General features: G+C 66.0%; 99 protein-coding genes (1 of these 99 running past the window's edge). 53 read left to right on the forward strand and 46 right to left on the reverse strand.

The genetic code is table 11. The features are described 5' to 3' along the window. Nucleotides 1-491: hypothetical protein (locus tag QF777_00005; protein MDP6909929.1), on the reverse strand; the 491-nt coding region annotated here is incomplete at its 3' end. Nucleotides 492-796: 305 nt separating this feature from the next. Between QF777_00005 and QF777_00010 the strand changes: the two genes are divergently transcribed. The 4 genes from QF777_00010 (at nucleotide 797) to QF777_00025 (ending at nucleotide 5,627) form a co-directional block, all read left to right on the forward strand. Next, entirely contained in the window at nucleotides 797-1,486 is a 690-nt protein-coding gene (locus QF777_00010; protein MDP6909930.1) for a TetR/AcrR family transcriptional regulator, read from the forward strand. Beyond that, complete coding sequence (locus tag QF777_00015) at nucleotides 1,483-3,120, forward strand: amidohydrolase family protein (GenBank protein ID MDP6909931.1); 1,638 nt, start codon at nucleotides 1,483-1,485, stop codon at nucleotides 3,118-3,120. Before QF777_00010 ends, QF777_00015 begins: the two co-directional genes overlap by 4 nt. A gap of 114 nt (nucleotides 3,121-3,234) precedes the next feature. Further along, nucleotides 3,235-4,284, forward strand: coding sequence for a GTP-binding protein (locus QF777_00020; GenBank protein ID MDP6909932.1), 1,050 nt, complete (start codon nucleotides 3,235-3,237; stop codon nucleotides 4,282-4,284). 104 nt (nucleotides 4,285-4,388) lie between these two features. After that, a complete protein-coding gene (locus tag QF777_00025) occupies nucleotides 4,389-5,627 on the forward strand; it encodes a serine hydrolase (protein ID MDP6909933.1) in 1,239 nt (412 codons plus the stop codon). Nucleotides 5,628-5,883: 256 nt separating this feature from the next. On the opposite strand, the gene QF777_00030 is transcribed toward QF777_00025, so the two are convergent. From QF777_00030 to valS, 3 genes are read right to left on the reverse strand one after another with little or no spacing between them, the layout of a single operon-like run. After that, entirely contained in the window at nucleotides 5,884-7,482 is a 1,599-nt protein-coding gene (locus tag QF777_00030; protein MDP6909934.1) for an amidohydrolase, read from the reverse strand. Nucleotides 7,483-7,491: 9 nt separating this feature from the next. Continuing rightward, entirely contained in the window at nucleotides 7,492-8,298 is an 807-nt protein-coding gene (locus QF777_00035; GenBank protein MDP6909935.1) for an enoyl-CoA hydratase/isomerase family protein, read from the reverse strand. Nucleotides 8,299-8,331: 33 nt separating this feature from the next. After that, entirely contained in the window at nucleotides 8,332-11,025 is a 2,694-nt protein-coding gene (valS, locus tag QF777_00040; GenBank protein MDP6909936.1) for a valine--tRNA ligase, read from the reverse strand. Between valS and QF777_00045 the strand changes: the two genes are divergently transcribed. Both QF777_00045 and QF777_00050 read left to right on the forward strand, forming a co-directional pair. Continuing rightward, nucleotides 11,017-12,300, forward strand: a complete 1,284-nt coding sequence (locus tag QF777_00045; protein ID MDP6909937.1) for an MFS transporter — start codon at nucleotides 11,017-11,019, stop codon at nucleotides 12,298-12,300. The genes valS and QF777_00045 overlap by 9 nt on opposite strands. 96 nt (nucleotides 12,301-12,396) lie before the next feature. After that, entirely contained in the window at nucleotides 12,397-13,611 is a 1,215-nt protein-coding gene (locus QF777_00050; GenBank protein MDP6909938.1) for an acyl-CoA dehydrogenase family protein, read from the forward strand. Between the two features lie 65 nt (nucleotides 13,612-13,676). On the opposite strand, the gene QF777_00055 is transcribed toward QF777_00050, so the two are convergent. Beyond that, entirely contained in the window at nucleotides 13,677-14,507 is an 831-nt protein-coding gene (locus QF777_00055) for a phytanoyl-CoA dioxygenase family protein (protein ID MDP6909939.1), read from the reverse strand. Between the two features lie 72 nt (nucleotides 14,508-14,579). Here QF777_00055 and QF777_00060 point away from each other — a divergent pair, with 72 nt between their 5' ends. Beyond that, nucleotides 14,580-15,140 carry an RDD family protein gene (locus tag QF777_00060; GenBank protein ID MDP6909940.1) on the forward strand — a complete coding sequence of 187 codons (561 nt, stop codon included), beginning with the start codon at nucleotides 14,580-14,582 and terminating at the stop codon, nucleotides 15,138-15,140. Nucleotides 15,141-15,190: 50 nt separating this feature from the next. Next, nucleotides 15,191-15,865: a carboxymuconolactone decarboxylase family protein gene (locus tag QF777_00065; GenBank protein MDP6909941.1), complete on the forward strand. Its 675-nt coding sequence runs from the start codon at nucleotides 15,191-15,193 to the stop codon at nucleotides 15,863-15,865. Between the two features lie 44 nt (nucleotides 15,866-15,909). Here the strand turns inward: QF777_00065 and QF777_00070 are convergent, their stop codons facing one another. The 5 genes from QF777_00070 to ald form a co-directional block, all read right to left on the reverse strand. After that, complete coding sequence (locus QF777_00070) at nucleotides 15,910-17,229, reverse strand: FAD-dependent oxidoreductase (GenBank protein ID MDP6909942.1); 1,320 nt, start codon at nucleotides 17,227-17,229, stop codon at nucleotides 15,910-15,912. Nucleotides 17,230-17,330: 101 nt separating this feature from the next. Continuing rightward, entirely contained in the window at nucleotides 17,331-18,218 is an 888-nt protein-coding gene (locus QF777_00075; GenBank protein ID MDP6909943.1) for a hypothetical protein, read from the reverse strand. Nucleotides 18,219-18,228: 10 nt separating this feature from the next. Beyond that, nucleotides 18,229-19,155 carry an NAD(P)-dependent oxidoreductase gene (locus QF777_00080; protein MDP6909944.1) on the reverse strand — a complete coding sequence of 309 codons (927 nt, stop codon included), beginning with the start codon at nucleotides 19,153-19,155 and terminating at the stop codon, nucleotides 18,229-18,231. A gap of 56 nt (nucleotides 19,156-19,211) precedes the next feature. Further along, nucleotides 19,212-20,450 (reverse strand): L-2-hydroxyglutarate oxidase, encoded by a 1,239-nt coding sequence (gene lhgO / locus QF777_00085; GenBank protein ID MDP6909945.1) that lies wholly within the window; start codon nucleotides 20,448-20,450, stop codon nucleotides 19,212-19,214. A 127-nt stretch (nucleotides 20,451-20,577) separates the two neighbouring features. After that, nucleotides 20,578-21,699 carry an alanine dehydrogenase gene (gene ald, locus QF777_00090; GenBank protein MDP6909946.1) on the reverse strand — a complete coding sequence of 374 codons (1,122 nt, stop codon included), beginning with the start codon at nucleotides 21,697-21,699 and terminating at the stop codon, nucleotides 20,578-20,580. A gap of 177 nt (nucleotides 21,700-21,876) precedes the next feature. Here ald and QF777_00095 point away from each other — a divergent pair, with 177 nt between their 5' ends. Continuing rightward, nucleotides 21,877-22,350 (forward strand): Lrp/AsnC family transcriptional regulator, encoded by a 474-nt coding sequence (locus tag QF777_00095; GenBank protein ID MDP6909947.1) that lies wholly within the window; start codon nucleotides 21,877-21,879, stop codon nucleotides 22,348-22,350. Here QF777_00095 and QF777_00100 read toward each other — a convergent pair. Continuing rightward, nucleotides 22,347-22,931: a WHG domain-containing protein gene (locus QF777_00100; protein ID MDP6909948.1), complete on the reverse strand. Its 585-nt coding sequence runs from the start codon at nucleotides 22,929-22,931 to the stop codon at nucleotides 22,347-22,349. The two genes, QF777_00095 and QF777_00100, sit on opposite strands and share 4 nt — an antisense overlap. Nucleotides 22,932-22,987: 56 nt before the next feature. Between QF777_00100 and QF777_00105 the strand changes: the two genes are divergently transcribed. Beyond that, on the forward strand, nucleotides 22,988-24,178 hold the full coding sequence (locus QF777_00105) for an amidohydrolase family protein (protein ID MDP6909949.1): 1,191 nt from the start codon (nucleotides 22,988-22,990) through the stop codon (nucleotides 24,176-24,178). A 48-nt stretch (nucleotides 24,179-24,226) separates the two neighbouring features. Here QF777_00105 and QF777_00110 read toward each other — a convergent pair whose 3' ends face one another. From QF777_00110 to QF777_00120, 3 genes are all read right to left on the reverse strand, one after another. Beyond that, the gene (locus tag QF777_00110; GenBank protein ID MDP6909950.1) at nucleotides 24,227-25,438 is read right to left on the reverse strand and encodes an amidohydrolase family protein; all 1,212 of its coding nucleotides are present in this window, start codon (nucleotides 25,436-25,438) and stop codon (nucleotides 24,227-24,229) included. Between the two features lie 290 nt (nucleotides 25,439-25,728). Further along, nucleotides 25,729-26,640 carry a TIGR03564 family F420-dependent LLM class oxidoreductase gene (locus QF777_00115; protein ID MDP6909951.1) on the reverse strand — a complete coding sequence of 304 codons (912 nt, stop codon included), beginning with the start codon at nucleotides 26,638-26,640 and terminating at the stop codon, nucleotides 25,729-25,731. A 50-nt stretch (nucleotides 26,641-26,690) separates the two neighbouring features. Then, complete coding sequence (locus QF777_00120; GenBank protein MDP6909952.1) at nucleotides 26,691-27,170, reverse strand: hypothetical protein; 480 nt, start codon at nucleotides 27,168-27,170, stop codon at nucleotides 26,691-26,693. A 23-nt stretch (nucleotides 27,171-27,193) separates the two neighbouring features. Between QF777_00120 and QF777_00125 the strand changes: the two genes are divergently transcribed. From QF777_00125 to QF777_00145, 5 genes are all read left to right on the forward strand, one after another. Further along, a complete protein-coding gene (locus QF777_00125) occupies nucleotides 27,194-28,384 on the forward strand; it encodes an MFS transporter (GenBank protein ID MDP6909953.1) in 1,191 nt (396 codons plus the stop codon). A 187-nt stretch (nucleotides 28,385-28,571) separates the two neighbouring features. Next, nucleotides 28,572-29,729: an acyl-CoA dehydrogenase family protein gene (locus QF777_00130; GenBank protein ID MDP6909954.1), complete on the forward strand. Its 1,158-nt coding sequence runs from the start codon at nucleotides 28,572-28,574 to the stop codon at nucleotides 29,727-29,729. 5 nt (nucleotides 29,730-29,734) lie between these two features. Next, nucleotides 29,735-30,904 (forward strand): pyridoxal phosphate-dependent aminotransferase, encoded by a 1,170-nt coding sequence (locus tag QF777_00135; protein MDP6909955.1) that lies wholly within the window; start codon nucleotides 29,735-29,737, stop codon nucleotides 30,902-30,904. A gap of 4 nt (nucleotides 30,905-30,908) precedes the next feature. Continuing rightward, nucleotides 30,909-31,685: a nitrilase-related carbon-nitrogen hydrolase gene (locus QF777_00140; GenBank protein ID MDP6909956.1), complete on the forward strand. Its 777-nt coding sequence runs from the start codon at nucleotides 30,909-30,911 to the stop codon at nucleotides 31,683-31,685. Then, nucleotides 31,685-32,722 carry a polyprenyl synthetase family protein gene (locus QF777_00145; protein MDP6909957.1) on the forward strand — a complete coding sequence of 346 codons (1,038 nt, stop codon included), beginning with the start codon at nucleotides 31,685-31,687 and terminating at the stop codon, nucleotides 32,720-32,722. The genes QF777_00140 and QF777_00145 overlap by 1 nt, the downstream gene beginning before the upstream one ends. Here the strand turns inward: QF777_00145 and QF777_00150 are convergent. Genes QF777_00150 through QF777_00160 form a run of 3 tightly spaced genes read right to left on the reverse strand, consistent with a single transcriptional unit; the run spans nucleotide 32,719 to nucleotide 37,114 of the window. Then, a complete protein-coding gene (locus QF777_00150) occupies nucleotides 32,719-35,397 on the reverse strand; it encodes a DUF3516 domain-containing protein (protein MDP6909958.1) in 2,679 nt (892 codons plus the stop codon). The two genes, QF777_00145 and QF777_00150, sit on opposite strands and share 4 nt — an antisense overlap. Beyond that, on the reverse strand, nucleotides 35,394-36,422 hold the full coding sequence (locus QF777_00155; protein MDP6909959.1) for an LLM class flavin-dependent oxidoreductase: 1,029 nt from the start codon (nucleotides 36,420-36,422) through the stop codon (nucleotides 35,394-35,396). Before QF777_00155 ends, QF777_00150 begins: the two co-directional genes overlap by 4 nt. Further along, complete coding sequence (locus QF777_00160; GenBank protein ID MDP6909960.1) at nucleotides 36,419-37,114, reverse strand: DNA-3-methyladenine glycosylase I; 696 nt, start codon at nucleotides 37,112-37,114, stop codon at nucleotides 36,419-36,421. The genes QF777_00155 and QF777_00160 overlap by 4 nt, the downstream gene beginning before the upstream one ends. Before the next feature lie 55 nt (nucleotides 37,115-37,169). Between QF777_00160 and QF777_00165 the strand changes: the two genes are divergently transcribed. Beyond that, nucleotides 37,170-37,472, forward strand: coding sequence for a putative quinol monooxygenase (locus QF777_00165; GenBank protein ID MDP6909961.1), 303 nt, complete (start codon nucleotides 37,170-37,172; stop codon nucleotides 37,470-37,472). Between the two features lie 24 nt (nucleotides 37,473-37,496). Here the strand turns inward: QF777_00165 and QF777_00170 are convergent, their stop codons facing one another. Beyond that, nucleotides 37,497-38,549 carry a TIGR03617 family F420-dependent LLM class oxidoreductase gene (locus QF777_00170; GenBank protein ID MDP6909962.1) on the reverse strand — a complete coding sequence of 351 codons (1,053 nt, stop codon included), beginning with the start codon at nucleotides 38,547-38,549 and terminating at the stop codon, nucleotides 37,497-37,499. A 113-nt stretch (nucleotides 38,550-38,662) separates the two neighbouring features. On the opposite strand from QF777_00170, the gene QF777_00175 reads away from it, so the two are divergent. From QF777_00175 to QF777_00185, 3 genes are all read left to right on the forward strand, one after another. Continuing rightward, nucleotides 38,663-40,219 carry a long-chain-fatty-acid--CoA ligase gene (locus tag QF777_00175; GenBank protein ID MDP6909963.1) on the forward strand — a complete coding sequence of 519 codons (1,557 nt, stop codon included), beginning with the start codon at nucleotides 38,663-38,665 and terminating at the stop codon, nucleotides 40,217-40,219. A gap of 73 nt (nucleotides 40,220-40,292) precedes the next feature. Then, complete coding sequence (locus tag QF777_00180; GenBank protein MDP6909964.1) at nucleotides 40,293-41,054, forward strand: SDR family oxidoreductase; 762 nt, start codon at nucleotides 40,293-40,295, stop codon at nucleotides 41,052-41,054. Between the two features lie 43 nt (nucleotides 41,055-41,097). Beyond that, nucleotides 41,098-41,331, forward strand: a complete 234-nt coding sequence (locus tag QF777_00185) for a hypothetical protein (protein ID MDP6909965.1) — start codon at nucleotides 41,098-41,100, stop codon at nucleotides 41,329-41,331. Between the two features lie 7 nt (nucleotides 41,332-41,338). Here QF777_00185 and QF777_00190 read toward each other — a convergent pair whose 3' ends face one another. Both QF777_00190 and QF777_00195 read right to left on the reverse strand, forming a co-directional pair. After that, nucleotides 41,339-42,469 (reverse strand): nitronate monooxygenase, encoded by a 1,131-nt coding sequence (locus tag QF777_00190; protein ID MDP6909966.1) that lies wholly within the window; start codon nucleotides 42,467-42,469, stop codon nucleotides 41,339-41,341. Nucleotides 42,470-42,524: 55 nt separating this feature from the next. Then, the gene (locus QF777_00195; GenBank protein ID MDP6909967.1) at nucleotides 42,525-44,030 is read right to left on the reverse strand and encodes a hypothetical protein; all 1,506 of its coding nucleotides are present in this window, start codon (nucleotides 44,028-44,030) and stop codon (nucleotides 42,525-42,527) included. Nucleotides 44,031-44,120: 90 nt separating this feature from the next. Between QF777_00195 and QF777_00200 the strand changes: the two genes are divergently transcribed. Both QF777_00200 and QF777_00205 read left to right on the forward strand, forming a co-directional pair. Then, the gene (locus QF777_00200; GenBank protein MDP6909968.1) at nucleotides 44,121-45,140 is read left to right on the forward strand and encodes an NAD-dependent epimerase/dehydratase family protein; all 1,020 of its coding nucleotides are present in this window, start codon (nucleotides 44,121-44,123) and stop codon (nucleotides 45,138-45,140) included. Beyond that, on the forward strand, nucleotides 45,137-45,808 hold the full coding sequence (locus tag QF777_00205) for a metal-dependent transcriptional regulator (protein MDP6909969.1): 672 nt from the start codon (nucleotides 45,137-45,139) through the stop codon (nucleotides 45,806-45,808). The genes QF777_00200 and QF777_00205 overlap by 4 nt, the downstream gene beginning before the upstream one ends. On the opposite strand, the gene QF777_00210 is transcribed toward QF777_00205, so the two are convergent. The 3 genes from QF777_00210 to QF777_00220 are packed head-to-tail and all read right to left on the reverse strand — an operon-like array spanning nucleotide 45,716 to nucleotide 49,945. Then, entirely contained in the window at nucleotides 45,716-47,191 is a 1,476-nt protein-coding gene (locus QF777_00210) for a hypothetical protein (protein ID MDP6909970.1), read from the reverse strand. The two genes, QF777_00205 and QF777_00210, sit on opposite strands and share 93 nt — an antisense overlap. Nucleotides 47,192-47,199: 8 nt before the next feature. Beyond that, nucleotides 47,200-48,867, reverse strand: a complete 1,668-nt coding sequence (locus QF777_00215) for an iron ABC transporter permease (protein ID MDP6909971.1) — start codon at nucleotides 48,865-48,867, stop codon at nucleotides 47,200-47,202. Then, nucleotides 48,848-49,945 (reverse strand): extracellular solute-binding protein, encoded by a 1,098-nt coding sequence (locus tag QF777_00220; protein ID MDP6909972.1) that lies wholly within the window; start codon nucleotides 49,943-49,945, stop codon nucleotides 48,848-48,850. Before QF777_00220 ends, QF777_00215 begins: the two co-directional genes overlap by 20 nt. A 99-nt stretch (nucleotides 49,946-50,044) precedes the next feature. Between QF777_00220 and QF777_00225 the strand changes: the two genes are divergently transcribed. Beyond that, nucleotides 50,045-51,682: a lysylphosphatidylglycerol synthase domain-containing protein gene (locus QF777_00225; protein MDP6909973.1), complete on the forward strand. Its 1,638-nt coding sequence runs from the start codon at nucleotides 50,045-50,047 to the stop codon at nucleotides 51,680-51,682. A 60-nt stretch (nucleotides 51,683-51,742) separates the two neighbouring features. Here QF777_00225 and QF777_00230 read toward each other — a convergent pair whose 3' ends face one another. Continuing rightward, nucleotides 51,743-53,146 carry an FAD-dependent oxidoreductase gene (locus tag QF777_00230; GenBank protein MDP6909974.1) on the reverse strand — a complete coding sequence of 468 codons (1,404 nt, stop codon included), beginning with the start codon at nucleotides 53,144-53,146 and terminating at the stop codon, nucleotides 51,743-51,745. A 27-nt stretch (nucleotides 53,147-53,173) separates the two neighbouring features. After that, the gene (locus tag QF777_00235; protein ID MDP6909975.1) at nucleotides 53,174-54,244 is read right to left on the reverse strand and encodes an ABC transporter ATP-binding protein; all 1,071 of its coding nucleotides are present in this window, start codon (nucleotides 54,242-54,244) and stop codon (nucleotides 53,174-53,176) included. A 151-nt stretch (nucleotides 54,245-54,395) separates the two neighbouring features. Here QF777_00235 and QF777_00240 point away from each other — a divergent pair, with 151 nt between their 5' ends. Further along, nucleotides 54,396-55,637, forward strand: a complete 1,242-nt coding sequence (locus tag QF777_00240; GenBank protein ID MDP6909976.1) for an FEA1-related lipoprotein — start codon at nucleotides 54,396-54,398, stop codon at nucleotides 55,635-55,637. A 175-nt stretch (nucleotides 55,638-55,812) separates the two neighbouring features. Next, nucleotides 55,813-55,944, forward strand: a complete 132-nt coding sequence (locus QF777_00245; protein ID MDP6909977.1) for a hypothetical protein — start codon at nucleotides 55,813-55,815, stop codon at nucleotides 55,942-55,944. 16 nt (nucleotides 55,945-55,960) lie between these two features. Here the strand turns inward: QF777_00245 and QF777_00250 are convergent, their stop codons facing one another. Genes QF777_00250 through QF777_00270 form a run of 5 tightly spaced genes read right to left on the reverse strand, consistent with a single transcriptional unit; the run spans nucleotide 55,961 to nucleotide 60,599 of the window. Beyond that, nucleotides 55,961-56,518 (reverse strand): Maf family protein, encoded by a 558-nt coding sequence (locus QF777_00250; GenBank protein MDP6909978.1) that lies wholly within the window; start codon nucleotides 56,516-56,518, stop codon nucleotides 55,961-55,963. A gap of 45 nt (nucleotides 56,519-56,563) precedes the next feature. Then, nucleotides 56,564-57,766, reverse strand: coding sequence for a tRNA dihydrouridine synthase DusB (gene dusB, locus QF777_00255; GenBank protein MDP6909979.1), 1,203 nt, complete (start codon nucleotides 57,764-57,766; stop codon nucleotides 56,564-56,566). Between the two features lie 22 nt (nucleotides 57,767-57,788). After that, entirely contained in the window at nucleotides 57,789-58,652 is an 864-nt protein-coding gene (locus tag QF777_00260; protein ID MDP6909980.1) for a formylglycine-generating enzyme family protein, read from the reverse strand. A 46-nt stretch (nucleotides 58,653-58,698) separates the two neighbouring features. Next, nucleotides 58,699-59,436 (reverse strand): alpha/beta hydrolase, encoded by a 738-nt coding sequence (locus QF777_00265; protein MDP6909981.1) that lies wholly within the window; start codon nucleotides 59,434-59,436, stop codon nucleotides 58,699-58,701. Beyond that, nucleotides 59,436-60,599: an alpha/beta fold hydrolase gene (locus QF777_00270; GenBank protein ID MDP6909982.1), complete on the reverse strand. Its 1,164-nt coding sequence runs from the start codon at nucleotides 60,597-60,599 to the stop codon at nucleotides 59,436-59,438. The genes QF777_00265 and QF777_00270 overlap by 1 nt, the downstream gene beginning before the upstream one ends. Before the next feature lie 107 nt (nucleotides 60,600-60,706). Between QF777_00270 and QF777_00275 the strand changes: the two genes are divergently transcribed. Continuing rightward, the gene (locus QF777_00275) at nucleotides 60,707-61,516 is read left to right on the forward strand and encodes an SDR family NAD(P)-dependent oxidoreductase (GenBank protein MDP6909983.1); all 810 of its coding nucleotides are present in this window, start codon (nucleotides 60,707-60,709) and stop codon (nucleotides 61,514-61,516) included. On the opposite strand, the gene QF777_00280 is transcribed toward QF777_00275, so the two are convergent. Both QF777_00280 and QF777_00285 read right to left on the reverse strand, forming a co-directional pair. Next, nucleotides 61,517-62,656, reverse strand: a complete 1,140-nt coding sequence (locus tag QF777_00280) for an LLM class F420-dependent oxidoreductase (GenBank protein MDP6909984.1) — start codon at nucleotides 62,654-62,656, stop codon at nucleotides 61,517-61,519. It lies immediately after the preceding gene. Next, nucleotides 62,638-62,775: a hypothetical protein gene (locus QF777_00285; protein MDP6909985.1), complete on the reverse strand. Its 138-nt coding sequence runs from the start codon at nucleotides 62,773-62,775 to the stop codon at nucleotides 62,638-62,640. The genes QF777_00280 and QF777_00285 overlap by 19 nt, the downstream gene beginning before the upstream one ends. A gap of 49 nt (nucleotides 62,776-62,824) precedes the next feature. Here QF777_00285 and QF777_00290 point away from each other — a divergent pair, with 49 nt between their 5' ends. Genes QF777_00290 through QF777_00305 form a run of 4 tightly spaced genes read left to right on the forward strand, consistent with a single transcriptional unit; the run spans nucleotide 62,825 to nucleotide 69,519 of the window. Beyond that, nucleotides 62,825-64,678: a methylmalonyl-CoA mutase family protein gene (locus QF777_00290; GenBank protein MDP6909986.1), complete on the forward strand. Its 1,854-nt coding sequence runs from the start codon at nucleotides 62,825-62,827 to the stop codon at nucleotides 64,676-64,678. Beyond that, nucleotides 64,675-66,894 (forward strand): methylmalonyl-CoA mutase, encoded by a 2,220-nt coding sequence (scpA, locus tag QF777_00295; protein ID MDP6909987.1) that lies wholly within the window; start codon nucleotides 64,675-64,677, stop codon nucleotides 66,892-66,894. The genes QF777_00290 and scpA overlap by 4 nt, the downstream gene beginning before the upstream one ends. A gap of 7 nt (nucleotides 66,895-66,901) precedes the next feature. Then, nucleotides 66,902-67,873 carry a methylmalonyl Co-A mutase-associated GTPase MeaB gene (gene meaB, locus QF777_00300; protein ID MDP6909988.1) on the forward strand — a complete coding sequence of 324 codons (972 nt, stop codon included), beginning with the start codon at nucleotides 66,902-66,904 and terminating at the stop codon, nucleotides 67,871-67,873. Nucleotides 67,874-67,896: 23 nt separating this feature from the next. After that, entirely contained in the window at nucleotides 67,897-69,519 is a 1,623-nt protein-coding gene (locus QF777_00305) for a DUF839 domain-containing protein (protein ID MDP6909989.1), read from the forward strand. Here QF777_00305 and QF777_00310 read toward each other — a convergent pair. Then, nucleotides 69,516-70,595: a ribonucleotide-diphosphate reductase subunit beta gene (locus QF777_00310; protein ID MDP6909990.1), complete on the reverse strand. Its 1,080-nt coding sequence runs from the start codon at nucleotides 70,593-70,595 to the stop codon at nucleotides 69,516-69,518. The genes QF777_00305 and QF777_00310 overlap by 4 nt on opposite strands. Further along, on the reverse strand, nucleotides 70,595-73,012 hold the full coding sequence (locus QF777_00315; protein MDP6909991.1) for a ribonucleoside-diphosphate reductase subunit alpha: 2,418 nt from the start codon (nucleotides 73,010-73,012) through the stop codon (nucleotides 70,595-70,597). Before QF777_00315 ends, QF777_00310 begins: the two co-directional genes overlap by 1 nt. Nucleotides 73,013-73,353: 341 nt before the next feature. Between QF777_00315 and QF777_00320 the strand changes: the two genes are divergently transcribed. Next, nucleotides 73,354-74,325: a 2-oxoglutarate and iron-dependent oxygenase domain-containing protein gene (locus QF777_00320; GenBank protein MDP6909992.1), complete on the forward strand. Its 972-nt coding sequence runs from the start codon at nucleotides 73,354-73,356 to the stop codon at nucleotides 74,323-74,325. A 30-nt stretch (nucleotides 74,326-74,355) separates the two neighbouring features. On the opposite strand, the gene ileS is transcribed toward QF777_00320, so the two are convergent. From ileS to QF777_00360, 8 genes are all read right to left on the reverse strand, one after another. Continuing rightward, the gene (gene ileS, locus QF777_00325; protein ID MDP6909993.1) at nucleotides 74,356-77,526 is read right to left on the reverse strand and encodes an isoleucine--tRNA ligase; all 3,171 of its coding nucleotides are present in this window, start codon (nucleotides 77,524-77,526) and stop codon (nucleotides 74,356-74,358) included. 73 nt (nucleotides 77,527-77,599) lie between these two features. After that, nucleotides 77,600-79,219 carry a FadD3 family acyl-CoA ligase gene (locus tag QF777_00330; GenBank protein MDP6909994.1) on the reverse strand — a complete coding sequence of 540 codons (1,620 nt, stop codon included), beginning with the start codon at nucleotides 79,217-79,219 and terminating at the stop codon, nucleotides 77,600-77,602. After that, nucleotides 79,216-80,085 carry a phytanoyl-CoA dioxygenase family protein gene (locus tag QF777_00335; GenBank protein MDP6909995.1) on the reverse strand — a complete coding sequence of 290 codons (870 nt, stop codon included), beginning with the start codon at nucleotides 80,083-80,085 and terminating at the stop codon, nucleotides 79,216-79,218. Before QF777_00335 ends, QF777_00330 begins: the two co-directional genes overlap by 4 nt. An 11-nt stretch (nucleotides 80,086-80,096) precedes the next feature. Further along, nucleotides 80,097-80,624, reverse strand: coding sequence for a hypothetical protein (locus tag QF777_00340; GenBank protein MDP6909996.1), 528 nt, complete (start codon nucleotides 80,622-80,624; stop codon nucleotides 80,097-80,099). A gap of 111 nt (nucleotides 80,625-80,735) precedes the next feature. Next, nucleotides 80,736-81,680, reverse strand: coding sequence for a TIGR03619 family F420-dependent LLM class oxidoreductase (locus QF777_00345; protein ID MDP6909997.1), 945 nt, complete (start codon nucleotides 81,678-81,680; stop codon nucleotides 80,736-80,738). 58 nt (nucleotides 81,681-81,738) lie between these two features. Next, nucleotides 81,739-82,599: a CoA ester lyase gene (locus tag QF777_00350; protein ID MDP6909998.1), complete on the reverse strand. Its 861-nt coding sequence runs from the start codon at nucleotides 82,597-82,599 to the stop codon at nucleotides 81,739-81,741. A gap of 54 nt (nucleotides 82,600-82,653) precedes the next feature. Next, the gene (locus QF777_00355) at nucleotides 82,654-86,055 is read right to left on the reverse strand and encodes a UvrD-helicase domain-containing protein (GenBank protein ID MDP6909999.1); all 3,402 of its coding nucleotides are present in this window, start codon (nucleotides 86,053-86,055) and stop codon (nucleotides 82,654-82,656) included. Next, nucleotides 86,052-89,237, reverse strand: coding sequence for a PD-(D/E)XK nuclease family protein (locus QF777_00360; GenBank protein MDP6910000.1), 3,186 nt, complete (start codon nucleotides 89,235-89,237; stop codon nucleotides 86,052-86,054). Before QF777_00360 ends, QF777_00355 begins: the two co-directional genes overlap by 4 nt. 134 nt (nucleotides 89,238-89,371) lie before the next feature. On the opposite strand from QF777_00360, the gene QF777_00365 reads away from it, so the two are divergent. Together QF777_00365 and QF777_00370 are read left to right on the forward strand one after the other, a co-directional pair. Next, nucleotides 89,372-90,937 carry an acyl-CoA synthetase gene (locus tag QF777_00365; protein ID MDP6910001.1) on the forward strand — a complete coding sequence of 522 codons (1,566 nt, stop codon included), beginning with the start codon at nucleotides 89,372-89,374 and terminating at the stop codon, nucleotides 90,935-90,937. Between the two features lie 37 nt (nucleotides 90,938-90,974). Next, the gene (locus QF777_00370) at nucleotides 90,975-91,835 is read left to right on the forward strand and encodes a phytanoyl-CoA dioxygenase family protein (GenBank protein ID MDP6910002.1); all 861 of its coding nucleotides are present in this window, start codon (nucleotides 90,975-90,977) and stop codon (nucleotides 91,833-91,835) included. A 12-nt stretch (nucleotides 91,836-91,847) separates the two neighbouring features. Here QF777_00370 and QF777_00375 read toward each other — a convergent pair whose 3' ends face one another. Beyond that, nucleotides 91,848-93,152, reverse strand: a complete 1,305-nt coding sequence (locus tag QF777_00375; GenBank protein ID MDP6910003.1) for an inositol-3-phosphate synthase — start codon at nucleotides 93,150-93,152, stop codon at nucleotides 91,848-91,850. Between the two features lie 79 nt (nucleotides 93,153-93,231). Between QF777_00375 and QF777_00380 the strand changes: the two genes are divergently transcribed. From QF777_00380 to atpC, 13 genes are all read left to right on the forward strand, one after another. After that, entirely contained in the window at nucleotides 93,232-94,107 is an 876-nt protein-coding gene (locus tag QF777_00380) for a LysR family transcriptional regulator (GenBank protein ID MDP6910004.1), read from the forward strand. Between the two features lie 178 nt (nucleotides 94,108-94,285). Beyond that, a complete protein-coding gene (gene glyA / locus QF777_00385; GenBank protein ID MDP6910005.1) occupies nucleotides 94,286-95,527 on the forward strand; it encodes a serine hydroxymethyltransferase in 1,242 nt (413 codons plus the stop codon). Nucleotides 95,528-95,620: 93 nt separating this feature from the next. After that, nucleotides 95,621-96,778, forward strand: coding sequence for an MraY family glycosyltransferase (locus tag QF777_00390; protein MDP6910006.1), 1,158 nt, complete (start codon nucleotides 95,621-95,623; stop codon nucleotides 96,776-96,778). A gap of 161 nt (nucleotides 96,779-96,939) precedes the next feature. Then, on the forward strand, nucleotides 96,940-97,209 hold the full coding sequence (locus QF777_00395; protein ID MDP6910007.1) for an AtpZ/AtpI family protein: 270 nt from the start codon (nucleotides 96,940-96,942) through the stop codon (nucleotides 97,207-97,209). After that, a complete protein-coding gene (locus QF777_00400; GenBank protein MDP6910008.1) occupies nucleotides 97,206-97,646 on the forward strand; it encodes an ATP synthase subunit I in 441 nt (146 codons plus the stop codon). Before QF777_00395 ends, QF777_00400 begins: the two co-directional genes overlap by 4 nt. 24 nt (nucleotides 97,647-97,670) lie before the next feature. Next, nucleotides 97,671-98,438: a F0F1 ATP synthase subunit A gene (gene atpB, locus QF777_00405; protein ID MDP6910009.1), complete on the forward strand. Its 768-nt coding sequence runs from the start codon at nucleotides 97,671-97,673 to the stop codon at nucleotides 98,436-98,438. A gap of 125 nt (nucleotides 98,439-98,563) precedes the next feature. Beyond that, nucleotides 98,564-98,821: an ATP synthase F0 subunit C gene (gene atpE, locus QF777_00410; GenBank protein ID MDP6910010.1), complete on the forward strand. Its 258-nt coding sequence runs from the start codon at nucleotides 98,564-98,566 to the stop codon at nucleotides 98,819-98,821. A 56-nt stretch (nucleotides 98,822-98,877) separates the two neighbouring features. Further along, the gene (gene atpF, locus QF777_00415) at nucleotides 98,878-99,588 is read left to right on the forward strand and encodes a F0F1 ATP synthase subunit B (protein ID MDP6910011.1); all 711 of its coding nucleotides are present in this window, start codon (nucleotides 98,878-98,880) and stop codon (nucleotides 99,586-99,588) included. Beyond that, nucleotides 99,581-100,111 (forward strand): ATP synthase F1 subunit delta, encoded by a 531-nt coding sequence (gene atpH / locus QF777_00420; protein ID MDP6910012.1) that lies wholly within the window; start codon nucleotides 99,581-99,583, stop codon nucleotides 100,109-100,111. Before atpF ends, atpH begins: the two co-directional genes overlap by 8 nt. Before the next feature lie 44 nt (nucleotides 100,112-100,155). Then, a complete protein-coding gene (gene atpA, locus QF777_00425; protein MDP6910013.1) occupies nucleotides 100,156-101,772 on the forward strand; it encodes a F0F1 ATP synthase subunit alpha in 1,617 nt (538 codons plus the stop codon). Nucleotides 101,773-101,853: 81 nt separating this feature from the next. After that, the gene (locus tag QF777_00430; GenBank protein MDP6910014.1) at nucleotides 101,854-102,792 is read left to right on the forward strand and encodes a F0F1 ATP synthase subunit gamma; all 939 of its coding nucleotides are present in this window, start codon (nucleotides 101,854-101,856) and stop codon (nucleotides 102,790-102,792) included. A gap of 37 nt (nucleotides 102,793-102,829) precedes the next feature. Continuing rightward, entirely contained in the window at nucleotides 102,830-104,248 is a 1,419-nt protein-coding gene (atpD, locus tag QF777_00435) for a F0F1 ATP synthase subunit beta (GenBank protein MDP6910015.1), read from the forward strand. A gap of 7 nt (nucleotides 104,249-104,255) precedes the next feature. Beyond that, nucleotides 104,256-104,648, forward strand: a complete 393-nt coding sequence (gene atpC / locus QF777_00440) for an ATP synthase F1 subunit epsilon (GenBank protein MDP6910016.1) — start codon at nucleotides 104,256-104,258, stop codon at nucleotides 104,646-104,648. Nucleotides 104,649-104,677: 29 nt separating this feature from the next. On the opposite strand, the gene glpX is transcribed toward atpC, so the two are convergent. Continuing rightward, the gene (glpX, locus tag QF777_00445) at nucleotides 104,678-105,667 is read right to left on the reverse strand and encodes a class II fructose-bisphosphatase (GenBank protein MDP6910017.1); all 990 of its coding nucleotides are present in this window, start codon (nucleotides 105,665-105,667) and stop codon (nucleotides 104,678-104,680) included. A gap of 64 nt (nucleotides 105,668-105,731) precedes the next feature. Here glpX and QF777_00450 point away from each other — a divergent pair, with 64 nt between their 5' ends. Together QF777_00450 and QF777_00455 are read left to right on the forward strand one after the other, a co-directional pair. Then, a complete protein-coding gene (locus QF777_00450) occupies nucleotides 105,732-106,520 on the forward strand; it encodes a hypothetical protein (protein MDP6910018.1) in 789 nt (262 codons plus the stop codon). A gap of 133 nt (nucleotides 106,521-106,653) precedes the next feature. Beyond that, the gene (locus QF777_00455) at nucleotides 106,654-106,941 is read left to right on the forward strand and encodes a hypothetical protein (GenBank protein MDP6910019.1); all 288 of its coding nucleotides are present in this window, start codon (nucleotides 106,654-106,656) and stop codon (nucleotides 106,939-106,941) included. 29 nt (nucleotides 106,942-106,970) lie between these two features. Here the strand turns inward: QF777_00455 and QF777_00460 are convergent, their stop codons facing one another. After that, nucleotides 106,971-107,948 carry a fatty acid desaturase gene (locus QF777_00460; protein MDP6910020.1) on the reverse strand — a complete coding sequence of 326 codons (978 nt, stop codon included), beginning with the start codon at nucleotides 107,946-107,948 and terminating at the stop codon, nucleotides 106,971-106,973. A 62-nt stretch (nucleotides 107,949-108,010) separates the two neighbouring features. Between QF777_00460 and QF777_00465 the strand changes: the two genes are divergently transcribed. The 5 genes from QF777_00465 (at nucleotide 108,011) to QF777_00485 (ending at nucleotide 112,582) form a co-directional block, all read left to right on the forward strand. Next, the gene (locus tag QF777_00465; protein MDP6910021.1) at nucleotides 108,011-108,604 is read left to right on the forward strand and encodes a dienelactone hydrolase; all 594 of its coding nucleotides are present in this window, start codon (nucleotides 108,011-108,013) and stop codon (nucleotides 108,602-108,604) included. Nucleotides 108,605-108,716: 112 nt separating this feature from the next. Next, nucleotides 108,717-109,604: a xanthine dehydrogenase family protein subunit M gene (locus QF777_00470; protein ID MDP6910022.1), complete on the forward strand. Its 888-nt coding sequence runs from the start codon at nucleotides 108,717-108,719 to the stop codon at nucleotides 109,602-109,604. Nucleotides 109,605-109,618: 14 nt separating this feature from the next. Then, nucleotides 109,619-110,107: a (2Fe-2S)-binding protein gene (locus QF777_00475; protein MDP6910023.1), complete on the forward strand. Its 489-nt coding sequence runs from the start codon at nucleotides 109,619-109,621 to the stop codon at nucleotides 110,105-110,107. Next, nucleotides 110,104-112,326, forward strand: coding sequence for a xanthine dehydrogenase family protein molybdopterin-binding subunit (locus QF777_00480; protein MDP6910024.1), 2,223 nt, complete (start codon nucleotides 110,104-110,106; stop codon nucleotides 112,324-112,326). The genes QF777_00475 and QF777_00480 overlap by 4 nt, the downstream gene beginning before the upstream one ends. 10 nt (nucleotides 112,327-112,336) lie before the next feature. Next, nucleotides 112,337-112,582, forward strand: coding sequence for a hypothetical protein (locus tag QF777_00485; protein ID MDP6910025.1), 246 nt, complete (start codon nucleotides 112,337-112,339; stop codon nucleotides 112,580-112,582). Here the strand turns inward: QF777_00485 and QF777_00490 are convergent. Next, on the reverse strand, nucleotides 112,569-114,203 hold the full coding sequence (locus QF777_00490; GenBank protein ID MDP6910026.1) for an MFS transporter: 1,635 nt from the start codon (nucleotides 114,201-114,203) through the stop codon (nucleotides 112,569-112,571). The two genes, QF777_00485 and QF777_00490, sit on opposite strands and share 14 nt — an antisense overlap. 9 nt (nucleotides 114,204-114,212) lie before the next feature. Here QF777_00490 and murA point away from each other — a divergent pair, with 9 nt between their 5' ends. Continuing rightward, a protein-coding gene (gene murA / locus QF777_00495) for a UDP-N-acetylglucosamine 1-carboxyvinyltransferase (GenBank protein MDP6910027.1) crosses the window boundary here: on the forward strand, nucleotides 114,213-115,343 show its 5' portion. The gene runs 177 nt beyond the window's last position; the window shows 1,131 of its 1,308 coding nt (coding positions 1-1,131); it begins with the start codon at nucleotides 114,213-114,215; its stop codon lies beyond the right edge, outside the window.

Genomic DNA, 115,343 nt, shown 5'->3' on the forward strand with positions numbered 1-115,343 from the left:
CCGACAACGTCTTCGTCAGCGACGATCGTCTGGGCAGCCGCCTGGCCACCATCAGCGCTGCAAAGGTCGTCCAGACCGGTACCAATGGTCACGTCGTGACCGGCAATGGGGCCGTAGTCGGCAACAGCCAACTCAACGCCACGCTGGTTCGGGACACCCAGGAACGCCACATCGCCGGAAATGGCGTTCAGCGAACGAATCTGGATTTCCTCACCAGCACCGACACGAACCTCGCCGAGGCTTCCATCACCCAGATGGTCGGCAACCGTGCCGACCTCTTCCTGAGCTGGCGCAGCCGTCGTAGCCGGCGCAGCAGTCGTAGCCGGCGCAGCAGTCGTAGCCGGCGCAGCAGTCGCAGCCGGCGCAGCAGTCGTCGCCGAAGCCGAACTACTACCAGACGAAGCACTGTCCGCGCTATCAGACCCACAGGCACCGGCGATCATGGTGAACGCCATTCCCAGGGCAATCAGAACACGTCGATTTCGACGCATGGTCCCCTCCAAGTGTGTTTGCGAATTCAGTGTCTCGGATGTCGAAAAGGGCGAACACACCCGTCGGGAGACGGAGGTGACGCCGGTCACTGCGTTAACGGTACGGTACGGTACTGTATTCTCCTCGCACCGACAAGGTCCAGACCCAGATTTTGAGAGGAGTATTCCCAGTGGGAGATTCTCCGGCGAAATGTGGGTCTGTCCTGGCCGGCGGAATCGAACACGGTGGCCGCAACCAGTGGTAACGGTAGGCCAAGGGATCGAATGGACGCAATGCTGAGGACGGATTCGAAAGTGACGATCTGATGACAAGCGTGGAGGATGGAGGCGTATCTGCGGATAGCCCGGGTCCCGAATCCCTCGACGACCCGGCTGGTGCGTCGATTCTGGATGCGGCGATGCGCCTGCTCGCCGAGGGAGGTCTGGCCGCCTTCACCACCGACCGGTTGGCCTCTACAGCCCGGGTGTCTAAGAGCTCCATCTATCGACGTTGGCCGGACAAGAAGTCCATCTTCCTGGCCCTTATGAAGCAGTGGGGCCGGCGTGCCGAAGTCGACGATATGGGCGACCTCCGCTCCGAGATAGCCCAGTGGTACGCGGATCGGCAGCGGACCTACAACAGTCCCGGGTTCCGGCAGGTATCGGCCAGCCTTGTGGAGCTGGCGGCCCATGACAGCGAGATCGATGAAGTCCTGAACACCTACCGCCGGTCCAGTTGGAACACGGTGCGTGAGATTCTGAAGCGGGCTATCGACCGGGGCGAGATTGCCGCCGGCGGGGGTCTCGAGCGAATGGAGCAGTTCTTCCTTGGCCCGCTCTACTTCCGGGCGGTTCTCGAGGGCCAGGAGATTGACGATGCGACCGTGGTCGACTTCCAGCGTCTCGCCCTAGCTGCCGTCGGCCTGGGCCCCGAGCAGCAACCAGGTGTCTGTGTCATGGATCGTGCGGGTGCGGGTGCGGGTGCGGGTGCGGGCGCTGAGCAGCGCAACCCGTGAGCATCACGGTGTATCCGGCGCGACGGATCCACACCATGGATCCGTCGCTGCCCGAGGCCACAGCACTGGCTGTCCGGGGCGACCGGATAGTCGAGGTGGGGACGATGGAGTCGCTCCGTCCGTGGTTGGACGCCCACGAGCACGTGATCGACAATCAGTTCACCGATTCGATTCTGGTGCCCGGGCTGATTGATCCGCACGTGCATCCGCCGCTGATGGCCCTGCTCTTGGCCACCGAGTGGATCACCCCGGAGTCGTGGGACTTCCGAGGGCGCGACGTGCCGGCCACTCTGGGTCGCGATGCCTACTTAGACCGGCTGGCCGAGTTGGAGGCCCGCTACTCGTCTGACCAGCCGTTCATCACCTACGGATGGCATCGTCAGTTCCACGGTGAGTTGAACCGGGCCGATCTGGATGCCGTGTCGGCCATCCGCCCCATCGTGGTGTGGGGCCGTTCGTTCCACGAGGTGTGGTGTAACGGGCCGGCACTGGAGCTGGTGGATGCCGCGGAGGGCGCGGCCTGGGACCCGAACATCGACCTGGAGACCGGGCGCATGTGGGAGTCCGGCATGGCGTGGGCGCTGCGGACGCTGCGTGAAGTGCTGATCGGCGAGGGACGGTATGAGGCAATGATGGAGGAGGTGGGCCAATTGGTCCACCGGGGCGGGGTGACGACCATTGCCGACGTCGGTTTCGGAGGGATGGCCCTGCCGGAGCGTGAACTGGAGGTCCTGGCCCGTGTGCACGAGGGCGACCACGTGCCGTTCCGGCAGTACCTGATTCCCCAGGTGGCCGCCTTCAATAGGGAGTACGGCGCCGAGGCGGCCGATCGCATGGCCGAGATGCGGGCCCGGGGAACCGAACGGATCCGCTTTCTGGACGCCACCAAGTTCTTCGCCGATGGGGCGTTTATCGCCCAACTCATGCAGTTGGGTGAGCCCGGCTACATCGACGGACACGAGGGGGCGTGGATGGCCGAACCGGATCGCATCGTGCAGCACATCCGATCCTTCTGGAACGCTGGGTCACAGGTGAACATCCACGTCAACGGTGACCGGGGGATGGACGCCACGCTGGACGCGATAGCCGAGTTGCTGGCAGAGGCGCCTCGCTTCGACCATCGGACGGTGTTGCATCACGTTGGCGTATCGACCCAGGCACAGATGCGGCGGGCTGCGGCGCTGGGATGCGCCATTCAGGCCAACGGCTACTACCTGCGGTTCTTCGGCGACCAGTTCGCGGCTGAGGGACTGGGTACCGAGCGGGCCTCGCAGATGACCCGCGTGGGTTCGGCTCGCCGCTACGGCATGAGCGTGTCTCTGCATTCAGACCTGCCGATGGGGCCGCTGGAGCCCCTGTTGGCCGCGTCAGTCATGGCTACCCGGAGGTCGGCGTCCGGTGTGGAGTTCTGTCCGGAGGAGCGCCTCAGCCCCTACGACGCCATGGCCGCGGTGACTATCGAGGCGGCGTGGCAACTGTTCCTAGATGGAGAGATCGGTTCGCTGGTCTCGGGGAAGTTGGCTGACGTGACGGTGTTGGCTGAGGATCCCTTCGAGTTGGATCCGCTGGCGTGGCCCGACATCGGCATCAAGGCCACCATGCTGTCCGGGCGGGTCTACCCGCTGCCCCGCTGATCTGATGCCCGAGCGACATCTCGTGACCTCGGTGGTCCGGTGATTGGTGCATCAGACGTGACGATGGCGTCCTCGGATCCGTCTGTGCCTGGTGGCCCCGGTCCCCGGGTTCCGATGGTCGTGTTGGGGGGGTGGCTGGGAGCCGGCAAGACGACGCTCGTGAACCGGTTACTACGGGCTACCAATGGCGAACGCATTGCTGTGGTGGTCAACGACATAGGCGAAGTGAATCTGGACGTCGGACTGATCGCAGCCCGTGACGGTGACACCGTGGAACTCGCGAACGGTTGCATCTGCTGCTCGATCGGCGACTCGCTGGCCGTGACCTTGCGGGATCTGGTTCTGGCTGGTCAGTCGTCGAACCGGCAACTGGACCGCCTGGTCGTCGAGGCTAGCGGTGTGGCCGAACCGGATCGGGTGGCCGCCTACGGAGATCGCCGGAGGATCCGGCCTGATGGGATCGTGGTAGCTGTGGACGCCACCGATGTGGTGATCCGAGCCGCTGATCCGGCATGTGGCCCGCTGGTGCTACGCCAGATTCGGGCAGCCGACCTGCTCGTGGTGACGAAGGCCGACCTGGTCCCCGACGGGGGGCTCGGCGCCGTGGCCTGGTGCACCGAACTCGCACCGGACGTGCCCATCGTGATCGCCGATTCGCCGGAAGGGGCGAACCCGGACGGCGCGGACCGCTGGGTCCAATCGGTCTTGGGAAGCCCAGCCCTAGGCGCATCGTCCGTCGGGAGCACCGATAGCACCGGGGAGGACGGCAACCATGGGGATGGCGATTCTTTGGCGGTCGGTCCGGCGTTGGACCTGCCGGTGGAGACCGCCATGTGGCGGGCATCCGGCCCGGTGGACGTTGACCGTCTGGCTGCTTCGCTGGCTTCCCTGGTCAATCAGTTGGGCCCGGCACTGCTGCGGGCCAAGGCGGTGGTCGAGGCCCTGGACGGGACCACGACAGCCATCCATCTGGCGGCAGGCAGGGTGACGATCGAACCGGTTATGGCGTCGGTGCCAGAATCAGCGGCGGGTGTGCTGGTGGCCATCACCACCCCCGGAGTGCTCACCTCCCTCGATCTCACAGCGGTGCTCGATGCCGGGCTGGCCACCAGAGCTGAAGGAGCCGATCGATCCTTCCAGGAGAACAGGACCACACCATGCTGACTCCGCAACTCGTTGTGACATTGATATGTCCCGAGACCGGACGGCCACAACCGACCGCGTTGGATGTCCTGCCCGAACCGGTGACAGCTTCCGAGGCCGGACTGATGGCCGGTTCGCCAGTGCCCGAGGACAAGCGAGTCCATCACGGGAACTGGACGGCGTGGCCCAACACCCGCTGGTCGTTCACCCACATGGACGAGCTACGGGCATCGGCCCGGATCGCTGCCGGTGGCCCGGCCGGAGACCTGCTGCCGGATGCACACACCTCCAGTGGTCAGGAAGGCGCTGAGAACGAAGCTGACGATGAAGTAGGCCTTGTCGACCTCGATGAGTTGACCATGGATGACGGCGACGGCGACAACTGGACGCTCGACGAGATGCTCCACCAAACGTGCACCAACGGGTTCTTGGTGCTGCACCGGGGCCGAGTGGTGGCCGAGCGGTACTTCAACGGTATGGATCGTTCGACCCGCCACATCATGTTTTCGATGACCAAGACGGTGACCGGAGTGCTGGCTATGGCGGCCGTCGAGTCGGGTGCCATGGCAATGGACGACTTGCTGACCGTGCACGTGCCCGAGTTGGCCGACACGGCCTACGCGCCGGTGACCGTGCAACAGGCGTTGGACATGACCGACGGGATCCGGTTCGTCGAGGACTACAGCGACAACAAGTCGGACATCATGCGGTACGCGGTGGCCATGGCATTCACGCCGGTGCCTGGCAACTGGGACGGTCCGTGCGGGATCCACGAGGCGATCATGGGGTTCACCGAGCGGGACCAACTGCCAGGGGAGTCGTTCCTCTACAAGTCGGTGACCACCGACGTGCTGTCGTGGGTAACAGCCCGAGCCACCGGTCGACGGTGGGTGGACGGCGTATCCGAGGAGATCTGGAAGCCGATGGGGGCCGAGGGGGATGCCTCGGTGGTCCTCGATGGCCGTGGGGTCGCCGTCACGTCGGGCGGCATGTCGTGCACTCTGCGCGATCTAGCGCGGTTCGGCCGGATGCTTGCCCGGTCGGGCCGGGTGGGAGAGGGCGTCGACGAGCGCCAGGCGATCCCGGCGGCGGTGGCCAACGACATAGCGGCCGGCGGCACGCCGTATCCGGGGAGCGGAGGCGGATACCCAACCCGCGAGGGTTGGACCTTCCATCGGCACTGTTGGAACCTCCAGCAGCCCATGGGCGCGTTCATGCCTATGGGTGTCCACGGACAGCGAGTGTTTTGCCACCCCGAGAAGGACCTGGTGGTGGCCAAGTTCAGTGCCCACCCGGTGACCGGCAACGTCTACACCGACGTCTCCCATGAGTCGCTCTACCGGGCCATCCTCGACCGTTGCTAGGGAGCCCGACTGGCTAGCAGTTCGTCCTCGTGGGCCACCTTTCGTGGACCAGGTGGCGGGTAGAACAGTGCAGTACGAGGTCACCGGCCGTCAGGTTGTCGGCGGCGAAATCGGCGAGGCGTGTACGTGCGGAACGGATAAACGCCCGAGCGGTTGAACCGCGGTGGGGCCGGAGGTGGAGAGGGTGGCCGTCGCATCCATGGACCCATCACGACGGCGGAGTGTGACAGGGCTTCTAGGAGTGAGGGGCTTCTCGTCAGGCCCGGTACTCAACCACGCCACCGACCACGGTGGCCTGCACCGAGATGTCCCTGATGGACATCGGATCGACCTCGAACGGGTCGGCGTCTAGCACCACCAGGTCGGCCAACTTTCCCACCTCGAGGGTCCCCTTGTCGTACTCCTCCATGTTCACGAAGGCCGCGGCCGACGTGTACCCGGCCACCGCATCGGTGACCCGGGCCCGTTGATCGGGGCCGAGCAACTCGCCATCTCGAGTGACCCGGTTCACGGCCGTCCAGATGGTGAATAGCGGGTCGAGCGGTGTGACCGGCATGTCACAGTGCAGGGCGTGCACGATGCCGTGGGCTGTGAAGCTGGCCAGCGGATCGATGCGGGACCCCCGCTCCGGACCAAGGAACCGGTCACGATGACGGTCACCCCAGTACCAGATGTGGTTGGCGAACACGGAAGCCAGTACTCCGAGACGGGCCATGCGTTCCAGTTGGTCTTCGCGAGCCGTCTGGCAGTGCTCGATCCGGTGGCGGTGGTCGTCTCGGGGATGGGCGTCGAGTGCCGCCTCGATGGCATCCAATGTGTTGTCGATCGCCGCGTCGCCATTGGCGTGGACGGCTACCTGCCAACCCTTGGCATGGGCGTCGGTGACCAGTTCGATGAGCTCGGCGGCCGGGATGACCTCGTAGCCGTTCACGTCGGGCCGGTCGTGGTATCCCTTGCAGAGGCACGCGGTGTACCCCTGAATCGAACCGTCGGAGATGAACTTCATGGCGCCAATGGACAGCCGCTCATCGCCGATGCCGGTGCGGAACGGTAGGTCGCCGGCGGTCCCCCAGATGGGAAACACCCGGGTTCTGACTCGGATCGAGCCGTCCTCGATGCCCTGCTGGTAGGCGGCATACATGTCCGGGGATCCGACCGCAGCATCGGTCATGGTTGTGGTCCCGACCGACAGGCAGTAGTCGGAGATGGCTCGGGCACCGGCGGCCATGTCGGACAAGGTGCCCTGGGGGAAGGTCGCCGCGACGGCGAATCCGGCCGTTTCCTCCATGCAGCCGTTGGGCCGACCTGATGCCTCCCGCTGGAAGACGCCGCCCACCGGATCCTTGACGTCGTCGGTGATGCCGGCCATCTCGAGGGTGCGGTCGTTGGCGTACGAGAGGTGTCCCGAGATGTGCCTGATGAGGATGGGGTGGTCGGTGCTGGCCCGGTTCAGGTCGTCACGCGAGAGGTGTCGGTCGTCGACCATGAGCGAGTCGTCGTATCCCCAGGCCTGGATGGCCTCACCGGACGGAGTGATTGCGGCCCGTTCGGCGAGGGCGGCCACCACGTCATCAATGTTCCGGCAGTCCGGATAGCCGATCTGAGGAGCGGTCATCGTCACCCCGGCGGCAATGGGGTGCATGTGCGTCTCGATGAACCCGGGCAGCACAGTGGCTCCGTCGAGGTCGACTACCTCGGTTTTCGGTCCTATTAGCGGTTCGGCGTCGGCACGGCTGCCTACGGCGATGATGCGACCCCGCCAAGAGGCCAGTGCCTGGGCAGGCGATCCATCAGGCGATGTCGAATCGAGGGTGTGGAAGGTGGCGTTAATGAACAGGCGGTCGGCGATGGGCATGGTTGATACCTACTTCTGCTTCTTAGCCTGGAGGCGCTCCATGTAGGACTCGCGTGACGCGCGGCCCTCAGGGTCGCGTAGTGCGGCGGTAAGACCGTCGGCATCGGACCACGAACGGCCGGTGCCCACCATTTGGTCGGTGACCGCGTTGACGTGCCGCTTGGTAGCCAACACGGCGCCGCGGGGTCGACTGGCCACAGCCTCGGCAAGTTCTTCGACTGCCGCGTCGAGTTCGTCGGCGGGCACGACCCGGTTCAGGAACCCAGCGGCCATGGCTTCTGCGGCGCTGAAGGGACGGCATGTCATAACCAGTTCCTTGGTGAGGGCCGGGCCGATCTCGCGTACCAGGCGGGGAATGCCGCCCCAGGCCAACGGGATGCCCAGGTCGACCTCGGGGATGGAGAACGACACGTCGGCTGTGGCGATACGCAGATCGCATGCCGCGCCGATGACGAGACCCCCGCCCACCACGTGGCCGTGCATGGCGGCGATAAGTACCGGTGAGGTTCGCTCCAGGGCGTCGGCCATGAGGCGCCCGGTGTCGGATGGGACTCGTCCTCCGGCCGGCGACGGTCCGTCGTCGCCGAACACCGTGAGGTCGAATCCCGCGCTGAACGCTCGACCCTCGCCGCGCACCACCACTACCCGCAGGTCGGACTGGTGGTCGAACCACGCCGCGGCGTCGGCCACTTCGGCCATCAGTTCGTTGGAGAGCGCGTTGAGCCGGTCGGGCCGGTTCAACGTGAGGGTGCCCCGTCGGCCGTCGCAGGTGACGGCGATGGTGCGGAAGTCGGGTGGGGAAGTGGTGTCGGCCATGGACCGATCCTGCCTGAGGATCCGGATGTTGCCCTAGTCGGCTGAGGGTTCGGCGGCTTCCGGTCTGTGCTCGGTTGGCGCCAGCTCGACGTGGACCGACAGGGTGTCGCCTTCAGACAGGTGGATGTCGGTGGCCCGGGCGGCCGCGGCGACGTCTCCAAGGGCGGGACGCAGCAAGGCGAGTCGTTCCGGTGTGTCGGTCAGCGTGCAGGCGATGACCGGGGTGGCCAGCGAGCGTTTCTCGGTCGTCTTGTGGCGGCGGATCTCGACCAACGCGGCAGCGGCCACTTCGGCAATCGCTGGGTCCACGGGATTGTTGTCGGCACCGTCGCCGGTGCCCTCGGCGGCGGCCCGCAGTTCATCGGCCGACGGCCAAGACTGGCGGTGGATGGAACCGCCCTGCCACCACGACCAGACCTCCTCGGTCACGAAGGGGAGGAACGGGGCGAACAGGCGAAGCAGTGTCGACAGGGCGAGACGTAGGGCATGGCGGGCCGATTCAGCGCCTGCTTCGTCGCCCTCGTAGGCCCGGTTCTTGACCAACTCGACGTGGTCGTCGGTGAATGTCCAGAACCACGTTTCGGTGCGCTCGAGTGCCCGGGCGTAGTCGAACCCGTCGAAGGCTCGGGTGGCCTCGTCGACCAAGTCGGCCAGTCGCAGGAGCATGGCCCGGTCGAGGGGATGGGTGATGGCTGCCGGGTCGATGGCCAGCGGCGTGTCGCCATCGGCACCGAAGCCCAGCGCGAACCGGCTGGCGTTGAGCACCTTGATGGCCAGCCGTCGACCGATCTTCATCTGGTCGTCGTCGAAGGCCGTGTCGGTACCGGGTCGGCCCTTGGCGGCCCAGTAGCGAACGGCGTCCGACCCGTGCTGGTCGAGCAGGTCAACCGGGGTCACGACGTTTCCCTTGGACTTGGACATCTTCTTGCGGTCCGGGTCGAGAATCCATCCCGACAAGGCGCAGTGGCCCCACGGGGCGGTGTCGGCCTCGAAGTGGGATCGCACGGCCGTCGAGAACAGCCACGTCCGGATTATGTCATGGGCCTGGGGGCGGAGGTCCATGGGGTAGGTGCGGGCGTAGAGGTCGTCGTCCTCTTCCCAGCCGCAGGCGATCTGGGGGGTCAGCGATGAGGTGGCCCATGTGTCCATCACGTCGCTGTCGCCGATGAAGCCATTGGGTTGGCCGCGCTGGGATTCGTCGTAGCCGGGGGCGGCGTCCGATGAGGGATCAATGGGGAGGTCGGCTTCGTCAGGGGTGATGGGGGTGTCGTGGACGGGCTCGCCGTCGGCGTCCAGTTGGTACCAGAGCGGCAGGGGCACGCCGAAGAAGCGTTGGCGGCTGACCAGCCAGTCGCCGTTCAGGCCGTCGATCCAGTTTGTGTAGCGGGTCTGCATGTAGGCGGGGTGCCACTGCATCTGGTCGCCCCGGGCCACGAGCTCGGCCCGCAGGTCGACGTCGCGGCCGCCGTTGCGGATGTACCACTGGCGGCTGGTGACGATCTCGAGCGGCTTGTCGCCCTTCTCGAAGAACTTGACCGGGTGGGTGATGGGTTCGGGCTCGCCGATCAGATCGCCGGCCTCACGGAGGAGTTCGACCATCTCGGCCTGAGCGGAGAAGACCGTCTTGCCGGCCAGGCGGGCGTAGGCGGCCAGTCCGGCGTCGGTCTCGATGCCCGGCGGCGGTTCGGGGTTCACCCGGCCGGCACGGTTGATGATGGCCCGGACGTCAAGGTCGAGCTCGCGCCACCAGGTGACGTCGGTGGTGTCGCCGAACGTACAGATCATGGCGATGCCGGTGCCCTTGTCGGGGTCGGCCAGCTCATGGGCCATGATCGGCACCTCGACGCCGAACACCGGCGTGGTGGCTGTGGTGTCGAACAGCGGCTGGTAGCGCTCGTCGTCGGGGTGGGCCACCAGGGCCACGCAGGCGGCCAACAGCTCGGGGCGGGTGGTGGCGATGTGGAGGTCCCCACTGCCGTCGTGGTTGGTGGTGCCGGTTGGCAGGTGGAAGGCGAGCCGGTGGTAGGCGCCGGGACGTTCGCGGTCCTCGAGTTCAGCCTGGGCGACCGCGGTGCGGTGGGTGACGTCCCAAAGCGACGGTGCCTCGATCTGGTACGCCTCGCCGCGAGCCAGATTGCGTAGGAAGGCCCGTTGGGAGACCCGTTGGCAGCGTTCGTCGATGGTGGCGTAGTGCTGGGTCCAGTCGACGGACAGGCCGAGACGGCGAAACAGGGCCTCGAAGGCCTGCTCGTCTTCGGCGGTGAGGACGTGGCAGAGCTCGATGAAGTTGCGGCGACTGATGTCGATGTCGCCGCGCTTCTTGATGGCCTTGGGGTCGCCGGCATCGTCGGGGGCGGCGAAGTTGGGGTCGTACGGCAGCGCGGGTTCGCAACGGACTCCGAAGTAGTTCTGGACCCGACGCTCGGTCGGCAGGCCGTTGTCATCCCATCCCATCGGGTAGAAAACCTCGCGGCCGGCCATCCGTTGGTAGCGGGCAATGGTGTCGGTGTGCGTGTAGGAGAAGACGTGTCCGACGTGGAGTGATCCGCTGACCGTGGGTGGCGGCGTGTCGATGGAGAAGACGTCGGCGCGGACCTTCGTGCGGTCGAAGTGATAGGTACCCCGCTCTTCCCAGATGGCGTCCCATAGGTCCTCGAGGCCCTCGAGTCCGGGGCGGTCGGGGATGGTGGGGGCGGGCGCGTCGGCCGAGGAGTCGGGGTGGCTCATGACGGCCTGAGGCTACTGGCGAGAGTTCGGGCCGCCGCTAGCGTGCCCGCCGTGAAGCGTCACGATGATGGCCATTCTCCGGGCAGCGGGTCGCGCCCGAAGGCTCCTCGGGGATTCGGTGTGGTGTGGGCCACGGTGGCCATGGACATGGTCGGATTCGGCATCCTGCTGCCGGTTCTACCGTTGTACGCCGAGGATTTCGGCGCGTCACCGGCCACCGCTGCGGCGTTGGTGGCCGTGTTCTCGGCAGCCCAGATGGTGGCCGCTCCGCTCTGGGGTCGATTGTCAGACCGGATCGGCAGGCGGACCGTGCTGGTGGCTGCGCTGGTCGGGTCCTGTCTGGGGAGCTTGGTGACCGGGCTAGCCGGGGCGTTGTGGGTGTTGTTCGCCGGCCGGATCTTGGACGGATTCTCGGGATCGTCGTACGCGGTAGGCCAGGCGGCGGTGGCCGATTTGGCCGAACCTGAAGACCGCCCGAGGCTGCTGGGACTGCTCGCTGCGGCGTTCGGTGTGGGGTTCGTGGCCGGGCCGCTTATCGGATCAATTGCCGCACTGGGCAGTCGGGAGCTCCCGTTCTTCGTGGCGGCTGCCTTGGCTGGAGCCAATGCGATGATGGCGTTGGTGCGCCTTCCCGGCGGTCGACCGGTTGCTTCCGGTACGTCGTCACCGGCGCCGACTCCCAATCGGATCGTCCTCTGGGGGTCAGCCGGGCTGGCGGTTCGTCGCCTCGCTCTGTTGTCGCTGGTCTCGATGATCGGGTTCGCAGGGTTCGAGGCGACGTTCGCCCTGCTGGTGGAACGACGCTTCGAAGCGGTTGGTGATCCGACGGTGTATGGGTTGTTTGCGACGATCGGCGTGCTGATGGTCCTGGTCCAGACCCGTGTGGTTGGACCAGTCAACGCCCGGATGGGGAGCCGTCCGGCGCTGCGTGCCGCGTTGGTGTCGGTGGCCACCGGAATGGCGGTGCTCTCGTTCGGCGGTGGGTGGGCCGGGCTGGCCGTGGCTCTCGTGCTGCTGGTGGTGGGCCAAGGGGTCTTCGGCCCGACGCTGTCCAACGCCACGGTCGAGACGGTGGGTAATGGTGCTCGCGGGACGGCCCTAGGCCTGCAACAGGGGGCGGGGGCGCTGGGTCGAATCATCGGCCCGCTGCTGGCTGGGGTGCTGATGGATCAGATAGGGGTGGGGGCGCCTTACCTGGTGGCCGCCGCACTGGCCATGGTGTCCATCGCCCTCGTTCCCGTATCTCAGGTGCCGGTTGCCGAAGATCAGGTTTGAGGTCTGTACTGGCGCTACAAGTTACCAATGGGTAACCTGCTGGCGTCCGCCCGCTAGCCATCCGGCCGTGGAGCCACTGACATCGGGAGCAACACCTTGAACGAGTTCAGCCTCACCCTGACTGACGAGCAGGAGCAGTTGCGCGACTGGATCCACCAGTTCTGCGTGGACGTGGTCCGACCGAACGCCGAGGAGTGGGACGAGCGCGAAGAGTTCCCGTGGCCCATCGTGCAGGAGGCGGCGAAGATCGGCCTGTACGGCTGGGACTTTCTGGCCCAGGGAATGATCGGCGACAAGACCGGCCTGACCATGCCGGTGGCCATCGAGGAACTCTTCTGGGGCGATGCCGGTATCGGCATGGCCATCATGGGTTCCGGCTTGGCCGCTGCGGGAATTGCCGCATCGGGCACGCAGGAACAGGTCATGGAATGGGTACCGCAGTGCTACGGGACCCCGGATGATGTGCGTCTCGGGGCGTTTTGCGCCAGCGAGCCGGATGCCGGATCAGACGTCGGCGGCTACCGCAGTCGGGCCGTCTACGACGAGGGGACCGATGAGTGGGTGCTGAACGGCACCAAGGCGTGGATCACCAATGGCGGGATCGCCGACATCCACGTGGTGGTCGGCGTGGTCGACTCGGAGCTCGGATCGAAGGGGCACGCCTCGTTCATCGTGCCGCCCGGGACGGCGGGCCTCAGTCAGGGCCAGAAGTACAAGAAGCACGGGATCAAGGCCAGTCACACCGCCGAGGTGGTGCTCGACGACGTGCGGGTGCCGGGCCGGTGCCTGCTGGGCGGCAAGGAGAAGCTCGACGAGCGCCTGGCTCGGGTGCGTCGTGGCGAGAAGGGCAACGCCCAGGCAGCCATGCAGACATTTGAGGCGACCCGTCCGGCGGTGGGTGCTCAGGCGCTCGGTGTCGCCCGGGCTGCTTACGAGTACTCGCTGGAATACGCCAAGGAGCGCCACGCGTTCGGTCGGCCGATCATCGCGAACCAGGGGATCGCCTTCATGCTGGCTGACATGGCCACCGAGATTGATGCCAGCCGGCTGCTGGTGTGGCGGGCCGCGTGGTTGGGCAAAAACGGTTCGTTCAAGAACGCTGAAGGTTCGATGGCGAAGTTGAAGGCGGCCCGGACGGCGACGTGGGTGACCGAGCGGGCTATCCAGATCCTCGGCGGGTACGGCTACACCCGGGAGTACCCGGTGGAGCGGTGGCATCGGGATGCGAAGATTCATGACATCTTCGAGGGCACGGAGCAGATCCAACAGCTGGTGATCAGCCGGGCCATCTCCGGCATGCGCATCGAGTAGCTGTCGGTATCGGGATGCCGGTACCGGTAGATCCGCCGGGTGGAACACCATGGCGCGGGCCAGCCTCAGGCTGATTTAGACCAGCCCAGCGGGAAGCGGTCATCGTCGGCGGGGTACTCGCCGGGGACGGAGGTGGTGTCGGCCTGGGTGACCGTCGGATCGCACCCCGGGTGCGGGTGCCAGACGGCGTCGTCGCCTAGCCACCGGGTGGACAACGCGACCCGCCGACCGGCTCCGGCGTTACCGGGTGAACCGTGGACGATCCACGATGAGAACACGATGGCGTCACCCGGCTCCACGTCGAAGCCCATGATGTCGTATCCGTCCCGGTCGGACTCGATGTCGGGCATTGGCTCGCCGTCGAAGTCGTCGGTCCATCCGGCGGTCCCGTCAAACGACTCGGGGGCGAAGTACTTCTCCCAGCGGTGCGAACCCCGAACGAACTCCAGTGAACTCTCCTCGACGGTGGACGCCGAACAGGCCACCCACACCGAGCAGATCGACTGACCGAGGAACGGCCAGTATGGGATGTCCTGGTGCCATGGGGTGGGCGACTCGGTCCTCGGTTCCTTGACCAGCAGATGGTCGAAGTAGAGGCGAGCCGATGACGACCCCATGCAGGTAGCGGCCAACTCGGCTACCCCCGACTCGAAGGCAAATCGATTCACCACCGGTTCGTCACGCCACAGGTAGCGCGACGTGAAAAGCCGACCGGGGACCGGGTCGTCGGCCGTGTCGGTCACCCACGGACCGGGATGTGCCAGCTCGCGGTCGGCCAGGGCGAGGACCTCGTCGATCAGGTCGGTGTCCACGGCACCCGGCACGTGGACCACCCCATCGGCGGCGAAGGCCTCGACCTGGGCTGTGGTGAACCTGTCGGCTCCGTGGGTGGTCATGGCCGCACCGTACGACAGGTGCCGGGTCGGTGGCCCTTACCGGTCCCCACCCCGGACCAATAGCCTTGGGTTATGACCGATGCCGTGTATCCAACCGAACCCACCCTCGAGGCCGCTGCCTGGTGGACCCGCGGCAAGGCCGCCATTATTGATGCACTGATCTTCTTCGCAGCCTTGATCGCTCCGATGGTCCTGACCACCATCGGATTCGTCGTGGCGTGGGATGAAAACCGGGACGACTTTGACTTCACTGCGGCCTCGGTGCTCATGGTCATCCTCGGCCTGGGATTGGCGGCTGCCGTGGTCGTTTGGGGTGGTTGGCTGTTCGGCTACCGGCAGGGCATTACTGGGCTCACGCCGGGCAAGCGTCGTCTGCGGATCCACCTCGTTGACGCCGACACCGACAAGGTGCCCGGCGGGGCCAAGGGAGTGGGGCGCTGGCTGGTGCCCCTCCTCATCGGTTTCGTCCAGGGCTTCGGCACCGTGATCCAGCTCATCGACATCCTGTGGCCGCTGTGGGACTCGAAAAATCAACGCCTCATCGACAAGGTGCTCAAGACCAGAGTGGTGGTCGGGCAGCCGTCCGACGGGACCGACGACGGGCCAGCGCCTCCGGTCAGCCCCATCAGCTGACGCAGTCGCCCGCTGGGAGGCGGGCAGGAGGAGAGTCCTAACCTCCGGCCATGCCACGACTGCGGAGGGTCCGACGGGCCGATCTCCATCCGGGCGCCCAGCCTGTGTTCCAGATGCTCTTCGGCGACCGCGACCCGATCGACGAGCCCGGGACGCCGACCGGTACTCCCGGAGACTGGTGGTCCACCTTCGCCCTTGTGCCAGACGTGTTTGACCACGCCCTGGAGGGCATCGCCCTGTATCGGAGCCCTGAGCGCCTCCTCGACCCGAAGCTACGTGAGCTTGGTCAGACACGGGTCGGATGGTGCGTGGGCAGCCGGTTCGTCTATTCACAGCACCGCAAGGCGTGCCGCACCGTTGGCCTGACCGACGAGCAGATTGACGCCATCGAGGCGTGGGAGACCGCCGAATGCTTCGACGGTGCCGAACGGGCCGTCTTGGCCTATACCGATGCCCTGTCGATCCAGCACGGGCGGGTACCGGACGGCGTGTTCGACGCTCTTCAGGCCCATCTCACCGACGAGGAGATCCTTGAGCTGACCTACATCGTGGGGACGTACGCCATGCACGGGGCCATGAGCCGGGCGTTGCGCCTCGAGTACGACAATGACCCGCCGGTGCTCGTCGAGGAGCCCGGTGACGAGGAGAGTCTCAGCGACGAGCACACCCGTCGGGAGTTTCGACGGGCTCTGCGGCTCGTCGGCGAGGAACCCGGCGACGGCTGAGCCACCGGTTCTCGCCCCCCGTCGGTGGAGCGTTTACCCCGAACTCAACCGTTCACCGAGAACGACGAGTTCGGGTTGATTTCCCGGTTTCGTCGGTAAAAGCCCATGTCCATCTCGAGTCCGGTGTACACACCGGCGACCACCAGCGGATCGGCATCGTGGTCGTGGCCACCCTCGACCGCCTCGATCAGCTCGGCCATGCAGTACGCGGCCACCGGGGCGTTCTTGAACTGGTTGCCGCTTGAGCCGATCGCCACATAGAAGCCGTCCAGATCGGTCCGGTCGTAGATGGGAATCCAATCGTCGGACACGTCGTACAGGTCGACGATGCCCTTCTTCTCTGACGGCACACCCAACTCGGGCATACGGCGGGCCAGGCGAAGCACCTGAGCGTTCCACTGCTCGTCAGACACCACGGTGTCGTAGTCGTCCGGATCGTCGATCCAGACCTGCGGGTCACACGCAGGGTCCTCAGAGCCGATCAGGATGTTGTTGCCCGACTCGGGTCGGACGTAGATGGCCAGATCTGAATCCGACGAGTGCAGGCCATCGACCTCGAAGTCGATGCCCTCGGGTGAGGGCACGTGGTGGACCTCGTGGCGCAGCGCCTTCGTCTTGATGTTCATCGAGTCATACACGCCAGCCATCTTGTTGATGACGAAGGAGTGTGGGCCGGCCACGTTGACCACCACCGGGGCGTCGACCTCGGTGCCGTTGGACAGCGTGATGCCAGCCACCCGACCGTCGAAGCGGCGAACGTCGACCACCTCGGTATTGAAGCGGAACTCGCCACCCTTGGCCTCCGCGGCCCGCTGCAGGTTGTGGCTGGCCAGCTGCGGGTCGGACACGTAGCCCGAATCCGGGGTGTACAGCGCCCCTACCAGCTTCCCCTCCGGCTCGGCCCAGAAGCGGTCGTCCTCGGGGCGGCACGGCTCACCGTGAGTGCCGTGCTCGTAGAACGGGTACCGCTCCCGGAGCTCCTCGTTGGTGAGGACCTCGTAGGGCACGCCGACCTGGTCGAACAGAGGTAGGACCTTCTCGTGGTGGCCGCCTTCCAGCATGAACAGCACGGTGCCGCACTGCATGTAAACGGCGTGGCCGCGCTCGTCCTCGCTCTCGAGATAGTTCGACCAGTCCTTCCAGTAGGAGAAACCCTCGTAGGCCATGGCTACCCCGTCGAAGGTGGAGTAGTGGGCACGCACGATGGCACAGGAGTTGCTGGTCGAGCCGTAGCCCGAGGCGGGCAACTTGTCGACGTTGAGGGTCTTCCAACCCTTCTTGGCCAACTCGAAGGCCAAGGCGGAACCGATCACCCCGGCGCCGACGATGATCGCGTCGTAGGACAGCTGTTCTGAGTCGCTCATTGCTTCTGCTCCGGAAATCAGGTGCGGCTGTGTCGCCCAGTGACGGCGTTGCCGCTCGATGGCCGGACGCTAGATGGATCTGGCGGCCAACGGAAGGGCTGTCAGTCCTTCAATTCGTCGCTTCTGCTCCGATTGCGTTCGGCCTCTTCATGGGCGGGGAGGGCCCGGCCGAACAGTTGTCTCGTCCGCTCGAGGCGGCCAATCACGTCCGGCTTCTCGGTGTATGCGAGCACTGCGGTGTGCCGAGCCGGTGAGTTGTCGGCCACCTTGGTCACGCGGTGGAGGGAGAATCGGCCGCGGAAGATCTGGAGGTCGCCCGGTCGGATTTGCAACGTTCGGACCGTCGTCAGGTCCTCGTTCTGGCAGGAACGGACACCGTCGAAGTTCTCGTCTCCGGCCGTCCGGATGTTGGGCGAGTACTGGAACAATCCGCCCTCGGAGGCCTCGTCCACGAGGATGGTTACCGCGAAGTCGTTGGTGTCGTAGTGCCAGGCGAACTGCTGGCCGGGGTCCAAGACATTGATGGTCAGGCCGGCCAGCGGATCTGCGTAGCAGTAGACCTCCGGGAGGTCCAGACAGTCGGCGATAAAGGCCAGCAGCGGTGGCCACTGGTAGACGGCGTCGATAGCGCTCGTGGCAGCGAAGGCATCACGGGGGATGAACCCACCCGACCGCTCGGCGAACGTGTTGATGGCGTGGTCCTTGGGTAGCGATGAGTCACCCTCGGAAAAATATGGGTTGATGTGGATCTTCGACTCGTGAAGGAACGGTCGGATCCCGAGGATCTCGGAGCTCATAACGGGCAACGCCTTGCCGTGGAGCAACTGGGGGATCACCGCACAGCCGTCATCGTCGAGTTTGGCCCGAGTCTCGGCGACCAGCGCGGCGTATCGGGGGGAGTCGGGACGGTCAACGGGATGCCGGTCGAGGTTGATCAGTTCAGCGACGGGAATCGGGCATGGGTGCTGCGGCTGGGCGGAGAGGGTCATGGGTGGCCTCCTACTGCTCCCACGGTGGCGTCCAGTCGCCGTCGAGGCGGAACGACAGGCTGGTCTCGTCCTCAATGCGGCGGGCCACGTGGAGTTCACCGACGTCCGGCCCGTAGCGGTCGGCGGCCCGGGCGAAGGTGGCGGCTGCCGCTTCGGTCATCGGGAGGTCGGTGCTCAGTGCGGCCGAAAGTTCACCGATGAGTCCGAGGTCCTTGTTGCAGAGGCCGAGAGTGAACGACGGGTCGTAGTGGCCGGCGAAGATCGACGGGGCGTCGTGGCGAGCCACGAATGAGTCACCAACACTGTCGGTGATGGCGTCCCACAGGACCGACAGTTCGACCCCGTTGTCCATACCGAGGGCGAACCCCTCGCCAATGGCCGCCGCGGCGATAAACCACAGCTGGTTGGTCACCAACTTCACCACGTTGCCGGTGCCCAGTGGGCCGCAGGCGATGACCCGCCCGAGATGCTCGAGGATGGGTGTGGCCCGGGCGACGATCGTGTCGTCGCCACCGATGAACAAAGTGAGCCGGCCATTTCGGGCTCCGTCGACTGCGCCGGTGAGTGGTGAGTCGGCCACCGTGACCCCGGCGGGCGCAGCATCGGCCAGGCGTTGGACCAGCTCACGGCGATTGGTGGTCAGGTCGACCCAGCACGAGCCGGGACGAAGCGCAGCTAGCGCGCCGGCTCCCTCCATGACGGCCTCGACGTGGTCGGGGCGGGGCAGCGAGGTGAGGAGCACGTCGCAGGTGGCGGCCACCTCGGCCGCGCTGGATGCGGGGGTGGCTCCGGCGGTGGCCACCTCGGTAAGTGCCTCGTCGACCAGGTCGTAGGCGACAATGTGGTATCCGGCCTCCAGCAGTCGATGGCACATAGGTCGACCCATGTTGCCCAGACCGATGAAGCCGACCGTTTCTGGTGTGGCGGTCTCGGACACGGGTTTCTCCTTAGGACAGGTCGGTGGTCGTCATGGCGTCCAGTCTCGTCCTCTACTCAACCGATAGAGGAAGCGGGACCAGCGAACGAAACGGCCACTTGGTCGGCGATTAGTGCGCCGATCTCCAGGGACGCGGTAGCTGCAGGTGAGGGGGCGTTCAGCACGTGTAGCGACCGGTCTCCGTCGACCAACGCAAAGTCGTCGAGGAGGGAGCCACGGCGGTCCACGGCTTGGGCACGCACCCCGGCTGGCGCCCGTCGGAGGTCAGCCCTGTCGAGGTCGGGTACGAGCCGTCGGGCGGCGGACACGAACCGTCGGCGACTGAGTGACCGGAGCAACTCTTCGAGTCCGGGCCGCCAGTAGCGGCCGATGAGGCGGGTCGTGCCCGGCCAGGCCACCGCGCCGAGCAGGTCGCGAATCGAGGCATCGGACCACCGGTAGCCCTCGCGGGCCATGGCAAGCACGGCATTGGGACCGGCGTGCACGTGGTCGTCGAGCCCCCGGGTGAGGTGTACCCCGAGGAACGGGAAGCGGGGGTCGGGAACGGGATAGACGAGGCCCCGAACCAGGTCGGCTGACGGTCCGGTTACGTCGAGGTACTCGCCACGGAACGGGAGGATCCGGGCGTCAGGGCGTTGCCCGGCGGCCCTGGCCACCCGGTCGGCGTGTAGTCCGGCGCAGCCCACGAGGAACCGGGCATTGAGCGGTAGCCCGTCGGTTTCGATCCTCCAGCCGGTGGCCGTGGAGGTGGCGCGTCCGGCCCGAACCCCGGTACGGATCTCGCCACCAGCGGCGCTGACCCGTCGGGCCAGGGCAGTAGCCACACCGGTGAAGTCGGCCCGCCCCGTAGCCGCCACATGAAAGGCCGCGATCGCTGCTACGTGGGGCTCGTGCTCGTGTGCCTGTTCAGCGGTCAGGTCAGTGATGGTCACACCGTTGGCCCGGGCCCGCTCCGCCAACGCGGTCAGGCGGGGCACCTCGTCGTTGGAGGTGGCCACCACCAGTTTCCCGCACCGGTCGTGGGCCACGTTGTGCTCGGCGCAGAACTCGACCATCCGTGCCCCGCCCCGTGTGGCCAACTCGGCCTTGAGTGATCCCGGGGCGTAGTAGAGGCCCGCGTGGATGACGCCGCTGTTGCGACCGGTCTGGTGGGTGGCGACCACGTCCTCCTTCTCGAGGACGACGATCGACGTGCCGGGCAGACGGGCCTGAAGGGCGTCGGCGGTGGCCAGTCCGAGGATCCCGCCGCCGATTACCACCACATCCACCGTGACGCCGGCGCGGGTTCTCCTCATGGGTCGGACGCTAGCCCCGGTCGAAAATGGAAGACCCCGGCGCCAGATCACCACATTCGTGGGGCGTTCGATGCCGGGTTGTCTCGACGGTCGGTCGCTCCAGGGGGGCGACCGCAGTGTGGAGGTCCTACCGGGCAGCGAGGGCGATCAGCGGCTCGATGTACTCGAGGTCGAACGTCTCTGCAACGGCTCGATCGGTCACCTTGCCAGCGCACACGTTGAGGCCGTTCATGAGGTGCGGGTCGGCCTTGAGTGCGGCGTCGGTTCCCTTGTCGGCCAGCGCCAGGGTGAACGGCAGGGTGGCGTTGGAGAGTGCCTGGGTCGAGGTGCGTGACACCGCACCCGGCATGTTGGCCACGCAGTAGTGGACGACCCCGTCGACCACGTACGTCGGGTCGGTGTGGGTGGTGGCCTTGGTGGTCTCAAAGCAGCCGCCCTGATCGACGGCCACGTCGACGATGACCGAGCCGGGCCGCATGCGCCCGAGCATGTCGCGGGTGACCAGATGGGGGGCTCGGGCACCCTTGACCAGCACGGCACCGATGACGAGGTCGGCGTCGAACACCGAGGCGTCCAGTTCGGCCTTGGTGGAGTACACGGTCTTGACCCGGCCAGCGAAACGCTTGGCTAGCCCATCGAGAACGACGGGGTTGCGGTCCAGCACGGTGACCTCGGCGCCCAGGCCGACGGCCATCTCGGCGGCGTTCTCGCCGACCACACCACCGCCGATGACCACGACCTTGCTGGGGCGCACGCCGGGCACACCGCCCAGCAGTAGCCCGGCACCGCCCTGGGTGGCCTCGAGCGCGTGGGCGCCGGCCTGGATGGACATGCGACCGGCAATGGCCGACATGGGGGCCAACAGGGGCAGGCGGCCGGCATCGTCGGTCACCGTCTCATAGGCGATGCAGGTGGCTCCACTGGCTAGCAGGTCGTCGGTCTGGGGGCGATCGGCTGCCAGGTGGAGATAGGTGAAGAGGGTGTGGTGAGGCTGCAGGCGGGCCCGCTCGGCGGCGAGGGGCTCTTTGACTTTGACGATCATCTCCGAATCGGCGAAGACGTCGTCGGGGGTCCCGGTGATGACCGCGCCGGCCTCCTTGTAGGCGCCGTCGTTGAAGCCGGCGCCGTCGCCGGCACCGGTCTCGATGGAGACCTTGTGGCCTCGGTTCACCAGTTCACCGGCGGTGGCCGGGGTGAGCCCAACCCGCCGCTCGGCCGTCTTGATCTCTCTGGGGACTCCGATCTCCATGGTGCGCTCCTGTGATTGGTTCTGGTGGTCGTTCCGGTGGCTGCCGGGCGTTCGGTGGACAGCAATCCGCTTTCCGATGGGGTAACGGTAGGGATCGGGCCACGCTGTTTGATTGTGGAGTTCGGCGTAAAAAGGGCATGAGACACAATTTGATTGCGTTGAAATAGGATTAGAGGCATGTCAGATGCACTGTCGGTCATGGATGCCGTGGATCGTGCCATTCTAGGTCTACTCCAGAAGGATGGCCGGATAGCCAACGTGGACCTGTCTGAGGCCGTTCACCTCTCTCCGTCAGCCTGCCTGCGGCGGGTCCGGCGTCTGGAGGAAGTCGGCCTGATCGACCGGTACGTGGCTCTCGTTGATCCGTCGGCTGTGGGCCTGGGAACCGACGTGTTCGTGGAGATCACGCTCACGGGTCAGGACGAAACCACCCTCGAAGCGTTCGAACAAGCGGTTACCCGCCGGCCGGAGATCCTGAGCTGCCACCTGATGGCCGGCGACTTCGACTATCTGGTCCACGTGGTGGTTCACGACGTGGCCGACTACGAGGTGCTCCACCGAACCCACCTCGCCCAGTTGCCGGGGGTGGCCCGGATGGTGTCGAGTTTCGCTCTCCGTCCGATCTGCGCCCGGACCGCGTATCCGCTCTAGGCCGGGCCCGGGGGCTGGGTGCCAGCCTGGCTGATGCCATCGATGAGTAGGTCGATGAGAAAGGCAAAGTCTGCGTCGTGGTCGCCGCGTCCCATGTTGTCGGCGTTCTCGAGACGGGAGAATCCGTCCAAGGCCGACCGGAGCGAGCGCCCGGCCTGAATGGCTGACGTTTCGTCGATGCCGAAGCCCCGGATCACGGCCTGAACGGCGCCGAGGGCCAGGCGGGCACCGGCCCGACGTTCGTCGTCATCGGCGGCGATGGGGAGCAGCGTCATCTCGTAGCGCCCGGGGAACCCGGTGGCCCACCTTCGGTAGGCGTCAGCAAACGACCGGACGGCGTCGGGGCCACTGCGACCGAGCACCGAATCGCGTAATACCTCTCCGAACTCGACGGTCGTCGTATGGGCGAGATCGCGTTTGAGGCCGGCCAGCCCGTCGACGTGGGCGTACAACGACGGAGGGCGCACATCGAGTCGTTCGGCTACGGCGGCAAGGCTCACCGCGTCGATGCCGGCGTGGTCGAGGACGGCCAGACCGGCAGTGACCACGTCATCGCGTCCAAGCCCCCGCTTGCGTGCCATGCACTAACGATAGCCGGGGTTGCATGATCATAGGCAAATGTCTACGATGCATAGTCATGAGCACCAACTACACCCTGATCTCGTCGGACTGCCACGCCGGCGGCAACATGAAGGCCTACGAGGAGTACCTCTCCCCGTCGTACCGTGAGGCGTTTGCCGAGTGGCGGGGTGCCTATCGGAACCCGTTCCGCGACCTGCAGGACGACGGACGGTCGCGCAACTGGGATGACGATCGGCGCAATGGCGATCTCGATGCCGAGGGTGTGGCCGCCGAGATCGTTTTCCCCAACACCGTGCCGCCGTTCTTCCCGACCGGAGCGCTCATCACCTACCCGGCCACCGACCGGGACGAGTACGAGCGGCGCCTGGAGGGCATCCGGACTCACAATCGCTGGTTGGCCGACTTCTGCGCCGCCCACCCGGAGCGTCGCTGCGGGCTGCCCCAGGTGTTTCTTAACGACCTCGACGACACCATTGCCGACCTCGAGCTGGCGGCTGCCAACGGCCACTCCAGCTTCATGCTCCCAGCGGTGCCGCCGGATTCGGGTATGCCCGGGCTCTACCACCCGGTGTACGACCGTGTGTGGGCGGCGTGTCGCGACCTCGACCTGACCATCACCCAGCACGGTGGATCGGGCAACCCCAGCTACGGCGATGCCCCGGCAGCCAGCCTCATGTTCCTGTTGGAGGTGCCGTTCTTCGCCCACCGAAACCTGTCGCACCTGATCATGTCGGGCGTCTTCGACCGGTTCCCCGAACTCCGCTATGTGATGACCGAACAGGGTGTGGGTTGGGTGATCGAGGACCTACGAAGGATGGACGGCTACCACGCCCAGATGGCGTCAGGCCGGGTCGGCGAGTTGGGCTTCCCGGCCGAACTGGTACTACCCGACAAGCCGAGCGACTATTTCGCACGCAACGTCTGGATCGGGGCCAGCTTCCCCAGTCCGTCAGAGGCCTCGGCGATGAAGAAGGTCGGCGTCGACCGGATGATGTGGGGAAGCGATTACCCACACAACGAGAGCACCTTCCCCTACAACCGGCTGCACCTGCGTCGGTCGTTCAGCGACTGGGACGAGGCCGACCTGCGGAAGGTCTTTGCCGAGAACGCATCGAAGGTCTACCGGATCGACATGGATGCCCTGGCCCCGTTGGCCGATCGCATCGGCCCGTCGGTCGAGGAGGTGGCCACGGCGCTTGACGAGGTGCCCCGCGACGCCTTCAGCCCCGCCTTCACCCGTTCCTGATTCCGATCCCCTGTCCGGGCTACCGGTGCCCCGCCGGAGATTGAGCAATCAGGCGGTGATGCCGAAGCGTTGGAGGCCAAATGCCTCGATCGCGTTGCCCCGCATCAGTTTGTAGATCTCGCCGTCATCGAGCCCCGCTCTGGCACAGATTTTCGTCGCCACGTCCAGGGTATGGGGGTAGGTCGTGTCGGCGTGGGGGAAGTCGACCTCGAAGCAGATCTGGTCCATGCCGATGACGTCCCGGTTCTTGAGGCCCGTCTCGTCGTCGAAGATGCAGCCCCAGATGTGTCCCGGGATGTACGTACTGGGCGGCTCGGGAAGGTCGATGCCGAAGCTCGCGTCGCCCCGTTCCTCCCAGATCTTGTCCATGCGCTCGATGACGTAGGGCATCCAGCCCACCTGGCCCTCGGCGTAGGCGATCTTCAACTTGGGGAACCGGACGAAGGTGCCCGAAAGGATGTAGTCGCACATCGAACCCATGGCGTTAGCGAATGTGATGGTCGAGGACACTGCGAACGGGGCGTCCGGCGAGGTCGTCGGCATCTTGGAGCTCGACCCGATGTGCATGTTGACAATGGTGTCGGTCTCCTCACAGGCGAGGAGGAAGGGGTCCCAGAAGCGGTCCTTGTCATGGATAGACGGGAGACCAAGCGGGTGCGGGTTCTCCGAGAAGGCCACGGCGAACGAGCCCTTCTCGGCGCAGCGGTACACCTCGGCGGCTGCGGCGATGGGGTCCCAGAGGGGGATGAGGGTGAGCGGGATGAGTCGGCCGTTGCCGTCGCCGGCGCACCACTCGTCGATCATCCAGTCGTTGTACGCCTGGACGCAGAGCAGGGCGAGTTCCTTGTCCTCGCGCTCCAGGAAGGCCTGGCCGCAGAACCGAGGTAGCACATTGGGGAAACAGATCGATACGTCGACATGGTTCTCGTCCATGGCGATCAGGCGGTCGGCCTGCTTCCAGCCCGCGGGGTGGATCTCGTCGAAGGTGACGGGGACGATGTCGAGTTCGTCAAATCCGGCGGCTGCTGAGAGCTTGGGGAACGGGTAGACGAGGTCGTCGTACATCCACCAGTCGCACATCTGACCGCCCTCAACGCCCTTTTCGTAGGAGAAGACGCCGCCCTCGAAGTTGAACACGGCGGTGTCGCGCTCGACCCGGGGGCCGCGATCGCTGTACTTCGCCGGCAGACGTGATGTCCAGAGGTCGGGGGGTTCGACCACGTGGTCGTCGACCGAGATGATGCGGGGGATGGTCGTCATGGAGACTCCTGAGACGTTTCTGACGGTCCGTCAGATTTGACTACACCATAGCGTCGCCCCCTCCCCACCGTCGGGCTGTGGCAAACGAGACGAGAACAGGGTGACCGACAAGCACCATGCTGGTCAGTGTGTCGGCTGGAACCAGCCGGGTGTCACCGCTCGGCTGATGGGGATCCTTGACGAGGCCTGGGCTGAGATGTGAGACATCGAGCAGTTGGTGTTCTGGGGTCGCCTCGACGACCGACCGGTTCCCGGAGGCCAGTTGCCGGCGATGGGTTGCGGGAGGCTGCTTACACGAGGCTGGTGAGCAGGGCCCGGGTGCGGGCGGACTCGTCGGGGTTGGTCCCGAACTCAAGGGCTGAAAAGTCGGTGACCCCGGCGTCGGCCAACGCTGATAGGCGGGCTGCTACTTGCTCCTCGTTGCCGATGACCGCCACGTCACCCGGCCCGGCCGCGCCTTCACGGTCGAGCATGGCCCGGTACGACGGCAGGAGGCCGTAGATCTCGAACACGGCGTTCGCAGCGGCCCGTGCCGCATCGACGTCACTGGTCACGCAGGTAGGCAAGCTGCAGATGATGCGAGGTGCCGATCGGCCGGCGGTATCGGCGGCCTCGTTCAGGCGCGGGGCAATGTGGTTGGCCACCGTCCGTTCGCCGACCATCCAGAGAATCGAACCGTCGGTACGGCGCCCGGTAACTCGGAGGGCCTGTTCACCGAGAGCGGCCACCATCACCGATGGTGGCCGGTCGGCGGGGCGACCGGTCGCGATGTGGGCGGTGAACGCCTCACCGTCGTAGTCGACCGATCCGCTCTCCAGTAGTGGCTGGAGTACCTCCAGGTAGTCGATGAGGTGGCGGATCGGCTTCTCGAACGAGAGGCCAAGCATGTCCTCGATCACCGGGCGGTGCGAGAGGCCGATGCCCAGCACCAGCGGACGATCGCCAAGGGCCGCCGCCGTGGTCAAAGCCTGACCGGCGAGCGCTGTCGGATGCCGGGGAAAGGTCGGGATGACGGCGGTGCCGAACTCCATGCCGGGGGCGACGTCGGCCAGTGCGGTGAACGCCGTGAGGGCGTCGATCAGCCCCGTCTGGGCCAGCCACCACCCGGAGAAGCCATCCTCAGCGGCCTGGACAGCGTGAGCGCGGAGTCGACCGAGGTCGGTGTGCTGTAGTTCGGCTGAAGCATTGATGGCGATACGCATGTGGGTTCTCTCTCCTGGGCTAAGGCCCGGTTGTTTCAGACTGGCTTGGATCAGACGGCTTCAGCGCGAGCCTTCACGTCGTCGGCGAAGCGGGTTAGGAACGATTCCGCATGGGCCAGGAAGGTGTCCGACGCGCCGTCTGCTAGGGGATCCACCACGATCGACCAAGCCATGAGGCAGCGGTCGCCCTGATCGGTGAATGCCGTGGTTCCCTGATAGAGGGCCACCGGGGCGCCAGAGAGTTCGTACACCCGGCGCCACGGTGGCTCAAAGGAGATGACCTCTTCGGAGAGGTCCAGATCGCCGAGCGTGAACTCGAAGCGGGCACCCAGACCGTGGGGTTCGGGGCTGCCGTCCTCTACCGGGCCTCCGGTCGCCTCACTGATCAGGGCGCAGGCCGCGTCGAAGGCAACCGCCCGGGGAGCGGCGATTCCCCGCTCGGCCACGAACGTCGTGTACTGCTTCTTCGGGTGGGGGTCCCCGCCGATCTCACCGTCGACCAGGTCACGGTCCGAATCTTGGTTGTGCACCGACTGGACCGTACTGTGCGCCGATGGCGGGACCAGCAACGACCGGACCAGAGGCGGGTGACCGGCTGGCCACCCCACGATTCCTCGTGTTGTGCCTGGCGTCGTTCGGCTACTTCACCGCACTGGGCAGTACTTGGCCGGTCGTTCCGGCCTTCGTGGAACACGACCTCGGGGGAGGCGGCGTGGCCGTCGGCCTGTCGGTGGGGGCATTCGGCTTTTCCGCAGCGTTGCTGCGGCCCCTCATTGGGCCGCTGGGCGATCGACGAGGCCGCCGATTCCTCCTACTTTTGGGTTCAGTCGGGGTCTCGACCTCGTTGTTGCTACTGGTGCCCGCCACCTCGGTGACCATGGTGGTGGCCGCCCGACTGGTGCTGGGCATGGGCGAGGCTGCCTTCTTCATCGGCATCTCGTCGGCCATTCAGGACCTCTCGCCGCCCGATCGCCGGGGCGAAGCCACTAGCTACTTCACCGTCACCCTCTACACCGGCCTGGCCCTTGGTCCGGCCCTCGGCGAGTGGCTAATGGACAACGGTGGGCCGGACCGGGCGTTCGTGGTGGCCGCCGTGTTGGGAGTGGTGCCGGTCCTGCTAGCCCGAGCTGCACCGGGCCGACCGCTTGACCCGCCCGACGTGCCGCTGTTCCGGTGGCGGCTCCACCCGGCGGCCATCCGTCCCGGGGTGATGCTGTTCGTCGGCCTGCTGGCCTACTCGGGCTTCCTGGCTTTTATGGCCCTGCACGCCGCTGACGTGGGCGTCGCTTCGTCAGGCACGGTGTTCGCGGCATTCGCGGGGCTCGTGGTGGCAGTCCGACTGTTCGGAGCGAAGATCCCCGACCGGTTGGGATCGTTGGCCACCACCCGGCTGTCCATGGGATTTACGGCGGCCGGGATGTTGGTCCTTGGCCTGTGGACCCAACCAGCGGGCGTCTACGCCGGAGCGATGGTCATGGCCCTCGGACAGTGCTTCCTGTTTCCAGCCCTCTTCGTACTGGTGGTGGACCGTGCACCTGACGTCGAACGCAGCCATGCCATCGGGTCGTTCAGCATCGCGTTCGACCTGGCTATCGCAGTGGGTGGCTTCCTGGTGGGGGCCGTGGTGGCGCTCACCGACCGACCCGGTGGCTTCCTGTTCTGCGCGGCAGTGGCAGCCGGGGCGTTGGCCCTCACCGGTCCGGTGCTGGGTAGCGTCGGTGCGATAGCTCGCTCCGAAGCCTGAGACGGGTTCACCGACCAGTTCCTCAGTACTGGTCGCCGGGCACTGGTGTCGACGACGCACTGACAGGTTGGCTTCCCGCCGGGGTGGCCCCGCCCCTATCGGGCTGGGAAGATCACGCCCGTAGACCCACACGCTCCTCACCGGGGAGCATCCGTAGAGACAGACATCGAACAGAAAGAGTCATCCGATGGCGACCGATCAGGCGCTGGCTGACGAGATCGTCGGCACCATCCGATCGTGGGTGGACCGCGACGTCATCCCGAACGTGGCCGAGTTCGAACATGCCGACGAGTTTCCGCAGGCCATGTTCGACCAGATGTGCGAGTTCGGCCTGTTCGGCTCGACCATCCCCGAGGAGTACGGCGGCCTAGGCCTCGACATCACCACCTACGCCCGGATCATCGAGGAACTGTCGCGGGGCTTCATGTCGCTGGCCGGAATCCTCAACACCCACAAGATCGGCGTCACGATGATCGGCCGGTTCGGAACCGACGAACAGAAGCAGCGGCTCCTGCCGCGGATGTGCGACGGCTCGTTCCGGGCCGCCTTCTCGTTGTCGGAGCCTGACGCGGGCAGTGACACCGGGGCCCTTCGCTGCAAGGCCGAGCGGGACGGCGACGAGTGGGTGGTGAACGGCACGAAGATGTGGGTCACCAACGGTGTTCGGGCCTCGCTGGTCATGTTGATGGTCCGCACGCCGGACGACCGCATCACCTGCCTGTTAGTTGAAAAGGAGCCCGGCGAGACCTTCGAGGGCATCTCGGTATCCAAGAAGATCGACAAACTGGGCTACAAGGGCCTCGAGACGGTCGAAATGTCCTACGTAGACCACAAGGTTCCGCACGCCAACGTGCTGGGCGGCGACGAAGGCATCGGCCACGGCCGCCAGTACGCACTCTCGGCGCTCGAGTTGGGTCGCATCAACATTGCCTCGCGTGCCGTCGGCGTAGCCCAAGCGGCGTTTGAGGCGGCGATGCGGTATGCCCAGCAGCGTGAAACGTTCGGCAGGCCCATCTACGAGCATCAGGCCATCCAGTTCAAGTTGGCTGAGATGGCAACCAAGCTTCAGGCGGCCCGGCTCATGACGTATGACGCGGCCCGGCGGGCCGACGAGGGCGAGCGAGTCGACATGGAGGCCGGCATGGCCAAGCTGTTCGCCTCCGAGGCGGCGTTTGAGATCGCCACCGATGCCCTGCGGATTCACGGCGGCAACGGCTACACCGCCGAGTTCCCCGTGGAGCGCTACTTCCGTGACACCCCGCTGATGATCATCGGCGAGGGCACGAGCGAGATCCAGAAGATGGTGATAGCCCGTAAGTTGCTCGAGCGTTATCCCGCCGAGTGACCGTCGTGCCCGATCGTCCGAACGCCCATCTGGTGTCGCGGATGCAGGGTCACCGGCTGTCTATCTTTGCCGAAATGTCGACGCTGGCCGTCGAGACGGGGGCCATCAACCTCGGGCAGGGATTCCCCGACACCGACGGTCCGGCCGAGGTCACCGCGGCGGCCATCCAGGCCATCCGGGACGGCTTCAACCAGTATCCGCCCGACCGGGGCATCCCCGAGTTGCGCCGGGCCGTGGCCGACCATCAGGCCCGATTTTACGGCCAGCAGGTCGACCCCGGCGACGTCATGGTTTCCACCGGCGCATCCGAGGCCATCGGGGCGGCGATCATGGCCCTTGTCGAACCGGGTGAGGAGGTGGTGGTCTTCGAGCCCTACTTCGACCTGTACGCGGCGGTCATCGAGCTGGCCGGGGGCGTCCGGCGAGCCGTCACCCTGCGGACGCCCGACTATTCGTTCGACCCGGACGAGCTCGAGGCGGTCATCAACCCGTCCACGCGACTGATCCTGATCAACACGCCACACAACCCGACGGGCAAGGTGTTCTCCGAAGCCGAACTGGCCGAGATCGCCCGCCTGGCCATCACCCATGACCTGTTGGTGGTGACCGACGAGGTCTACGAGCACATGACCTACGACGCGACCCGCCACATCCCGTTGGCGACCCTTCCTGGCATGGCCGAGCGAACGGTGACCATCTCGTCGGGGGGCAAGTCGTTCGGGTTGACCGGCTGGAAGGTGGGGTGGGCCCATGGCCCCACGGAGCTGGTCAACGCGGTGCACACCGTCAAACAACACCTGTCGTTCACCAGCGGGGCCCCATTCCAGCGGGCCATGGTGACCGCCCTGACCCTGGGTGACAGCTACTTCACCGTGCTGGCCGACGACCTGTGTGCCAAGCGTGACCTGGTGGCCGACGGGCTGCGTTCGGTAGGCCTCGACGTGTTGCCAGCGCAGGGGACCTACTACGTGACGGCCGACGTGGCACCGCTGGGCTACGACGACGGCATGGAGTTCTGTCGTGACCTGCCCGGGCGGTGTGGCGTGGTGGCCATCCCCAACCGGGTCTTCTACGACGATGAGTCGGCTGGGCGTTCGATCGTCCGGTTCGCCTACTGCAAGCAGTTCGAGGTGCTCCACGAAGCCGTCGATCGCCTGTCCCGTCTGACAGCCTGATCACATGAAGATCGCCGCCCTGCAGCACAACATCGCCTGGGAGGACGCGCCAGCCACCTGTACCCGGGTGGCTCCGATGATCGCCGAGGCGGCTGCCGACGGGGCCGACATGGTCCTGCTGACCGAGATGTTCGGACCGGGCTTCTCGCTGGCCGCCGACCGGATCGCCGAACCGCCGGGTGGACCGACCGAGCAGTTCATGGCCGGACAGGCCGCGGTCCACGACATCTGGGTGGGTGGATCGATTCCGACACGTGACGATCCGGACGGCGAGCCCGGGGCGCTGCCGGTGAACCGGTTCCTGCTGGTCGGCCCGGACGGCACCCAGCACCACTACGACAAGCTTCATCCGTTCACGTTCGCCGACGAGCACGAGGCCTACCGGGCCGGTGACACTCCGGTCACCGTCACCATCGACGGCCTCCGGCTGACCCTGTTCGTCTGCTACGACCTGCGGTTCGCCAACGCCTTCTGGGATCGGGCGCTGGACACCGACGCCTACCTGGTAGTGGCCAACTGGCCCGAGTCGCGGCGCGACCACTGGAGTGCCTTGCTGGTGGCCCGGGCCATCGAGAACCAGGCGTACGTAGTGGGCGTCAACCGGGTGGGGGAGGCCAACGGGCTGACCTACTCGGGTGACACGGTGATCGTGGACCCGTCCGGCGAGGTGGTGGCCGAGGGCGTCGACTACACCGAGGGTGTAGTCATGGCTGACGTGAATCCGGCCCGGGTGGCTGAGGTACGCGACGCTTTTCGCTTTTTGCCCGACCGGCGGGACTGATGGCGGCGGTTCCGGCGGTCCTCGTACGGGCCCGAGAGTTGGTGGAACCGGCGCTAGTGGCTGCCGTGGATCGCCTGTGCGACGAGCTTCGCCTACCCGCCCGTTACCACTTCGGATGGGTGGAGGCCAATGGGTCGCCGTCGACGGCCGGACCAGGTAAGGGCCTGCGTCCTGCCCTGGCAGTGCTATCGGCCGAGGCGGTAGGCGCCGATGGTGCGGTGGCGGTGCCCGGAGCGGCCGCTGTGGAACTGGTGCACAACTTCTCTCTGGTGCACGACGACATCGTCGACGGCGACGTGGAGCGACGGCACCGTCCGACGGTGTGGGCAGTCTTCGGGGTGGACGACGCGGTGATCTCGGGCGACGCCCTTCACAACCTGGCCTTCCAAGTACTGCTCGACACGCCTGCTGGTCAGTCCGGCGGAGAGCCCTCAGCCGAGCGAGTGAGGGCCACCATCCGGCTGTTGACGGCTACCACGGCGATGATCGCCGGTCAGTCCGCCGACATGGCCTTCGATGACCTCCCCGAGGTTGACCTAGCGGCCTGCCTGGCCATGGAAGCCGACAAGACCGGCGCCCTACTCGGGTACTCGGCATCGGTCGGTGCCGTGCTTGCTGGGGCGCCCACCGACCAGGTCGACGCGTTGGAGGTCTACGGGCAGGAACTTGGCCTAGCCTTCCAGGCCGTCGACGACGTGCTGGGCATCTGGGGAGACCCGTCGGTGACCGGTAAGGCGGCCGGCAACGACCTCCGGGAACGTAAGAAGTCGATGCCGGTGGCCTGCGTGCTGTCCGGCGGAGGAACAGCGGCCGCCGAACTCCGGGCCGTCTACAACGTGGCTGGCGATCTCTCCGATGATGACGTAGATCGGGCCTCTGCTGTCATCGAGGCAGCCGGTGGCCGAGAGGACACGATTGCTGAAGCCCGCCGCCGCCTGGACGCTGCACTGGCCGCCATTGACGGGGTAGGTCTGGAGGTCGGAGCAGTTGACGAGTTGACCGGCCTGGCCCGTTTTGTGGCCGAGCGGGAGTTCTAGAGCCGACGGATGGCACCGAGGCGGACCACGGCCCGGCCTTCTTCGCGGCTGGCCTCCAGGTCGACCTGACCCTCGAGCACCCACTCGTCGTGCCCCTTGGGATCGGCAATGGTCTGGACGACCGGCCAGCGGGCGGCCCCTACTCCACCAGAGTCATCGAGCACAAAGAACGTGCCTCCCCGGGCGTGGCTGTCGGTGGGAAGCACGGAATGCTCCTCCCAGTAGGGGGCAATGGCCTCGGCGACGTCAGCGCCGGTCCGGCGGGCGTCGTCGACCGCGGGAACCTCGGCCAGGGATTCGTGGTCATCGAGACGACGGCGCGACAGCAACTGCACCCAGCGGAACACCTCGTTGCGGACCATGATCTTGAAGGCCCGGGCATTGCGGGTCACGTCGGGTCGTTCTGGGCCAGTGTCGGCTGCTTTGCCCTCGGGCGATGGGTCTTCGGGGTTGCGGAGCTTCTCCCACTCGTCAATGAGGCTGGAGTCGACCTGACGAACCATCTCGCCCAGCCACGCCTCGATGTCTCGGATCGCCTCGGTTCGGCAATCTTCGGGCACCGTCTGGACCAGTGCCTTGTAGGCCTCGCCGAGGTAGCGAAGCACCGTGCCCTCAGAACGCTTCAGGCCATGGTGTTCGATGTACTGGCGGAAGTCGAAGCCAGTCTCGTAGAGCTCACGGGCCACCGCTTTGGGCTTCACGTTCTCCGTGCCCACCCATGGGTGGTGGCTTCGGAAGACGTCGAAGGTTCCGTACAGGAACTCCTTGAGGGGGCGGGGTTGCTCGACTTCGGCGAGCCGTTCCATCCGCTCTTCGTACTCGACGCCTTCCATCTTGAGACGGGCCACCAGCTCGCCCTTCATCTGATGGATCTGGGCGGCGATGATCACGCCCGGATCCTCCAGCACTGATTCGATCACCGACAGCACGTCCAGCGCGTGTTCGCGAGCTGAGGCATCCGGATCAGCATGGCGGGCGGCCTCGCTGGCGGCCTGCCTGACGGCCTGCTTCTGATCCTCAGCGTTCTCGCTCGGTTCAGGGTCGGATGCGGGTTCGGGCTCCGGGCGGTCGGCCAGTTCGGGAATGACCTCCAGAGCGAACAGCGAGAGCGGTTGGTGGAGAGCGAAGTGATTCTGGAGATCCATACCGACAGAGACGAGACGCCCCTGGCCGTCCGGCTGGTCGAGTTCCACGATCACCCCGGCATCACGCAACGACCGGTAGATGCCGATGGCCCGTCGGATGTGATGTCGCTGGCGGTCCCGGGGCTCGTGGTTGTCCAGCAGCAGGCGCTTCATGTCCTGTCGGCCGTCGCCTGGCCTTGACAACATGTTGAGAACCATTTGGTGGGTCACGTCGAAGCTCGAGATCAACGGCTCAGGGGTGCCGTCAACAAGCTTCTGGTATGACACCTCGTTCCAGTGGGCGTAGCCACGATCGGGTGGCTTCTTCTTCACCAACTTCTTCTTCTTGCCGGGGTCGGCCACCACCTTGGCCTCGGCCCGGCGGTTCTCGATCCAGTGGACCGGCGCCTGCACCCAGACATGGCCCTCGTCGTCGAAGCCCCGTCGCCCGGCCCGGCCGCTGATCTGGGCAAACTCCCGGTTACCGAGCAGGCGGGTCGAGACGCCGTCGTACTTGCAGAGCTGTGTGAACAGCACGGTGCGGATCGGCACATTGACGCCCACCCCAAGGGTGTCGGTGCCGCAGATGAGCTTCAGTAGTCCGGCCTGGGCCAGCTTCTCGACTAGTAGGCGGTAACGGGGGAGCATCCCGGCATGGTGCAGGCCGATGCCATGACCGATAAACCGCTTCAGGTCCTTGCCGATCGGCGTGTCGAACCGGAACCCGCCCACCTCGGAGCGCACAGCGGCCTTTTCGTCTTTGGTGAGCACATCGAGGCTGCAAAGATCCTGGGCCTTCTCGGAGGCGGCCTTCTGGGTGAAGTGGACGATGTAGACGGGCGCACGGTCGACGTCGACCAGTTCGGTGATCGATTCGTGGAGCGGGGTCTCGCGGTATTCGAAGGTGAGCGGTACCGGTCGGACCGTGCCGGCCACCGTCACTGCTGAGCGGCCGGTGCGTCGGGTCAGGTCCTCGGTGAAGCGGGCCGTCGGGCCGAGGGTGGCCGACATGAGTAGGAACTGGGCGTTGGGCAACTCCAATAGAGGAACCTGCCATGCCCATCCCCGTTGGGGGTCGCCGTAGAAGTGAAACTCGTCGGCCACCACCAGGCCAAACGGGCACTCGGCCCCTTCCCGGAGGGTCTGGTGGGCGAGGATTTCGGCGGTGGCGCAGATGATCGGGGCACCCGGGTTGACCGAGGCGTCGCCGGTGACCATTCCGACGTGTTCAGGGCCGAAGTCGCGGGCTAGAGCGAAGAATTTCTCGCTGACTAGAGCCTTGATGGGTGCGGTGTAGATGCTTCGCTCCCCCCGAGCCATCGCTGCTGCATGGGCAGCGGTAGCCACCAGAGACTTCCCCGAGCCGGTGGGGGTAGCCAAGACCACATGCGTGCCCGACAGCAGTTCGAGGATGGCCTCTTCCTGGGCCTCGTAAAGCTCCAGGTTCCGCTCGGCGGCCCAGTCCACGAACAGGTCGAGGAGTAGGTCGGGGTCGGTCCCCACCGGGATGCGGTCGGCCAACGTGATGGCCTGGGCAGCGGCGTCGGTCATTGTCCGGGCGTCGCCGGAGGGATTAAGCCGAACTGCTGGGCTAACAGTTCGTAGGACCGGACGCGAGCCTCGTGGTCATGGCAGATGGTGACCACCATGACTTCTTCGGCGCCGATGGCCTGGTTCATCTCGGTGAGCCGGGTCGATACCCGATCCGGTGTGCCGGTGGCGATCGACCGGCGGCCCGGCTGGACTGTCAGCGGTGCCGGTGTGACCGGCGGTGTCGCTTCGTCGGAATCCGAGGTGGCACGGGCGGCGGGCACCGGTCCCCGGAGGCCGGAGGCCCGCCACGTCCGGACGGCAGCCACGATGATCTCAGCTTCCTCGTCGGTGTCGGCGCACACCGCGCTGGCACACAACAGAACCCGTGGTTCGGCACAGCGGGCCGACGGGCGGAATTGGCGGCGGTATGCGTCGATGATCGGGGCGCCGTCCACCTGGGCGATGAAATCGGCCCAGCCCAGCGGCAGGCCGAAGTGGGCGGCAAAGGCCGCTGAGTCAGCGCTCGACGCCAGCAACCAGATCTCCGGCGGCTCGTCGGGTCGGGGTGTGGCCCGTACTCCCTGGATCGGGCTATGGGCGGGCAGCGTGTCGTCGACCAGGTCGACCAGTTCCTGGACCTGGTTCGGGTAGTTCTCCAGCGGCGTGCGTGCACCACCGCGGGCCAGGGCAGCGGCGGTGAGATGGTCTGAGCCCGGCGCCCGACCGACGCCGAGGTCGATGCGACCCGGGTGAAGCGAAGCCAGCACGCAGAATGACTCAGCGACCTTCAACGGGGCGTAGTGGGTGAGCATCACGCCGCCAGAGCCGACCCGAATCCGGTCGGTTGCTCCGGCGATCGAGCCGATGAGCGCCTCGGGGCTGGAGCCGGCCAGCCCGGCCATGCCGTGGTGCTCGGCCACCCAGTACCGGTGGTAACCCATGGCCTCGGTGCGACGGGCCAGGTCGAGCGTGTTTCGCAGGGCATCGCCGGCGGTCGAGCCCTCGGGCACCGGCGACTGGTCCAGCACTGAGAGGCGAATCACGGTGTTGTTGCCGGGTCGACGTGCGGTACCGGTCGGACGAGGGCCGCCCGCTCAGCGGCCACCACGGCGTGCAGGTCACAGCCGGGGAGGTGATCGTTGACCATGCCCATGGCCTGCATGAGGGCGTAGATCGTGGTCGGGCCCACGAACGACCAGCCACGGTGCTTGAGGTCGTGGCTGAGTGCGGTGGACTCCGCGGTGGTGGCCGGAATGTCGTCTTGGGTGGCCCGGACCGGACTGTCGGGTTCGAAGCTCCACATGTAGGCGGCCAGCGAACCGAACTGGTCGATGATCTCCAGAGCGCGGGCAGCGTTGTTGATGGTCGACTCGATCTTTCCCCGGTGGCGGACGATGCCCGCGTCGCCCAGGCATCGCGCCACGTCGGCATCGGTGAAGTGGGCCACGACCGCCGGGTTGAAGCCGGCGAAGGCGGCCCGGAAGTTATCCCGCTTACGGAGGATGGTCAGCCACGACAGACCGGCCTGGAATCCCTCCAGGGAAGCCTTCTCGAACAGGCGGACGTCGTCGACCACTGGTCGGCCCCACTCGTCATCGTGGTAGGTGCGGTAGTCGGCGTGGTCGCCGGGCCAGGGGCAGCGGGTCACGCCATCGGCGCCGGTGACCGCTCCGTAAGTGGCTGAGCGGTCAGTAACCGGGACCTCAGCCACAGGATCTCCGCTTCCGTCAAGCATTGGGGCCGAGAGTACGCTTCGCCCCGTTCCAAGAGACCCTCGGAGGCCCTAGTCCATGATCATCATCGCCGGTTCCATATCGATTGATCCTGAGCGGGTCGACGCCATGTTGGAGGCCGTCGTTCCTTTGATGCAGGCCACCCACGCCGAGGAGGGCTGCATCGACTACGTGCTGAGTGCCGACCCGGCAGAGGCCGGCAAGATCAGGATCTTCGAGAAGTGGGCGTCCGACGAGGCGCTGGGGGCGCATATGACGGCCCCCCACATGGGTGACTTCCAGAAGGCGCTCAAGACCGTTGGCGTGACCGGCATGTCGGTCCAGCGCTTTGACAACGCCGAGGAATCCAAGCTCTTCTAGGCGGCTCTTGCGAGCCGTGGCCGGTCAGTCGGCGTCGGCGAGGTGGCGAGCCACGTCGGACCAGCGGTCCAACAGGTCGGGATCGCTGCGCCAGTGGTCGAGCGCCGTGTAGGTCATGACTCTGGTGTGAGGGGCCATGCCCCGGTAGCGGTCGGCCAGCACCCCACCGAGGTCAGACCACGTCGCTGACACGGTGTAGTGGTCCAGCACGTCGTCGTCCACCAAGCTGATCATGGTGGCCATGTCGCCCGATCGCTGGCAGGCGTTCAACTCGCCCTGCAGGCCGTCGAACCCGTGATGTTCCAGCACCGGCGCGTAGTTGGGTGTCGATCCGTAGAAGGCGATGGTGGCTCGATTGGCGTCGCGGGCTGCGGCGATCTCCTCGTCAGTGTCGCCGACGGCGATGATCACCGGGCATACCACCATCACGTCTTTCATTGACCGCCCGGCCGACGCCGCGCCAGCAGCCACCTCTGGGAGCTGCACGTCGGCGAGCCAGCCCGGGGAGTGCATGGGGTGGATATGGATTCCGTCGCATTCCGCGCCGGCCATCCGGCTCATCCACGGCAGCACGGCCGAGATGTAGACGGGCGGATCGGCGACATCGATGGGGCCCGGTGACCACATTCGGGGTAGGAGGTTGAACGAGTAGTGCTCGCCTTCGAAGGTCAACTTCTCCTCACCCCGGAAGGCCCGGAAGATGGCTTTCATGGCCCGGACATATTCGCGAAGACGGGGCCCTGGTGGCGCGTAGGGACTGGAGTAGCGGCGCTCCACGTGGGCCTTCACCTGGGTGCCCAGGCCGACTACGTAGCGGCCGCCGGTGGCCTCGGCCAGTTCCCAGGCCATCTGGGCCGTGACCATCGGGCTACGGGGGAAGGCCACGGCAATGGCCGTACCTAGGCCGAGCCGTTCGGTGGCCAACGCGGACGCGGCGCACGACAGCGAGGCGGTCCGCGCTCCCTCGGTGAACCACATGGCTCCAAAGCCCGCCGACTCGGCCCGCCGGGCCAGATCGCCGACCTGTCGTAGCGGCAGGGGCGAAGCCATCATGTCGAGTGTCAGGTTGGTGGCCATGGACGGACGGTAGTTGCGGTCCAGCGGCCTGCCCGCAATCGGCCAATCTCGCCGCCGCCAACCCTTCTGCACGCCTTTCTGGGGGCGAGCGAGCCGGTGTAGGTTCACCGACCATGGACTCTTCACTGGTTAAGAATTTCGCCGACATCATTGATCTTGGAGCCGCGGCCCGTGGCGATCAGGACATGTTCGTCCTTGGAGACGACCGGATCTCGTGGAACGAGATGCAGGCCCGGGCCGGCAAGGTGGCCAACGCCTTGGCCGCCGAGGGCGTGGGCAGCCAGGACCGCGTGGCGTTCATCGACAAGAACTCTGTCGAGTACTTCGAGGTCCTGTACGGCTGCGCCTATCGAAACGCGGTGACCGTCGCCGTCAACTGGCGTCTCGCCCCGCCGGAGATGGCGTACATCGTCAATGATTCACAGGCCACGGTGCTGGTCATCCACGAGGAGTTCGCCGACCATCTGGCCGCCTTCCGTGGCGATCTAGCCCATGTCACGACCGTCGTGGTGATCGGCGATGGTGGTGATGACGCGTCGTACGCCGCCTGGAGCGACGCCTACGGCCCCGAGTGTGAGAAGACCCCGTCGAGTGACGACGATGTCTGCTCCCAGCTTTACAGCTCCGGCACCACAGGTCATCCCAAGGGTGTGCAGAGCACCAACGCCAACTTCCAGGCTCTATTCGCCACCGTGGACTGGGACATGGACGAGGAATCCCGAAACATGGCAGTGCTGCCGTTCTTCCACATTGGTGGGGGCGGCTGGGCGCTGTTCGGGATGGTCAACGGGGCCACCACTTTCACCGTGCGTGACTTTGACCCGGCGGGGGTACTTCGGGGGATCGAGACCGAGGGCATTACCCATGCCATCTTCGTGCCCGCCATGCTGCAGTTCTTCCTGATGGTGCCCACCGACTCGATCGACCTCTCGTCGATGGAGCGCATTGCCTACGGTGCCTCGCCGATCACCGAAGACGTCCTGGTCAAGTCGATGGCGCAGTTCGGCTGCGAGTTCTTCCAGGTGTACGCCATGACCGAGACGACCGGCGCCGGAACCACCCTGCCGCCCGAGGACCATGGGGGCGACGCCGATCCCAAGCTCCTGCGGTCGGCTGGCAAACCCATCCGCGGCATGGAGATGAAGATCGTCGACCCGGAGACAGGCGAGGAGGTGCCCGACGGCGAGGTGGGCGAGGTCTGGATGCGCCACGGCGGGAACATGTTGGGCTACTGGAACCTTCCCGAGGAGACGGCCAAGGCTCTGCCCGGGGACGGCTGGCTGCGGTCTGGTGACGCCGCCTACCTAGAGGACGGCTACCTCTACATCCACGATCGGGTGAAGGACATGATCGTCTCCGGTGGCGAGAACGTGTACCCGGCCGAGATAGAGAACGCCCTCATGTCCCATGACGGGATTGCCGATGTGGCGGTCATTGGTGTACCCGACGAACGGTGGGGCGAGGCCGGCAAGGCCCTAGTCATAGCGGTGCCCGATTCAGGGGTGACCGCTGATGACATCCTCCTCCACGCCCGCCAGCACCTGGCCGGCTTCAAGTGCCCTAAGACGGTCGAGTTCGTCGAGGAGATCCCCCGCAACCCGTCCGGCAAGATCCTCAAGCGCATCCTCCGTGAACCCTATTGGGAGGGTCACGACCGCCGGGTCGGCTGAGCCGATGAGCTGACGTGAGCCTCTCCGCTCCCGCTTCGGGTAGGCAGAGGGGGTCCCCCTAGGGTCGCCGTCCATGGACATCAGACTGGACGGCAAGGTCGCCATCGTCACCGGCGGCTCACGGGGAATCGGTCGGGGCATCGCCGCGGCTATGGCGTCGGCGGGGGCGAAGGTGATGATCACCAGCCGGAACGAGGAGTCGTGCGCGACCACCGTCGAGGAGCTTCGGGCTTCGACCGGCGGTGACCTTGCCTACGTGGCCGGCCACGTAGGCAAGGTCGAGGATATGGATCGGGTACTGGACAGCACACTGGAGGCCTTCGGGGCCATCGACGTGCTGGTCAACAACGCTGCGACCAATCCCTATGCCGGTCCTGTCATCGACATTGATGTGCCGCGCTGGGATAAGACGTTTGCCACCAATCTGACCACCCCGCTGGTGTGGACCCAGGCGTGTTGGAACCGGTGGATGAAGGAGCATGGCGGCTCGGTGGTCAACATCTCGTCGGTTGGGGCCTTCGGTACCAACGCCATCCTCGGCGTCTACGACCTGACCAAGCGGGCGCTCATCCACTTGACCGAACAGCTGGCCGCTGAGGTGGGTCCAGGCGTGCGGGTCAACGCAGTCTGCCCGGGCCTTATCCGGACCGACTTCGCCAAGGCGTTGTGGGAGGACGGCAGGGGCGACGCCATTGCAGAGGCGCTTCCCATGAAGCGGCTCGGTGAGCCGGAGGACATCGCCAACACGGCGCTCTTTCTGGCGTCGGATGCGGCCTCGTGGATGACCGGTCACGCCGTGCTGGTCGACGGTGGTCAGCTCATCAACATGAACTGACCCTTATTGCCGGGACCGAGCTGGGAGACACCGGGGGTGGATCGTGGAACTGGTCATGTTGGGTACTGGTGGCCCGTTACCTGACGTCCGTCGAGCCGGTCCGACCAACCACCGTCTGGGACGCCCAACAGTGGCTGACGCGGCCCGAGTCGTAGTGGGCGCCCTGACGCTAAACCACTGCGTCTCGCCGGTCGGCGTGGCCCCGGACACGGCGAACGGCCGTGTCGAGTGGTTGGCCCTGGCCGCCGCTCAGAATCGAATCCCCGTCGGGAACTGAGTCCGCTTCAGACCTCGAGTTGGGCGGCTACGGCCTGGGCGGCGTCGATGAACTCCTCGACCATGTCCATCACCACCTGGCCGGCACCCCGGCTGCGGTTCATGGTGCCCACGACCTGGCCCACGAAGTAGGTGGCCAGGTCCTCGGCGCCCGATCCCTCGTGGTGGGCGGCACGGTTGATCCGATCGATGGCCGCGCCGGTGAGCATTGGCTGAAGCGGCATGCCCAACGGGGCGGGCGTGTCGTCGCGGTCCCACTCCTCGGTCCACGCGGTGCGCAACATGCGGGCCGGCTTGCCGGTCATGGACCGTGAGCGAAGCGTGTCGCCTGAACCGGCAGCCAGCATCTTGTCCTTGACCACCGGGTGAGTTTCGGCCTCCTCGGTGGTCAGCCACACCGAGCCGCACCACACGCCTGCCGCGCCGAGGGCCACGGCGGCGGCCATCTGACGACCTCGTCCGATTCCTCCCGCGCCGAGTACCGGCACCGGGGCCACCGCGTCGACTACCTCGGGCAGCAGCACCATGGAGCCGATATGGCCGGTGTGGCCTCCACCTTCGGTGCCCTGAGCGATGATGATGTCGGCGCCGGCGGCCACATGGCGTTCGGCATGGACCTTCGTGCCGGCCAGGGCGCCCACCTTGACGCCGGTCGCGTGGCAGCGTTCGACCATGTCTCGTGGTGGCGGGCCGAGGGCGTTGGCCACGAGAACGGGGCGGTGGGCCAGAGCGATGTCCAGCTGCCGGTCGGCCCGGTTGGCCGAGAACGGGGCGTCACCGGGGCGTTCGGCCCATCCGGCGGAATCCGGATTTTCGGGCACGCCGTACCGCTTGAGCAGCTCGTCGAGGAATTCGCGGTGGGCACCGGGGATAGTGGACACGAGGTCGGCCACCGAGAGTCCGCCCTCGTCGGATCCGGCATAGCGGGCCGGAACGATCAGGTCGATGCCGTAGGGGCGGTCGCCTAACTCGTCTTCGATCCAGGCTAGGTCGGTCTCCAGTTGGGTGTCGCTGTGGGCCACCGCGCCCAACACGCCCAGACCACCGGCCTTGGAGACGGCGACCACCACGTCACGGCAGTGGGTGAAGGCCACGATGGGGAACTCGATGTCGAACATCTCGGTGATCGGGGTCTGCATGGGATCTCCTGATTCTCGGAATGGGTTCTCTCTGGCTGGGCTCTCTCTGGTTGGGTCAGAGAGAGATCAGACCGGTGGGGTCTAGATCGCACGGCTGGCCGACGCGGTCTCCGTCCAGCAGCGTGTCGAGCGTGGCACGGTCGGTTGTACCGCCCCACACCCGGGAACTGTCGCTGTCACTTTTACTGTCGCTGCCAGGGGTGAGGGCAGCAACCAGAGCCTCGGTTGGTTGACCGTGGCGGTCGTGGCGGACGGTGTAGCCGTTCACGATGGCCGCTCCGGCGAAGTCGGGGTCAGGGGTCCTGGTGGGCTGGTCGGCCACCTTGGCTGCGCCATCGATCGACTGGAACGTAGTGGCCGGCGGCTCGGTGCCGTAGATCCCGAAGGCGTGTTTGCCGAGATATCCGCCGTTGGCGTACAGCAGGCCGGTTCCGGGAACCTCGCGGAGTCGACCCACGAGGGTGGCCAGCGATTGGCCGACCGAGTTGGAGTGTGGACCGCCGGCAAAGGTCAGCCCGCCGTTGGTGGTCAACGGTCGGGTCTCGCTGTCCACATCGAGGCCCAGTTCGGTGGCGCACACCTGGACCGAGGAGGGAAAGCAGGCGTACAGATCCAGATGATCCACCTCGTCGAGGTCCAGGCCCGCTGCTGATAGGGCGCTGGTACCGCTGATCCGGATGCCTGGCGATCGATGGAGGTACATCCGGGCGCTCGGCGACCCCGGGTCGTCGGCCCGGGTGGCCACATGGGGGAACACCCACCGGTCACGGGGTACGCCGAGGGCTTCGGCACGGGCTACCGAGGTGACCAGTACGGCACTGGCTTGGTCGACGTTGTTGTTGGCCATCATGGCCCGGGTATACGGGGCGGCGACCATGCGGTTGTTGCCCGTCGGGGTAGTGATGGCCTCGGCGTCCATGGGGGTGCGACTGGCTGCATGGGGGTTGGTGCACGCCACCTTGTTGAAACGGGCCCACAGAGCGCCAACCCGTTGACGGTGCTGGTCGATGGTTTCGCCCCGGGCATGGCGAATGGCCGACTCGGCCACCGGATAAAACACGCCTGGCTCGACCAGGCCACGGGATTCCTCGTGAGGGGTGGACATGTCTAGGCCGTCCTCGAATCGTTTGGCCGGCGCCAGGGATTCGTCGACGTCGCGGCGGACGGCCACGTCTAGTCGGCGGGCCCGGCGTCGAGACCGGAACACCTCGCCGCCCACCATGAGCGCTGCGTCGAGTTCACCGGCGGCGATGCGTGTCGAGAGGTGCGCCAGCAGGCGTTGAGGTGAGGTGCCCGACAGTCCGGTGAGCAGCGTGGAGGCTGCTGATGCGCCAAGGGCGCCGGCTACCTGTCGTCCCGGATCTCGGTAACTCCAGATGCCGCCGACCACGGCGACGATGTCCACCGAGGCTTCGCTTCCGGCGGCGCCGGCGTCGATCACGGCTGAACGGCTGGCATCGATCATGAGTTCCAACGCGGTTCGGGCCGTTGACGGATCGTCGACACGGTCGGTGACCTGGGCGACACCGACGATGACCGGGGTACGGGGGTCCAGTGGCACTGTGCCATCATCGCCGTCTCCATGGTTCGACAGCGCACCGGAGGGGTGTGTTAGGTGCGCTTCACATCGAAAGGCTTACACTGCCCCGGGATGATGCAGCCACACCACCATCGGGTTACTTACCTAGTTACTGGTTGCGCCGGTTTCATCGGCTCGACTTTGGTCGATCGCCTGTTGGTCAACGGGCATCCGGTGGTGGGGGTTGATTGTCTGACGCCTACCTACGAAGTGGCGGTTAAGGAACGCAACCTCACCGGTGCGATTGAGCATCCAGGCTTTTCAATGCGGCGAGATGACCTAGCCGTGTCGGATCTCGAACCCTTGCTGGATGGAGTGGACACCGTGTTTCATCTGGCTGGTCAACCGGGCGTTCAGACTTCGTGGGGGACAGGCTTTGCTGACCACTTGGAGCGAAACGTATTGGCTACCCAACGTCTGATGGAAGCCTGCCTAGCCACTGGCGTACGGCGGGTGGTGTTGGCATCGACCTCGTCGGTTTACGGAGCGGTCGACGGGGCAACAACGGAGGAAGTTCCACCGCTCCCACTGAGCCCCTATGGCCTTTCGAAGTTATCGATCGAGTACCTCGGTGCGCTGTATGGCGCCCGCGGTTTGGACGTGGTGCCGTTGCGGTTCTTCACCGTTTATGGCCCACGCCAAAGGCCTGACATGGCCTTTCACCGGATGGTTGAAGCAGCCCTTGGTGGGCCGGCTTTTCCATTGCGAGGCGACGGTAGCCAACGGCGGTCCTTCACCTTCGTGGACGACGTAGTAGATGCTGTGGTCCGGATAGCCATGGAACCGGGTGCGTCAGGCACGGTGTTCAATGTGGGTTCGTCGATCGCCACGCCTCTTATTGACGTTGTGGACCTAGTTGGTCGCCTTGTTGGCCATCCGGTCCCCGTTGAGTACCACGAGCGCCTGCCTGGGGATCCTGATTTAACGCACGCCTGTGTGGATCGACTGCGAGACGCCATTGGCTGGGTGCCCACCACCACCTTGGAAGATGGTCTGGCAGAGCAGGTCGCCTATCACCGGGCCACTCGAAGTCTGAGAGGGTCGACCATCTTCGGAAGCGATTTCCCGCTGTCAGATAGCGTGATGGTGTGACTTACGAGACTCCTGAGTACCACCCGGCGTTCGAGGAGTATTGCGAGACCATCTTCGAGTTAGCTGAAGACGATGTTGACGTAATCCAAGCCCGCATCGCCGAACGACTCGAGGTATCTCGGCCTGCAGTGTCCGAGATGGTTCGTCGCATGGAGAAAGAGGGCATGGTCTCAGTCGACGACGGCACGATTGCCTTGACCAGCGACGGTGCAAGACTTGCCAGACAGGTGGTGCGGCGCCACCGGCTGGCTGAGTGCTTCCTGACCGACATCCTGGGTTTGTCGTGGACCGATGCCCACCACGAGGCCGGTAGGTGGGAGCACGTCATCTCCGGCCCGGTTGAGGAGGCCCTGATGCGTGTCCTCGATGGCCCCATGACCTGCCCCCACGGCAACCCCATCCCTGGAGCCGGCTATCAGGAGCCTGAGAATTCCGCTGTGCTTAGCGACCTAAGGCCGGGTGTGGAGTTCACTGTGGAGCGGATTCCTGAGGAGTTGGAGTTTCGAGATGGTCTGCTCGAGTTCTTAGAAGGCGCAGAGATCAAGCCGGGGAACAGGGGTCGGGTGACCGCCAGTTCACCAGATGGCACTACCACCATCGAGATCGCTGGCGACTTTGTCGGCGTTGGCGCCTTCGCTTCGGCTCGCATCCTCGTCGCCCTCGACTGACGCGCGACGGCCCGCCAGGACGGCCCAGGCCAGCAGGACCAGAGTCCAGACGAAGGCCCACAACAGGTCGCTGGCCGAGCTCCGTTGCAGGTCGGGGAACAGGCGAGAGAACCACCGGTAACCAACCCACGATGTCTCGGTGACGTCGACTGCTAAGGCCCGACGGCCAGTGGAAGCCTCGATGGCCACCCAGATCCATCCAGCAGCTCCCACGGTTGCTGACGCGACGAGCGGGAGAAGCATTCGGCGTGCCCGGTCCACTGCTATGGCAATGACCACTACGACGAGTGGGAGAATGACGACGACCTGACGCCCCGGCCACCACCAGCCGTGCATGGTGAGTGCCAACCAGGTTGCTGTAGCCCAACCGGTGGCAATCGGAAGCGCCAGAAGCGACCATCCGGCGGAACGGCGGGCCAGCAGTGCACCGAGGGCTGGCGCCATTGCCAGCCAGGCGGGGGACCACGAGGCCAGACCAAACGGCCGATCGATGAGAAGGCCGACCAGACGTCGGGACCGACCCCAGTAGTCGGGATCGAAGCCCACGACTCCGAACTCGCTGGTCACGAAGTGGTCGCCAGCTGAGTAAACGGTCCATCCACCGTAGACCTGCACGTGGAATACGACATAAAGGATGCCCATGGCCGACAGGGCCAGACCGCCGATTAGAAGGAGACGCCGCTGCCCTAAGCGCCAGAGGTTCCTAGCGGCGATTCCGACCACAGCAGCGGTAGTTGGGACGTACTTCACCGACAGCCAAGGCAGGGCAGTCGCGGCCACTACCAAGGCCATGAGCAACTGGGTCCGAGACCTCGTTTCAGCCGCTTCGACTTGGAGGCCCGAAACCGCTCCGACAGCAACCACCATGGCTAGGGCGGCGGGCAGTTCTGGATAGATCTGACTGCCGTAGGCAGTCAGCGGCGGTGTTGCCGATAGAACACCCACCACCCAGGCTCCGGTTCGTGTTGATACACCGAAGCGACGGACGGCCACCCACAGGGTCGCCGCCGCGAGCAGGCCAGCAAGGGCCGCGATCGAGGCTCGGGCTGCCACCCAACCGCCGACACGCATGGGCAGGGCCAACATCGCTGGCAGGAGGGGGTCATGGGGGCTGATCCGTTGACCCTGATCGTTGAGGTCGATGGTCTGAGTGTTAAGGCCAATCTGATGGAAGGGTAGGTATCGCTCTTCGTCGATCTCGTCGGACACATCCAGATCGAAGTCTTCGCCCAAGCTGATGGCGGTCATCAGGTACTGGGGTTCGTCCACACTGACCTGAGCTCCATAGGTGGTCCGCGCCGGGATGCCTACGGCGGCGGTAATGGTGGCCACCATGCCTACGGCCACCATTGCCCGGAGGAGACCTCTTTTCGCCAAGGTCATGACCCGTGTCAGTCGAGGTGATCAGCCCGGCGGACCACCAAGAACCAGGTGAGAGCACCAGACAGAATCACTAAGACCATTGCCAGCAGGCCAGCCTCGGCCACGAAGGCGTCTTCGAACGACTGGAAGATCTTGGTGGTCAGTGTGGGGAAGTCAAACGGTGCCACCAGAAGGGTGATTGGCAACTCCTTCATGGTCGATAGCAGCACTAGGCCACCGCCGGCGACTAGCCCGGGGGTCACAAGCGGAGCGTCCACTGTGGCCAGACGGCGGAAAGACCCAGCGCCAAGCACCCTTGCTGAATCGTGCAGACGGTCAGGCACGGCGGCTACTGCTATTTGAGCAGCGCCGAGGGCTTGGGCCCCGAAGCGGACCATGTAGGCGAACACCAGCACGATCAGGGTGCCGCGGAGGTGCTCGGCTGCCCAACTGCTACGAAGGGTCCAGAAGAACATGGCCAGAGCGATGAGCAGACCGGGCATAGCAAAGGTCGAGATGATCACGTTGCCGGTGATCGGGCCAACCCGAGAGTGGTAACGAGCCAGCAGTACCGCAGTGGGCAGGACGGCAACAACGGCCACGCACGCGGCCACCACGCTTACCCAAACAGTGTTCCAGGCCGGGCCGACGATATCTGAGGCGTTGATAGCCAGAGAACGGCCGCCGGTTGCGTCTCGCACCAGACCTGAGATTCCCCAGTCGGCCAGAGCTGCAGCCGGAGCAACCAAAGCGAGACCGATCGTGCCGACGACCAGAGCCAGCCCAGGCAGCCGCCAACGATCTAGTGGCGTGGTAAAGAGTCGGCTGGTGGAGGCGCGCGCCGGTGGTCGCTCACTGAGCCGGCGGCTACCGAGGCGCTCACCGCCGACCACGACCACGGCAAGAACAAGCAGGATGGCCGAAAGGGCGAACGATGTGGGCTGGTCTGCCAGACGGGTCGTCCAGATCGCACGGGTCAAGGTGTCGTAGCGCATGAGCTGGACGGCTCCGAAGTCACTGATGGTGTAAAGGCCGACCAGTAGTGCCCCTGAAGTGATGGCGGACGCAGTCTGAGGAAGAACGACTCGACGGAAGGTGCTGAACCCGGAGTCGCCAAGAAGTCGGGCACTTTCTTCTAGCGATCCCGGAAGGCTGCGAAGTCGTGCGGCAACTGGGAGGTAGACGTATGGGTACGTGAACAGGGTGAGAACTAGCCAGGCGCCGAACAGCCCGCGTAGTTCGAACGTATGGTTGATACCAACTGCTTGCAGGAGGTCGTTGGCCAGTCCGCCTGGATTGAGGGTGCGGATAAATGCCGCCGCCCCGACGAATGTCGGATAGGCCAGCGGCAGGGGTAGTAGCACCCGCCACATGCGGCGACCCGGGAGGTCGGTGCGGGCGGTCAGCCAGGCTAGAGATGTCCCCAATACGGCAGTGCTGGCGGATACGAGGGCGGCAAGTACCACACTGCGGCGCAGCGGCTCCAGGGTGCGTGACGAGGTCAGTAGCCCCAACGGGTCGCTGTCGCTGGTGATATTGCGCCAGATCAGATATAGGGCCGGAAAAGCGAAAAGGACGCCAACGGTAAACGCCGCAGCCGTCACCGTCAGCGGTGCCCGCTTCCGACCTTTGACCCTCCGCTCCGGCGGGCCAGCGGTTCCGGGACCCCAAGCGGGGTCAGCCGGCGAGGATTCCACTCTCCCTGATGATGCGCTCCGTCTCCTCGAAACCGCCACCCAGCGAGTCGAAGTCGACTGATCCGATCTCTAGAGCGGTCAGCGCTGGAAGGATCGGGTTGGGCTTTATGTCGGCACCAAGTGGGTACTCGAATGTTTGATTAGTGAAATACAACTGGGCCTTAGGGCTGAGTAGGTAGGCAAGCAGCTGGTGAGCGGCGCTGCGTTCCTCGGTCGCCCCCAAGATAGTGGCAGCTGTGATGATCAGGAGCGAACCGATGTCGTTGGGACCGAAGTCGTGGTTCTCGGCCCGGTGAGCGTCGCCGGCCGCCGCTGCCTCCTGGTACTGGTAGTAGTGGTTGACGAGGCCCATATCAATCTCGCCCCGGCCCGCAGCCTCCACGATCGCCCTGTTGTTGGGGTAGTACTCGGCATCGTTGTCCACCATGTCGTGTAGCCATTGAGTGGCCACTTCTCCACCGTGTTCATCGCGGAATACGGTGAACCAGTCCTCAAATGATCCGTTGGTCGCCGGTATCCCGACTCGTCCTCGGTAGCGATCCTCAGTGAGGTCGAAGACGGATTCCGGGAGTTCGCTATCTGATACCAGGTCGATGTTGCGGACCAGTACCCGCTTGCGGCCCGAGAATCCGATCCAAGAACCGCTAGAGGCGCGGTTCTGTTGATCAACGAGTTCGAGAACCTCGTCGTCGATAGTTCCGAGGAGGCCGCGACTCTCGAGGAAACCAACTGGCCCGGGTGATCGTGAGAGGAAGACATCAGCTTCAGTGGCGTTGCCTTCCTCGCCGATGAGAATCGCTAGGTCAGTGGAGTTGCCCCAGCGGACTCGGACGTCAATTCCCGTTTCGCAGGCGAAAGCTTCGATGATGGGCCTAATCAGGTACTCGGTGCGGCCTGAGTAGATGGTTACCGTTTCGTCGCGTTGGTCGCGACACTCCCCGGTCACTATGGCGGCGGCCTTTTCGGAGAGCTCTTGCTTATTGCTACTGCCGCAGGCGGTTGTGAAAGTGGCCGCGATGGCGATGGCGACAACGGTCGCAGTGATGTGACGCAGAGTTGAGTCTTCGGGCTTGCTCATGGCGGGGAGTGTAGCGAGTGCTAGACGGAATCCGTAAGGTGTACCTAACGAACCGTCGACTACCAATGCCAACTGGCCTAGCCGGAGAGGGAGATAGGGATGCTGCGTTCCGAAGCCGGCCGCGGATTGGGGACACGATGGTGGCCGGCTCTCGTGGTTGGACTGCTCGCCTTGGTGGTAGCGGCAGCGGCAGTTACCGCTGCTGTTGATGTGGACGCGCTCCGACGCGCTTGGGACAGGGCAATCGGTGACCCGGTTGGCGTGGTGGTTGCTTGTGCAGCCTTCGGCCTCGCTTTTGTCTTGCGGGCTTTAGCCTGGCGGCGGGTCTTGCCGGGGCTGCCCCTTGGGCAGGCATTGGCAGGCATCCATCTTGCCTTCGGCGCTAACCACTTATTGCCATTCCGCCTTGGTGAACCGCTGCGAATTCTGAGCGTGACTCGGCGTACGCCGGTTGGTCTTGAGGCTGCCACTGCTTCCACAGTTGCTTTGCGCGCTGCTGACATCGCAACCGTGGCAGGGCTGGGCTGGTTGATAGCACCGCGCGCCTTTTCCCGATTAGTCGGTGGATGGGCCTGGCTACTAGCGACTGTTGTGCTCGTTGCCGGCGTATTGGCTTGGTTGTCTCTGCGTCGGCTTTCTCGACTCGATCTGTCACAGGTTCGCCTTCCGGGACCCGTCGCCTTCGTCATGACCGTGGCGGCATGGCTTTTGGAGGCGGTTCTGGTGTGGCAGTGCGCTCGATGGGCGGGCATCGAGTTGTCAGCATTTGACGCTGTACTAGTTACGACGGTGGCTGTCTCGGCACAGATTGCGGCTATTGCTCCGGGTGGATTTGGGACTTATGAGGCGGCTTCCGTGGCCGCCTACGCGGTGCTCGGTCATGGTGCTAAAGATGCCTTGGTTGCTGCCTTGGCCGCCCACGCTCTTAAGACGGCATGGTCGCTGTTGGTCGGTGCTGTCGCCGTGTGGTGGCCCCAGCCCGGCGTGTTGGGCCGTTTCCGACTGCCGGCTCACCTGCCACTGGCGCCTGATCCTGCTCCGGCGGGGCCTGTCGACGCACCCGTGCTGCTATTCATGCCGGCCCTGAATGAGGAGGCGACCGTAGGTCGCTGTGTGGAGCGGGTGCCCTCAGAAGTTTGTGGGCGCCGAGTTGAGGTGCTCGTAGTCGACGACGGATCCACTGACCGGACCGCTGAAGTGGCCCAAGCGGCTGGTGCCACGGTGGAGTCCTTCCCTTCTTGTCGCGGTCTCGGTGCTGGAGTGCGCTACGGGTTGTCCGTCGGTGTGGCGAATGGGGCTGCAGCCATCGCTTTTTGCGATGCTGATGAAGAGTACCCACCGGAGGAGTTGGAGAACTTGGTCGCTCCGATTCTTGCTGGTGAGGCTGATTATGTGGTGGGTAGTCGCTTTGCCGGGACTATCGAGCACATGCGACCGCACCGACGCTTCGGGAACAAGGTTTTGAGCCGTCTACTTTCGATCGTGGCTCGACGCCGAATAAATGACGGGCAGACCGGTTACCGGGCCTTTTCTCCGGCAGCGGCTCGAGCCGCCGAGGTGGTGCATGACTTCAACTACGCCCAGGTTCTGACTCTGGATCTTTTGGCCAAGGGTTTCCGGTACCACGAGGTGCCTATCAGCTACTGCTTTCGGACCACAGGCGAGAGTTTCGTAAAACTGGGCCGCTATCTGCGCAAGGTTGTTCCTGCCGTCTATCGGGAACTGAATACCGCTTGACCTCAGCTCACCTGATCGGAGAACGGGCTGTTGGCCTCTTCAGCGGGTATGCCGATGGTCTCAATCCTCGACCACGAATGTCTCGAACTCGGCGAGAGCCGTCTGCCAGGCCTCGTGATCGAAGGAGCCGTCAGTCTTGAGGGCGTCGGCGGCACTGACCCCCATGCGCAGTACGTGGTGAAGGTTGTCGGGGGTGTACAGACCTTGCCGTCCGAGGACCACAAGGCGGTCGAGGCTGTCGGTCCACTTGGCGATGGTGCCGAGATCGTTGGCATAGCCGGTTCGGTAGATCGGGTAGACGTGGGTCAGCCTCCTGGTCTCGGTGGCCACCAGAAGGGGCCGTGGCAGACCTTGGCCGACAAGGGAATCGGCCATCCAGTCGCCCAATTCGTTGTCAGTGGCCGCCCATATCTCGTCGCCTACTCGGCATGGAAGTTCGCAGCACAGCACGGTTCGGCCTTCGGGGTCAGGGCCGTCTCGGTAGTTCCGGGGCTCTGAGAGTCGGCTGATTGGCGTTTCGGGCGATGGGAGGTAGTGGGCGTCGTAAGGCGTGTACTGGTCTTGGTCACAGACCAAGAACACCAGAACCATGGCCCGGTGTTCCAATCGGCCCACGGCCTCGATCACAGATTGGGGCGGTCTTGGCGACACAAGGTTGATCAGGGCGGTGCTGTTGAGGGTCGATAGCACCCGATGTGCTGGGAGATCCCCATCCGTCAGTTTGATCGTCGCAGAGCCGTCGTTGAGTCGGATGCCGGTGATCTCGGTTGAAAGCTGGATGTCCACACCCGATTCGATGGCTGACTCAGCTAATCGTTCGCAGATACGCCCGTAGCCGTCGCGCGGGTATAGAAACGTTCGACCCGTCGGAGAGACACCGCGTGCAATTTTACGGATGATTGCTAGTGGTGAGCCGGCAGATACTCGACGGCGGGCCAGGGAGGCGTCGAGTTCGTCGGCGCTGACTCCCCACAGCTTCGTGGCGTACGGTTCATAAAATGCTTGACTGACCGTAGGTCCGAGCCCGGCTCGGAGGTGGGCAGCGAAGGTGTCGGCACGGGGTCTTCGCAACGGTGATGTCATGGCATCTAGCGCGGCACCGAGGGCGAACTTAGGACTCACACTGCGTAGAAGGTCCAAGGTCCGTAGCGGGAACGCGATCCATCGATCGTCGAGACGGATGCGGCCGTTGCGAGTGCGGACCTGCAACTCGTCTCCGAGAAGGTCCCTAAGGTCGGCGAGAATCTCTGGCTCGATCGAGGGGTGGAGACGGTGCGAACCTAGATCAACCCTTTGGCCCGCGATGGTAGGGCTGGCAGCCATACCTCCGACTTCGTCGGCCCTTTCGAGGAGGACTACTCGGTGGCCGGATTGCGCGGCCCGACGGGCGGCCGCCAGTCCGGTTGGACCTGCGCCGATAACTACTACCGGGTGTTCTGAGACAGTCGGCTTGGCGGCGCCCATGGGATTCAGCGAACCGGTGGTGGCTGGTCAGACCCTAGGAAACGCGGTCGTCGGTAGACCCCGGTAGGTAACGACTACCCGGTCGCCTCGGACGGCTGGAGAGACGGGCCCGGTGCGGATCCGGAGGCCAGACCCATCGTCGAGGCGGACTAGGACCATGGCGTCATGCCCGTAGTACTCGACGAGCTCGACCGAGCCGTGCCCGGGGACGTCATCCGAGGGGCTGCTGTCGACCTTGGCAACCAGGAGGTCTTCTGGTCGGAGCAGCACCTCTACCGGCCCATCGTTGTGGCCATCGGCATTACGCAGGAGGGAGACATCACCGAAGGGGAGGTGGGCGGTGGCGTCGCTGGCCTCGGCCCCGAAGAGGTTGACCTCGCCCACGAAGGAGGCGATCCACCGGCTGGCTGGACGTGTATAAATCTCGGATGGAAGGGCGAGTTGCTCAATTCGGCCATCGTTCATTACGGCGATCCGGTCACCTAACACGAAGGCCTCTTCCTGATCGTGGGTAACAAACACAGCGGTGATGCCGAGCTCGGTGAGAAGTCGGTGTACTTCGGTGCGAATCTCTGTGCGAAGTCCGGTATCGAGGTTGGAGAACGGTTCGTCGAGTAAAAGAACCTCTGGCCGGGGAGCTAGGGCCCGTGCGAGAGCCACGCGCTGTTGCTGTCCACCGGAGAGGGTGGCCGGTGAGCGATCTCTGAACCCTGTGAGGCCGACAGTTTCCAGGACTTCGTCAACGCGGCCATTGTTTCGTTGGTCGCGAGGGAGACCGTAGGCCACGTTTCGGGCGACTGTGAGGTGGGGAAACAGCGCCCAGTCCTGAAAGACCATCCCGATCCGTCGCCGGTCTGGCGGTACCCAAGTCCCCGGGCCGACCAGCGTTCGTTTATCAATGACCACCGAGCCGGCCTCGGGACGTTCCAAGCCGGCCATGGTTCGCAGGAGCGTGGTTTTACCGCAACCGCTTGGTCCCAGGAGGACAAGGACCTCACCGGATTCGACGAGGAGGTCCACTCCCTTCAGTATCGGTGTGTTGTTCAAGGCAACTTGGATGTTGCTAATCAGAAGCTTCGGAGCCGATCTCGTTTCCATGACCCCTGCAGGGTATCGGCCAGATTTCTTTGATGAAAAGGTTGCTATCTCAATTAGGAGAACTAGCCTCTCGCTCTGTAGTAGGTATACCTAACAGACGCTAGAAAGCGAAGCGTCTAGCCCACCTGATCGTTTCGGAGGAGAGACACGGATGAGTGAAGTCCAGACTTTGGAAAGAGCAAAGAAAGTAGTGAAGGCAAGTCGTCGATCGAAGATCATCGGCGCGTTCATGGTGCTTTCAATGGCTGCAGCCGCCTGTGGCAGCGATGACGGGGCTGCTGTTCGCGAGATTGGCTCAACTAGTGCCTCCTCTTCCGGTTCCGGTTCTGGCTCTGGTTCCGGTTCTGGTTCCGGCTCGGCTTCCGGCCCAGCCTCGGCTTCCGGCTCTGGTTCGGCGAGTGGTAGTGCCAGCGCCTCAGCGGCCGCTTCTGCCGCAGATCGCACCGTAGGTGACGATGGTTATGACTATGCCTCTGATGTGAGTAGTCACCGCATGATCCCGGCAGATGTCTGTGACGTGAACGCTTTGCTGCCCAAGGGTGAGGCGATCGATTGGGCAGCTGTCGAGGCCGTCTACCAAAACGGCGGTAACTCGGTGAAGTCGAGCGGAGCCGTCCGGACCTTGGCAGGTTTCGCTTCCGGTGAGGGCAAGAAGCATGGTGTCGACGAGTACTACGGCACTGCCACGCCTCTGGATGATTTCGTGTCATCGGCGATCCAGGGAACAGGAGAGTTCGCTGGGGAGAGTGACTCGGTTAGACGCCAGGGTGTCCAAAAGGGCATTCAGAACCAGATCTTGGTTGCGTGGACAGTTCACGAGTTGCACGCGGCACTGGCCAAGGCTGTTGATGGAAACTTCGATGCAGAGTCAGGTGCTCCCCACAACTGGGACGAGGGCTGGGCGTTCTATTCCGGGGCCGAGCCGGGTTGCGCCGCTTACGGGACCGGCAACAAGCGAGGCAAGGACTTCGGAACCCTTTCTGATGATGGTGAGACCAGTGTTGCTAACGCAAACATCCTTGCTCATTTCATTGCTGGCCGGGATGCCTTGCTGGCGGGTGATGCTGCCGGGGCTCAGGCAGCGGCTGATGAGATCAAGCGCAGTTTGGTTGTCATCTATTCCCAGGCGTCGCTGAAGTACGCCAAGAAGGTCGATAGTGACTTGGCTGGTGGTGATCAGGAGGCAGCAAGGATCCATCAGGCTGAGGGCTACGCCTTCTGGCGGGTTCTTGCTCCGATGGTCGCAGGCGCTGGAGCTGATACCGCCACTGTGGATGCCTTTTACAGCCTTTCGGCGCAGCCTGCCGCAGGTGGCTACGACCTAATCGCTGACGCCATCGCCCCGGCACTCGAAGCCCACGGGATTGGTTGGACAGACCTTGGGGAGTACTGAGCGCAGTTGATGTTCCGGCTCGCTCGCCACCTTCCTTAGTGGGCGAGCCGGACGGGATCCGGCGGGATCCTGCGTCTACCGGTCCCGGGCGGGGGCTGGTGGATTGCCGGCGGTTTCGTGGCGTCGAGGCACCACGGAACCGCCGGCCCGTTCGCGTCTCTCGACTATGGATCCGGTGGACGCCGCGCTCCTCCAGATGGCCATCCTCCTTTTGATCCTTGGGACGGCAGCGGTGAACGGTCTTGTTGTCTTTGTCGGCGTTCGCCGGTTCCTAGTCGACGGCCGGCTCGCTCTACCTAGGTACTGAATAGACGTTGGCAGAGCTAGACGGCGCTGGCGATCTCGACTGAGGCCAACAACTCCAGTGCGATGGTCACCGGTAGACCGACCACGTTGTCGCGGCTGCCCACTAGCGAAGTCACGAAGTCGGCGGCCCCGCCTTGTATGCCGTAGCCGCCAGCTTTGTCCAGGGGCTCACCAGTGGCCACATAGGCAGTGATCTCGTTTTCGGATACAGGCCGCCAAGTAACTTCGGTCCACGCCGTCGTTGAGGCTGTACCGCCGGGGCCAGCCACAGCTACACCAGTCACTACGTGGTGCCCCCGTCCGGACAGACGCCGGAGCATGTCGGTCGCCATTTCGACGTTCTCCGGCTTGCCGAGGACGACACTGTCCAGTACCACGACTGTGTCAGCGGCTATGACCAGTTCACCGCGGAGAGCTACGGCATCGCGTTTGTCCCGGGCCAGACGTTCCACCATGGCGGCTGGGCTCTCGCCGGGTCGCCGGCCCTCGCAGACGTCAGCGGGTCGGACCTCAGGCACCAAGCCGACCGATTGCAATAGGTCCAATCGGCGTGGCGATGCCGAGGCTAAGACCACTGGAAGCGAGAACACTGCTACCGGTGAACGGGTAAAGGGCCTGTATCAGCCGCCAGACACCAAAACTTCGGCATCAGCTGGCGGAGGTGTGGCGTCGTCTGGGTCATCCAGCCATCCTGCCGGGAGGAGCACGGGTTTCGGTCCATTGCGGTGGCTGCGAGGGACCCGGAGAGATGCAGGATCCAGGGTCATCGCTGGATCGACGGATTTGAGAAGGCTGGTTAGAAGAGCATTGAGGTGGTCGAGGTCGCGGACCTTCTGCAGGGTGTCCCGGACCTGTGGACCGGTGGCGTAACCCTTTAGGTACCACGAGGTGTGTTTGCGGAAGTCCTTGATGCCGTGGGGGCCGGCCCACTCCACCAGGAGTCGTGCATGGCGGGCCATCGCCCGAGTCACGTCGGCCAGTACCGGTGGCCGTCCGGGTTCGGCTCCCCCAGCGTCTGGGTGGGGGCCGAAAACAGTGGCAAGGTCGCCGAACAGCCATGGTCGACCTAGGCAGCCACGGCCCACCACCACGCCGTCACATCCGGTGGAGCGCATCAGCCGAAGGGCATCCCATGGCTCCCATACGTCACCGTTTCCGAACACCGGGATGGAGGTCACCACAGCCTTGAGCGCAGCCACGGCGGTCCAGTCGGCCTCGCCGGAGTAGAGCTGCTCGGCGGTACGGGCATGCAGGGACACGGCCGAAGCACCCACCGCCTCAGCGATGCGGCCCGCCTCGAGGAAGGTGAGGTGATCGTCGTCGGTTCCCTTGCGGAACTTGACCGTCACGGGCACGTCCCCGGCCCGGTCCACAGCGGCCCGCACGATGGACTCGAACAACCGGGGCTTCAGAGGGATGGCCGCGCCGCCACCCTTGCGGGTCACCTTGGGCATGGGACAGCCGAAGTTCATGTCGATGTGGTCGACCCGGCCCTCGCCGACCAGCATCTTGGTCGCTCGGCCGATGCTCTCGGGTTCGGTGCCGTAGAGCTGGATACTGCGGGGTGTCTCGTCGGGATCGAAGTGGGCCAGTCGTGACGTTTTAAGGTGCCCGTCGACCAGGCCGCGGGCGGTGATCATCTCGCTTACGTAGAGCCCAGCACCGAACTCGCGACACAGGGACCGGAACGGTGCGTTAGTGACCCCTGCCATGGGGGCCAGCACGACGGGAGGCCAGACCTCCAGTGGGCCGATCCGGGGTACGGCGAACTCGCCGGAGGCAGCCGGCTTGACGTGTTCGTTCACCTCGGATCGCAGGCCCATTCTGTTAAGGCTACGGGTCGGATCAGGTAGCGATCCGGAAGCCCTGATGGCCGGTGGTGCTGTCCGGGGTGCTGGACGTCCGGGCGGCCAGTCGGTAGCGGTGGCAGTAGCTGTCGTGACAGAGGAACGAGCCACCCTTGAGGACACGGTTTACTCCCATTGGCGGTCCGTTCGGGTCGACCAGCGTCCCGTCGGATCCGTCGGGACGGTGGCTGGCCGTGAACCAGTCAGCGGTCCACTCCCACACATTGCCCGAGCAGTTGTAGAGGCCGTAGCCGTTGGGTTCGAAGGCATCCACCGGGCATGTCCCGGCCCAGCCGTCAGCGCCATCGTCGTGGCTCCAGAACGTGCCGGTGAAGATGTTGAACCGGTGGTCGTCAGCGCCGCCGGGCTGGTTTTCGTCCCCCCACGGGAGGCGCTTGTGCTCAAGTCCGCCCCGGGCCGCGTACTCCCACTCGGCCTCTGTGGGAAGCCGTCCGCCGACCCATTTGGCGTAGGCCACGGCATCGAACCACGACATGTGAACCACCGGATGGTCACCCCGGTCAGCAAGATCGCTCTGCGGGCCCTCGGGATGGCGCCAGTCGGCACCGAATACCTGACGCCACCATTCGGCGCCCACCACGCCTCGGGTCTCGTCGAAGTTGTCGGGAAGGTGACCGGCGAACACGAATGACCATCCCTCCAGTTCGGCGGTGGTCCGGTGGCCGGTGGTGTCCACGAAGGTCGCGAACTCGGTGGTGGTCACCGAGGTGGACGAGATGGCGAACGGGGAGAGGTGGACGGAGCGGACCGGGCCCTCACCGTCGGCTGGGTAGGCGTCCTCCTCGTTGCCCATGAGGAAGCTGCCCCCGGGCAGGTCAATCCGACGGTCGGTGGCCACCATGGAACGATCTTCGCGCCTACGGGCTGGCTTCGGATCGGGTAGCCGCTCAGGCCAGACCGGCGATGAAGCGACGAACGGCCGCTGCGCACTCGGAAGGCGCCTTCACGTGGACCATGTGTCCCTGGTCCGGAACGACTACCGACTCGCGCACGTCGAGATCCCGTTCGAAGAGGCTGGCCGACGCGGCGAAGCGCTTATCGTGCTCACCCAGTAGGACCAGCACAGGCACCTGGATCTCGGCCAGGTGGTCGATGACGTACGAGTCGTGGTGCATGGAGATCTCCTCGGACCCCGGAGGCACCCCGATCTTGACGGCTGACTCGCGAACCGACTCGTTCCACTGTTCGCGGGCCTCAGCCTTGCGGAAGCCCGGCCCGGTGGCCACCAGCACCAGTCCGGCCACCTCGTCGGGATGATCCACGGCGTGCGCTAGGCACAGGAAGCCGCCGAGGCTGTGGCCCATGAGGATGGCCGAGCCGCCGCCAGAGCCGACCGCGTGATCGCGCACGGCGGCAAGGTCGGCCAGCACATGTTTCCGCGAGTAGGCGCCCGGCGGTGGAGCATCGCTGTCGCCGTGGCCCCTGAGGTCCCAGGTCACGACCTGATGCCCACCGGCCGGTTCTCCGACGAGTTCCCCGACGAGGGGCGTCCAGACCGAGCGGTCGTTGGCCCAGCCGTGGGTGGCAACGATGGGCGGCCGGCCCGCGGCCCCGGCATCGCCCGATGAATCCACCGCGATCGAGATCCCGTCGGCGGCGGTAATTCTCAGGGCTTCAGTGCCCATTAGAGCCCTCGGAAGAATTCGCGGAGATCGGCGACCAGTTCGACGGGCCGCTCCATCGCGGCGAAGTGGCCGCCGCGATCGTGCTCGCGCCAGAAGGTGACGTTGCGGTCGGCCTCCACCCAGCGGCGCCGACCCACCATGAGCTCCATGGGGAAGGCCGAGACGCCGAGCGGAACATCGGGGTTGGGCGGCGGGAGCTTCCCAGCCGCCAGGTCCTTCCCGAACTCGAAATAGAAGCGGGTCGACGATGTGATGGTCCCGGTGAACCAGTAGGTGGCGACGTTAGCCAGCAGTTGGTCACGGTCGACGACGTCCAGTGCATCGCCATCGTGGTCGGTCCAGCCGTGGAACTTCTCGCCGATATAGGCCAACAGCCCGACCGGCGAGTCGTGGAGGCCGGCACCCACCGTCTGGGGACGGGTGCGCTGGATCTCGAAGTAGCCGCTGTCCTCCTTCTGGTACCAGGCGACCCGGTCGAGGTGCTGCTGTTCGGCCGGCGTGATGTCGGCCAGATCGTCGTCCCTTCCAGGGGGAAAGGCGGCGACCATGTTCAGGTGGCAGCCGGTCACGTGGTCCGGAGCATGGCCTGCTACGTGCTGGGAGATGATCGACCCCCAGTCGCCGCCTTGGACGCCGTAGCGGTCGTAGCCCAGCCGGGCCATGAGCGCGGCGAAGGCACGTCCGGTGCGGTCGGGCCCCCAGCCCCGTTCGGAGGTCGGGCCCGACCAGCCGTAGCCGGGAAGCGACGGGGCGACCACGTGAAAGGCGTCAGCGGGGTCTCCACCGTGGGAGGCCGGGTCGGTCAGCGGACCCAGGACCTCGAGAAATTCGACGATCGAGCCGGGCCAGCCGTGCGACAGCAGCAGGGGTCGGGCGTCGGGTTCGGGAGATCGGTGGTGGATGGCGTGGATCTGCTGGCCGTCGATAGTGGTGACCAGTTGCTCAAAGGCGTTGATCCGAGCCTCGGCGGCCCGCCAGTCGAACCCATCGGCCCACCAGCCGGCCAGATCACGCAGCCAGCGTTGGTCACAGCCGTAATCCCAGCCGGTGTCGGGAATCTGGTCAGGCCAACGGGTGTCGGCCAGACGGCGTCTCAGGTCGTCGATCGCCTCGTCGGTGATCGACACGGTGAACGGTTTGATCAGATCGATTTCGGGGGGCACCGGGCGACCGTACCCGTGGTGAGTGGTCGGCTGGAAAGCCGGACCGGAATGGGGATTACGGTCGATAAAGGGCCCGATCAGGGGACGACGGAAACAGGACGAGGAACATGGATCTGAATGGCGCACGGGTACTGGTGACCGGCGGTTCGAAGGGGATCGGGGCCTCACTGGCCCGGGCCTACGCTGCGGCCGGTGCCAACGTGGTGGTGGCCGCCCGTCCGTCAGACGAGTTGGATGCGGTGGCCACCGAGGTGGGCGGTCACGCCGTGGCCGTCGACCTGACCGACGCGGCAGCCGTCGAGGATTTCATCCCGGGCGTGGAGGCCGACCTCGGACCGGTCGACGTGCTGGTCAACAACGCGGGCATGGAGACCATCGACATGGCGGCGGTCATCGACCCGGCGGTCATCCGGGCCACCACCCGGCTGAACCTCGAGGCGCCCATGGTCCTAACCCGACATGTTCTGCCTCAGATGCTGGAACGCGGTCGGGGGCACTTGGTGTTCCTGTCGTCGATCGCCGGCACGGCCGGGTTCCCGACCATGGCCACCTACTGCGCCACCAAGGCAGGGATATCCAACTTCGTGCGGGCGCTCACCCTGGAACTCAAGGCGACGTCGATCGGCACGACCACCGTGGCGCCGGGGCCGGTAGCCACCCGCATGTGGGAGGCCGTGGAGTCCACGTCACCGAGCGGCCAGAAGGTGCTGGACCGAATGAACGCCGTCCGGATGCTCCCCATTGCCGACCCGGATCGGCTGGCCCGCAAGGTGGTGGCGGCTACCCAACGGGGGACCCGTCATGTCCGGACGCCACGGCGCCTCATGGGCAACTTCCTGATGGCCGAAGGGGCGAACCGGATGACCGGTGCCCTGCTGGCCGGGGTAAAGCTCGACCCCACGGACAGCCGACGGTGATCAGGCGTGTTCGGCGAGCTCTCGGAGGCGACCCAGCACGGTGGCGGCTTCGCCACCGATCGGTGTGACGTTCAGCGATGTCACGCCTGCGTCCTTGTAGGCGGCCAGACGGTCGACCACGTAGGCCTCGTCGCCACACAGTGACGTGTTCTCGATGAGCTCGTCGGGGAGCAGGCCGGCGGCCTCCTCCTTGCGCCCGTCCAGGTAGGCGTCTTGGACGGCGGCCGCCTCGTCGGCGAAGCCGTACTGGCGGCACACGTCGTTGTAGAAGTTCTTCCCGCGGGCGCCCATCCCACCGATGTAAAGAGCGGCCATGGGCCGGCCTAGGTCGCGGTACTGAGCTGCATCGTCGCCAATGGCCACTAGGCCACCGGCCACCACGTCGAAGTCATCGAGCGCCGCATCGCGCCGGGCGAGCCCTGCGTTTACCGCGTCGCCCCACACCTGGGCCATGCGCTCCGGGTAGACGAGGAACGGCAGCCAGCCCTCGCACGACGCAGCGGTCTCTTCGACACTCTTCTGGCCGAGGGCGGCAATGTAGATCGGGATCTCGGCGCGCTTCAGATGGTTAATGATCTTCAACGGCTTGCCGAGGCCGGTGCCCTGGTCGGGCGGCAGCGGAAGGGTGAACACGTTGCCGTCGTAGACGAGGGGTTCGCGGCGCCACGCCGAGCGGCAGATCTCGATGATCTCCTTGATCCGGGTCAGGGGCTTGGCATAGGGCATACCGTGGAAGCCCTCGATGACCTGGGGGCCTGAGGCCCCCAACCCGAGCACGAAGCGGCCCTCGGACAGCGCATCCAGACCGGCAGCCGTCTGGGCCAAGAGGGCCGGGGTGCGGCTGTACGTGTTGAGGATTCCGCTGCCCAGTTCGACGGTTGACGTGCTAGCTGCCAGGTAGCCGAGCAGGCTTACGGCATCGAAGCCGTAGGCCTCGGGGATCCAGATACGGTCGACGCCGGCCGCTTCCAGTTCCCGAGCCTGAGCGGCCGCGGTCTGGGGGTCGGTGGCGTAGTTGAGGCTGGTGGAGATGCGCATGGCACCGAGCCTCGCAGGTGTGAATGGTCTCTGAGGAACCGGTCCCTGAGGAACCTGTTGTTCAGGGACCCTTGGTTGAATGATCAGTCGCGGGGAAACCAGCGCAGGATCACGGCTGACGCTGAGATCAGCATGGTGGCTCCGACCAGGATGGCCAGCGAGTAGCCGTCGGCGAACGCAGACCGGGCCACGGCCATAAGACCGGGTTGGAGGCAGGTCATGAGTCACACGGCCCCGAGGACCTGACGGACCGTCACCTACCATCTGCGCATGGATCCGCACGCCCTGTCGACTGACGGCTTCGTCACGGTTGACCGCGCCGAATGGGTGGCCCTCGCCGAGGCGGGGCTGCAGGGCCGCACGCTGGCGTCGCTGGCCACCATCACGGCCGACGGCATCGAGATCGCCCCCGTTTATTCGCCGGACGCCGACCGAGATCCGAACGGCTCCGACGATCGATTCGGACTTCCGGGTTCCGGCGACCGGACCCGTGGATCATCGGCTGCGGGACGGACGACCAACGGGTGGGACGTGCGGGCCCTGGTGGCTGACGACGGCCCGGACGCCGCCAACGCCACGGTGCTCGATGAACTCGAGCGGGGCTCCACCTCAGTGCTGCTCGACGTGGAGGCAATCGGCATCCGGTCGCTCGATGACCTCGACACCGTGTTGGCCGGTGTGCACCTCGAGATGGCGACCGTGGCCCTGATGCCCGGTCCGACCAGCGTGGCGGCCGCCGGATGGCTGCTCGACCTCTGGGAACAAAGGGGCACGCCGACCGATGAACAGGCCGGCCTCCTGGGTCTGGACCCGCTGGGTGTGGCAGCCCGTCACGGTGGTGAGCCAGACGTCGGTGATGGCGTGCTCGCCATCGTGGACCGTGCCCGGGGACTGCCCGGCGTTCGGGCGTTCACGGTGGATGGCACGGTGTTCGCCGACGCCGGGGCGAGCGACGCACGGGAGCTGGGCTGGACCACGGCCGGTGGGGTGGCCGTGCTACGGGCACTGGTCGATCATGGGTTGACCATCGACGAGGCTCTCGACCAGCTTGCCTTCACGTGGTCGGCCGATGCTGACCAGTTCCGGACCATCTGCCGGCTCCGAGCGGCGCGCCGACTCTGGGCCCGGGTTGCGGAGACAAGCGGCGCGGACACTGCCCATCGGGGACAGGTCCAGCACGCTATGGGTTCGGCGGTCGACCTGACCCGTCGGGATCCGTGGGGCAACCTCCTGCGGGGCACGGTGGCCGCATTCGCGGCTGGCATCGGTGGGGCCGACGCAGTGACGGTTCGTCCCTTCGACTCGGTTCTTGGTCGGTCCGACGCGTTCGGCCGACGAACGGCCCGCAATACCCAGGTACTTTTGCTCGAGGAGAGCGCCCTAGCTTCGGTCGTCGATCCGGCCGGTGGGTCCTGGTATGTCGAGGACCTGACGTCTCGCATGGCCGACGCAGCCTGGGACCGCTTCCGCGACGTCGAAGCGGCCGGAGGAATCGCCGCGGCGCTCACCTCGGGACTGATCGGCCGGGAAGCCGACGCCTGCTGGGAGGCTCGCCGGACCCGGCTGGCCACCCGGGCCGAAGCCATCACAGGCGTGTCAGAGTTCCCCGACCTCGACGAGAACCTCCCCGAACGGCCGCCGGCCCCGTCGGATCCGTCGGGGCCGTTACCTCTCCGACGCCGATCCGAGGCGTTCGAGGCCCTCCGGGACGCTGCGGACGCTGCGGAACTGACGCCCACGGTGCGCCTTGTAACGGTGGGCGATCTGGCCGATCACACGGCTCGGAGCACGTTCGTCACCAACCTTTACGCGGTGGCTGGCATCCGGGCGCTTGCTTGCCCCGCTTCGAACACCGGGTCGTCGGTGGCCGTGGTGTGTGGATCGGATGGTGGTTACACGGCGGAGGGTGTCGCCGTGGTGGCCGCCCTCCGGGCCGAGGGCATGTCCCGTATCCACCTGGCAGCTCGGGCGGCAAGCCTGGACGACGACTTGGTGGCTGCGCTGATTGGGGCGGGCGTCGACGAGTTCGTGCACGCCGGCTCCGATGTAATCGACCTGATGGGACGGACGCTGGATGCATTGGGTGTCGACACCCCGGTGGACGTCGAAGGGGAGTGGGCATGATCCCTGACTTCACGACAGTCTCTCTGGCGCCGGATACCGATGGTCGGGCTTCAGTCGACCCGGGTACAAGGGTTGATTCGGACGTATGGGTCGATCAGGTGGTGGCCGAGACGGGCTGCACACCCGACGAGTTGGCCCGCGACACCCCCGAACAGATCCGTGTGCCCATCCTCTCCACACCGGTCGAGGGTGCCGCCGACGGGTCTCTGAACACAGGAGTCACCGATGCCTGGCCGGGTGTCGCTCCGTACCTACGGGGCCCGTACCCGACGATGTACGCCAGCCAGCCGTGGACGGTGCGCCAGTACGCGGGCTATTCGACCGCCGAGGAGAGCAACGACTTCTACCGGCGCAACCTGGCCGCCGGCCAGAAGGGCCTCAGCGTGGCCTTCGACCTGCCCACCCACCGCGGCTATGACAGCGACCACCCGCGGGTGCCTGGTGACGTAGGAATGGCCGGGGTAGCCATCGATTCCATCTATGACATGCGGACACTGTTCGACGGAATCCCGTTGGATCGGATGAGCGTGTCGATGACCATGAACGGGGCGGTGCTGCCCATTCTGGCCCTGTACGTGGTGGCCGCCGAGGAGCAGGGGGTGTCGCCGGACCAGCTGGCCGGGACCATCCAGAACGACATCCTCAAGGAGTTCATGGTCCGGAACACGTACATCTATCCGCCGGGCCCGTCCATGCGGATCGTGTCGGACATTTTCGCCTTCACCAGCACCGAGATGCCCCGCTTCAACTCCATCTCCATCTCCGGCTACCACATGCAGGAAGCCGGGGCGACGGCCGACCTGGAACTGGCCTACACGTTGGCCGACGGCGTGGAATACGTGCGGGCCGGGATCGCCGCCGGACTGGAGGTCGACGCCTTCGCCCCCCGGTTGAGCTTCTTCTGGGCCATCGGCATGGACTTCTTCATGGAGGTGGCCAAGCTCCGGGCCGCCCGGCTCCTCTGGGCCGGCCTTATGCGCCAGTTCGAGCCGACTGACCCCCGGTCGTCGTCGCTGCGAACCCACTCCCAGACCTCAGGTTGGAGCCTCACCGCACAGGACGTCTACAACAACGTGGTCCGGACGTGCGTGGAAGCCATGGCCGCCACTCAGGGCCACACCCAGTCGCTGCACACCAACGGCCTGGACGAGGCCTTGGCGCTGCCCACCGACTTCTCGGCCCGTATCGCCCGCAATACCCAGTTGTTCCTCCAGCAGGAAAGCGGTACCTGTCGGGTGGCCGACCCGTGGGGCGGCAGTCACCATGTGGAGCGTCTCACCCGGGACCTTGCCGTGCGGGCGCTGGCCCACATGGATGAAGTGGAGGAATCAGGTGGTATGGCCAGAGCTATCGAGGCCGGGATTCCCAAGTTGCGGATCGAGGAGGCGGCGGCCCGTACCCAGGCCCGTATCGATTCCGGCCGCCAGTCGGTGGTCGGAGTGAACCGCTACCGGTTGGACACCGAGGATCCCCTCGAGGTGCGCAAGGTCGACAACGCCCAGGTCCGGGCTGACCAGTTAGCCAAGTTGGAACTCCTCCGGGCCGAGCGCAATCCGCAGGAGTGTGTCGCCGCACTGGAGGCCCTCACGAGAAGCGCGTCATCCGGTGATGGCAACCTGCTGGCGCTAGCCATCGACGCAGCGCGGGCGAGGGCTACGGTCGGGGAGATCAGCGACGCTCTCGAAAAGGTCTACGGGCGTTACGTGGCGGAGGTCCGCACCATCTCCGGAGTTTTCAACAGCGAGGTAGGCAATGGGGAGGCAGTGGCCTCGGCCCGTTCCCGAGTAGCGGCCTTCGAGGCCGACGCCGGTCGGCGCCCCCGGATCCTGGTGGCCAAGATGGGTCAGGATGGTCACGACCGCGGTCAGAAGGTCATCGCCACGGCATTTGCCGACCTGGGTTTCGACGTCGACATCGGGCCACTCTTCTCGACACCCGACGAGGTGGCCCGTCAGGCCGTCGAGAACGACGTCCACGTGGTGGGCGTGAGCTCGCTGGCCGCTGGTCACCTGACACTGATCCCAGAACTACGCGATGCCCTGACAGCCCACGGTCGCACTGATATCGCCATCGTGGTCGGTGGAGTCATCCCACCTGACGACCACGATGCGCTGCTGGCCGCTGGTGCAGCGGCGGTGTTTCCCCCGGGCACGGTGGTGGCCACCGCTGCCGTTGACCTGCTCGAAGCGCTGGTGGCCGGACCAGCCACCCGATAGACGATCCATGGACGTCCCCGAACTCGTCGACGGCGTGCTGGCCGGCGATCGAGCATCGATCGGTCGGGCCCTGACGCTCGTTGAGTCGAGCCACCCCGGCCACCAGGCCGAGGTGACCGCGCTGCTCGACGCCCTCTCACCCCACGCCTCGGATTCACACCGCGTGGGCATCACCGGGGTGCCGGGGGTGGGTAAGTCCACGTTCATCGAGTCTCTCGGGGGCCGCCTGACCGCGGCCGGCCGTCGGGTCGCCGTGGTGGCTGTCGATCCGACGAGCACGGTCACCGGCGGAAGCATCCTGGGCGACAAGACCCGCATGCTGAATCTGGCCAACGACCCGGCAGCGTTCGTCCGACCGTCGCCCAGTGCCGGAACGCTCGGCGGAGTGACCCGCACGACCCGGGAGTCGATGGTGGTGCTCGAGGCTGCTGGCTATGACGTGGTGCTCGTCGAGACAGTGGGCGTGGGCCAGTCCGAGATGGTGGTGGCCGGAATGGTCGACTTCTTCCTGTTACTGATGCTGCCGGGTGCCGGTGACGAACTTCAGGGCATCAAGAAGGGCGTGCTGGAGTTGGCCGACATGATCGCCGTGAACAAGGCCGACGGGGAGAATGCCCCGGCGGCCCGCACAGCGGTCCGGGACTACACGGCCGCGTTACGCCTCACCCACCCGACCAGCCCTACGTGGACCCCGCCGGTGGTGATGTGCGCCGGCCTGTCGGGCGAGGGTCTGGACGAGGTCTGGGGGCAGGTCGAGGCCCACCGCGTGGCGTTGACTGGCTCTGGCGAGTGGGCTGATCGGCGTCTAGCTCAACGTCTGGCCTGGATGTGGTCGATGGTCGAGGGCCGCCTACTAGCCGACCTCCGGGCCGATCCGGCGGTGCTGGACCTCCTTGGTGTCGTGGAGGCCGACGTCTTGGGCGGACGGACTTCACCGTCAACGGCCGCCCTTCGTCTACTCGACGCGTTCGGCACCTGACGGGCGTCCGGGAACCGGTGGAGATGGAACGGCGGGCGTTCCTGTGGGACGGCCTCCGGGCCGGAGCTGCGCTCGGTGTGACCAGCGGTGTGTGGGGGGCGGCCCTCCCGAGTGCACTGGCCGGCGGTCCGAGCGCCGGGCTGGGGTCGACGCCTTCGTCGGCGTTTTCGCCGGGCCCCTACGGATCGCTGGACGGTCGGACCCCTGATGGTCATGGCCTTGTGCTGCCCGAGGGATTTACTGCCCGGATCGTCGCCGAAGGCGGAGCACCGGTGGCCGGCACCGATCTCGTCTGGCCGCTGTTTCCCGACGGCAAGGGCACGGTGTCGGCTGACGACGGGGGATGGCTCCTCGTCTGCAACCACGAGGTATTCGACTTCCAGACACCAAATGGACCTCGTGGCGGGGCCTCGACCATCGGGTTCGCTCCCGACGGGTCGATCAGTGGCGCCTGGCCCGTCCTCGTCGGGAGCCACTCCAACAGCCGTGGGGCGGTCACCCCGTGGGAAACGTGGCTCTCCTGTCAGGAGGCGTTCGGCTCGGCGGCGGGCGACGGCAACGGCCTCGTCTGGGAATGTGACCCAACCGGTGGGCGACCAGCGGTGGCCCGCCTGGTGTTGGGACGTCGGACCCACGGATCGGTGGTCGTGGATCTCGGCGGGGGGCATGCCTACCTGACCGAAGCCCATCGGGACGGTCGTCTCTATCGGGTGGCCCTCTCCGATGTCGGCGACCCGTTGAGCGGAGCGGGCGACGAGTCCGGGCGGATGGAGGCCCTAGCCGTGGACCACGACGGTGGGGTCAGTTGGTTGTCGGTTCCCGACCCCGCTGGGTCGTTCCTCCCGACCCGGCTTCAGGCGCTCGACGGCCTGGTCACACCGATGGGCGGTGGCATCCAGATCCACGATGGGGTGCTGGTGTTCACCACCGGGCTCGACAACCAGGTCCACGCGGTGGACCTGGTGGCCGGCCACCACTCGGTGGTGTGGGACGGTTCGGGAGGACGTCGTCCGTTGCAAGGAATCGGCGACCTTGCGGTGGCTTCCTCCGGCGATCTATTCGTGTCCGAGGACCGAGGCGACATGGAGGTCGTGATGATCACGCCGACCGGGGAGGTGGCGCCGTTCTGCCGAATGGTCGGCAACGCCCACCGGTTCTCGGCGGTCACCGGACCGTGCTTCGACCCGTCAGGTACCCGGCTGTACGTCAGCTCGTTACGAGGCCGGGGCGAGGCCTTGGTGCGTGACGTGGTGCCCGATCTGGATTGGGGCACCGGGGCAGAAGGACGCCACGTCGGCGTGACCTACGAGATCAGTGGCCCCTTCCGCTCAGAGGCCGTGATTCTCGGAGGTCAGTCGACCACGACGGTGGTCCCGGCGTCGACGACTGGTGCACCATCTACGACAGCGGCCAACGAGGACACCGCTACGAGTCCGACCGTCACTACCACCGTCACCGCCTCGTCGACGACCGGCGAGCCCTCTGGAAAAGTTGCTGACGGCAACCCTGTCGAGAGTGAAACCACCAGAAGTCCCCGTGGGGACGGTGGGTTGGTAACGCCGATCGGTCTGGGTGCGGCGTTACTCGCTCTTGGCGGCGCCCTAGCCCTTCGCAGACGGCGGGACCGAGATATCGACGGGAGTTAGAACTCCTCGTCGAACGCCACGTCGCCCTCGACGCCCACCTGGTAGGCGGCCACAGTGCGTTCGAAGAAGTTCGTGACCTCCTGTACGTCTTGGAGCTCCATGAACCCGAACGGATTGGTGGTGTTGTAGCGGCGATCCAGGCCCAACTGGGCGAGGCGCTGGTCAGCTACGAACTGCAGGTACTGCTTCGTGTCGGCGGTCGACATGCCGGGCACGCCCTGGCCGAGGAGATCCTCAGCGAACTGGAACTCGCACTCGATGGCCTCGTCGAGCATCTCGTAGATGCGGTTGCTGAGGTCCTCGTCGAACAGGTTGGGTTGTTCACGGCGAACCGTGCTGATGACCTCGAAGGCAAAGTTCATGTGGCAGCTCTCGTCACGGAACACCCAGTTGGTGCCGGCGGCCAGGCCGTTGAGCAGGCCTTTAGAGCGGAGGAAGTACACGTAGGCAAAGGCAGCAAAAAAGAACAGCCCCTCGATACAGGCGGCGAAGCAGATGAGATTCAGTAGAAACGTCTTGCGTTTCTCGTCGGTGTCGAGGTCGCCGAGGTTTTCGGCAGCGTTCATCCACTTAAAGCAGAACTCGCCCTTCTTGGCGATCGACGGGATGCTGTGAATCGCCGTGAAGGCGGCCTCCCGCTCAGCCATATCGGGTATGTAGTTGTCCAACAGGGTCAGGTAGAACTGGACGTGCAGCGCCTCTTCGTAGAGCTGGCGCGACAGGTACATCCGGGCCTCGGGGGCGTTGATGTGCTGGTACAGGTTGAGCACCAGGTTGTTGGAGACGATCGAGTCGCCCGTGGCGAAGAAGGCCACCAACCGGTTGATGAGGTGCTTCTCGGCCGGGACGAGCTTGCGGTCCAGGTCGGGGATGTCGTCGGAGAAGTCGATCTCCTCGACTGTCCAGGTGTTCTTGATGGCGTCCCGGTACATCTCGTAGAACACCGGGTAACGCATGGGCCGCAGCGTCAGATCGAAACCGGGGTCCAAGATGTTGGCCCGGCGCGTGACCGGAGCGGCCTCCGGGGCCTCTAGGGGATCAGCAGCCGGGTCGAAGGGAACTTCTGCGAGAGCCATTAGTCGCACGCCTCACAGGACTCGGGGTTCTCCAAAGAGCAGGCCACGGCCTCCTCGTCGGAGAAGGTGGGCTTCTCGGCCGGTTCACCACCGCCGGTTGGATCCAGGGGTCCGCCGGTGGTCGTCTTGTTGATCCGGGTGGCCGGTCGGGACCGCAGGTAGTAGGTGGTCTTCACTCCAGACTTCCAAGCATGGAGGTACATGGAGCTGAGCTTGCCGATGGTCGGTGACTCCATGAACAGGTTTAACGACTGGCTCTGGTCGATGTAGGCACCCCGGGCAGCAGCCATGTCGATCAGCGATCGCATGGGTACCTCCCAGGCGGTGCGATAGACGTCTTTGAGGTCATCGGGCATGCCCTCGACGTCCTGGATGGAGCCCTCCGCCGTCTTCACCCGGTTGGCCATGGTCTCGTTCCACAGGCCCCGCTGCTGAAGCTCGCGCACCAGATAGCGGTTGATCTGCATGAACTCCCCCGACAGGGTCTCGCGCTTGAATAGGTTGGAGACTTGGGGTTCGATGCACTCGCAGCAGCCGGCGATTGAGGCGATGGTGGCCGTCGGTGCGATGGCGATGAGGAGCGAGTTGCGAAGGCCGTGCTCGGTTATCCGGGCCCTGAGGGTGTCCCAACGGGCGGTGTCGGACGGTGCGACGCCCCACAGGTCGAACTGCAGGTCGCCCTTGGCGGCCCGGGTCAGCCCGTAGTTCTCGTGTGCGCCGGAGGCCTCGGCGAGTTCCGTCGACGCCCAAAGGGCGTTGAAGTAGATCTCCTCGGAGATCCGTGACGACAGGGAGCGGGCCTCGTCCGAGTCGAACGGCATACCGAGCTTGAAGAAGACGTCCTGGAGGCCCATGAGACCCATGCCGACCGGTCGCCACGCCGAGTTCGACGTCGATGCCTCGGGGGTCGGGTAGTAGTTGATGTCGATGACCCGGTCGAGGAACGGCACTGCCAGGCGAACCACCTCGGCCAGACGGTCGAAGTCGAAGGTTCCATCGGTCACGAGGGCCCCCAGGTTGACCGAGCCGAGGTTGCACACCGCGGTCTCGTCCTGGTCGGTGACCTCGAGGATCTCGGTGCATAGGTTCGACAGATGGACGACACGCCCGTCGGTGCCCGTCTGGTTGCATTTCAGATTGGAGGCGTCCTTGAAGGTCATCCAGCCATTGCCGGTCTGGGCCAGCGATCGCATCATCCGGCTGTAGAGCTCACGGGCCGGGATCTGGCGCTCGTAGATGCCTGCTTCCTCGGCCTTGAGGTAGGCGGACTCGAAGTCGGGGCCGTACAGGTCGGTGAGGTGTGGAACATTTGCTGGGTCAAATAGCGACCATTGCCAGTCCTTTTCGACCCGTTCCATGAACAGGTCGGGAATCCAGTTGGCCAGGTTCAGGTTGTGGGTTCGACGCTGCGGGTCGCCGGTGTTCTCCTTGAGGTCGAGGAAGTCCTCGATGTCGGAGTGCCAGGACTCGAGGTAGACGCACGCCGCGCCCTTGCGGCGACCTCCCTGGTTAACCGCGGCGACGGAACTGTCGAGGGTCTTGAGCCACGGAATGATGCCGTTTGACAGGCCGTTCGTGCCCCGGATCAACGAGCCCTTGGAGCGGATGCGGTGCCACGCCACACCGATGCCGCCGGCGAACTTCGAGAGCTTGGCGATGTCGGTGTAACGCTTGTAGATGCCGTCGAGGCTGTCCTCGGGCGAGTCCAGCAGGTAGCAACTGGACATCTGCGGGTGACTGGTGCCCGAGTTGAAGAGTGTGGGGCTGGACGGTAGGTACGCCAGCGACGAGATGAGCCGGTAGAAGCGGATGGCCTCGTCGGGGCAGGTCGATAGACCGCAGGCCACACGCAGGAAGAAGTACTGCGGGGTCTCGACGACCATGCGGTTCTCCGGGTGGCGCAGGAGGTACCGGTCGTAGACGGTGCGAAGTCCGAAGAACTCGAACAGGTGATCGCGCTCGTCCTCAATGGTGTCGTTCAACTTGCGAGCATTGGTGGCTACGAACTCGGCCACCTCGGTACCGATGAGGCCCTGCTCGACGCCCATGGCCACCGACTGTGAGAAGGAGTGGATGTCCTGGTTGCGGACCTCCTTGTCGACCACCGTGGCCAGCAGGCGGGCGGCCAGACGAGAGTAGTTGGGCTCCTCGACGATGAAGGCCGCCGAGGTCCGGATCGACAACTCGTCGAGCTCCTCGGTGGTGGCGCCGTCGCACAGGCCCGAGATGGTCCTAGTGGCCACCCGCATCGGATCGACGCCCGGTAGGCCATCGGCACACCGTTCCACGGCTCGCACGATCTTGTTGACGTCGACCGCTTCCAGGTCGCCGTTGCGCTTCCGCACCCGCATGGTGGTGCTGGAGTTCTCGGTCGATTCGACGTCCGTGTCGCCGATCCGTTCATCCGTGAGTGCCATCTCGTGTCCTCTTCCCCGGTTCCCGCCGGTCGTCTCCTGAACCCTCCACCGTTGCCGGTGACCTGTCCCCTCGTTGTTCGGGTGATGGACCGTGGCCTCCCATCTTGTAACCGTCCCGGTTGCTCGGGTCGGTAGAGGGCGAGTCGGGTACTTCCTCCCGGGACTTGAATTGCACGCATGTAACTACAACCATGTCAAGTTATTCGTGCGGCCCGGGCAGGATTTCTTGAGAGTCGCGCCACGGGTGGTCGGGAAAGGATGAATACCGGGTGTATTCGCGCTCCGAGTGGTCGACGCCCAGCGGCGGCCGGTAGGCCGCAGTCCGGCCTAGCGTGTTGCTCGTGAGCCACTCCACCCCCATCCTCGACGTTGACCTCGCTGCATTCGAGAACGGTGACGAGGCAACCCGGCGAGCGGTGGTTGACGGGACGATGCGGAGCCTGACTACCGGCTTCGTCTACGTGCGCCACGACCTCTCCGAGAATCTTCTGGATGAGGCTTACGGTCGTCTGGCCGACTTCTTTGCCCTGCCCCGGGATCGCAAGGACCGCTACACGGTGCCTGGCGCCAACGGCCAGACCGGGTACACCGGCCTCCTCGTGGAGACGGCGGCCATCTCCGACGTGCCCGACTGGAAGGAGATGCTCAACTGGAGTGCCCCGGTTCCCGAGGGGCATCCGTTGAGGAAGCGCTTCCCCCATCGGTATGGCGAACAGGTGCTCCCAGATGAGGATCTGCCGGGCATTACCGAACTGCTAACGGCGTTCCACGAGGCCACGCTCGGCCTGCAGCGTCGGGTGTTGCGAATCCTGGCCGCAGGTCTCGGTGTCCACGAGAACTACTTCGACGTGATGCTGAACGATGGTGCCGCACTGACCCGGGCTCTGCATTACCCGTCCATGGACGCCGCCCCCGGCGATGAGCACGTGTGGGCGGCCGAGCATGGCGACATCAACCTCATCACCGCGCTGCCGCGGGCCACGGCTCCCGGTCTACAGGTCAAGGTTGGCGATTCTTGGGTGGATGCTTCGCCGCCGGACGGACACGTCATCATCAACACCGGGATCATGCTGGATCACCTGACCAACGGGGTGATCCCGCCGGGCATCCACCGGGTAGTGGCCAACGGCCCGGGCGAACGTCATTCGGTGGTGCAGTTCTGCCACCCCACGCCGTGGACCATGCTGGCGCCCATCTCGACATGCGTGACGCCGGATAATCCGCTCCGCTATCCGACGATCACGGCATCGGATCGGCTGGAACAGGTGATCTGGGAGATCAATCTCGTGGAGTCAGGTCGCCGGCTCGACTGAGAGCCCGCCCGCTTCCGGATGGTGCGCGCTTCAGGCGACGGTGAGTGAGAACTGGAGCTGGGCGCCCTCGATGGTCACCGCGGTCGCTCCGCCGTCCGGGCTGCTAGCTGGGTCGCCGTAGACGATGTCGGCGGCCAGGACCTGACCGGCCACATGGGCCTCATGGATGCGGATCGCGTCGAGTACCGCCTCATCGCCGTCGACCGTCAGTTTGATGCGGTCGGTTACCACCAGATCGGCGTCGCGTCGGGCCTGCTGGACATGGCGGACCACGTCACGGGCCAGACCCTCACAGGTCAGTTCGTCGGTCACCTCGGTATCGAGCACGACGACGGCGTCGCCACTACTCAACGCTCCAGCCGTGACCCCCTCGGGTGACTCGACGCCCAACTCGAACTCGTCGGCGGCCAGCACGTGGCCGGCTACGGTCACTGTCCCATCGTCATTGCGGACGTAGTCGCCGGATCGGGCTTTGGCGAACACTGACTGGACGTCTCCGCCGAGGCGGGGTCCGAGGGCCCGCCCGTCGGGGCGGAGCACGAACCGGGCATGGGATTCCAGGTCGTTGGTCAGGTGCACGGCCTTTACGTTGACTTCGTCGAGCAGCAGGTCGAGCAGCTCAGCGAGCGTTTCGCTGTCGGTGCCCGCCACCGACAACGACGACAGGGGAAGCCGCACCCGGAGACCGTGATCCTCGCGGAGTCGAAGGGCTGTCGAGGCCACATCGCGGAGGCGGTCCATCCGGTCCACGAGATCGGGGTCCGACGGGAGGTCCGCTGCATCAGGCCAGTCCTGGAGATGGACGCTGGTCGAGCCACCAGTCAGGCCAGTGTGGATCTCCTCGGCCACCATGGGCAAGAACGGGGCGGCTACTCGACAGAGGGTGACGAGCACCGTGTAGAGGGTGTCGTGTGCGTCGCGCTTGTCGACAGCCTCGTCGGTGTCGGCCGTCGGGTCGGTGGCCGCCCGGGCCCAGAAGCGGTCACGGCTGCGTCGGATGTACCAGTTGTTGAGGGCGTCGAGGAACCCCTGGATCTCGGAGGTGGCCCCGGGCAGGTCGTAGGTGTCCATTCGGTCCTGCACTGACTCGACGAGGCGGCGGGTCTTAGCCAGCAGATACCGGTCGAGCAGGTGGGTGGAGTCGGTCCGCATGGTGGCCCAGTGGCCGTCGACGTTCGCGTACAGCGTGAAGAATGAGTAGGCGTTCCAGACGGGCAGCAGCACCTGGCGCACCACATCGTCGATTCCGCTGTCGGTAATGCGAAGGTCGCCACCCCGGACGATGTTGGACGACATCAGGTACCAGCGCAGGGCATCGGCACCTTGGGCCTCGAAGATGGCCGATGGTTCGGTGTAGTTGCGGTGCTTCTTGGAGAGCTTTGCCCCGTCCTCGGCCAACAGGATCCCGTGGCAGATGACGTTCTGGAAGGCCGGTCGGTCAAACAGGGCGGTGGCCAACACGTGGAGGGTGTAGAACCAGCCGCGAGTCTGGTTGATGTACTCGACAATGAAGTCGGCCGGGAAGTGCTCCTCGAAACGCTCTCGGTTCTCGAACGGGTAGTGGAGTTGGGCGAATGGCATGGAGCCCGACTCGAACCAGCAGTCGAGCACCTCGGGCACTCGACGCATGGTGGAACGGCCGGTCGGATCGTCCGGGTTGGGTCGGGTCAGGTCATCGATGAACGGGCGGTGCAGATCGTCGGGCCGCACCCCGAAGTCTTGTTCGATCTCATCGAGACTGCCGTACACGTCAATGCGGGGGTAGTCAGGATCGTCGCTGCGCCACACCGGGATGGGTGAGCCCCAGAAGCGGTTCCGACTGATGGACCAGTCGCGCGCACCGTCCAGCCACATACCAAAGCGACCATCGCGGATGTGGTCGGGGACCCAGTTGATCTCGGCGTTGGTGGCCAGCATCCGTTCGCGCAGGTCGGTGACCTTCACGTACCACGACGAGATGGCCTTGTAGATGATCGGTGTGTCGGTGCGCCAGCAGTGCGGGTAGTTGTGTTCGTAGCTGTCGTGGCGGATGACGCGGCCCGCCTCCTTGAGGTGGCGGATGATGTCCGGATTGGCTTCGAAAACGTTCTGGCCGACCCACTGGGCGACGTCGTCGGTGAAACGACCTTGGTCATCGACGGGCACGGCCCTCCCGATGGGGATATCGGCGGCCTCGCAGGTCACCTGATCGTCCTCGCCGAACCCGGGAGCCATGTGGACAACGCCGGTGCCGTCGCCAGCATCTACGAAGTCGGCGGCGAGGACCCGGAAGGCATCGGTACGGTCGGCGAAGAAGTCGAACAGCGGGGTGTAGGTACGTCCCACCAGGTCACGGCCCGTGCAAGTGCCGACCTCGGTGGTGTCTTCGAGTTGGGCGGCGTAGCGCTCAACGGCATCGGTGCCGATGACTAGGACGGTGCCGTCGGCGTCGACTCGCAACGAGTAGCTGACATCGGGACCCACGGCGAGGGCCAGGTTCGACGGCAGGGTCCACGGTGTGGTCGTCCACGCCAGGATCCGCATGGGCCCCAGGTCGCTCTTGGCCGGATCCAGTTCGAATGCCACGGTGATGGCCGGGTCCTGGCGGGGTCGGGTGGCGTCGTCGAGGCGGATTTCGAAGTTAGATAGCGGGGTCTCGGCACCCCACGAGTAGGGCATGACCCGGAATGCCTCGTAGACGAGGCCCTTGTCCCAGAGCTGCTTGAACGCCCACATGACCGACTCCATGTAGTCGGGGTCCATGGTCTTGTAGTCGTCCTCGAAGTCGACCCACCGGGCCTGGCGGGTGACCGTCTTTTCCCATTCTCCGGTGTACCGCAGGACCGACTGTCGGCACTGGGCATTGAAGCGGTCGATGCCGTATTCGATGATGTCGGCCCGGCCGGCGACCGGGAGTTCCTTCTCGGCCTCCATCTCGGCGGGCAGGCCGTGGCAGTCCCAACCGAAGCGACGGTCGACCCGGTGGCCCCGCATGGTCTGGTAACGGGGGACAACGTCTTTTACGTAGCCGGTTAACAGGTGTCCATGGTGGGGCAGGCCGTTGGCGAACGGGGGGCCATCGTAGAAGACGTACTCCGACTCGGCGGGGCGGGCATCGACGGAGGCCAGGAAGGTCCCGTCGCTGGCCCAGCGGGCCAGCACGCGGTCCTCGATGGCCGGGAAGTCGGGTCGGCCCACTTCTGGGTAGGGGGTGTCGCTCATGACCGGGCTGAGGCTACCGGGGCGGTCCGAGGCAGTCGGGCCTGTCGGGCGGCTGGGTCGGGGCAGCGGCGGCTCAGCGGTCGCGCAGGGCGGCGGCCCGGTCCCGGAGTTCGAACTTGAGCACCTTGCCGCTGGCGTTCATCGGCAGGTGGTCGACCACCACCACTAGACGGGGGACCTTGTAGTTGGCCATGGCGTCGCGACACCAGGCCACGATCTGGTCGGGATCGGGTTCGCCGTCGACACAGCGGTCGGGTGCAGCGATGACGAAGGCTGCGCCGACCTCGCCCATGCGTTCGTCAGGGACACCAACCACGGCGACTTGGGCAATGGCCGGATGGTCGAGCATCAGGTGCTCGACCTCAGCGGGATACACGTTGAACCCGCCGTTGATGAACATGTCCTTCACTCGGTCGGTGATGTCGAGATAGCCGCGGGTGTCCATCACCCCGATGTCGCCGGTGTGGAGCCACCCGTCGGCGTCGATGGCCTCGGCGGTCTGCTCGGGTGAATCCAGGTAGCCGACCATCACGTTGTAGCCCCGGACGACCACCTCGCCCGGTGTGCCGGGAGGACACTCGGCGCCGTCGGCGTCGACGATCCGGACCTCGACATCGTCGATAGCCCGACCTGAGGTGCCGGCGATCGTCACCGGGTCGTCGTCGTGGCGACACATGGTGGCGATGCCCGATGCCTCGGTTAGTCCGTAGCCGGTGACCACCTTCTCGAATCCGAGCCGCTCGCGCATGTCGTGGATCATCTGGACGGGGATGGCCGCGGCACCGGTCACCGCCAGTCGCAACGACGAGAGGTCGAGGGCATTGATATCGGGATGGCTGAGGATCGTCTGGTAGATGGCTGGTGGGCCGGGGAGCATGGAGATGCGCTCCTCGGCCACCCTGCGCATGACCGACGGGACGTCGAACACCAGGTGCGGCACGAGGGTCACGCCCTTCATGAGGCAGGCCAGGATCCCCGAGTTGAGGCCGAAGGCGTGGAAGAACGGGTTGACGACCAGGTAGCGGTCGCCCTCCTCGAGACCGATTACGTCGCTCCATGAGAGGAACGCCCGGCAGATGGCCTCGTGGCGGAGCATGGCGCCCTTGGGGGCACCGGTGGTACCCGAGGTGAACATGATGTGACACAGGTCGTCGCCGGTCACCGCAGCGGAGCGTTCGGCCCGGTCAGCATCATCGACGGCATCTCCGGCGGCTAGAAAGTTGTCCCAGGCGGTGCTGCCTTCGGGTACAGCGCCACGGAGTACGACCACCTGGTCAAGGTGTGGGAGCCGGTCGGAGAGTCCGGTGGATCCCTCCCCGACCTCGTTCAGCATTGCCACGTAGTCGGTGTCGAGGAAGTCCGTGACGGTGAACAGGATGCGGGCTGAGGACCGGGCCAGCAGGTTGACTGCCTCACGGCCCTTGAAGCGGGTATTGACCGGCACGAGGACGGCACCGACACAGTGGGCACCGAGCGCGGCGACGGCCCATTCGGCGAGGTTGGGGGCCCACACGGCGATCCGGTCGCCGGGCTGGACGTCGTGGGCCATGAAGGCCCGGGCCGCGGCGTGGATCCGATCCCGGTACTGGGTGAACGTCCAGCGTCGGTCTTCGTCGACGAAGGCCTCACGGTCGCCGAAGCGGATGGCCGCGTCGTCGACCAACTGGGGAATGGTGGACCAGGGGGCGTTCACCGGGCCGACCCTACGGTCCGCCTCCAGACCACTGGACAACCGGGATGGTCGACCACCGGGTCACCGGATCGAACCTGATCATGGTGGGCCTTGGCGGGGACGCCGGGACGGAACCGGTAGTGGACGTCGTTGCCGCAGTAACGGACCGACACGGCCCGTCGACGAGACGTGGTCGAGCGGTTGGGGCCGGCGCCGTGGAGGGTGGCAGCGTGGTGGACGACGATGTCGCCCGGCTCAACGACGAAACGTACGAGGCGGGGGTCGTCAACGTCGATGGTGGGGACCGGTGTGCCTTCGGCGCCGGGGAGCGGTTCATCGGATACGAACCAGTTTGGGCGGTGGACGAGGCCAGATCGGTGCGAGCCGCGGAGGTAGGCCACGGCACCCGTGTCGACGGTTACCGGGTCGAGTGGAACCCAGGTGGTGCAGATGCGGTCACCTTCGAGGTGGAAGTAGCCGAGGTCCTGGTGGAGGGCCGTGGCCTCGGCGGTGCCGGGTTCCTTGACCAGCACCGAGTCCTCGTAGAGGTGGACGCGTTCGGCGTCCATCAGGGCGGCGGCGATGGCCGGAAGGGGCGAGGTGGCGGCAAAGGCGGCGAAGGCCGGGTCGTGGAGCCAGTGATCGACGCCCGACAGGAAACGACCCGGCCCGGTGGAATGGGGCTGCGTATCAGTCACGACGGCTCGGAGCGCCGTCATGTCGGTGGTGATCACTGGGTCAGCGATCGTGGCCTCCACCGGTTCGACGAGGAGTTCGACCCACTCGGTGGGGAGGATGGCCGGGAGGTGGACGACGCCGTCACGCACAAAAGCGTCGATCTCGTCATCGGTGACCGGCCGGAACGGCTCGGAGGTTGGGCCCGACATGGGGCCGGGTGCTACTCCTCTTCGTCGGGAGCGGCAGCCGGTGCGTCCTCGTCGTCGGGAGATGCGGCGGTTTCTTCCGCGGGGGCTTCTTCGCTGGGCGCCTCTTCAGCAGTTTCTTCGTCTGGGGTCTCGTCGGCGGTTTCTTCCGCGGGGGCTTCTTCGCTGGGCGCCTCTTCAGCAGTTTCTTCGTCTGGGGTCTCGTCGGCGGTTTCTTCCGCGGGGGCTTCTTCGCTGGGCGCCTCTTCAGCAGTTTCTTCGTCTGGGGCTTCGTTGTTCGGCGTGGCCTCCGTTTCGGGGACCTCCTCACCGTCGCGCAGGCGCTGCCAGAGGTCGACGGCCTCGCGCCATGTCGACTCGGCCTCGCTGACAGCCTCGGCACCGTCTCGGCCGTTCTGGGCGCGTTTGAACGCCTCGGCAGCTTCGTCCTTGGCCTTTACAGCCTTAGCCAGCCGTCGCTCAGCGGTCTTGGCGGCCTCGGCAGCCTCAGCGCGCCGGTTGAACAACAGCAGCGCCTTCTGGGTGTCGTCATCGACCTTCATCGTGCCTCCATGGACATCCCTCAAAATATTCGCTGCCCCATGATCGCCGATCCGGGGGCCAGTCCCACCCTCGATGTGGGTACTTGACGATTCACGTCCTCTGGCGTCCGTTCAGAGCAGGGGTCGGACTTGCTCACCGAAGGCAGACAATTGGTCCAGATATTCCTCGATGGTGCGTCCACGGAACTTGAGGTGGAAGACGTTCGCGCCCACATCGCGGTCGGCTCGGAGTTCGGCGGCAATGTGTTCGGGATCGCCGGTCAGCCAGGCCGGTGGCAGATCGTCGGGAGGGTCACCGATGTAGGTCCAACCGGGCATGATCCCGATGTCGAAGGTGGCATCCGGTCGCCCGGCCTCGTCGGCGGCCCGACGGATGGTGTCGATGATCTCCGCGTACTGGTCGCGCGAGGCGCCCATGGGGATGTAGCCGTCTCCGCGTCGACCGGTTCGCTTCCAGGCGGCGGACCCTGCGCCGCCCACCCAGATGGGGAGATCGCTGGATGCTGGGCCAGGGCTCACCCCAACGTCGCGGTAGGAGTACTGGGGGCCATCGTGGCTGACGTAGGTGTCGACGTATGCCCCCCGAACGGCGTCGATGCATTCGTCGAGGAGCTTTCCGCGACGGTGGTAGTCGACGCCGAGGGCGGCGAACTCTCCCTCTACGTGACCGGCACCGACCCCGAGGATCACCCGCTCGTCAGTGAGGTGGGCCAGTGTGCCGAAGGAGCTGGCCGTGAGGAGGGGGTGGCGGTAGGCGGCGATGAGCACGACCGAGAGCAGCCGGATGGACTCGGTCCGGGCCCCCAGCCAAGCGAGCGTGGCCACCGGGTCATACCAGGTGGTTCGCATGCCTGACGTGTACTCGTCGTCGGGGATGGCCACGTGATCACACACCCCGACAAAGTCGAGGCCGGCGGCCTCGGCGGCCCGGGCCACCCGGAGGAGGTCGGCCGGCGTGGCGTCGTCTTCCCAGGGGTCGGCCAGCGTCCGGGTAAGGGTTTGGATGGGAAGTTGGATCCCGTAGAGGGCTCCGCCCTCGGGTGTGATGCTGGCCATCGGTGTGCTGGTCTCCTGGGTGGCGGTTGTCGAGGGCCGGTTCGGGACGGGCCGTGGGTCAATCGGCGGCGGCCAGCAGGGCTCGGGCACGGCGGGCCACCGGTTCGTCGACCATTTTGCCGTTCACGGCGATGGAGGCATCGCCGGCGGCCAGAGCAGCGTCGTAAGCCTCGGCGATCTCGGTGGCCCAGGCCAGTTCATCGGCCGACGGCCGGAAGGCTTCGGTGGCGATCGGCACTTGTGAAGGGTGGATGCAGAGTTTCCCGCTGAAGCCGAGGGAGCGTGACTCGATGGCCTCGCGACGGAAGCGGTCCTCGTCTCCGAAGTCGGTCACCACCATGTCGATGGCCTGAATCCCACCAAGGTGCGCCGCCTGGGCGATCTGGGCACGAGCGACGGCCACCTCGTGGTTGCCCGGGGTACGGACACCTCCTAGGTCGGCGATGTAGTCCTCGGCGCCGAAGTAGCACCACTGGACCCGTGGATGGGTGGTGACGGTGCGGGCATCGACTACTCCGGCCACGGTCTCCAACCCGGCGACGATGGGGAGGTCGGGGTGGCCTGCAGCGTCGAGGGCAGCGGCTACGGCATCGACGGCGGCTACCGATTCGATTTTGGGGACGACCACACCGGTGAGGCCGACGGGCAGCCCATCGGACACGTCGACTGCGAAATGGCCGGTGTCGGCGGCGTTGATTCGCACGAACAGGCGGACCTCGGCGACTAGTTGGGGGGCGACCTGATGGGCGATGGCACGGGCTTCGGCCTTGCGGTCGGAGGGAACGGCATCCTCGAGGTCGATGACCGCCCCGCTTGGTGCTGACCGGGGGAGCTTGGTCAGCACCTCGGCCCGGTTGCCGGGGGCAAACAGCAGGCTGCGGAGGACGAGCTGTGTCGACGAGCCGGATCCGGGGGCCATGGGCTCGACGCTACCGACCGGCCCGGACCGGGACCTGATCGGAGTGGGATTGGGTCAGACGCCGACCAACTCGCGGGCGGTGGCACGCACCTCGAGCATCGCTCCAGCCAGGTTGGTGACGTCGACCTCCGTGGTGCCGTCGGTGGCCAGGAAGCAGAGCACGACCCGCCGGACCGGAAGGCCGGTCGACCGCTCGGCGGCCAGAGCGTAGGTGGCGCCCTGCAAGCGGTATCGCTCGGCTTTGGCAGCCAGGGCGTCGGCGTCAGCCACCGCGTCGGTCTTGTAGTCGACGATGACGAGGCCGGGACCCTCAGGGCCGTCATCGAGGACGGCCAGGTCGATGTAGCCCTCGATCACCGGGGCATCGGGGTCGTCGTCGACTGGCGCGGCCACGTAGAGCTCGCGCCAGTGGCGAGCCCCGGCAGCCAACCGGACCACGTCGGCGGTCAGACCGGAGCGGACCAGGGCGTCTACGGTTCGCAGATCCCCGAGGACCCCTTCGGCGACGGACCGTTCCCGGACCACCGATGTGGGATCGGTGGTGTCGAAGTCGAGGAGCTCTAGGGCTCCGTGCACGGCCCGTCCGATGCCGGTTCCGTGGCGTCCCACCTCACCTGGCCGGGCCCGGTCTTCGTCGTGGTTCGCTGTGGCCTGTTCAGTGGCCTGTTCAGTGGCCAGGGTGGCGACATGTCCGGCGATAGCGGTGGCCGACACCGTGCTGGGTCGTCCGGCGCGATCCAGGGCGTGGTCGTGCTCTGTGAGCCACGTCTGGCGATCGGGGAGGGCGCGGCCCGAGGGGACAGCCCTGCCGGGAAGTGCGCCGGTGGTGGAGGATAGGTCGGAGCCGTGGGCGTCACCGCCGGCGCCTTCGAGCGCCCTGGCGAGGAGGCGTCCCGGCCCGGGCCGACCGGGCTTTTCGTCATCGATGTCTGTGGCCCGGTAAACCGACACGATGAGGTGGTCTCGGGCCCGAGTGGTGGCCACATATAGGAGTCGGATGGCCTCGGCATCCTGAAACCGGCGGTCGACAGCGTGGGTGGCCTGAAATCCGGGCGTCTCGACACCTTCCCGGATGCCGATCTCGATGGACCGGTCGGGGTCGATGAGTAGTTGAACCCCCCGGTCGGATCTCGCGTTGGCAGTCGACATGCCTGAGAGGATGGTGATGGGGAACTCCAGGCCCTTGGCGCCATGGATGGTCAGGATCCGGACGGCGGCATCGTCGATTTCGGAGAGGACGGTTTCGGCGACCCGGCCCTTCTCGTCGGCTTGGGCGAGACACCAGTCAACGAAACCGCGCAACGAGCTCCCGCCGGCCTCTGCGAAGGCCCGGGCGCGGTCAGACAGGAGGCGGACCCGGCGCCAGACGTCGCGGGGCCGGGTCTCCCCAAAGGCCACCTGCAGTACACGGCGCTCGTCGACTAGGCGTTCCAGAATCCCGGATGGTCCAAGGAGGTGGCGGCATCGGTGCATCTGGCCCAGCCAGACGAGACCGGAGGCCACGAGCTCGACCGACTGGTCGCCTTCCGGCTGGTCGGACTGGTGGTTCCAGGAACCGCCATGGTGCACCCGCCAGCGGGCGAGGTCGTCGTCTCCGCAGCCGAAATGGGACGTGCGGAGTGCCGCCACGACGGCCAGGTCATCAGTGGGGTCGTCGATGGCCCGCATCACCATTAGCAGGTCCCGGACCTGAGGCGTGGCGAAGAGCAGGGAGCTGGATTCGGCCCGATAGGGGATGCCGGCGGCTTCCAGCGAAATCTCCAGGTCGGGCAGTGAAGTTCGTGTGGGGAGGAGGATGGCGACGTCACCGAAGCCACATGGGCGCTGGTGGCCGGCACGGTCCTCGACCGTCCATCCCTCGACCACAGCGGTGGTGATGGCGTCGGCCACGGCATCGGCTTCGAGTTTCCGTAGACCGGCGGCATCGATGTCGTCGCCTTGGGCGTCCCTTCCGAGAACGGTCACTGCTGGCCCGACTGTCGCCGCTGGGCGACAGCCGACCAGCGGGGTGTACCCGGGCTGTACCAGTTCGGCTCGCACCGGCTCGTCCTCCGGCGCGGGGCCGTCGGACGATGGGCCGGGTCCGATGAGCTGGCCGAAGATGGCATTGATCCAGTCGATGATCGGCACGGTGGTTCGGAAGTTCTCGGTCAGCGACACGGCGGAGGCGTCCAGCGAGCGCCTGGCCAGCAGGTAGAGGGAGATGTCGGCCCGCCGGAACCGGTAAATGGACTGCTTGGGGTCACCGACCAGGAACAGGGATCCCGATACGGGGGAGAAGCCATCGAGCTCAGCGTCGGGTGCAGCGTCGGGATCGGTCAGCAACAGGGCCAACTTGAGCTGTACGGGGTCGGTGTCCTGGAATTCATCGAGCAGGACGTACCGGTAACGCTCGTGCAGTGTGGTCCGGACTGCCGGCCCCGAGGCGGGATCGGACAGCAGATCGTGGGCGATGACCAGTAGGTCGTGGAAGGTCAGAGAGCCCGATCGACGGCGTTCGTCGGCCGCCCGGAGGGTGGCGTCAACCAACTCGACGAGGATTCGAGCGAGCACGCCGCCGGCTGTCGATCGTACGATCTCATCCCAGAGGTCGCGGGCCTCGTATGCGAACTCCCGGATGGTGTCCTTGTCGTCACCCCAGTCACCCTTGCGGCCCGAATTGCCGACATTGAGTGACTTTCGGAAGTCGCCGGTGGAGAGGATCCGAACCATGTCGATCTCGTCGACGGCACCGGTCAGGGCGTCCCGGGCGACACGGATCCCGGCCAGGCGACGTCGGAGGTTGTCATCCTCGTCGAGGTCGTGGTGATCGAGGACTGTGGCCTGATCCATGAGGTTGATGATGGCCGTGACGTTCACTGGCGGGGGTTCGGCTGGTGAGGTCAGGGGATCGAGGAGGTCCCAGCGGTCATCTAGTTCGCGGGCCAGGTCTCGAAGGTGGGAGGGGTGGACGCCGAGGGCGTCGGCCAGGAGGATGGTCCGGGCGAGTGCATCGTCACCGAGGAGGGTGCGTTGGAGGTCATCCCACCGGTCGTCGAAGCCGAGTTGGCTCGAGACTTCGTCCAGCAGCTCGAATCCTGTCGGTAGGCCGGCCTCGAGCGGATGCTCGGTCAGGAGGCGCCGGGCGAAGCCGTGGAGTGTGGACAACGAGGCGAGGTCGACATCGGCGAGGGCGGCTTCGGCATGCTGGCGACGGATGGGGTCAGCGTCGTGGCGGGACACGTCCTCGAGTCCGCGGCGGAAGCGGTCGCCGAGCTCGGCGGCCGCCCGTTCGGTGAATGTGATGGCGGCGATCTTCTCGACGGCGACACCCTCGTCGACCACGAGGGCAATCATCCGCCCGACCAGTGCTGTTGTCTTGCCCGTCCCGGCACCCGCCTCCACGAAAAGGTTTTCGTTAAGCGAGTGGCCGATCCGGTCGCGATCAGCCTGGTCGCCGGGTGTTGAGCCGGTCATCGGTCGACCTCCTCCTCTTGGTCCACATGTTCGGTTTCGTGGTCGTCTTCAGGGGTCTCCGTCCCGGCATCGAGAAAGTTGGTGGTGATGTGATCCTCGTGGAGGGCCAGCACCGGATGGTTGGCCTTGCGGGCCCGGGCGGAGCGGACGCGTCGAGCATCGAGGCCGTCGGGGGAGCAGTGAAGACACCGGTGGGCTTCCGGCCGGTCGCTTTCTGGTGGGTGGTGCGGGAAGGCCCCGCCCTCGATACCCCGGACGATGGAGGAGAGCACCCGTTGGAAGGCGGCGACCACCTCGTCGTCGACCTCGTATCCCAGATGATGGAAATCGTCGGCCACCTCGCCGAGGAAGGCGTAGGTGGCGTGCCTCGTGGTGCAGCCTTTGGCGGCGGCTAGCGCGTAGATGGGGAGCTGCAGGAACGATCCTCCGGGGAAGTAGTCGACGGGGATGTTCTTGTACCGGTCCGGCCGTCCGGTTTTGGCATCGACCACGACGAGGTGGTCGTCGGCGGTCAGGTCCACGCGGTCGATCGAGCCTCGGAATCGCAGGGTGCGACCGTTGGCGAGGGTGATGACGAGGGCATCCGGACCTCCGAAGCGTCGTTCGGCGGCTACGGGGCGGCTGTCGAACCTGGCCCGAAAGGCCGAGTCGAGGACCAGGAAGTCGTCAAGGTCGGCGGCCAGCCGGTCACAGATGGTGGGCCAGAACCGGGGGTGGGCGGCTTCACCCCGTGCCTCGGCGTGGGCACACTCCTCGTTCAGGAGCTCGGCGGCATGGGCTCGTTGGGCGGCGGTCCACGGATCGCCGTGTCCGGGGAGGGACCCGTTGGCGAGGCCGTCGGTCACCAGCCGGTCGAGGACCCGGTGAACGATCGAGCCACGTATCAGCGGGGAGAGGCCGGTCCGCTCCGATGGATCTTCAAGTGGCCGGACACCGAGGACGTATTCGGCGAAGAAGGCGAACGGGCAGTCCACCCACTTCTCGAGGCGGGTGGCTGACAGTTCGCCGTCGAGGACAGGGAGGGTGACGCCCGACAGGTTCCCGTCGAACCGGGTGAAGTCCTTGTCGGCTCGCTGGCCAAGGAGTTCGATTCCCCGGTCAACCACGACATCGTCACAACGGAGCTTGTCGACTGCGGGACGGCCGCCACGAATGGCGGTGGCCAGGTCGTATTCCTGAACGGTGGCGGGATCGTCACGGTCAAGGGCGTCGGTGAACGACGCCACGTGGTCGAACCAGGGTGCGACGAACAGGTCGAGGTCGTCGGATTCGGGTCGGTGGCCGGCCAATTCCTCGAACTCGGCCAGCAGTAGACGTGACATCGGTCGGTCACCGGAGCGACGCAGGTCGCCGCGAGGCTGAACGAGGACGATGCGTTCGGCGGCACCGGTGAGGGCAGCGAGGAAGGCGTGGTGCTGGCGGGCGGCATGCTCGTGGCGGGTGGGTAGGCCGGTCCGGGCGGCGGTGCGATGGTCGTCGGACAGCAACGGGTCGGCGGGAGGACGGGTCGGCATGGAACCCTCTGCGAGACCGACCACGATTACCAGGTCGGCATCGAGGCCGACGGCCTGGTCAATGCCGGTGACCTGCACGCCGATCCCGCTGCGGCCAGCTCGCCCGATGGGGCGGCCGAGTTCGGCGGCCAGAGCACCCCGAAAGCTTCGATAGGGCGGATGGGGTTCAATGTTGTCCAGTTCGGACAGGGCATCGAGGATCGCGCCCACCTCGTCCAGGGCGAGGAGTTCGTCGGCCGACCAGGACTCATGGGCGGTGGTGCCGCCGAGGTACTGGCGAAGCAGGTCGCGGACGCGTCGGCACCGGCCAGCCCAGGAGTCGTCTTCGGTGAGGCCATGGAGGGATGCGCAGAGTCGCTCCACGAAGGCCGCCAGTTGTCGGGCTCGTGTGGCCTCGGCCGACAAGCGGTCGGCCAGCCAGGTTCGGCCCTCGTCGTCGACTTCGGATACAGCTTCGGCATCGAGTTCGGCGGCCAGGTGGGCGAGGCGATCGGTCCACTCGTCAACTCCGCTGACTACTCCGGCCTGAGCGGCCAGCCGACCCCAGGCGCGTGCCGGGACCAGATCGTGGTCGGGATCCCAGAGGGGCACGTCGGCCATCAGGGCGTCGAGGTCAGTTCGGCGGATCCCCCGATCGGGAAGATCGAGGAGTCCGATCAGGAAGCGTCCGGCGATCGTCTCGTCGAGTCGGTGGACGCCGCTGGCGTGGAATTCGATGCCTGCCGCGGTGAGCCGCTCCTGGACCAGTCGGGCGTCGTCGGTGGTCGACGGGTGAACTAGGACCATGCGGTCCAGCGGCGTACCGGCCCGTGCCGCCTCGATGATCCGTCGGATGGCGTAGCGGACGGACTCATCCTGTTCTGGGGTGGATGCCACGAGGCACGCGACCCGCGATCCGGCAGGTCCCGCCTCGGGCGCGTCGACGTCGAGGGTCTCGGTCAGGGCAGCGAGGTGGGGGTTGGCCGACACCGATCCGTCCGGGCTGTCGGCATCGCCGACGATGGCGGTGAGGTGGCCTGTGGTGGCTAACGCACCTACGAGTCGGCGTTCGGAGGCGACGAGTGTGCCGGGTAGGTGGAGGACGACCGGTGGTAGGTCGACCGATCCGTCGGCGATCCGGGCGGCGGCGACGACGGCCCGTTCGTACTCATCGTGGAAGATCGGTTCGAGCCGCTCGACGAGTGCCCGGTGGAGGACGACGAGGTCGGACAACGCACCACCGATTTCCGCCAGACGGTCGAGAGCTTCGGGGTGGACTTCGCGGAGGTTGCGGTGGGCGGCCATGACGGTGCGTTCCACCGAGGGGTGGTCGGCCACCGGACTGAAAACACCGGGACGGTCGGCCAGCAGCCGTCGGGTAGCGGCCAACACCACAGCGTCACTGACGGCACGCCGGGCGGCAATATGGGGTGAACCGGCCGATATGCCACGGGCGAGGTCAAGCAGGGTGACGAAGTCGACGGCGGCGAGGCCCGTCGTGCCACCCGTCGTGTCGGCCATGACGCTGGTGGCCGCCAGTCGTCGGCGCAGCGTCACTCCAAGGGAATGGTCGGACACGATCACGGTCACTGGGGCGAGGGGGTCTCCACCCTTCGCGTCTCGGATCACGCCGGCTAGTACCGCCGTCGCGGGCTGCCCGTACCTCGTCCGCAGGATCTTTGTCGTCATCGTGAAGGGAACACTATGGACCCCCTGTGACAGCCCGAGGCCTGGCTCGGATTTAGTTCCCATCCGTGGCCACAGACCCGGTTCCCGATGCCCACTTCTCGTCGAAAGGAGCCCGGCCGATAAGTTCCGCAGCCATGAGCGATGACGCCGACCAGAACCTGCAGTACCCCGGTCGTTGGGCCGCTGAGGCTCCCGACCGTCCGGCCATCGTCATGGCGGAAACCGGTGAGACCGTGACGTTTGCCGAGTTGGATGCCGAGGCCAACCGCATCTCCCGGGTCCTTGACGGCCTGGGCATCGGGCCCGGTGATCATGTGGCGTTCTGCCTCGAGAATCGGATCGAGTTCCTAGCGCTGACCTGGGGCGCCCACTATGCCGGCTGCTACTACACGGCCATCTCGTCACGCCTGACGGCCGACGAGATCGCCTACATCGTCGACGACTGCGGAGCCCGGGCCTTCGTGACATCGCCTTACAAGGCCGACGACGTGGCCGAGATCGCCGCTGCCACCCCGAACGTCGAGGCTCGGTTCTCCATTGGCGGGCCGATCGAAGATCACGCCTGCTTCGAGGACGCGGTGGCCGCCCAGTCGGCCGACCCCCTGCCCGACCGGACCGAGGGTCAGGACATGCTCTACTCCTCGGGCACCACGGGTCGACCCAAGGGCGTGAAGTCGCCGTTGTCGGGGGCGCCGCTGGGCCAGGCCAGCTCGATCTCGGCGATGGCCGAGGCCCTGTTCGGGGCCACGCCCGGGTCGGTGTATCTGTCGCCGGCACCGCTGTACCACGCCGCTCCGCTCCGCTTCTGCCTGGGCGCCCACCGACTGGGGTGCACGGTGGTCGTCATGGAGCGATTCGACGCCGAGGGTGCACTGGCGGCCATCCAGGACCATGGCGCCACGTGGAGCCAGTGGGTGCCGACCATGTTCGTCCGGATGCTCAAGCTGCCCGACGAGGTACGGGCCGCCTACGACTTGTCGACGCTCGGTTCGGCGATCCACGCCGCGGCGCCCTGTCCGGTCGACGTGAAGCGCCGGATGATCGAGTGGTGGGGCCCGGTGCTTCACGAGTACTACGCGGGCACCGAGGGCAACGGCCTGACGTACACCAACTCGGTGGACTGGCTGGCCCATCCGGGCACGGTCGGCAAGGCCCTGCTGGGCGAGGTACTGATTCTCGACGACGACGGCAACGAGGTGCCGACCGGCCAGGAGGGTGGGGTCTACTTCCGGGGCAACTCCGACTTCGAGTACCACAACGACCCGGAGAAGACTGCCGACGCCAAACTTCGGCCCGACACCAGCACGCTGGGCGACGTGGGCCGACTCGACGAGGACGGCTACCTCTTCCTGACCGATCGCAAGGCGTACATGATCATCTCCGGGGGGGTGAACATCTACCCGCAGGAGGCCGAGAACATCCTGACCATGCACCCCGCAGTGTTTGACGTGGCCGTCATCGGCGTGCCCAACGAAGACTTCGGTGAGGAGGTCAAGGCGGTCGTCCAGCCGGTCGACTTGGCCGCCGCCGGACCGGAGCTGGCCGCCGAGCTAGTGGCCTTTTGCCGGTCCCAGCTGGCCGACGTGAAGTGCCCGCGCAGCGTGGACTTCCGTGACGAGCTGCCCCGTCACCCCACCGGGAAGCTCTACAAGCGCCTCCTCAAGGACGAGTACTGGGCAGGCCACCAGTCCCGCATCTGAACACAGAGGGCGGATCCCGGATCTAGTCTCCGCGGCGATGGAACAGGAGCCGGTCACCGACGAGCAGGTTCAAGCGTTCGCCGATGACGGCGTGGTTTGCCTTCGAGGGGCCTTCGGACCCGACTGGATCGAACCGCTTCGACGGGGTATGGACCGGGCGTTGGCCGGACCGTCTGAGCGACGCCGCATTTGGGACGCCGACGACCGGGGCGGTACGACCACCTACGACAACCAGTGTTGGCTGCATGTGCCGGAGTACCGGGACTTCGCCGAGCATTCGCCAATGGCGGAGATCGCCGGTTGGCTGCTGGGTGCCTCCGCGGTCAACTTCTTCTTCGACGCGGTGTTCGTGCGAACCGCCGGGGTCCGGTTCCGGACGCCGTTCCACCAGGACGAGCCGTACTGGTCGGTCGAGGGGTTCGACACCTGTTCGGCGTGGATGCCTCTGGTGCCGGTGGCCCGGGAGAGTGCGTTGGAGTTCGTCCGTGGTTCGCATCGCTGGGAACAGCGGTACCGACAGGAGAACTTCGGGGCTCTGACCGGCGACGACCGCGACCAGGTCCGGTACGGGGTCGCCGATGACGGACGGGTCCCTTTCCCCGACATCGAGGGGGACCGCGACGCCTACGAGATTCTGGGCTGGGACATGGAACCGGGCGACGTGGCGGTGTTCAACGCCCGGATCATCCACGGCGGCTCAGGAAACCTGGCGCCCGACCGTGAACTGAAGGTGTTCAACACCCAGTGGCTGGGCGATGACGTTCGGGTGGCCTTCCGTCCGGAGGGCATGGACCCCGACCACCGCGAGGTAATGGAGGCCGCCGGGCTGGGCCACGGCGACCGCATCACCTCCGACCTTTACCCGGAACTGTGGCGCCGGGAGCCAGCGCCGACCTGATCGCCAGCCGTATCAGCCGACCTCGGAGTGGGTGACGGGCTCTTCGCCCATCCACTCTCGCAGGGTGTTCTTCAGCTTGGTCTGCTGGATGAACAGGTCATGCTCGGGGCCGGCCTCGGTGGCGGCCTGCGGGGCCTTTAGGTAGAAGGACAGCCACTCCTGGACGCCCGACTGGCCGGCCCGGTGGGCGAGGTCCAAAAAGAGCGCCAGGTCCAGCACGATCGGTGCGGCCAGGATCGAGTCGCGGCAGAGGAAGTCGACCTTGATCTGCATTGGGTACCCCATCCATCCGAAGATGTCGATGGCGTCCCAGCCTTCCTTGTTGTCGCCACGCGGCGGGTAGTAGTTGATCCGTACGACGTGGTCGATGTTGCCGTAGAGGTCGGGGTAGGACTCGGGCTGGAGGATGGTGTCCAGCACGCCCAGCTTCGAGACCTCCTTGGTCTTGAAGTTCTCTGGGTCGTCGAGGACCTCGCCGTCCCGGTTGCCCAGGATGTTGGTGGAGTACCAGCCGCGCAGGCCGAGCATGCGGGCCTTGAAGCCGGGGGCCAGCAGCGTCTTCATGAGCGTCTGGCCGGTCTTGAAGTCCTTGCCGGCGATCGGCACGCCACGGTGGGCGGCCAGCTCGATCATGCAGGGCAGGTCGACGCTCAGGTTGGGGGCACCGTTGGCGAACGGTACGTCGCTCATGAGCGCCGCGTACACGTAGATCTGGCTGGGGGAGATGTTCTCGTCGTCGTCGCGCAGGCCGGCCTCGAAGGCCTCGACGTTGTCGTGGACCGCGCTGGCCTCCTGGTAGGCCTCGGTCGAACCACACCAGACCATGACCAGGCGGTCGCACTCGTTCTCGATCCGGAACCGCTCGATGTCGGCGATGAGGGCCTGGGCCTGGTCCCACTTGTTGGACTCGGCTTTGACGCGGGTGCCTTCGAGCTTCTTGACCCAGCGCTGGTCGAACACGGCGTCCATGGTGACGATGCCCTCCAGCTCAGCTGAGACGGGTGCGAGGTCCTTGTCCTCCAGCACGCCACAGGTGCGGGCGGCTTCGAGCACATTGGGCGAGATGGGATCCCAGCCGCCGAACACCAGGTCGTCGAGCTCAGCCAGTGGCACGAACTCCCGGATGAGGGGATTGCGATCGGCGTCGCGGTTGCCCAGTCGGATATGGGCCATCTGGCTGACCGACCCGATGGGTGCGGTGAGGCCCTGGCGGGCGGCGATGACGCCGGCGATGAAGGTGGAGGCCACGGCGCCCATTCCGGGGGTCAGGACCCCGAGGCGGCCAGTGGCGGGTGCGATGTCAAGAGGGTTGCTCATGGAAAGAAGCATAAGGAAGTAGAAATGGTTGTGCAGTATCATTCAGAAAGACTGAAGTCTCCAACAGGAACCCGCATCTGTGGACGATCCAATCCTCCCCAATCTCACCGTGCAGCAGCTGGAGTACTTGGTGGCTGCCGCCGCATCTCCCACCCGCGCCGCGGCTGCTGCTGCCCTCAGCGTCACCCCCTCGGCACTTACCCAAGGACTGGCCGAGTTGGAGCGACGGGTTGGTGTCCCCCTGTTCGAACGCCACGGCCGCCACACCCGGCTCCGACCCCAGGCCACCGAGGTGCTGGCCCACGCACGCCGTGTGGTGGCCGAGACCCGCGACCTGGCCCGATGGGCGGAGACACGGCGGACCGGGGCGGCCGGCGTTGTCCGGTTGGGCACCATCGACGCGGTGGCCGTTCACTACCGAGCCGAGGCCATCCGCCGGCACCGTCGGGCCGTCCCGGGTCTGGACCTGCGGCTAACCGTCGCCCCATCCGGTGCGCTGTTCGACGCCCTCCTGGTCGGCGACCTGGACCTGGTGGTGTGCGTGGAGCCGACCGGACCGATCGCCGGGGTAGCGATGTCGCCCTGCCTCGACGAATCGCTGTACGCCTACGCCCCGGACGGGGCCCGCGCAGGACCGCCTGAGGAGTGGGGTCCCTGGGTGACCTATCCCCGGGGTTCGCATACCCGCGAGGTGATCGCCGCAGGGTTGGCTGCCCTCGGGGCACCGTTTGCGGTGGTCGCAGAGTCGAACCAACCGGAGGTACTCCGCGAGATGGTCCGGCTGGGCATGGGCTGGGCCGTGCTGCCGGCCGCTCAGGCAGAGGCGGGAGTCGAACCGTTGGCCCGGGTACGCCGGCGACCGGTCGGGGTCCGCCATCTAGTGGTGGCCCGCCGGGCCGATGTGGCATCAGATGCGGCGGTCGACGCGTTGGCCGCCGTTCTTACCAGTGGATGACCGGTGGCCAGGGTCAGGCATCTGACCTGCGGCATCTCACCCCTAATGCGTGACGGCAGGGTTCCCTCTCCACCGGTACGCTTCGGCCACCGGATCCGCGGCGGTTGAAATCGTGGCCAACCGGTGAAAATGTCCCATTCTGCGAGACCCACCCTCGCGCCGACTTGAAGGTATGCCCATGGCCTGGCCTGTTTCTCGCGATGACGAACTCTTCGGCTACATCGACCAGGAGGTTGAGCGGCAGAACACCACGTTGCAGTTGATCGCCTCGGAGAACTTCGCGTCTCCGGCCGTACTGGAGGCCAGTGGGTCTGTCCTGACCAACAAGTACGCCGAGGGCTATCCCGGCAAGCGTTATTACGGCGGAAACGTCCACGTGGACGAGGTCGAGGACCTGGCTCGTGAACGGGTCAAGGCCCTGTTCGGCGCTGACCACGCGAACGTCCAGCCCCACTCGGGCGCTAACGCCAACATGTCGGTGTACCAGGCCCTCCTCGACCCGGGTGACACCGTCCTGGGCCTCAGCCTTGACCACGGTGGCCACCTCACCCACGGGTCGCCGGTCAATGCCAGCGGGAAACTCTACGACTTTGTGTCTTACGGGCTGACGGGCAGCGACGAGCGCATTGACATGGATCAACTCCGAGACCAGGCCCGGGCGGCCCGCCCCAAGATGATTGTGGCCGGAGCGACCGCTTACCCCCGGATCATCGAGCCGGCCCCCCTACGCGAGATCGCCGACGAGGTCGGCGCACTGCTGATGTTCGACGCCGCTCACATCGCCGGTCTAATTGCCGGCGGCGTACACCCCAACCCGGTGCCGTACTGCGACATCGTCACCTTCACCACCCACAAAACCCTCCGTGGTCCGCGTGGCGGGTGCATCCTGAGCCGCGAGGAGTACGCGGCGGCCATCGATAAGTCGGTCTTCCCCGGCTCTCAGGGTGGTCCGTTGGAACACCACATAGCGGCCAAGGCCGTGGCGTTCCGTGAAGCGGCTGACCCGTCGTTCGCCGGCTACGCCCGCCAGATCGTGGCCAATGCATCGTCGCTGGCCGCCGCCCTGGTCGGTCACGGCTTTCGTCTGGTCACCGGCGGGACCGACAACCACCTGATGGTCGTTGACCTACGGACCTTCGATGCCGAGGTGACTGGAGCGGTGGCCCAGAACACGCTGGACCGGGCGGGCATCGTCCTGAACAAGAACACCGTGCCCGATGACCCGCGTTCACCGTTTGTGACCAGTGGCGTGCGGATCGGCACCCCGTCGACCACCACCCAGGGGATGGTGGAGGCCGAGATGGCCGAGATCGCGGACCTCATGGTGCGGGCCCTTCGGGGCCGGGACGACGAAGCGGAGATCGCTGCGGTACGGGCCGATGTCAACGCCCTCTGCGCACGCTTCCCCGTCTACGTCTGAGCCGGTCGGGACCTCACCGGAACCGGACCGTGCCAATGGGTCGTTACATCAGCCGGCAAGCCGGACTGGCCGTCGGAGAGGGATCCTGACCCCGTGCCCGGGATCGTTCCCCACCTGATTGTCGGCGCGGTGGCCGCCCTGGCCACCGCCGCGGCCACGCCGGTCGTCCGTCGGTTTGCCGTCGGTTCCGGACTGGTGGTGGCGCCCGACGAGCGGAGCGTCCACACTGCGCCTACGCCGTCCCTCGGCGGACCGTCGATGCTGGGTGGGTTGCTGGCCGGCGTCCTGACGGCGTGGATAGTCGGCGACTTCTCCGAGGTGTTCGCCGCCCCGACGGAGATGCTGGGTGTGGTCTCGGCCGCCGTGGTGATCTGCGTGGTGGGAGTGATTGACGACGTCCGACCCGTCTCGCCCCCGGCCAAGGTGGCCGGCATGGTGCTGGCCGGCAGCGTCCTGTCGCTGACCGGTGTGTCCCTAGTCGTCCTGCGCATCCCGTTTCTGGACGTGGTCCTACTGTCCCCGGACCTTTCGGCGCTGCTGACAGTGGTTTGGGTGGTGCTCTTGGTCAACGCCTTGAACCTCATCGACGGCCTGGATGGGCTGGCGGCAGGGATTGTGGCCATCGCCGCTGCGACCTTCTTCCTGTACGCGCTGCGCCTGGGCGACGAGGGTCTCCTGTTTGAGGGCAACCCGGGCTCGATGCTGGCGGTCATTGTGGTGGGGATCTGTGTGGGGTTCCTGCCTCAAAACGTGCATCCGGCGCGGATCTTCATGGGCGATGGTGGGGCGCTGCTTCTGGGTCTTCTCATGGCCGCGTCGACGGTGTCGGTGGGTGGTCGGACCGAGGCGGCGTTCAGCGGCCAGTCCTTCTTCTTCTTCGCTCCGGTGTTCATCCCGGTGGTAATTCTTGGGGTGCCCTTGTTCGACCTGGCCTTTGCCGTGGTGCGTCGGGCCGCTACACCAGGCGTTCGGGTAACGGCGGCGGACAAGGACCACCTTCACCACCGTCTGCTGAGGCTGGGTCACGGCCACCGGCGTGCCGTGTTGATCCTCTGGGGCTGGAGTGCCCTGCTGTCCGGATTTGTGTTGTGGCCCACCTACTCGGGCAACGGCGACGCCATTGTCCCCATGGGCATCGGAGCCATTGGCCTCCTCCTGTTCACCGTGTTGCATCCCCGGTTCCGGTCGGCGACCGAGCCCCTCTCTGAGGAACCCGTCTCTGGAGCACCCGTACCGGGGGAACAGGTGTGACGGATTGGGCGCGCGGTGACGGGTTGTCCGCGGGGGACTTGGTGATTAGATTCACAAGCGCGTCCGGTGACTGTCGTCGTCGGACCGATCTGCACGACGACCCGTACCAGGATCGGTACGCCCGGGGGTTCGATGGGACCCGCCGGCGGAGGATTCCCCCGATGGCCAACGACGAGACGCGCGAGATGCGACAGGGATTCGGCGACGCGTTCGCCGCGGCCTTCGAACTCGCGGCCACGCCGGCCATCTTCGGTTTCCTGGGTTGGCTGCTCGACGGTCGCCTCGGCACCACCCCTATCTTCACCATTGTCTTTACTGTCGTGACGCTGGCCTACGCCTCCTACCGACTGGCCCACAGCTACGGCGAGAACCTGGAGTTGGCCCGCGCCGAGCGTCGGGCCGCCTGGCAGGCTGAGGGTCCGCTGCTGTGAACGACGCTTCCCCTGTCAACGAGCTCGAATCCATGGATCCGGCCACCGAGACTGCTATCGCCCGCGACCTGACCCGGCGGGCGATCTGGGTTGCTCCGGCCTTCCTGCTGGTCGGCTTGCTCGGCTGGGGCCTCGACGGCCTTCTGTCGTCGGCACTGGCCCTCGTGCTGGTGGCCGTCAACTTCCGTCTGGGTGCCGCGATCATCACCCGGGCCGCACAGATCTCCATTAACGCTCTGTACGGCTCCGTCCTCGGTGGCTATGTGGCCCGTCTTGCCCTGATGACTGCCGTCGTGCTGGTGGTCAAGGCCGTCGGCCTGCTTGCCACCGTGCCGTTCGCCATCACCCTGCTCGTCACCCATCTCGGCCTTCTGGCATGGGAATCCCGGCACGTCGCCATGACGCTCGCCGCTCCCGGCCTGAAGCCCACCAAGTAGATCCCCACAGGAGAAGCGCTCCACGTGAACGTGCTCGCACTCGACTTCCCGCCGGTCAGCCATCTCTTCGAGTGGCCTGACATCCTCTTCAGCGGGACCGCCTACGCCATCAATAAGACGGTGTTGATCTATCTGGCAGCCGTGGTGATCACCGCGGCCATCTTCCTGCTGGCCGGCCGCAAGACTGGTTCGCTGGTTCCGGCCGGCATTCAGCACGTCGCCGAGTCCGGTGTGACCTTCATCGAGGAGTCGGTGGTCATGGAGACCATCGGCGAGGAGGGCAAGAAGTTCATGCCCTTCCTGACCACGATGTTCTTCTTCATCCTCTTTTCGAACATCTTCGAAGTGATTCCGGGCATTCAGTTCCCGGCCAACAGCCGGATGGCCATCCCCATCACGCTGGCGCTCGTCGTGTGGGTCATCTACAACGTTGTGGGCATCCGCTCTCAGGGCCTCGGCGGCTACCTGAAGAACTCGCTTTTCCCCCCGGGCGTGCCCGTGGCCCTGTACCTGATCGTGACGCCCATCGAGCTGGTGTCGACCTTCGTCGTGCGGCCCTTCTCGCTTGCCATCCGGCTCTGGGCCAACATGGTTGCCGGCCACCTCCTGCTGGTCACCTTCGCCGTGCTGACCCATACCCTCTGGTCGTCCACCTACGTCGGCGCCGTGGCCCCCTTCGCCATGCTGACCATGATGACCGGCTTCGAGATTCTGGTGTCGGTCCTGCAGGCTTTCATCTTCACGATCCTGACCGCCGTGTACATCGGCGGCTCCCTCCATCCCGCACACTGAGTCGAATCCGGTTCGGGCACAACTGATCGCCGTCCACCATCTGGTGGGCACGAAAATCCCTATCAACAACACAAGTCTCCGGACGGAAACACCGGCCGGGTGCATGAGAAAACAGGAGAATCCAAGTGCTGAACGTTCTGGCGCAGACGGCAGCTGGTGAGATGCTCGAGGGCCTCAAGGCCATCGGTGCCGGCCTCGGTTACGGCCTTGCGGCCATCGGCCCGGGTGTCGGCATCGGCACCGTGGTTGGCAACGCCATCTCTTCGATGGCCCGCCAACCCGAGTCGGCCGGCATGGTCCGGACCACGATGTTTCTCGGCATCGCCTTCACAGAGGCGCTCGCCCTGATCGGTTTCGTCGTCTTCATCCTCCTGATGCCCTGATTGCCAACTCCGGCATCACACATCAGAGAGACCCTTCGAACAGAGAGACGACACCCATGAACAACCGACGGACCCGCCTGCTGGTGGCCCCGCTGTTCGCCCTTCTGGGGTTCGTGGCCTTCGCCGGCCCGGCCTCGGCATCGGGTGAGAGCGTGGGTTCCTGTATGGCCCACCATCTCGACGAGGCGGTCGAGGCGAACAACGGGGATCTACATGAGACCCTCGAGGACCACCACGTCCAGGACGAGCTGGAAAAGTGCTTCGAAGCACCCAGCCCGATCCTGCCGGAGCTGAACGAGGTCATCTGGGGCGGTTCCGCTTTCCTGATCCTGTTCGTGCTCATGGTCAAGAAGGGCTTTCCGGCCGTGAAGGGCGCGATGGACGCCCGGGCCGAGAAGATCCGAAGCGACCTCGACGCCGCCGAGCAGGCCAAGACTGACGCCCAGTCTGTCCAGGCCGACTACGAGGCACGTCTGGCCGATTCCAAGTCCGAGGCTTCGCGCCTCATTGACGAGGCCCGTGGAGCAGCTGACCAGGTCAAGGCCGACCTGATGGCCCGCCACGAGGCGGAGCTCGCCGACCTCCGGACCCGGGCAGCCGCTGACATCGAGTCGTCGCGGACCCAGGCCATTGCCGACCTACGGGCCGAGGTGGCCGGGATCGCCCTCGGTGCCGCCGAGCGTGTGGTCCAGTCCAGCCTCGACGCGGAGGTGCAGGGCCGTCTGATCGACGCCTACATCGACGAGGTGGCCGGCAGCAATGGCTGACCCGACGGTGTCCGGCTACGCCGACGCATTGTTCGCCGTCGCCGCGGCAGAGGGTGACCTCGCCGCGGTGGAGGACGAGTTGTTCCGTTTCGCCCAGGCCCTCCGGTCTGACGGTGAGCTGTACTCGACCCTGGCTGACCAGAGCGTGCCGGTGTCCCGTCGCCAACAGATCGTCGAAGACCTGCTGGGTGGTAAGGCCTCGGCCACCACGACGGCCCTCATCTCCATGGTGGTCGGTGCCGGTCGAGCCGCCGAACTTCCCGCCATCGTGGATGCACTGGTCGAACGCAGCGCCGCTTCACGAAACAAGGCCGTGGCCACCGTGCGATCGGCGGTCGACCTGACCGCTGATCAGCGGGACCGCCTGGCCGCCGCCATCAATACCCGTACCGGCAAGGCCGTCGAGATCAAGGTCGTCATCGACCCGACGGTCCTCGGTGGCGTAGTCACCGAGATCGGCGACGACATCATCGACGGCAGCGTCCGACGCCGCCTGAACCAGCTTCGCGAGAGCTTCCGCTAGGCCCCGGCCAGCGGCATACGAGCAAGAGACGAGAGAGACACACCATGTCCGAACTCACGATCAACACGGCGGACATCGCCGAAACGATCCGCAAGAACCTCGACGGGTTCACCCCCAGCCTGGAAGAGAGCCAGGTCGGCCGGGTCCTCGAAGTCGGCGACGGCATCGCCCGCGTGTCGGGTCTGCCCGACGCGGCGGTCAACGAGCTGCTCCAGTTCGAGAGCGGCACGTTCGGTCTCGCCCTGAACCTCGACGAGGGATCCATCGGTGCGGTGGTCCTAGGCGAGGTCGACGACATCGAGGAGGGCCAGACGGTGCGGGCCACCGGCGACATTCTGTCCCTGCCCGTCGGCGACGGCCTCCTGGGCCGCGTCGTCAACGCCCTAGGCGAGCCGATCGACGGCAAGGGCCCGCTGACCAACACCCAACAGCGCCGCATGGAGATCCAGGCACCGGGCATCATGGGTCGCAAGCCGGTGCACGAGCCGATGCAGACCGGCATCAAGGCCATTGACTCGCTCATCCCGATCGGTCGTGGCCAGCGCGAGCTGATCATCGGCGACCGTAAGACCGGCAAGACGACGATCGCCATGGACACGATCATCAACCAGGCCGGGCAGGGAATGAAGTGCGTCTACGTGGCCATTGGCCAGAAGGCGTCCACAGTGGCTCAGAACGTGGCCGTGCTCGAGGCCCACGGGGCCATGGATTACACCGTCGTGGTGGTCGCCCCGGCGTCCGACCCGGCACCATTCAAGTACCTCGCCCCCTACGCCGGCTGCGCCATCGGCCAGCACTGGATGGACAACGGCCAGCACGCCCTGGCCGTCTACGACGATCTCTCCAAGCAAGCCGAGGCCTACCGACAGATGTCGTTGCTGCTTCGCCGCCCACCGGGCCGCGAGGCCTACCCGGGTGATGTCTTCTACCTGCACAGCCGTCTGCTGGAGCGGGCCGCCAAGCTCAGCGATGAGCTTGGAGCCGGCTCGATGACGGCCCTGCCGGTCATCGAGACCAAGGCTGGTGACGTCTCTGCGTTCATTCCGACCAACGTGATCTCGATCACCGACGGCCAGATCTTCCTCCAGGACGACCTATTCAAGTCAGGCGTCCGACCCGCCGTGGACGTCGGCATCTCGGTGTCCCGCGTCGGATCGGCCGCCCAGGTCAAGGCCATGAAGAACGCCGTGGGCACGCTCAAGTCCGACCTGCAGCAGTTCCGCGAACTGGAGGCCTTCGCGGCCTTCGGTTCGGACCTGGATGCTGTTTCACAGGCTCAGCTGGACCGGGGCTACCGCCTCACCGAACTTCTCAAGCAGGGCCTCAACTCGCCGCTGCTCGTCGAGGAGCAGGTCGTGTCGATCTGGGCCGGCACCCGGGGTCACCTTGACGGTGTGGACGTTTCCGATGTCAGCCGCTTCGAGGGCGAACTTCTGGACTGGTTCCGGACCCGTCACGCCGACGTGCTGGCCGACATCAGCGCATCGGGAAAGATCGCCGACGAAGACGCCTTTGATGCGTCTATCGCCGCATTCGCTGAACAGTTCGAGGGTTCGGTGGCCGGCGGCTCGACCCCCGATGCGGAGTCGACCGACACCGCCTCGACCATCGTCGATGCCGGTACCACGCTCCCCGAAGAGGACATTTCGGAGACCGAGTGAACCTCGTGACCGGCCCGCAGGGCATCGCGGCGTTTCGTCCCACTGTCTGGGCGCACGCCCCGACCGTGATTGGAGCCCATGATGGCTGGCGGTAAGGAACGGGTCCTGCGACGCCGGATCGGCAGCGTCCAGAACACCAAGAAGATCACCCGAGCCATGGAGCTCATCGCGGCGACGCGGGTCGTCAAGGCTCAGCAGCGGGCCCGGGCCGCCAAGCCGTACGCGGAGCAGATCACCGCGGTGATCGAGAATTTGGCTGCCGGTGGCGCCGAGGTGGACCATCCGCTGCTCCGCCAGGCAGAAAAGGTCGAACGGGTCGGCGTAGTCGTCATCTCGTCGGATCGTGGCCTGGCAGGTCCTTACAACTCGGCGGTTATCCGGGCCGCCGAGCGCCAGGTGCAGAACGCCCGGTCCGAAGGCGCTGACTACGCGCTGGTCGTCATCGGTAAGAAGGCCCGCGACTACTTCGCTTTCCGAGACTTCATCGTCGACTCCTACACCGACGGCATCAGCGACAACCCCACCTACGAGGACGCCCGCCGGGTGGCCGAGACAGTGGCGTCGATGTTCATCGATGGTCGGGTCGACCGCGTCGAGCTCGTCTACACCGAGTTCATCAGCATCGGCAGCCAGAAGGTGGCCACCCGCCGCTTCCTGCCGCTAGAGAGCACCGAGACCATTGCCACCGAGGGTGGCGGTGAAGCCGGGGTCACCGGTTCCTTCGAGTTTGAACCCTCGCCGGAGGCCGTGCTGGCCGCCCTGCTGCCCCGCTACGTCGAGGCCCGCCTGTTCGGCGCCCTGCTCGAGTCGGCCGCTTCAGAGCATGCCAACCGCCAGCGGGCCATGAAGGCGGCCACAGACAATGCCGAAGAACTGATTGTCAAGCTTTCCCGAGAGATGAACCGGGCCCGCCAGGATTCGATCACCACCGAGATCATGGAGATCGTCAGTGGTGCCGAGGCACTCGGATCAGATGACGAGACCACCGACATGCCCGTCGCCGCCGGCGTCGAGGCTTGAGCAAACACGTACGAGAACGAAGAGCCAGGAGCAACACATGACTGATACCGCGCTCACCGACGGACACATCGTCGGCATCGCCGGACCGGTGATCGACGCCGAGTTCCCCACCGGGGACCTGCCGCAGATCAACACGGCACTGGAGTTCGACGTCGAGATAGATGGTACGGAACTCACGATCGTGGCCGAGGTGGCCCAGCAGATCGGCGACAGCCGGGTACGGGCCATTGCCATGAAGCCGACCGACGGACTGACCCGCGGCACTGTGGTTCGCAACACCGGCGCCGGCATCAGCGTGCCCGTCGGCGACAGCACGCTGGGCCACGTGTTCAGCGTGACTGGTCAGGGCCTCGACGACCCGACGGCCGGGCAGGGTGCAGATCGCTGGGAGATCCACCGTCCGGCTCCGTCGTTCGACTCGCTGGAGCCCAAGGCCCAGATGTTCGAAACCGGGGTGAAGGTCATCGACCTCCTCACCCCGTATCTGCAGGGCGGCAAGATCGGCCTGTTCGGTGGTGCTGGCGTGGGCAAGACGGTGCTCATCACCGAGATGATCAACCGCGTGGCCACGAACCATGGTGGCGTGTCGGTGTTCGCCGGTGTGGGCGAGCGGACCCGTGAGGGCACCGACCTCCGCCTAGAGATGGCGGAATCAGGTGTCCTCGAGAAGGCAGCCCTGGTGTTCGGCCAGATGGACGAGCCGCCAGGTGTCCGTCTCCGGGTGGCCCTGTCGGCACTGACCATGGCCGAGTACTTCCGTGATGAGCAGGGCCAGGACGTGCTGCTGTTCGTCGACAACATCTTTCGGTTCGTCCAGGCCGGTTCGGAGGTGTCGACCCTGCTGGGCCGCATGCCATCGGCGGTGGGCTACCAGCCGACCCTGGCTGATGAGATGGGCGACCTGCAGGAGCGGATCACCACTACCCGTGGTCGGTCGATCACCTCGATGCAGGCCGTGTACGTGCCAGCCGATGACTACACCGACCCGGCGCCGTTTACGTCGTTCACCCACTTCGACGGCACTACCGAGTTGAGCCGTGACATCGCCGCCCTGGGCATCTACCCGGCCGTGGATCCGCTGGCCTCGACGTCGACCATCCTCACTCCCGAGGTTGTCGGACAGAAGCACTACGACACGGCCCGCCGGGTACAGGAGATCCTGCAGCGCTACAAGGAGCTGCAGGACATCATTGCCATCCTCGGCCTGGACGAGCTCTCTGAGGAGGACCGGATCACCGTGTCCCGGGCCCGCAAGGTCCAGCGCTTCCTGTCTCAGCCCATGAACGTGGCCGAGATCTTCACCGGGTTGCCCGGCGTGACCACCCCGGTCGAGGACACCGTGGATTCGTTCGCCGCCCTCGTCGACGGCGAGTTGGACGACCTGCCCGAGCAGGCCTTCTTGAACGTCGGTGGTGCCGAGGACGCTCGCCGCAAGGCCCGAGAGCTCGAGGCCTAAGCCGACCATGACGTTCCAGGTCGAGCTGGTCTCCCCGGAGGCCATCTCCTACAGCGGCGAAGCTGAAATGGTCATTGCCCGGACGCTCGAAGGTGGCGACATTGCCTTCCAGCCGGGTCACGTTCCATTCATCGGCGTGCTGGCTGTCTGGTCAGTCGACGTGATCCGTCCCGATGGCGACCGCGACACCATTGCCGTGCACCAGGGTTTCGTCCAGGTGGCTGGCACGAAGGTCAGCATCTTGTCTGACGTGTCCGAGTCAGCCGGCGACATCGACGTGGCCCGCGCCGAGGCGGCGAAGTCGACGGCCGAGCAGGCGTTGACCACCGACCGGGACGACGAGGACGCTGCGGGCGCCCTGCTCCGGGCCGAACTACGCCTCCGGGTGGCCGGCGCCTAGTTCCACCGTCCGCCTATCGCGGGCGAGAATCAGTAGACGGGCGAGAACTCCTCGAGCTTGTCCAGGGCGTGGTGGGCGTCGATCATGCGCACCGTGCCGGACTTGGAGCGCATCACCAGGGACTGCGTGTGGGCCGCTCCCGACGTGTAGTGGACGCCCTTGACCAGGTCACCGTCGGTGATCCCGGTCGCCGAGAAGAAGCAGTTGTCGCCGGCCACCAGGTCATCAGTGCCCAGCACCCGGTCCAGGTCGTAGCCAGCCTCGACAGCAGCCGTGCGTTCGTCCTCGTTCCGGGGCCACAGCCGACCCTGGATGGCGCCGCCCATGCACTTGAGTGCAGCGGCTGAGATGACACCCTCCGGGGTGCCGCCGATGCCGAACAACACGTCGGCACCCGAGTTAGGCCAAGCGGTGGAGATGGCACCGGCCACGTCACCGTCTGGAATGAGACGGATGCGGGCTCCAGCGGCTCGGACCTCGTCGATCAGGTTGTTGTGGCGGTCACGATCCAGAATCACCGCGGTGAGGTCCCGGACGTCCTCGCGCTTGGCCTCGGCGATGCGCCGCAGGTTCTCGGCAGGTGAGGCAGTGATGTCTATGACGTCGGCGCATTGCTGCCCGACAGCGATCTTCTCCATGTAGACGCACGGCCCGGGGTCGAACATGGTGCCCCGGTCGCTGACCGCAATGACCGCGATGGCGTTGGCTCGGCCCAGCGAGGTCAGCGTGGTGCCATCGATGGGGTCGACGGCGATGTCGGCAGCCGGCGGCTGGCCGTTACCGATCCGCTCACCGTTGTAGAGCATTGGGGCTTCGTCCTTCTCGCCCTCACCGATAACCACGATGCCGTCCATGGTGACGGTGTCAAGGACGTGACGCATGGCGTCGACCGCCGCGCCGTCGGCGCCCTCCTTGTCGCCGCGGCCCATCCAGCGTGAGGCGGCCAGGGCGGCGGCTTCGGTAACCCGGCAGAGGTCGAGGGCGAGGTTGCGGTCGGGTACCTGAGCGTCTTCGGTCATAGGTCGGGAACCTACCCTTGCCGCGGGGGACGTGGGAGACCGGCCGGAGTGGCACACTTCCGCCATGGCCTGGTGCTTCCAATGCGGAAACGAGTACGCGCCCGGGGTCGAGGACTGTGTCGAGTGCGGTGTGGCCCTGGTGTCTGAACCGCCGGCCGACGCGGCCGAGGTCGGTGCACTCGACGAAGACCAGCTGGCCTACGAGCTTCACGAGTGGGCCGGCGAGAGCCGGAGAATCCTAGATCAGGACTTGACCGCCGCCGGTATTGCCCACGCTTGGCAGGGGGCCACCTTGGTGGTGCGGGTCGCTGACGAGGAGACCGTCGACCGGGCCATCGAGGATGCCGAGGACGCAGGAGGTCCGGCTATCGAGCCCGGAGTGGAGACGGTGGCCTACGAGGTGGACGGCTGGGCTGCCGACGAACAGTCGGCGTTCAGTGATCTGCTGGTGCGCCTGGGCGTGCCGCACGAGTTCGACGCTGAGGGCGACCTGGTGGTGCGGGCCGCCGACGAGGACGCCGTGGAGGTCGCTTTGGACGCGTTCGAGGCCGAGGCCGACGACCGGCCCGAGCTTGAGGGGTTGGATGCCAACGGCCTGCTCAGCGACGTGTTCGTGGCCTGTGACCGCCTGCGACGCGATGCCCGGGACCTGGCCGGGATCGAGGGGCTGGCCAACCTGGCCCCTGTGTTGGTGGGTCATCGCCCGCCGTTCGGGATCGACGGACGGATGTGGAACGCCCTGGGCGAACGCACCATGGGGCTGGTCGGGTTGCTCGGCACCGGAGACCCGGAGCCCGCAGAGGTGTCAGCTGTGGCCGGCGAGCTGGCCGAGGTGCTCCGCCACCTGACCTAGGTGCTCGTCGCTGGGGTCAGCGGGAGTCGACCGAAGTGGTCGGTTTCCGACCGGTTGCGTCGACCCCATCTGTGGGGGATCCTCATCCCCCGGTCGGGACCGACCCGACCGGTGCGACGAGAGAGCGGTAGCCATGCGATTCATCCAGATCATCGAGTCCGAGGGAGACGCGGCCCAGGAGTTGGCCGATGTGCAGGGCTATGCGGAGCAGGCGGCCGGCGACGAGACCGTGACGGTCGAGCGGGTCACCGTGTGCGGCGATCGAGACCGGCCGGGGACCGTCATCGTGATCGCCGAGTTCGCCTCGGCCGAGGCCGCCAAGCAGAACGACGAGCACGAGATCACCCAGGAGGGAGCGGCCAACGCCCCCGACGACACCTCCTACCGGAATCTGGACGTGGTCGGCGTCGTCGAGATGTGAGTTGGCGGCCCCGGTAGGGGCCACCGAGATCAGGCGGCGGCGTCTTCGGCTGACCGCAACACCTTCCATAGCGAGCGGTAGGTCGGCCACTCCAGATCGCCCAAGTAGCCGTCGTCCACCAGTGCCTCGTGCAGACGGGGGAGGTTGCGGTACGGCACCGTCATATCGGCGTGGTGGGCCAAGTGGTAGCCCACGCTGAACGGCACCATCACCAGGCGGGCCACCAGTGACTGGTGCACGTGGTGGGTGGTGCGCCGACGATCTTCCGAACGGGTCATGCCGCCGTGTTCAGCAATAGCCCGGATCCGGTTCAGGCCCTGGTAGAGGGTGGCCCACGGGAGCACCCAAAGCAGCAGGTACAGCCACGGATGGCCGGCGGCCCAGAAGGCGGCCAGCACCAAGACCTGCCCGGCCAAGAACCAGTAGGTGAGTCGCCGGTGACGTGTCTCGCGGAGCCGTTGGAACCGGGGCCGCACGATCCGAAAGGCCGAGACGCCGGTCAGGTCCCGACGGTGCTTGCGCCGCATCGACGCCGTGGTGATCGGATACCGGGCGTAGAGCCCGAAATCGGGCTCCTTCGGGCCGAACTCGTCTCGATGGTGGTGGATGTGGCCGATCCGATAGCCGTGGCCGCCGGTGCCGAAGGTCAGCCAGCCAATGAGGTTGATGCCGACCAGGTCATTGATTCGACGTCCGGAGAACAGCACCCGGTGGGCGGCCTCGTGGTGGAGGATGAACAATCGGTTCTGGGCAATGGGCATGAGCAGAAATGCCGCCACCCACGAGGCAGGGTGGGTGGCAGCCACGGCGGCGACCACCACGGCCACCGGGAAGAGCACGGAGCCGACCACGGTCAGGGCGTTGCGGGCATTGGGCACGGTGCGCAGCGAGTCCCGGAACGCCCCCCTCGGGCGACCATCGGGATGGAGCCGGTCGCTGCCAGCAAACGGAGCCGGCGAGGGCGCCATTCCCCCGGTCATCGACGCTACGGCCACCTCATGTTCCATGAGATGAGCGTACAGATCGGTGCCCGCCGGGGTCGGATCAGCGACCCGGCTACCCTCAGCCGGTGTCTCGCCCCGTGCCGGTCTCCCCGTCGGTCTCCGGATTGTTCCTGACCCCCGGTGCTGGCAGTGACCGCAACCAGGCCGGCCTGCTCGCCCTGGAGAAACACCTGGCTCCGCTCCCTGTCGAGCGCATGGACTTTCCATACCGGAAGGCTGGAAAGCACTTTCCCGACCGGGCGCCGGTGCTGGTGGAGGCCGTACGCGATGGTGTGGCCGACATGGCCGGTGCTCGTGGGGTCGATCCGTCCCGCCTCGTGCTGGGCGGTCGCAGCATGGGGGGACGGATGTGTTCGATGGCGGTCGCTGAGGGGCTCCCAGCAGCCGGTCTGGTGCTCATCTGCTACCCGCTCCACCCGCCAACGAAGCCGGAGAACCTCAGAGTCGAGCACTTCGGCGCCATTGATGTGCCGTGCCTCTTCGTCTCCGGTGACCGCGACGAGTTCGGGTCGCCCGCTGAATTCGATGCCCAACTGGAAGCCATTCCCGGCCCGGTCACCGTGGTGCGTCTGGCTGGCAAACGTCATGACCTGAAGGGCGCCGACGAAGCTGTGTGCGACGCCGTGGGCGACTGGCTGGAGAATTTGCGCAGGAGTTGATCGAATTATTTGCGCAGGAGTTGATCGAATCATTTGCGTAGGAGTTGAGGGAATCATCAGCGCCGAACTAGAAAATAGGTCCGATAGATAGCGCGTCCAGAGGGACGCGCTGATGAAGGGACGCCAGATGAGATACGCCGCTCCGGCGACGGTTGATGAAGCCCGGACGCTGTTGTCGGATAATCCCGGCTCGCAGGTCTTTGCCGGCGCTACCGACCTCGTTCCCCAGATCCGAGCCGGACGCCCGTCGCCGCCCATGGTGGTCGACCTCAAGCGAATCGATCGACTGACCGCGGTGATCCACGAAGGTGGAAAGTGGACGATCGGCGCGGCGACGCCGACCGCTGATCTCACCCGGAACGCCGATTTCACCGCCATGTTCCCGGGACTGTCGGAAGCCGCCGGTCTGATCGGTTCCGACCAGATCCAGAACCGGTCGAGCCTGGGTGGGAACCTGGCCAACGCCTCACCTGCCGCCGACTCGGTGCCCGCACTGATCGCCAATGCCGGTCAGGCCGTCATCGCTTCCGGCGACGGAACTCGGACCGTGCCAGCGGCCGACATCGCCACCGGCCCGGGCCTCACATCACTGGCCGACGGCGAGTTCATCATCGAGTTCACCTTGGACGACCCCCCGGCCGGCACCGGCGACGCCTACCTCCGGATGATCCCGCGCACCGAGATGGACATCGCCATTGCCGGAGCTGCGGTACGTCTCACCATTGCCGACGGCACAGTGAGCGACGCCACCGTTGCGCTCGGCGCTGTCGCTCCTACCGTCGTCATCGTGTCTGATGCCGAAGCCGCTCTGGTCGGTGCCACCTTGGATGGTGGCCGGTTCGACGACGCAACTCTGGATGCGGTGGCTGCCGCAGCGTCCGCAGCCTGCGATCCCATCAATGACAAACGGGGCACCGTCGCCTATCGGCGCCAGGTGGTCGGAGTACTGGCCAAGCGGGCCGCAATCGTCGCCGCTGAACGCGCACAGAACGGAGCCTGAGAACCATGTCTTCCATGAAGAGGTCAAGAACTCACGTGACCTGCACGGTCAACGGCGACGAGGTCGACTTCCTAGCTAGCGATGACACGTCACTGCTTGACGCCCTGCGCGACGAGCTCGGCCTCACCGGAGCCAAGGAGGGCTGTGGCACCGGCGACTGCGGGGCATGTTCGATCCTCGTTGACGGTCGGGTCAACTGCTCCTGTCTGATGTTCGCCCCCGAAGCCGAGGGGTCCGACATCGTGACCGTCGAGGGCATAGCGCAGGGTGACCAGCTCCACCCGCTCCAGCAGACCTTCCTGGAGGGCGCGGCCCTGCAATGCGGGATCTGTACACCCGGATTCCTCGTGTCGGCCAAAGCCCTGCTCGACGAGAACCCGGATCCCACCGAGACAGAGATCCGCTACGCACTGGCCGGAAACCTCTGCCGGTGCACGGGCTACGACAAAATCGTCCGATCCGTCCAGGAGGCTGCGGTGCAGCTGAGGGGAGCAACTCGATGACCGTCACAGAGGATCGTCCGAGCTACAAGTGGGTCGGCACCCGACCCATCAGACCCGACGGATACGACAAGGTGGTGGGGAAGGCCCGCTTTGCGGCCGACCTGAACCTCCCGGGACAGCTGCATGCGGCGATCCTGCGATCGCCTCACGGCCATGCCCGCATCCTTTCCATCGACACCACGGCGGCCGAGGCGATGCCCGGCGTGAAGGCCGTGATGACCAGCGCCGACTTTCCAGAGCTGGACGCATCCAACCCCGAACGTGACGTGGCGGAGAACATCATGGCCCGTGGCGTGGTGCGGTACGTCGGCCACGCGCTGGCCGCGGTGGCCGCGACCACCAAGGCCGAAGCGGCGGCAGCCGTGGCGGCCATCGAGGTCGAATACGAGTTGCTGCCGTTGGTGCTGAGCCTCGACGAGTCCATGGCCGAGGGCGCGCCGTTGGTCAATGAGCACAACGTGACCATGTTCGTCGAGAGTGATGGGCCGTCCAACATGGCCACGGTCAACTCCCTCGAGCGTGGCGATGTCGACGCGGCCTTCGAGGCCGCCGACCTGATTGTCGAGCGCGAGTTCGAGACAGCGTGGGTCCATCAGGGCTACATCGAGCCCCACGCCTGCGTGGTCGACGTCGGGCGGGACGGCAAGGCGGACATCTGGGTGTCGTCCCAAGGCCACTTCCGTGTCCGGTCCCAGACCGCCGCGGTGCTCGGTTGGGACACAGCCCGCGTCAAGGTGACCCCGGCCGAGATCGGCGGTGGGTTCGGTGGAAAGACCACGATCTACCTCGAGCCGGTCGCCGCCCGACTGTCCGAGAAGTCGGGCCGCCCGGTGAAGATCGTGATGAGCCGCGAGGAGGTGCTGAGGGCCACCGGTCCGGCACCGGCATCCAAGGCCAGAGTCCGGATCGCGGCCACCAACGACGGTGAGCTCACGGCCATCGAGGGCTGGTTGGGCTACGCCGTGGGGTGCACCAGCGACATGGCCGGCGTTGTCGGCGCCATGTCGGTGGCTTCCTACAAGTTCCCCAATCTGAAGCTTGAGGCCACCGCCTCGCTCACCAACACACCCAAGTCAGCTGCCTACCGGGCACCGTCGGCGCCCCAGGCGGCGTTCGCCATCGAGTCGGTCATCGACGAGATCGCCCAGCAGATGGACATGGACCCAATCGAACTGCGGCTCAAGAACGCCGTGGTCGAAGGTGACCCCACGGCCATGGGCATGCCCCATCCCCGGATCGGTTTCGTGGAGTGCCTCGAGGCCATCCGCGAAAGCGACCACTACCGTTCGCCGGTACCGGAGGGCGCGGCCCGAGGCGTCGGCGCGGGCTTCTGGTTCAACATCGGTGAGCAGTCCAGCGCCACGGTCAACCTCAACGAAGACGGCACGGCCACGGTGATCACCGGCAGTCCCGACATCGGTGGGAGCCGTGCATCGATGGCGCTGATGGCCGCCGAGGAGTTGGGCATAGATGTCCACTGCATCACCCCTGTGGTGGCCGACACCGAATCCGTTGGTTTCACCGACGTGACCGAGGGCAGTCGGGCGACCTTCGCTACCGGCATGGCCGTCGTCAACGCCTGTCGCGAACTCATTGACGAGCTCAAGGCCCGGGCGGCCACCATCCTTGGTGTCGACGCTGACGCGGTCGACTGGCTTGACGGCGAGGCCGTGGCCGACGGCAAAGATCCATTGTCGCTGGCCGCCATCACCGCCAAGGCCAAGAGCACCGGTGGTCCCCTCACGGTGACTGCATCACTCAACGCCGGTGGCGCCGGCCCGTCCTTCGCAGTGCATTGCTGTGACCTCGCTGTCGACGAGGAGACCGGACAGGTCACCATCCTCGGATACACCGCAGCCCAGGACGCGGGGACGGCGATCCACCCGAGTTACGTCGAGGGTCAGATGCAGGGCGGAACGGTCCAGGGAATCGGCTGGGCGTTGAACGAGGAGTACATCTACGACGACGAGGGCTCCATGCAGAACGCCAGCTTCCTCGACTACCGGGTTCCGGTGGCGTCTGATCTGCCGATGATCGGGACGATCATCGTCGAGGTTCCGAACCCCGCTCATCCCTACGGGGTTCGTGGTGTGGGCGAGACGGGCATCGTCCCACCGATGGCCACCATCGCCAACGCCATCAGCCGCGCCACGTCGGTGCGGATGACCTCGCTTCCCATGTCTCCGCCCAAGCTTCTGGCGGCCCTCGACGACCGCTGAGGGTGTCGGGATGCCCCGAGCCCATCTGATGTCGGACCATCGTCGCTTCACCGGCGGCGAGGCTGTCATCGAGGTTGAAGGGGCCACGGTCGGTGCGGTGATCGCTGAACTCGAGCGTCGCTATCCGGGCCTCGGCAACATCCTCACCAAGGCCTCCTCGGCCGGGGTGGACGGGGTGATTCACGCCGAGCCGGAGTACCTCGCTATTTCCCCGGACACCGACGTCTACTTCGTGGCGCCTCTCACTGGCGGTTGATTTCCTCCGGTGGTGCATCGCCTGGGTTGAGGGACTCGAGTTCGACCCGGGCCGTCTCCGGGAACCAGCCCAACACCAGTGCGGCAGCGAGGACGGGACCGACGGCCACCACGAGGAACGCCGGCCCGTAGGACCCGAACCGGTCGCTGAGCATCCCGACGATGATCAGGCCGGCAGCGCTGCCGGCCACCCCGAGAGTCACGACCAGACCGTTGGCCCGGGCCCGATTACGGGTTGAGAACAGTTCCGGCCCGTAGACGCCCAGGGCGACGGTCAACGATCCGATCACTGTTCCCACCACGCTGCTGGCCCACAGGGCGGCACCGGTCGAGTGGTAGGCCACCACCATGAAGGCGGTGCCGCCGAGGAGGCCGATGGCGCCTACTGGCCGTCGACCACGAGTATCGGCCAGTCGACCGGCCACGAAGATTCCGATGCCGGCCGGTGTGCTCGTGAGCAGCGTGAACAGGGTGATGCCGACTGCCGAGTATCCCCTGTGGTCCTTGAGGAAGTCGTTCTGGAACTGGCTGGCTGGAGCGGCGAACACCAACAGCAGGAACGATGCCACGGCTAGCAGCACCAGGCGTCGCCCTTCAGTCCGTCGTCGGCCTCCATCTGATGAATCAGGTACCCGGCCGTCGCGGGACCGGCGGTCGACGGAGTTGGCGGTGAACCGGAGCGACTCGGGGAGGCGGCGACCGACGGCCAGCAGCGCCGGGATGGCCAGCAGTGGGACGAGGTATACGGCCCGCCACGCCCTCGGGTCGAGGTCGGCCACCGGAAGGACCCAGACGGCCATGCCGGCGCCCAGCGCGGCACAGAGCACCAGCACGCTGACCCCGTAGGCCCGGGATCCTCGGGGAAGTTCCTCGGCGGCGAACACCCCGATGAGGATGCCCATGCCCGTGGTGAGCCCCCGGGCTATCAGTTGGCTGCCACCCAGAAACCAGAGGTCAGTCGAGGCCGCACCCAGTCCAGTGGCCAGGACCGCGGCCACCGCAGTGACTACTAGGACGGACCGGCGACCCTTCCGGTCGGCGAGGAACACTACGGCGAGGGCTACCACGATTCCCAGACGGACCACGGCCAGAGCGATTCCCTGGGCGGTGTCGCTTCGTCCGAACTCGTCGCTGGCGAAGGTGATGGTCTGGGTGATGACCGTGCCCAGATAGCCGTCGACTACCTGGATGCACGCCAGCAGCGAGAGCACCGTGGCGGACCGGGTGTCGAGACGGTCCGGCGGCGCCCACCAGGGGGTCCGGCGGCGGGCCACGGCGCGACGGAGGGGCCAGGAGAACAGTGGTCGCCAGGGTCCGACGGCCGCCCGGTACTCAATGGTCTCGACGACCCGGTGCCGCCCGTTGGTCGTACTGTCGACCACGAGTCGACGGTCCCAGTGTGTGAAGGGCCCGTGATCGATGACGAAGTGGTCGGTGCCGGTGACGCGTTCGCGGATCAGGTCGTCGCGGGCGGTACGGAGTTCGACGAGGCCCTCGTCGTCCAACTCGTGGACCACCACCGTCCTGGCGATCCGGCCGACTGGCCCACAAGCGCGGGGCGTGCTGGTGCTGATGGCTGCCCTCCGGTCGCCCGAAGCATCCACCCTACCGATGGGGGCCATACTGAGGGAGTGGGAAGCGACGGTGACGCCACTGCGGACGTGATCCGCGTCCGCCGATCAGGCCCGCTGCAGGGATCTGTCCGGGTGGCCGGCGCCAAGAACTCGGCGTTGAAGTTGATGGCGGCTGTCGTGCTGGCCCCGGGTCGCCACACCCTGCGAAACGTCCCCCGGATCGCCGATGTGATCCTCATGGCCGAACTCCTGGAACGCATGGGCGCCCGTGTCACCCGAGGTGCCGACGAGCCCGATGTGGTGACCATCGAAGTGCCCGACGTGATGGTGCCCGAGGCGCCGTACGACCTAGTGGAAAAGATGCGGGCATCGATCGTGGTGCTGGGCCCGCTGCTGGCCCGCTTCGGTGAGGCCCGGGTGTCGGTGCCCGGTGGCGATGATTTCGGCCATCGTCCCATCGACATGCACCTCCGGGCGCTGGAGGAACTGGGCGCCACGTTCACCACCAGCCACGGGGTGATCGAGGGTCGGGCCGAGCGACTCCTCGGAACGCGGATCCTGTTGGAGTACCCGAGCGTCGGGGCGACCGAGAACCTGCTCATGGCTGCCGTGACGGCCAAGGGTACGACGGTCATCGACAATGCAGCCCGGGAGCCTGAGATCGAGGACCTGGCAGCCTTCCTAGTGGGAATGGGTGCAGACGTGTCCGGTGCCGGTGGATCGACCATCACCATCGAGGGTGTGGAGCGCCTCCACCCGGTGGAGCACACCGTGGTGCCTGACCGGATCGAGGCGGCTACCTACCTGGCTGCCGTGGGACTGGCAGGAGGGTCCATTGCCATTGAGGGCGCACGGGCCGACCACATGGAGATGCTGCTCGACAAACTGGGTGCCATGGGCCTACGGGTCGACGACGGAGGCGACCGCCTGTGGGTCACCGCCCCCGAACGTCCCGCCCGGCTGACTTCGGTGGACGTGGCGACGCTGCCCTACCCGGGCGTGGCGACCGACTACAAGCCACTGCTGGTGGCGTTGCTCTCAGTGGCCGACGGGGTGGGCATCCTCACCGAGAACGTGTTCGCCGGCCGGTTCCGATACATCCCCGAACTGGTGCGGATGGGCGCCGATATCCGAGTGGAAGGCCACCACGCGGTGGTGCGGGGCGTCGAGGCTTTGTCTGGCGCACCG

This window comes from Acidimicrobiales bacterium (assembly GCA_030747595.1).
GTDB lineage: Bacteria > Actinomycetota > Acidimicrobiia > Acidimicrobiales > MedAcidi-G1 > UBA9410.

What these genes read in the sequence shown, in the direction of transcription:
- QF777_00310 (MDP6909990.1), bottom strand. Translation starts at nt 70,595, where the DNA reads ATGGCTCTCGCAGAAGTTCCCTTCGACCCGGCTGCTGATCCCCTAGAG.
- QF777_00115 (MDP6909951.1), bottom strand. Translation starts at nt 26,640, where the DNA reads ATGCGTATCGCCATCAATGCTTCAGCCGAACTACAGCACACCGACCTC.
- QF777_00030 (MDP6909934.1), bottom strand. Translation starts at nt 7,482, where the DNA reads ATGCCCATCGCCGACCGCCTGTTCATTAACGCCACCTTCCACACCCTC.
- QF777_00145 (MDP6909957.1), top strand. Translation starts at nt 31,685, where the DNA reads ATGGCGGCGGTTCCGGCGGTCCTCGTACGGGCCCGAGAGTTGGTGGAA.
- ald (MDP6909946.1), bottom strand. Translation starts at nt 21,699, where the DNA reads ATGGAGATCGGAGTCCCCAGAGAGATCAAGACGGCCGAGCGGCGGGTT.
- atpC (MDP6910016.1), top strand. Translation starts at nt 104,256, where the DNA reads ATGACGTTCCAGGTCGAGCTGGTCTCCCCGGAGGCCATCTCCTACAGC.
- QF777_00455 (MDP6910019.1), top strand. Translation starts at nt 106,654, where the DNA reads ATGCGATTCATCCAGATCATCGAGTCCGAGGGAGACGCGGCCCAGGAG.
- QF777_00210 (MDP6909970.1), bottom strand. Translation starts at nt 47,191, where the DNA reads ATGACCTTGGCGAAAAGAGGTCTCCTCCGGGCAATGGTGGCCGTAGGC.
- QF777_00025 (MDP6909933.1), top strand. Translation starts at nt 4,389, where the DNA reads ATGGCCGGTTCGCCAGTGCCCGAGGACAAGCGAGTCCATCACGGGAAC.
- QF777_00350 (MDP6909998.1), bottom strand. Translation starts at nt 82,599, where the DNA reads ATGGCCCCCGGATCCGGCTCGTCGACACAGCTCGTCCTCCGCAGCCTG.
- QF777_00065 (MDP6909941.1), top strand. Translation starts at nt 15,191, where the DNA reads ATGCCACGACTGCGGAGGGTCCGACGGGCCGATCTCCATCCGGGCGCC.
- QF777_00480 (MDP6910024.1), top strand. Translation starts at nt 110,104, where the DNA reads ATGACCGTCACAGAGGATCGTCCGAGCTACAAGTGGGTCGGCACCCGA.
- QF777_00275 (MDP6909983.1), top strand. Translation starts at nt 60,707, where the DNA reads ATGGATCTGAATGGCGCACGGGTACTGGTGACCGGCGGTTCGAAGGGG.
- QF777_00095 (MDP6909947.1), top strand. Translation starts at nt 21,877, where the DNA reads ATGTCAGATGCACTGTCGGTCATGGATGCCGTGGATCGTGCCATTCTA.
- atpD (MDP6910015.1), top strand. Translation starts at nt 102,830, where the DNA reads ATGACTGATACCGCGCTCACCGACGGACACATCGTCGGCATCGCCGGA.
- QF777_00165 (MDP6909961.1), top strand. Translation starts at nt 37,170, where the DNA reads ATGATCATCATCGCCGGTTCCATATCGATTGATCCTGAGCGGGTCGAC.
- atpF (MDP6910011.1), top strand. Translation starts at nt 98,878, where the DNA reads ATGAACAACCGACGGACCCGCCTGCTGGTGGCCCCGCTGTTCGCCCTT.
- QF777_00470 (MDP6910022.1), top strand. Translation starts at nt 108,717, where the DNA reads ATGAAGGGACGCCAGATGAGATACGCCGCTCCGGCGACGGTTGATGAA.
- atpA (MDP6910013.1), top strand. Translation starts at nt 100,156, where the DNA reads ATGTCCGAACTCACGATCAACACGGCGGACATCGCCGAAACGATCCGC.
- QF777_00160 (MDP6909960.1), bottom strand. Translation starts at nt 37,114, where the DNA reads ATGCTTGACGGAAGCGGAGATCCTGTGGCTGAGGTCCCGGTTACTGAC.
- QF777_00220 (MDP6909972.1), bottom strand. Translation starts at nt 49,945, where the DNA reads ATGAGCAAGCCCGAAGACTCAACTCTGCGTCACATCACTGCGACCGTT.
- QF777_00370 (MDP6910002.1), top strand. Translation starts at nt 90,975, where the DNA reads ATGGAACAGGAGCCGGTCACCGACGAGCAGGTTCAAGCGTTCGCCGAT.
- dusB (MDP6909979.1), bottom strand. Translation starts at nt 57,766, where the DNA reads ATGGGCCTGCGATCCGAGGTGAACGAACACGTCAAGCCGGCTGCCTCC.
- QF777_00490 (MDP6910026.1), bottom strand. Translation starts at nt 114,203, where the DNA reads ATGGCCCCCATCGGTAGGGTGGATGCTTCGGGCGACCGGAGGGCAGCC.
- QF777_00265 (MDP6909981.1), bottom strand. Translation starts at nt 59,436, where the DNA reads ATGGGCACTGAAGCCCTGAGAATTACCGCCGCCGACGGGATCTCGATC.
- QF777_00055 (MDP6909939.1), bottom strand. Translation starts at nt 14,507, where the DNA reads ATGACCACCCACGGAGCCGACAGGTTCACCACAGCCCAGGTCGAGGCC.
- QF777_00285 (MDP6909985.1), bottom strand. Translation starts at nt 62,775, where the DNA reads ATGACCTGCCTCCAACCCGGTCTTATGGCCGTGGCCCGGTCTGCGTTC.
- QF777_00485 (MDP6910025.1), top strand. Translation starts at nt 112,337, where the DNA reads ATGCCCCGAGCCCATCTGATGTCGGACCATCGTCGCTTCACCGGCGGC.
- QF777_00190 (MDP6909966.1), bottom strand. Translation starts at nt 42,469, where the DNA reads ATGCAGACCCCGATCACCGAGATGTTCGACATCGAGTTCCCCATCGTG.
- QF777_00365 (MDP6910001.1), top strand. Translation starts at nt 89,372, where the DNA reads ATGAGCGATGACGCCGACCAGAACCTGCAGTACCCCGGTCGTTGGGCC.
- QF777_00230 (MDP6909974.1), bottom strand. Translation starts at nt 53,146, where the DNA reads ATGGGCGCCGCCAAGCCGACTGTCTCAGAACACCCGGTAGTAGTTATC.
- QF777_00315 (MDP6909991.1), bottom strand. Translation starts at nt 73,012, where the DNA reads ATGGCACTCACGGATGAACGGATCGGCGACACGGACGTCGAATCGACC.
- QF777_00070 (MDP6909942.1), bottom strand. Translation starts at nt 17,229, where the DNA reads ATGAGCGACTCAGAACAGCTGTCCTACGACGCGATCATCGTCGGCGCC.
- QF777_00290 (MDP6909986.1), top strand. Translation starts at nt 62,825, where the DNA reads ATGGATCCGCACGCCCTGTCGACTGACGGCTTCGTCACGGTTGACCGC.
- QF777_00175 (MDP6909963.1), top strand. Translation starts at nt 38,663, where the DNA reads ATGGACTCTTCACTGGTTAAGAATTTCGCCGACATCATTGATCTTGGA.
- QF777_00345 (MDP6909997.1), bottom strand. Translation starts at nt 81,680, where the DNA reads ATGGCCAGCATCACACCCGAGGGCGGAGCCCTCTACGGGATCCAACTT.
- QF777_00395 (MDP6910007.1), top strand. Translation starts at nt 96,940, where the DNA reads ATGGCCAACGACGAGACGCGCGAGATGCGACAGGGATTCGGCGACGCG.
- QF777_00340 (MDP6909996.1), bottom strand. Translation starts at nt 80,624, where the DNA reads ATGAAGGTCGATGACGACACCCAGAAGGCGCTGCTGTTGTTCAACCGG.
- QF777_00460 (MDP6910020.1), bottom strand. Translation starts at nt 107,948, where the DNA reads ATGGAACATGAGGTGGCCGTAGCGTCGATGACCGGGGGAATGGCGCCC.
- QF777_00430 (MDP6910014.1), top strand. Translation starts at nt 101,854, where the DNA reads ATGGCTGGCGGTAAGGAACGGGTCCTGCGACGCCGGATCGGCAGCGTC.
- QF777_00100 (MDP6909948.1), bottom strand. Translation starts at nt 22,931, where the DNA reads ATGGCACGCAAGCGGGGGCTTGGACGCGATGACGTGGTCACTGCCGGT.
- QF777_00180 (MDP6909964.1), top strand. Translation starts at nt 40,293, where the DNA reads ATGGACATCAGACTGGACGGCAAGGTCGCCATCGTCACCGGCGGCTCA.
- QF777_00110 (MDP6909950.1), bottom strand. Translation starts at nt 25,438, where the DNA reads ATGACGACCATCCCCCGCATCATCTCGGTCGACGACCACGTGGTCGAA.
- ileS (MDP6909993.1), bottom strand. Translation starts at nt 77,526, where the DNA reads ATGAGCGACACCCCCTACCCAGAAGTGGGCCGACCCGACTTCCCGGCC.
- QF777_00075 (MDP6909943.1), bottom strand. Translation starts at nt 18,218, where the DNA reads ATGACCCTCTCCGCCCAGCCGCAGCACCCATGCCCGATTCCCGTCGCT.
- QF777_00450 (MDP6910018.1), top strand. Translation starts at nt 105,732, where the DNA reads ATGGCCTGGTGCTTCCAATGCGGAAACGAGTACGCGCCCGGGGTCGAG.
- QF777_00235 (MDP6909975.1), bottom strand. Translation starts at nt 54,244, where the DNA reads ATGGAAACGAGATCGGCTCCGAAGCTTCTGATTAGCAACATCCAAGTT.
- QF777_00020 (MDP6909932.1), top strand. Translation starts at nt 3,235, where the DNA reads ATGGTCGTGTTGGGGGGGTGGCTGGGAGCCGGCAAGACGACGCTCGTG.
- QF777_00105 (MDP6909949.1), top strand. Translation starts at nt 22,988, where the DNA reads ATGAGCACCAACTACACCCTGATCTCGTCGGACTGCCACGCCGGCGGC.
- QF777_00475 (MDP6910023.1), top strand. Translation starts at nt 109,619, where the DNA reads ATGAAGAGGTCAAGAACTCACGTGACCTGCACGGTCAACGGCGACGAG.
- QF777_00125 (MDP6909953.1), top strand. Translation starts at nt 27,194, where the DNA reads ATGGCGGGACCAGCAACGACCGGACCAGAGGCGGGTGACCGGCTGGCC.
- QF777_00140 (MDP6909956.1), top strand. Translation starts at nt 30,909, where the DNA reads ATGAAGATCGCCGCCCTGCAGCACAACATCGCCTGGGAGGACGCGCCA.
- QF777_00335 (MDP6909995.1), bottom strand. Translation starts at nt 80,085, where the DNA reads ATGTCGGGCCCAACCTCCGAGCCGTTCCGGCCGGTCACCGATGACGAG.
- QF777_00060 (MDP6909940.1), top strand. Translation starts at nt 14,580, where the DNA reads ATGACCGATGCCGTGTATCCAACCGAACCCACCCTCGAGGCCGCTGCC.
- lhgO (MDP6909945.1), bottom strand. Translation starts at nt 20,450, where the DNA reads ATGAGGAGAACCCGCGCCGGCGTCACGGTGGATGTGGTGGTAATCGGC.
- QF777_00355 (MDP6909999.1), bottom strand. Translation starts at nt 86,055, where the DNA reads ATGACCGGCTCAACACCCGGCGACCAGGCTGATCGCGACCGGATCGGC.
- glyA (MDP6910005.1), top strand. Translation starts at nt 94,286, where the DNA reads ATGGCCTGGCCTGTTTCTCGCGATGACGAACTCTTCGGCTACATCGAC.
- QF777_00035 (MDP6909935.1), bottom strand. Translation starts at nt 8,298, where the DNA reads ATGGCCGACACCACTTCCCCACCCGACTTCCGCACCATCGCCGTCACC.
- QF777_00150 (MDP6909958.1), bottom strand. Translation starts at nt 35,397, where the DNA reads ATGACCGACGCCGCTGCCCAGGCCATCACGTTGGCCGACCGCATCCCG.
- QF777_00375 (MDP6910003.1), bottom strand. Translation starts at nt 93,152, where the DNA reads ATGAGCAACCCTCTTGACATCGCACCCGCCACTGGCCGCCTCGGGGTC.
- QF777_00225 (MDP6909973.1), top strand. Translation starts at nt 50,045, where the DNA reads ATGCTGCGTTCCGAAGCCGGCCGCGGATTGGGGACACGATGGTGGCCG.
- QF777_00130 (MDP6909954.1), top strand. Translation starts at nt 28,572, where the DNA reads ATGGCGACCGATCAGGCGCTGGCTGACGAGATCGTCGGCACCATCCGA.
- meaB (MDP6909988.1), top strand. Translation starts at nt 66,902, where the DNA reads ATGGACGTCCCCGAACTCGTCGACGGCGTGCTGGCCGGCGATCGAGCA.
- glpX (MDP6910017.1), bottom strand. Translation starts at nt 105,667, where the DNA reads ATGACCGAAGACGCTCAGGTACCCGACCGCAACCTCGCCCTCGACCTC.
- valS (MDP6909936.1), bottom strand. Translation starts at nt 11,025, where the DNA reads ATGAGCCACCCCGACTCCTCGGCCGACGCGCCCGCCCCCACCATCCCC.
- atpH (MDP6910012.1), top strand. Translation starts at nt 99,581, where the DNA reads ATGGCTGACCCGACGGTGTCCGGCTACGCCGACGCATTGTTCGCCGTC.
- QF777_00360 (MDP6910000.1), bottom strand. Translation starts at nt 89,237, where the DNA reads ATGACGACAAAGATCCTGCGGACGAGGTACGGGCAGCCCGCGACGGCG.
- QF777_00305 (MDP6909989.1), top strand. Translation starts at nt 67,897, where the DNA reads ATGGAACGGCGGGCGTTCCTGTGGGACGGCCTCCGGGCCGGAGCTGCG.
- QF777_00240 (MDP6909976.1), top strand. Translation starts at nt 54,396, where the DNA reads ATGAGTGAAGTCCAGACTTTGGAAAGAGCAAAGAAAGTAGTGAAGGCA.
- QF777_00170 (MDP6909962.1), bottom strand. Translation starts at nt 38,549, where the DNA reads ATGGCCACCAACCTGACACTCGACATGATGGCTTCGCCCCTGCCGCTA.
- QF777_00010 (MDP6909930.1), top strand. Translation starts at nt 797, where the DNA reads ATGACAAGCGTGGAGGATGGAGGCGTATCTGCGGATAGCCCGGGTCCC.
- scpA (MDP6909987.1), top strand. Translation starts at nt 64,675, where the DNA reads ATGATCCCTGACTTCACGACAGTCTCTCTGGCGCCGGATACCGATGGT.
- QF777_00260 (MDP6909980.1), bottom strand. Translation starts at nt 58,652, where the DNA reads ATGGTGGCCACCGACCGTCGGATTGACCTGCCCGGGGGCAGCTTCCTC.
- QF777_00200 (MDP6909968.1), top strand. Translation starts at nt 44,121, where the DNA reads ATGATGCAGCCACACCACCATCGGGTTACTTACCTAGTTACTGGTTGC.